Below are 115,343 nucleotides of genomic sequence, written 5' to 3'. Positions count from 1 at the left end.
CAGCGTTCTAGCAATGACGCTCATCTTTTCTAAATTAAGCGTAACTTCTACAGTTGGGTCTGCCACTATAGCTGATTGCAAAGCGCTAATACTGTCAGGGGACGCTGTTACACAGGGAACGCCCATCGCCACACAGTTCCCGAAAAAGATTTCGGCAAAGCTTTCTCCTACTAGAGCTTGAATTCCCCATCGAGCGATCGCCTGAGGCGCATGTTCTCTCGAAGAGCCGCAGCCGAAGTTACGGTTGACCACTAATATTTTTGCGTTCTGGTACTGCGGCTGGTTAAACGGATGATCTGCTAGCTGCTGACGATCGTCTGCAAAAACCTGATCGCCTAGTCCATCAAATGTGACCGCCCGCAAGAATCTAGCTGGAATAATCCGGTCGGTATCAATATCGTTGCCAACCAAAGGCAGAGCCTGGCCAATGATTGCTTTAACTTGGGAGGAACTACCCATAGATTTTCTTACTTGTGAGATGTCAGTCAGACCTATTTATTATCTATCAAATGCTAGCAACTACCTATGATCCTGCCGATAAACTACACAACAGCAGCGCTTCGGTCCACTCTACAACTGCGCCATAGGTATCACCGGTCTGTCCACCTAAACGCTTGTAAAAGTAGTGGCTAGTTAGTCCTGAAAGTATCAACCCGGCTACTGTCGTTTTGATCAGTAGTGGCATGGGTATCCATCCTGTTGACGATAGTCCCAAGCTTATTAAGACGATTAACAGCAGGTTGGGTAAGGTGGATCGCGAGGTGGGTAATGCACGCTTGTGAAAAGCACCCTTGCCTTCTTTTTTGAGGTAGGGATAAGTGGCGATCGCCCACTGTTGCGCCCAACGCCCCCAAACCGATACCGCAATTAATACGAAAGCTCGATGCTGAGTGATCGCAGATAGTGCCAGAACCTTGAGAAGAACGAGTGCGATCGCAGCCATTCCACCAAACGCTCCCATCCGACTATCCGACATGACTGCTAGACGCCGACTGGAATCGGGCACAGCCAAGCCGTCGGCGGTATCCATCACCCCGTCTAAATGTAGCCCGCCTGTTAAGGCGATGGCCAAAGCAATAACGAGTGCGCTAGAGACAGTGATCGGAAAGTGCAGGGTCGCTAATACCCAATCTATTACGGCCAGTAGTCCACCAACAACCACTCCTACCCAGGGCACCCACAAAGCAATCCACCGAAACTCTAGGGGCCAGCGCTGCGGAATCGGTAGACAGGTATAGAACATCAGCGCTGCATGCCAGCCTGACAGTAATTTACCTAGGCTGACGCACACGCGGCTCCAGTTTTGCTTAAGCTTCGCCAGTGATCGATAGCTCACTGACCCAAACCCGAGGGCAGATACCGCCTGGCGTAGTTTCCACTTTAGGTTCTATATGAGCAATGCTCTTTAGCACCTGACGAAAATCGCCGGCAACCGTCGCTGACTCAACGCTGATGCGCTTGCCGTCTTTGATTAGCCAGCCATCAAATGGCAGGGAAAAAGATCCTTGCAATGCATTGACACCTGCGTGCAGCGCCTGCAAATCATCAATCAAAACCACGCCATCTGCTTTATCAAGCTGATAGTTGTCGTCTGCAGTCTCGCCCGGCAGCACCTCTATATAATTCAGACCGATACTCACCTTTGCACCAATGCTGGCATGACCCGTTGGCTCTGCGTTCATTCGCTTGGCTGTGCCTGCACTGTGGATAAAGTTTTTAAGAATGCCTTTCTCAATTAGTGCTAAACGGCGGGTGGGTGTGCCTTCACCATCAAAGGTCTCAGCCGAGACGTTTTCTGGGTGTAGCTCGTCGTCATACACAGAAAGCAGTGGACTAGCTACCTGAGTACCAATCGAGTCGGCAGTAGACAGCGAGCGATTATCCAAAATGTTTTGAGCGTTGTACATATTGGAGAAAGCGCCCAGCAGGCTCAAGAAAGCCTCTGCCGAAAAAACAACTGGATACTTGCCAGAGGTTATTTTCTCGTAGTCTAGATGACTAATTGTTTTTTCAGACGCCTCTTCTACGCAGCTACTAACATCTAGCTGAGCAAGTCCATTCTTGACTCGCATTGCCCCTGCCGCACGAGGCTTACGACCTTCTTGTTCTGTTTTTCCATAGAGATAAACGGATGCATAAGTCCGCTCTTCGCTGCGCTGTGCTCCTTCACTGTTTAGATAGAACCGTTCGATCTCTCTTTGGGCGATGCCATTGTAGGGAACAGATGTAATGGCATCATGCGATTCCAAAACCCCTTTCTCTGCTTCTACTAGGGTATCGATCAACTCAGGCACAGGCGCTGGCGTGGACTTAGTAAAATCAACCTCGGCAGTTGGCTCTTTTGCTTGCGGGCTAAAATCAGGTGCATTTTCTTTGACGCCAAACGAACTAGCTTCGTAAGCAGTTTTAAGCGCCATCTCTAGACCCGTTTCGTCAACATCAGTCGTTGAAGTAACCCCGATCTGGTTGTCCTCATTCCAGACGCGAACGATCACGCTAGAGCGGTTGGATGCCTTAACCTGCTTAGGCTTGCCTTTATCTACTTGGACGCTAGTTTCGTCTACAGCAGAGCCGTAGATGTCGTACTTAGCAATACTGAGCTTTTGTGCGATCGCCTCAGCCTGCTGCGAAATTGTTTGAACCTTTGTCATCTCTATCGCCCACCCACTGTAATGTCATCCACTTTGATGTGAGGCTGCCCAACCGTTACATACACACTGCCGCTCACCGAGCCACAAAACCCTGGTGCCAAACTAATATCATTCGAGCACATCGAAATTTTGTTCATGATTCCAGTGGCTTCGCCAATTAGCGTTGCTCCCTTCAGAGGCTTTGTGATCTTGCCATTTTCAATCAAATAGGCTTCATCCACCGCAAAGTTGAACTGTCCGGTAGGGCCAACGCTACCGCCGCCCATCTTTTTGCAATAGATGCCTTTATCAACCGAGGCAAATAGCTCTTCCACGGTGTGCTTACCGGGTGCAATATACGTGTTCCGCATTCGAGAAGCCGCCGCGTGGGTATATCCTTGTCGCCTACCGCTACCCGTACGCGGATGCCCTGTACGCATCTCACCAGCTCTATCCGAAATAAAGTTTTTCAAAATGCCATTTTCGATCAGCAAAGTCCGCTGAACCGGCATACCTTCGTCGTCCATATCAATAGTGCCGAACGCTTCAGTCGAAAGACCTTCATCCCAAGCAGTTAGACTCTCATGCGCTACCTTCTGACCTTTTTTGTTCATAAAAGGGGTAGTCTCTTTCTCAATCTGAGTCGTTTCTAATAGATGGCCACAAGCTTCATGAAAAATGACACCCCCAAAATGATTGGCCATAATCACTGGATAGTTGCCCGACTCAACGTAGTCGGCGTAAAGCATGTTACTAGCGGCTTCGGCGACTTTCTCGGCAGTCTCGTTGTAGTCCCAAGCTGTAAGGAAACTCGGATCGCCCGTATTACCCAACCGCTCACCAATAGAAGAACGGTGCTCACCATCCGCGCAGAGTAGATTGAAGCCAACTGACTGGGTCAACCGCACATCGCGGGCAAAGGTGCCGTCACTGGAGGCCACCAAAACCTCTTGGCAATCACGGAAGTAAGCAGCACGCCGAGCCTGAACATGTTCAGCTTTCTCAGCTAGCGCAGCATTAGCTTCTAATAGCACTTCGCCCATTGTCTGCATGGAGGGGCAACTAGCGAGCCAGTTATCCTTCCCCCGGCCTAATCCATAATCACGCAGTGGTTCCAGATTTATCTCTGGAACGCTCGCCGCTGAATCAGGCATTTCTAGACCCATGATGGCGAGTCCTTTCTCCAAAGCCGCCTTCAAGCCTTCAAAAGAAAGATCGTTCGTACTGACATAACAGTCAGAGCTACCTTTGAACACACGAACACCTGCGCCAGAGACCAAGCTAGGTGAGATGCTGGTAATCGCATCGTCTTCAGCTAGGCAGCTAATGTAGTTCTTACGTTCCAAAAAGAATTCTACAAAGTCGGCTCCTACAGCACGACCTAAGCCTAACAAAGTCGATAGAGGAGCTTCCCAAGTCTTGTCGAATTTATCCGGGCTAGCGGTGTAGCTGAGCGAAAGAATCTGCTCTAAGCGCAGAGGCTGTTCAAAGATAGCGGCTGTCATCCCGTAGCAAGTCCTATTGATGTTGTTGCCTTTCAGTCTACCAAATCCAATAGAGGATAGGTGTCGCATCAAACCAATGGTTTCACCTACAGCATCGGAAGCTCTTGCTTTCTCACATCGAAGGCTGAACAATACCGAAACCCTCTAGCGCTTTTATTCATCTGAGTTGAAATCTCGCCAGAGTGGTATGGCTATTTAGCTGACCAAATTTTTAGACAGTATCGAAGGTGACAACAATATCGTCAAAATCAGCATCTCCTAGGCCAGGTAAATCTTCGAAGCCGAGCGCATTGTTGCCGATGTACTTTACGTGGTCAGCGCTTCCAGCATTCACTGATTCATAGGAGAAGTAGGTATTCGTTTCATCTCCATCATCAACACTAATGAACGTACCGTAGAAACCATCTAGGTTACTAACGGTAAAGACATCGGAGCCGCCATCGCTAGTACTAAGATTGGCACTAGGCACGGCGCGGTTAAGGGCTGCTTCAGCATAACCGGCATCCCCCACACTGAAGGTCTGGTTCCCGACTGTAATATCTCCGTTGAGACTATCTACTTGATAAAGCCCTACCGTACTATCAAATTGGGCTTCTCTATAGACTGTAAAGCGAATATCGGCACCTCCCGTTCCAGAGAAATCTAGCGATTCCCCATCACCCGATACATAGTCGACGGTGTCTTCTTCAACAGGTGACACTGACAGTACAGTACCGTCTCCAAAGTCTAGAGAAGCACCTGTATCTGTGGGTGTTGCGATCGCCCGACGAGCACTCCCATCCTCCACAATCTCAAACTCCAAGACATTACCCTCATCAAGGTCGTCCTTAGAGAGCGTGAAACGAGGCGAAAATCCACTAGGTTCTCCATTTTGAAGCAAGGAAAAGCTCCCAATTTGAGTGCGTGCCCCTCCGCTCACTTTGAAAACAGTAATCAGACCAGTTCGAGCAACGTTTATATCATCAAATCCAAACGTCACGGTGTTGTTGCCTAACTCTGTGAGCTCTAATGACTGACCACCTGATACGGCTGTGAAAGGACTTTCAGGAGTGCTGTCAGGGGGAGGCGTTACCGGTGGCGTTACCGGAGTGCCATCAGGGGGAGGTGTTACTGGAGGAGGCGTTACCGGTGGCATTACCGGAGTGCCATCAGGGGGAGGTGTTACTGGAGGAGGCGTTACCGGTGGCGTTACCGGAGTAATTTGTTCAGTGATAGTGATGACTTGGTTGACGCTGACGTTCTCTAATTGTTGAACAACACCGCTTGGCCAACGTACCTCTATCCGCTCTACCTGCTCGTTCTGCGCTAGTCCAAAGTGCAGCCGCTGAAAGTCTTGCGAATGCTTATGCACCCCGCCGTTCTGGTCGCGCCGCTGCGTCACTCCCCCCGCCGTTACATACACCTGCGCACCAATCCCATCCCGGTTTGTCCCGACCCGAACGTTCCCCTCACTATCGGTTAGACTCACTGCCCCAGCCAGGTCTATCTGTAGCCAGTTGTTCTCGTTCCCCCGGTTGCGGAACAGCTGCTGCGGTCCGCGAAGCGCTGTCTTTGCACCGTTAGTCACGAACAGGTCGATGAAGCCATCCCCGTCGTAGTCCGCTACCGTCGCGTTGTCACCGACTCCTGTCGTTGCCGATACCGCACCGCCCTGGTTGGCAACAGCAACAAACGTTCCATCCCCCTGATTGTCGAACAGGATGTTCGGTAGGTTGCTACCGTTCGCGCTTTCTCGTACTACATAGATGTCGACATCCATATCGTTGTCGAAGTCGGCCGCCACTACACCGCCAGCTTGACTCGTATCGACCACATCGATGCCGGCACTATCGCTAACGCCAACTAGACCACCGTCAGCGGTGTTGTAGAACAGTCGGTCTGCCTGCGCTCTCGCTAGGTAGGCATCTATCAACCCGTCGTTGTTGAAGTCGGCGAAGGCGAAATCCCTAGCACCTTTGAGCCGGTTCGAACCGCCGATAGTCTCATCGACGATGTTCGTGAACGGTGTCGTCGTGACATCGAACAGGTCCGCAATCGCACCCGGTAGCACTAGGTCGTAGAGGTCACTATCCGATAGGTAGCCCAAACCACCGAAGCGAACGGTCTTGTTGACCAGTTCGGTGGGCAGAACCGTATCGCCGACATCATCGAACCGGCCGGCTGCGTTCTGACGGAAGACGGTTGTGGGGTTGAGGCCATCGGCGCGCTGCGTAGAGCCATGGAACAGGTCGAGTCTGCCGTCGTTGTCGTAGTCCAGCCAGGCAGGCGTTTGCGCTTTGGCGCTGTCGTAGGCAATGCCTAGCGCCCGGGCCTGGTCTCGCAGTACGCCGTTGTTGTTGACGTACAAACGGTTGGGTTCACTTCTCGGCGGTAGGTTCTCTTCGCCTAGTACGCTAGTATTCCCTTCGCCGCCAACCAACTGCAGTAGGTCCTGGTCGCCGTCGTTGTCGAAGTCGGCCCAAGCAACGCCATGGAAGTCGCCCGCAATCTCGCTAGCGATAAAGACATCGGAAGTGCCGGCTTCGACCTGGTTAACGATGTCGGTGAAGGTGCCATCGCCGTTGTTGACGAACAGGTTGCGGCCACTACCGAAGTGGTTGTTCACCCATAGGTCAGGTCGGCCATCGCCGTTGAAGTCGCCCCATGCACCCGCGCCATAGCTACGGGCAGAGATGAAGTCCCCGGCTGTATCGGTCACATCTTCGAAGCTAATCTGACTCGTCTGGTTCTGCTCAACTTCGATAGTGCGTCTACCAGGCTCGTTACTTGCACTTTCCTCATCTGCACTTTCGCTACTGTTATCGCTTAGTACGATGGTGACCTGGTCTGCTTCTTGCTGCAGACTCTGCAACTGCTCCGCCGATAGGGCTTCCCCCTGAACTAGCGCAGAGAAGATTGCCCCTTCGTCCCCCTGACTATCGACGGTGCCGTTCAAAACCGTATCGATATGATGGCCTAGCTCTTCGGCGACAATAGCGCTCAGCCTAGCAATATCGTTCTGGTAGAGCTCGAACGCTTCGGCCGATAGATAGATGGTCCCTGTTTGTGCTGCGTAGGCGCCGTTCGCACTGCCGAGCTCTGTGGCGGAAAGGAACTCGATAGTGGGTAGTACCTCGAAGTCTCCCGCTTGCCATGCCGCTAGTAGAGTGGTTGCGGCTTCAGCGCTGAAGCTATCCCCGAAGGCGAGTCTCATGTTCTCTAGCGTCTCGGCTTCGCTATTGGCAAAACTAGTAAGCCGGGTCTGCAGTTCCTCGACGACTAGCGACAGCATTTGGGTGAGTGCTGCTTCGTTTGCTGGTGCCGTCTCAGCGGCGGGTGCGATCGCCTGACTGTCGGCGCCGAGCATCATCTCCAAAGCCGGCTGTAGTAGCTGAGCAGCCTCAGTTTGTAGGCTAGTTTGGGAGGGGTCTGCGCTAACAAGAGTTGAGTAGGCGTCGCAGTAATTGCACATATCTATGTCTGATCTAAAGGAACTAATAGCTAGCGGAGGGCTCAGCTAGCAGAGGGCTACAAGTTTGATCTGTTTGAGCGGAAATCGAAGATCTCGTCTTTGACTGCGAGAGGCGTTAGGGCTACCTATCTTTACTTGAACTATGACGTCTATGAATGTTCCATCGACGACAGCGGCAATAGGGTACTCATTGTGCCGATTGCTTATTGGGCCACTATGTCGAAGCAAACTATGTCGAAGCGATTATTGCTGAAGTAATTATCTACCCATAGGCCAGGTAGGCCACCATCGTTGAAAGTCACCTTAAGCACTAACGTTATAGCGGTGAGCAGAAATGAAGCTGCCTGCTATGCAGTGACGGTTTTTGAAGGTGCTTTTTGTTACAGGCATGCTACACACTCCAAAGTGATTGTCTGGGGTAGTTGAGCGTAGTGTTACAAAGAGTAAACATACTTTTTACGTCTGGCTAGTGTACGTATAGCCGAGCCCATCTGGTTGCATCTAGTCTTAAATGCTTTAGCCTTTGGCCGCTCTATAGGACTGTTCTAATACGAGTCAGCTCAAACCTGTTTAGTTAAGCTGTTTTGGTTGTTTAGCTCTAAGCAGAGAATCCATATAGAAGACATAGAACTTGTCTGACTTGAAGCTTATCTTGGATCTACCGATGCACCGAGTTCTCCGAATCTCCCTCGAATCACCTCGTCTGGTTGTATCAACCTACTGCCAAGCAAGTACGTCAGGGTAGTGGTTGTAACAATCTAAACAGAGTCTTTACTTAGAATGCTGATCAATCATACAAGAACTTCAATATTTTCCTGGATATTGTGTAGGCATTACCTAACAGGCGTTTTGGTGTTTACCTCAGGTGCCTTCCAACTCTCAAAGATATGATTTTGAGAGTTTTAGACAAGACTTTAACATGAGGTTTTTGTAATGCTGCTAACTGTTTTAGCGCTGTTGATCGGCTATTTGACCTTGAGTATTAGTACGGCCCTGCTCTATTCAACTTGGATGAGTATTGCTATTGTGAGCGGCGAAACTCAAGGAATCCCCGCTCAATCTATCGCGATCGCAGGAATTTGTGGATTGGGGTTTGCTACGCTTAGCGGCTATCTAGTTGGGCTAGTAGCGAGGCGAGCTCCAGTTGCTCACGCGGCAGTGTTTTCGCTGATGTTGATAGTTACTTGGGGATTATCAACTTTCCTAGCCGAGTCCAAAGAGCCTTTATTGATTTCTATCTTGAATATTGCGATCGCACTTGTAGGTGCAATGACAGGGGGTTGGATTCGATCCGCTCAAGTAAAAGTAGCGGCCAAAACAGCAGCAGACCCTCCTATTGAAATACCAAAATAGCCTACTGAAATAAGTTTCCAGTAGGCCACTATATGAGCTTAAACTGATTGACTCAGCTAAGTAGGAGTAAGCAATTTCGCCACGAGGTAATCATCATACAGACAGACACCAAGTCGCTCTACTACAGAGAAGGCGATGTTAGAGAAGGCGACGTCCTTCGTTCTTCGCTTGGAATGCTCATTACCTTTGATAGCGGTGCGACATCTGGCACATCCGGTAGCGTGCCGTGAATTTGGCTAGATACTTCTGTGGTTTTAAGACTGTAAGTTTGGATTGCAATCTTTGGATACAGACCAATTCCCACAATTGGTATTAGTAGGCTGATAGCCACAAACATCTCACGCGGCACAATCTCCCAAGATTTATCTATTGGCAGCTTCACTTCACTCGATTCGCCGTAGAAAACGCTACGCAGCATTGACAGTAAGTAAATAGGAGATAAAACAACCCCCACAGCCGCCAGCATGACAATTGCCGCCTTGAAAAATACGTTGTAAGCGTCGCTAGTTGCCATACCTAAAAACACAGTAATTTCAGCGATAAAGCCACTCATCCCAGGTAACGCTAACGATGCCATTGCTCCGGCTGTAAAGAGCGCAAAAGTAATCGGCATCGCTTTGGCCATTCCGCCCATTTTGTTCATAGAAAGCGTATGTGTGCGCTCATAGGCTACGCCTGATAAGAAGAACAGCACGGCAGCCACCAGACCGTGAGAGATCATCTGAAGCATGGCACCGCTCATTCCCAAAGAGTTAAAGGCCGCTAAACCCAGCAGCACAAATCCCATATGTGCCACCGAAGAATAGGCCATCCGCCGCTTTAGGTTGTCTTGAGCAAAGGCAGTCAAAGAGGCATAGACAATGTTGATAACGCCTAAGAACGCCAGCACGGGTGCAAAGTACAGATGTGCATCGGGTAGCATTTCGATGTTCATCCGAATCAGACCATAGCCTGCCATCTTTAATAAGACGCCCGCTAGGATCATCGAAATGGGAGCAGGTGCTTCGCTGTGGGCATCGGGTAGCCAAGTATGCAGCGGGAAGATCGGTAGTTTGGCGCCAAAAGCAACCAGCAGCCCCAAATAGCAAATCAGTTGAAACGGTAGTGGATAGTTCTTAGCAGCAAGCTCAGTTAGATCAAAGCTGAAGGTGCCACCAAAGAATGCCAAAGCTAGTGCGACGACTAAAATAAAGACAGAGCAAGTCGCTGTGTAGATAATGAATTTGGTAGCTGCGTATTGCCTGCGCTGTCCCCCCCAGATAGAGATTAGTAGGTACACAGGCACCAGCTCTAGCTCCCACATGATAAAAAATAGCATCATGTCCTGCGCCAGAAAGACACCCAATTGGGCGCTAAACATGAGCAGTATCATCGAGTAGTACAAACGGGGCTTGAGTTTGATATTCCACGATGCAATCACAGCTAGAGTGGTGACGAACCCGCTCAGTAGCACCAGTGGAAACGAAAGTCCATCAACGCCTAAAGACCAGCTCAACCCAAACTGAGTGATCCAAGGGTAGGTATCTACGAGCTGAAGACCAGATACACCCATTTCATACTGGGATGCAAATACATATAGAATCAAACCGAATTCGGCCAAGCTGGCTCCTAGGGCATACCATCGGATGGTCTCACCATTCTTATCCGGCAGCAGAGGAATCGGGGTAGCTGCCAGGAGAGGAAAGATAACTAGGAACGTCAGCCACGGAAACTGTTCACCGAGCATTAGAATTCACGCAATTTCGATAGCGACAAAGGCGCAATCATTCCGAAAAGAGCAGGGTCTAGAAAAAGTCCAGTGAGAAACTTGGCTTTTGGCCTAGGCAAAACTATCGGATGGGCAGTTTAGGAATAAGTACCTACTGAGTGCGCCCAAAGCTTAGTATACAAAACTTAATTAATCTTTGGTAAGAATCAAAACATAAAGATGCTTTTGTAATTCATATAAGCCAGTATCAATGGCACAACCCTATTCTGTGGCTTCCTCAAGTTAGGATTGTGTCTCGCAGCTTGGTTTAGTCATAGCGTTAGTTTTTGGGTGATACAGTTACTTTTCAGCCGATTCATTAAGTACGACTTCAAGATGCTGTTGCCGGGACCAGCTTTTTCTCTAGGAACTCGATAATTATTGCTGAAACATCGATTTCTGTAGCCTTCTCAATTCCTTCTAAGCCGGGTGAAGAGTTTACTTCCATCACAACAGGGCCATGGTTAGATCGAAGTAGATCTACGCCCGCTACTCTTAAGCCCATCGCCTTTGCTGCTCTCACCGCCGTACTTCTTTCTTCTGGTGTCAACTTTATTGTCTTGGCATTGCCGCCTCTGTGCAGATTGGATCGAAATTCGCCAGGAGCCCCCTGTCGTTTCATCGAAGCTACGACTTTGTTATTAACTACGAAGCAGCGAATGTCTGCACCTTTTGCTTCAGCAATAAACTCTTGAACAAGGATGTTGGCGTTCAAACCTCGAAACGCCTCTATTACTGAAGTCGCCGCCTGATAAGTTTCGGTCAAGACAACACCGATGCCCTGCGTACCTTCTAGTAATTTAATGACCAAAGGCGCACCCCCAACGATGCCGACAAGTCCTTCAATATCCTTGGTAGAGTGGGCAAACCCAGTGATCGGTAGACCAATGCCTTCTTTAGAAAGGATCTGTAGACAGTGCAGCTTGTCTCGGGCACGAAGAATGGCTTGTGAGGTGTTGGTCGTGAAAACTTCCATCATCTCAAACTGACGGACAACAGCAGTCCCATAGAAAGTATTAGATGCGCCAATGCGGGGAATAACAGCGTCAAATTCTGTTAGCTGCATGCCTTGGTAGAGCACCTGTGGATTATGAGCGGTGATGTTCATATAGCAGCGGAGATAGTCAATCACCTCTACAGTATGGCCCCGGGCTTCTCCGGCTTCTCTAAGGCGGCGAGTCGAATAAAGAGAAGAATCTCTTGATAGAATTGCGATTTTCATATTTGGGTTGCTTTTGGCCTTTCTGTCGGCCTTTAAAGGTTTGGGTACGAGCTTGGCTTTGAACGTAGGATCTACCGGAATCGACCAAAAACTTATGACGTAGGGCTTGTCTGCCCAGAAGCATACGAAAGCCCATTACATCGCGGTTGGTGAGTGTCAGCTCAATAGGCCATGACGCTTCGTTAAGGGTGACAGTGGTTTCAATTACAGGACGCGATTCGCTCTGTCCACCAGAGTTGCGAACGGGACGGACATCGAGTAGCTTTGCCTCTGCTGGAATGATTGTGTCCTTGTCTCGTTGGGAAGGATGGACGTTAAACCGGACGTAGTCGATGTTGTCCTTCTTGAAATATTCTATGTCGAAGGCGTGAAGAGCAGAGGAGCGTGCGCCGGTGTCAATTTTGACTTTGACACTAGTAATACCAAGCTCAGGTAGGGCCACTCGTTCTCGCCAGCCAACAATAGGTAGACTAATAGAAGTTAGATTTGTAGAAATTAGACTTGTAGAAGTTAAATTTGAGTTTTCTCGATCCATCATGATGGGCTAAACCATAATTAGGCTAATCCACGGTGGGTTGAGCGTGATAGGCATCGAAATAGGTTGTCTCGAAATCGGTCACCTTAGACGATGTAGGACGTTGCTAAATAGAGACGGTGTAGACAAGGCGCCTCTCCATTATTACCACCTTAGATGCCACTACTCTTGAAGCTGTCCAAGAAGATATAGTATTGATGTACTGCCTGGCTGTCTGCTATGAAGTCTAGAATTCCAGATCCGTCTCGCCGTAGGGGTGTTCAAATTGGACGTGATCGCCCTACCCTGCGCCCCAACCGTCGATCGCCTTTTGTTAGGGGAATTCAGCTACTAGCAATGGCCACTACGGGTGGTGCAATTATGCTCGCTAGCCTAGCAGGATTAGCCTTTCTGCGCTCGGGTAGTCGGTTTATAGAAGGTATCAACCTCGCCCTAACGCCCCAGCCGCCAGAACAGAGCGTAGATATTCGCACGGTGGTAGTCAAACAGGTACGTGAGGTCAGTGAGCTGACGACGGCTGTATTTACCATGGAAGCAGTCGTGCCAGCCCAAAGCAGCCGAAAGCTAGGCGAATTTACCATTGGTCAGACCAACCTGCTCTACGTAGCCCATGGCGAAGTAAGGGCAGGTGTAGATTTGGAAGAACTCACTACAGCAGATGTGATTTCATCTGAGGCGGGTCGAAGTATCAAGCTCGTGCTACCACCGCCTAGGATCTTGGGAACTGATATAGATGTCGATCGCTCTACTGTCTACGATTACAGCCGGGGGCTCTTCAGTCTAGGGCCTGATACTGCACCCGAACTACAGGAGCTAGCACAGCGAGAAGCTAAAGGAAAGATTGAAAAAGCAGCCTGCGAGCAGGATATTTTGGGTCAAGCCAATGATCGCGCCGAGTTAGTCGTCACACAGCTGCTGCAGAGCGCTGGATTTGAAGAAGTCATTGTTGAAACAGCGCCTGCAGCAAACACGGCTTGCGAGTCCTTCAGCTAGCATGGCTGCTAGCTAGGGTGTGGCTGACTTTACAAAGATCTCGACTTCACAACGCTATAGGCAGATGTGTTTTGACTATAAGCCATTTACATTCAAAGAAGTCTAATGGAAATTCCTGTCAAGATCCAACTCATGCTTATGCAAGCTGAGGATGTAAACCAGGTTCATGCGTTGTGATACAAACAGTTATAGAAGCATGGATAGAGTTTTAGAGAGCACCCTGGTCTTTAGCTGAGAGTTAGTCTTTAGCTGAGAGTTAGTCTTTACTAAGAATTGCCTAGAATGATTTGTCCAAAGTGTTAGGGATTGAATTCGATGTTAGAGCTGCACCAATTTGAAGCGTCCCACTATTGCGAAAAGATTCGGCTGGTCTTGGATTATAAGCAGTTGCCCTATAAGACGGTTGAAGTTACACCAGGGGTTGGCCAAATAGACCTCTACCGACTGTCAGGCCAGCGCCAGGTGCCAGTACTCAAAGACGGGGATGAGGTCGTGCCCGATTCGACTGCGATCGCCCGCTATCTAGACGAAAAGTACCCCGAGCGCCCGCTCATTCCAACTGATGCCAAGCAAAAGGGATTGTGCTTGATGATGGAGGCTTGGGCGGACGAATCGATTGGGCTAAACGCTCGTAAAGCGATGATCGGTGCATTCAATCAGCATCCGAACTTTCGAACCGCCCTGCTGCCAGTCTCTACACCAGAAGTCGTGAAGACAGTTGTGGGTTCATTTCCTAGCGATCTGCTTAGCCTAATTGGCGCGGGTGTAGGCTTAGGTGGAGAGGCTGTCAAATCGGCCACAGATATCCTAAGGCAAGACTTAGAGGCACTGTGTTTGCTTTTGAAAGATCAGCCTTATTTATGTGGAGAAATGCCTACGTTGGCAGATTTTGCAGTCGCTGGGCTGTCGATGTATCTGAAATTCCCGTCTACTCTATATGTAGATTTGCCCTCGGGTATTGCTGGTAAAGGTGTTCCAGGATTAGCTGATGCGCCTGAATACGCACCATTTTGGGCGTGGCGAGATCTTCTCTATTCAGATTTTCGCCAGCCTAGAAGTGGACCTACTGCGCCAGCTACCGGCAGTGGCCCAGTAGCCATTGGAATTGACTGATGGTTACACCTATTACCTCAATCAGCGCTCTTCTAGGTGAAGATCGCTGTATTCCTTGGGAGACAGTTGATCCCAGAAAGCAAGCTCAAATAATGAAGGCGATGGCAAAGCCACCTAATTGCCTTGCCTTGCCGCACACTACTCAAGAACTCGCTCAGGTAATGGCGCTAGCTACTGAGCAAAACTGGAGAGTTCTTCCTGTAGGACAAGCCAGCAAGCTAGGGTGGGGAGGCTTTGCAAAAGATATCGACATCGCCTTGAGCACAGTGCGGCTAAATCGGATTGTGGAGCATGCAGTAGGTGATTTCACAGTAACTGTGGAGGCTGGGCTGAAGCTGTCAGATTTATCGGAGGTGCTATCTAAGGAAGGGCAGTTCTTGGCAGTCGACCCAGCGTTCCTAGATCAAGCAACGATCGGTGGAATCGTTGCAACAGCAGATACAGGGTCTTTGCGTCAGCGCTACGGCGGTCTGCGAGATATGCTGATTGGTGTGCAGTTTGTTCGATACGATGGCAAGCTAGCGCATGCCGGAGGGCGCGTTGTGAAAAACGTAGCTGGCTATGACCTCATGAAGCTGATGACGGGTGGGTATGGCACATTAGGGATACTTAGTGAAATGACATTTCGACTGTATCCTGCGCAGCCAGTCTCCAAATCGCTAGTCTTGACTGGAACGGTAGACGCGATCGCCCAAGCTGCTGCTAAGGTAAGGCTATCGGGTCTAACGCCCGTGGCGTTTGATGTCACGCTAGAGGATTTATCTAATCTGGCAAGCCTAGGTTCAGAACGATCAGATCCAAACAGCGCAGTGGCCTTGGTTGTCAGATTTCAAGGGATTGCCGCAGGTGTCGAAGAGCAGAGCGAGCAGCTAGTAGAGATAGCCAATGAGCATCAGCTGACAACGAAGTATTTGAAACAGGCTGCAGATGCGCAGTATTGGCAGCGGGCGGCAACTTGGGTACGAGCGGATACCATACTTTGCAAGGTAGGTATGAAACCCAGTGCGATCGCTCCTCTAGTTGAAAAGCTCAGCGGCTATTCAAATGTACAGTCAAGACTACACGGCAGTAGTGGATTGGGCTGGATACAGTGGCAGGCGACGGCAGGCGACGGTAAAGAAAGGATTCGAGAGATTGAATGGGCGCGATCGCACTGTCAGAAAAACGGCGGCTTTCTAAGTCTGTTGCAAGCACCCGCTGCCTTGAAGCAATCAATCGATATCTGGGGCTACACTGGTAACGCCTTCCAGGTCATGGCCGATATCAAACAGAAATTTGATCCACAGCGCTTACTCAGCCCCGGTAGGTTTATCGGAGGGATTTAGTGCTTGAACCTTTAGTGCCTAAACTAGTGACCAAACCGCTTCACCATCCTTTGATAGTCTATCTTCTGATGTAGACTTTTAGAGATACAGATGCTGTAGATAAGTGTCTTTAGGCTCTATCCTCAGCGGTATCCTCTCTTCAAAACGGTAGTTGGGTTGTGAGATTTCCGCCCAGACCCTATAGGATCATACTGTCAACTAACCTATCAACTCACTAAAGATATCTTCAGGAGAGATTTTCCCATGACTATGACTTTGAGTGTCCCATCAATCAAGTGTGAGGGTTGCGGCGAGACAATCACAAAGGAGATTAAGACACACGATGCTGATGCTAAGGTCAGTGTAGACATCAAAAACAAGACCGTAGAAGTAGATTCTACGATGTCTGAGTCTTCTGTAAAGCAGGCGATCACCTCAGTTGGTCACGATGTGGCTTAGCAGCTACCAGACTCTATTTACAGAGTATTAGAGGTCGGGTCTACCCACAAACCCTGACGAGAGAGTTGATAGCCAGGAGCTAAATGCTGAAAATCTGCAATGGCCCCCAAAACAATTACTGTTCAATGTCCTCAGTGCCAACAGGTATATATTGACTGGTCTATTCCGGCTGTTGGTACTGTCATTACCTCTAGTCAACGCCCTACTACAGTGTGTTCCCGATGCGGAAATCGCTCGATCCTATCAGAATTGAGCGATCGCAACGGCATACTATCTAAACCTACAGAAGGCTAACGACTTGACTAGGAACATCACGACACTAGCTACTTCGCTTCGCCTGGAATTGGGGTCGCTCCGTTGCCAATTCCTCCATCTGGTTCAACCGGGATAGGGGCAGTTGGTGCATCCGAGCTAACGTCTTGCTCAGGATTAGGAGATATCGACGGTGAGTTGGCTGTAGAGGGGCTCTGCCCCGCGCTCATGAAAAACTGTGCTTCCTGGCGAAGTGATGCCGCAGAAGCAGTCTCTCCCTGCTGCTCTAGAAGATCAGCAGCCGTTTGATAGTCGTTAATCACCGCCTCAAGAATTGGTTGAGGCAGATCCGATGGGTTGGTGATTTCTACCTCAGAGGTAAGATAGGCCAAGTTAATGCGAGATTCGGCTCGGCCTAGGTAAGCGCCAGGGTCAGTATCATCTAATGTGATTGCAGCACTGTAGGCTTCGACTGCATCAGCGAAATCTTCAGAGACAGAGTAGTTGTAAGCGCGGCTAAAGACCTGCTCATATTCACTAGAGGGGCGAACCTCAATTTGATAGCTGCCTCCCAACCCAGAAAATGAGCTCGCTACGGCGCTATAGGTTCCTGTCTCACTCAGCTCAATCACAATCGTCGAATTCAGAGTTCCGCCATAGTCATCGTTAGACGTCAACACTTCGCCATTAGGGCCTTTTAGCATTAGCACGGGATCAAACTCCTCGCTCTGTAACTCGATTGTCATAACTTGACCGGCTTCACCCTCAAAGCTATAGGCATCTTCAACAGGCGCTAGCTTACCCTCTTGCTGTAGCAGCGCCTGGGCCCAAGCTGCTTGATGTACAACTCCGGCAATGCCAGTGAGTGTGATGGTAGCGACGAACCCTTGGGTAATTCTTCGGCCGGCTAAAGCAGATAATTTCTTTCTAATAAGTTTCATGGCGTTGGATTTCCTTATGGTGTCTTCCTTATGGTGTCTATTTATAAGCTCGATTATCAGCGGCATCACACTCGTGTACACGTCCGCATCCAACAAACCTAGATGAGCCTAATGAAGTTTGTTGATAAGGTATGGGACACTATGGTAGCTGTCTCGAGCCTAACAACTAAGCGCAGAACTTAAAGCTAATTATCCAGTTGCATACAAACGGTTTGTCTATAGGCAGCAGGAATAGTCTATAGCCAGCAGGAACATAAGCGTCATAAAGCAAGCATCATAAAGCAATAGAACATTCAGCATATGAAAGAAGCTTCTAATAAAGTCCCTGGAAGGAAGAAAGTCAGCTACTTGGTTGGAATAGCCAGCATAGTGAGTAGCATCTTTCAAGTGCAAGTAGCCCGGGCCAATTTGCTAGAAGTGCCGATCGTCGATATCGAAGTGCCAGAGGAGATCCTCCGTACGGAGATTATTGTAGAAGCTAGATCGCCAGTGACCGGCGAGCTTCTGACAGCGGCCGAATACACGCAGCTACAAGCTCGTTTGGACAGAGAAGGAAGACCGCCTCAGCTCAGCTCAGACATCCGCCAGCTTGTCTATCTTCTACGTCTAAGACGTCTTCTAAAACCTATTGTCCCTTTTATCAAAGAGCAGCAAACTACTCCTTCTACCACAAAGCGGCTGAACTACGAGCTGAACTACAAACAAAAGCCTTTGACTACAAGAGGTGTCAGAACTGAGTCTGGTAGTTAAGCAGCTCTTCTGTAGGCTCTCTGCATTGAGCTTATAACTAGCTGGTAAAGATCGTGCTAGCCAACCTCATCATTTTTTCGTCGAAGAATATTCGCTTAAACAACTAAGCTTTGTTAAGCTAACAGCTATATCAAACTACTCATAAATTTAACGTAAGTCAGGTCATCTATATGTCGTCAACGATTGCTCTAGAACAAATCGAGCGGGTTGTAAGAAATCAACACCACAACCCCTTCGAGGTACTAGGGCCCCACCTTATTAATCGCGACGGCAAGCAGGTTTGGGTGGTTCGTGCTTACTTACCTAATGCGGATATTGCCTGGGTTATACGCCCAGAGACCCGTAAAGAATACTTAATGACAAACGAGCAGCATTCTCATTTTTTTGAGGCTGTGATTGATGAAGCTATCGAAGATAGAAAAGGACTAGCAAACTACCAGATTCGCTATAAGAGCGGTGGGAGTGAGCATGTCTCCTACGATCCCTATGCTTTTAAGTCTCCCGTAATTACCGGGTTTGACGAGCATCTGTTTGCTGAGGGCAACCACCATCGGATCTATGAAAAGATGGGAGCCCACCCCATGGAACAAGGCGACATTGCTGGCGTGTATTTTGCGCTTTGGGCACCAAATGCTCGTAATGTCTCAGTAATTGGCGACTTTAATAACTGGGATGGCCGAAAGCATCAAATGCGTCGGGGTAGTAGCGGCATCTGGGATTTGTTTATACCTCAGCTAGAGGTCGGTGCTCGCTATAAATACGAAGTAAAGAACGGGGATGGTCATATTTACGAGAAATCCGATCCCTACGGTTTTCAAAGGGAAGTAAGGCCAGATACTGCCTCTATTGTTGCTGATTTAGATAAGTATGAGTGGACCGATCAAGAGTGGCTAGAATACCGCCGCCAGAGCGATCCAATGATACAGCCTATCTCTGTCTATGAGGTACATCTAGGCTCATGGATGCACGAGTCTTCAGCTAAGCCGGCTAAACAAGCTGATGGTACTGACGCTCCAGTGGTGACTGTTGCCGACCTTAAACCTGGTGCTCGCTTTCTGACCTACAGAGAACTCGCGGCAAAGCTGATACCTTACGTTAAGGAAATGGGATTTACCCATATTGAAGTTCTGCCAGTTGCCGAGCATCCGTTTGATGGTTCATGGGGTTATCAGGTTACAGGCTATTATGCACCGACTGCTCGCTATGGTAGTCCAGAAGACTTTATGTACTTCGTCGACCAGTGTCATTTGCATGGCATTGGTGTCATTGTCGACTGGGTGCCGGGCCACTTCCCTAAAGATGCACATGGCTTAGCATTCTTTGATGGGACGCATCTGTACGAACATGCTGATCCACGCAAAGGCGAGCACAAAGAGTGGGGCACCTTAGTCTTTAACTATGGACGTAATGAGGTCCGTAACTTTTTGATTGCCAATGTACTCTTTTGGTTTGATAAGTTTCACATCGATGGGATTCGTGTGGATGCGGTCGCATCAATGCTGTATTTGGATTACAACCGTAAGCCCGGTGAATGGGTCGCAAACGAGTATGGCGGCAGAGAGAATATTGAAGCAGCGGAATGCTTGAAGCAGGTAAATCACGTACTGTTCAGTCATTATCCAGGTGCACTTTCGATTGCAGAGGAATCGACCTCTTGGCCGATGGTTTCCTGGCCTACCTACGTAGGGGGGCTAGGATTTAATCTGAAATGGAACATGGGTTGGATGAATGACATGCTTGATTATTTCAGCATGGATCCTTGGTTTAGGCAGTTTCATCAGAACAACGTCACCTTCAGCATCTGGTACGCGTTTAGTGAGAACTTTATGTTGGCGCTTTCTCATGACGAGGTGGTACATGGTAAGAGCCATATGATTGGAAAGATGCCGGGTGATGACTGGCAGAAAATGGCGAACTTACGTGCGCTCTATACGTATATGTACGCTCACCCCGGTAAGAAAACACTCTTTATGGGTATGGAGTTTGGTCAGTGGAGTGAGTGGAATGTATGGGGCGATTTGGAGTGGCACTTACTACAGTTTGGACAGCACAAAAGCTTGAAGCACTGTGTAGAACGCCTAAACTCCCTCTATCGCCGTGAGCCAGCATTGCATACTCAAGACTTCTCTCAAGATGGCTTCCAGTGGGTGGACTGTAGCGACAATCGGCATAGCGTAGTTTCTTTCATTCGCTATGACAAAACAAGCGAAGAATTTATTTTGACAGTGTGTAATTTTACCCCGCAGCCGCATAGCCATTACCGGGTAGGCATTCCTAAGAAAGGGTATTATCGCGAAATTTTCAACAGTGATGCCAGAGAATTTGGTGGCGCTAATATTGGTAATCTAGGCGGAAAATGGTCTGACGACTGGGCTTTTCATGAGCGGTCCTATTCGCTAGATTTAACTTTGCCACCCTTAAGCGTAATCATGCTAAAGCTAGATGTACAAAAGACTGAGGCAGCCTTGAATCCTAACCGAGCTGACTAGTGTTTAGTAGACGGGCAGAGGCGATCACTAGGCAGGCTTGAGCAACCGACTACAAGAGAATGTTACCAAATCCGTCTTTAGGCATCATTTTTGCTATGAAAGAACGTTTCCTTTGATAGACGAAACAATGAAAGGAAAATGGTTGAATTGAATCCACAGACGTCATTAAACAGCACTGAAACAGTACATGAATCCTATTAGCATCGGTTTAACAGAAGAGCAAAGACAGGGAGTAGTAAGCCTACTAAACCAAGACCTTTCTGATTCTTATCTGCTTGTTATTAAGACGAAAAAGTACCACTGGGATGTTATTGGTCCTCAGTTTAGAACTTTGCACGAGCTGTGGGATCAGCACTATGAGTCTATTAGTATGAACATCGATGCGATCGCAGAGCGCATCAGAATGTTAGGCGGCTACCCTATTGGCACAGCAAAGGGCTTTGAAGAAAATGCCACTTTGAATGAACATCCTGGCGATCTACCTACGGCAGAGGAGATGGTCAAGCGTTTGGTCAGCGACCATGAACAAATTATTCGTAACCTACGCGACCATGTTGACCAGTGTGGCGACAAGTACCACGACGAAGGTACTGCTGATTTCTTAACTGGGTTGATGGAACAGCATGAGGAAATGGCCTGGATGCTACGCTCCTTTGTCGAAGGGACTACATTGACCCCTAGTGGTGAACGTGAGACGGACCTGAAAGTACCTGCGGCTGTATAGAAATTGTTGGTGCTCTAATTGGGGTCAGTCAAACTAAAATACTGGCGGAGTTTAATTTATTAGAGAATAGTGCATGGAGGATGTAGCGTAATATATCCTCCATGTCTTTTGAGGGCAAAATTAGGTACCTATAACGTCAGTTCGGGATAAGGAAAGCTTGAAGAAAGGAGGATAGGTAAGCTGAAGTTGTAAAACCCATCAGCCCTATCCTCCACTATGTTCAGCTTAGAAGAACTGTTCTGCCACGTCGATGACTTTTGCCAAGTGTTTGAACCCCTCTGGCAGCGTCAGCTGCTAAGCCACCATCTGAAGACGCGACAACGCGCTCGCTCACTGAGCTTGAGCGAAATCATGACGATACTCATCGGCTTTCACCAAAGCCACTACCGCACCTTCAAACACTACTACGTTCATCATGTATGCCAGTACTGGAAGCAAGCGTTTCCAACGCTAGTCAGCTATAACCGCTTTGTCGAATGGACGCCCTCTTGTTTGTTCCCGCTGTGCTGTTATCTAAAGCGCTGCTTCGGCCGTTGTACAGGCATTAGTTTTATCGATGCGACCAGTCTATCGGTCTGCCACAACCGTCGGATCTGGCAGCATAAGGTCTGCAAAGATACGGCGGCTAGGGGCAAAACCTCTGTCGGCTGGTTCTATGGCTTCAAACTACATCTGGTGGTGAACGAGTGCGGTGAACTGCTCAACCTCACCCTGACCCCGGGCAATACGGACGACCGTGAGCCCGCCTTTGACTTACTCACTGGACTATGGGGAAAAGTCTTCGCAGACAAAGGCTATGTATCGAAGCAGCTGGCTAAGCAACTACTCGAGGTGTTCAACATCGAGTTCTTTGCTAAGCCTCGGCGCAATATGAAGAACCAGCTAGTGCGGCTTACTGACAAGCTGCTCTCGCGCAAACGTTCCATCATCGAAACGATTATCGACCAACTGAAGAACATTTCGCAGATAGAGCATTCTCGTCACCGTAGTCCGGTCAACTGCTGGGTCAACATCCTCTGTGGACTGATTGCTTATTGCCACCAACCGAAGAAGCCTTCTCTCCATATGGAGTGGGAACTTCCCCCTGCTGCTTAAACCGAACTGACGTTACCTATAGGAGCAAAGGGAACAAAATTTCTCTCGACAACTATTCATACGAGTGAATAGGCTCTCACACACATACTAAATATGTCTGCAGATGGATCGTACTTGCAAGACATACTGGTAAAAGTCATCTAATAGACAGAGAATTAAGCAACTATCTGTCTGTAATACTTGGTTGATAAACTATAAGAGGATATTTTATGACTCTGTTACTAGAAACTGTAGTAGAAGAGGCGCCTTATGCATTCTCGCTGACCTCGGTTGGAATCATAGGCTTTATTGCAGCAGTAACCATAGGTTCAATTGCATGGTACAACTCTAAGCGTCCCGTGGGCTGGGAAGACAAAGAGAAACCAGATATCGTGCCTGATGTAAAAAAGTAGGCCACTAGATATTCTTTAATGTCATAGCTAGAGAGTTGGCGAATTACTCATAGCTGAAGAGACCATTAAAGTAAATACTATTATAGAAAAGAGTTGAAGTGACTAGATTATCTTCAGCTCTTTTGTGTTTTATTGGCTTATATTGATAATCTACCGAGGCTCTTGAACAGAACTGTAAAGCAAAAGGAAAGCGCATAAGTCGTTTTTCGCGTACCTTTCTACTTAGTTCAATCTTGGTGACAGCTGCGATAGAGAGTTCACATATGTGGTGACTAACTTAGTTGCTAAGTTAACTGATTTGGTAGTCGCAGCAGTATATACAACGAGGCTAATAATAGCATCAATCATACAAACAAAGACGGACATGGTAAATATCCACCATGTCCGTCAAAGCTGTATAAAAGGAAAGTTAGAGCTAAATTGCTGAGAATGCAACAACTTAATCTATAGCGTCCTTAATGTTGTCTTTGACGTTTTCTTTCGTCTTTGTTGCAGAAGCTTCTGCTTGCTTAGCTTTACCTTTTGCTTGAGCTTCAGAGTTGTCCGTTACATCTCCAGCTGCTTCTTGAGCCTTTCCTTCAATATCTTTAGCAGCTGCTTTTGCCTTATCTTCAATACTCATAATAAAGTATCTCCAGGTAACTTCACTTGTAGCCTTAATTGTAGGATATGTAACCTATTTAGGCCTCTATCTTTCGAATCTGTTCGGAGAGTCAGAAGACATACCTCTTGTGACGACTCGAGCAGCCTGACACCTTAAACGTGAGTATTTTTCCAGTGCAAGAGAGTGCAAGAGTTTGAAGTCAAATCTAGATTATGCACAGCTAGCAGTAGGTAACATGAGAGTAAAAGTGCTGCCTTGACCGACCTCGGATTCTAGTTTGAGAGTCCCTTTGTGCATTTCAGCAATGCGCTTAGATAGGTGGAGACCAAGTCCGCTACCTGATTTCATATGAGTTCCCTGATAAAACCACTCAAAAATTCTCTTCTGAGCTTCTTCTTCAATTCCAGGGCCGGTGTCCTTAATAGCAATTTCGACTGCCTCAGCCGACGGCACGTGTTCAGCCTTCGGATTGATAGAAAGCTGAACAGCTACGTACCCAGAGTCAGTAAACTTTATAGCGTTGCCCAATAGATTAGTCAGTAGCCGCCTAAGCTCGATGCGATCACCTTCAATCCAATAAGAGTCAGAGGCGCTTTCACCTTGGACTTCACCATCGACTGAAAGCGCCTTTATACTCAGATCAATACCCTTTTCGTCAGCAAGCGGTTTCAGCTCTTTTACCACCTCATTAACTAGGGTATAAGCTGAAAAAGCAGAACAAATCAGTTTTTTGTGACCAGCCTCGTGACGATAGACCTGAAGCAGTGTGTTAGTCATCTGCAACAGATTCTCGTTGTTAGTGATAATACTAGAAAGCGCTTCCTTAACCGAGTCGGGCGGAGTTCCAAACGCATCTTCCAAACAAAGGCTAAGCATTCTGTTGGCAGCTACCAGCGGCGTGCGTAGATCATGCGTAAGCCGGGCGACAAAATCATCTCTCTGGCGGATCATCTCGGACTGTTCGTCCAAAGAATGCTTCAAACGGATAAGCGATCGTACCCTAGCCATCAGCTCATCAATATCAAAGGGCTTACGGATAAAATCATCTGCCCCAGAGTCTAATCCTTCGGCCAGGCTAGAATGATCGTGCGCCGTCACTAGCAATATTGGAATGTATGGAAGTGATTTGTTTTCCCTAATTCGACGAGTGACCTCATAGCCATCTATACCTGGCATCATCACATCCAACAAAATTAGATCTGGTGGACTTGCTACGACCTTCTCAATCGCCGTTTTGCCATCTTCTACACAGGTAATGTCGTATTCATTTATATCAGCCAGAATAGATTCCAAGATAAATAGGTTATCTGGAACATCATCGACAGCTAGAATTCTTACCGGTTGAGATAACACAAACTTTAAAGGCTCAAATTATATTAAATAGCATGTCATAATCAGCACACTTTTATTTTTTCTTGATAAGATTCTATCGCCCTCTTGCTGCACCTGTAGTCTAACCAAAGGCGTAACCTACAGATAGCATTGTATGAATTCGTATTTACTACTATCTAAGTTCAGATTTCCTTCGCATTAACTTAGGAAGGTAAAGGCGTTTATCGATTATCAATTACTGTTTAAATAGCTTGATTAGCCTCTATCGGCTGAGCGTATTTAGCGCATTGGCAGAGGCTGTTTCGACGCAAACTTCGTGGGGAATTCTCACCCGAAAAGTAGAGCCCTTATCTACCTGGCTCTCTACTGTGATATCACCACACATCATCTTTACCAGTGAATAGGTGATGGCTAACCCTAGGCCTGTACCTGCGTGATGTCGATTTGTCCTCTGATCACTTTGATGAAACGCTTCAAATATATACGGTTGATCTACATCACTAATTCCACAACCAGTATCAGAAACTGAAAGCAAAATCTCTTCGCTTCCACCGTTCATACAGCTATGTTTTGTTGTCAAAGACTTGATCGATACGGTGATCGACCCATGTTGAGTGAACTTGATAGCATTGGAAAGTAGATTGATTAGGACTTGCCGTACACGAGTGGGATCGTTTGTGATAATTGGATCATTTAGAGTAATGTCTACTTTAAGATCAAGCTGTTTGGGCGTAATCAGCGATTGCAGCTCTTCCACGGTCTCTTCTACCAGTTTGACAAGGTCCATCTTGCATGGCTCAAGCTCAAGTCTACCTGCCTCTATTTTCGAGAGTTCTAAGATATCGCTAATTAGCTCTAGCAAATGCCGGCCGTTAGAAAGAACTCGGCCTAACATATCCCTTTGTGTTTCGTTTATATCTCCTTTTTTGCCGCCTAATAAGATCTGGGAAAAGCCAATAATGGCGTTAAGTGGTGTTCTAAGCTCATGTGACATTGTCGCTAGAAATTCAGACTTCAGACGAGAAACTTCCTGCAGCTGAAGATTCTGACGATAGATCTGCTGTTGCTTTCTTTCTAGCTCTCGGTTTATCCTCTCTAGCTGCCTATTTTTCTCTGATATCCGTTGGTTGGTTTGCTTAACAAGGATTTCAGCCTGATACATCCGTAAAGCACTGAGGACAATGCGAGTAAGCGTTTCCGGAGACAGTTTATTTTTAGGTAGATAGTCCGACGCACCTGCTTTCATCAGTTCTACCGCCGTCTGCTCGCTTCCTTGGCCTGTCAATACAACTAAAGGGGTATCAATTCCCTCTTGCCGGACCTTTCTAACAAAAGCGAGTCCATCTTGTCCAGGCAGATGATAGTCGACAAATATGCAATCATACCTGGAATCAAAGACTGTCTTAAGGGCCTCTTCCACATTGGTAGCCTCTTGAACAACCGTGTTTAAAGAAGTGCCTCTAAGCGATCTATGCAATGCCATCCGGTCGATCGCATCGTCATCTACGACCAGAATGCTTATAGGTTGGGTAGGGCTATCAGACATTGTTTAAGTTATATCTCCCACTCTATTGTTTCTATAATTTGACGTCATAGATTTAATAGAAAAAGTGATTGACGATATAGATCTAACGTAGCTTGGTATAATGCCCGACAGCTAGTGTCAATAGAGTGAAAAAGGTATTTCTCTGGAGTTCATTAACAGGCGATCACTAAATAGTCATAGTCGGTCTAAACAGCCAGCTGTTCAACTAAAAATTTGGATTGGGAGCACTAATCCTTGCGACATAGCGAAAGTAAGCAAGTCATCAGGACTTACTGTCTACTGGATACCTACTTGTCCCAAAGCACTTACAATAAATTCTGACTGGTCAAAACACATGTTAGGTCCGCACTAATCGATAGCTCAGTTTGATAGCTCAGTGTCTGAACAAATTAGGAAAAGAAGCTATTGCTACAAGAGTGCACCAGCTATACAAGGCCTACCACTATTCAAACAGACACTTGCCTAGTAGAAGATACCTTTAAAGGATGTTTGAAGGTTTATTCAAAACGTCTTAGACGAATTTCGCTTCTCTTCAACTATCTATCTAGGTCACTCATTAGGCTACTTAGCCTAACAGTTAGGGTATTTCGCAAAGCGCCCAGTAGCGATTGAGCGTAGTGATCAGCTCGAAGAAACTACCAAATGTAACAGGTTTTAGCAGATAGCCGGCAACGTTGAGATCGTAGGCTTCCATCCTATCTTTCTCCTGATTCGAGGTGGTCAAGACAATGACAGGAGTAGACCGTAGGCTAGGATCTTTCCGGATATTTTGTAGTAGCTCTAAGCCACTCATCTTCGGCATGTTGAGATCTAACAATACTAGGCGTCGAACATTTGGCATGCTGATTTCTCTATGCTCGCCCTTTAGGATAGCAAGCGCATCTACACCGTTGCTAGCAACGTACAGAGGATTTGCAATGTTTGCCTGTTTGAAAGACCGCTGGACGTTCATGACATCTACTCTATCGTCCTCCACGAGTAGAATGTTAGTAGTAGCCATCTCTGGCATCTTAGTCACCTAATGTTCCACACGTAGTATTTCATACAGAGCATGACGATTGTCCGTATCTGAGTATGGATGTTGTTATCTATCATAAGATAGATTCCCCTCTATCTCCCAAAGGCGTTCATGCTCCTAGAACAATCTATTGAATCCGCTTATGCATACCCGCGCCGGGCAAAGTGATCAACGTAGGGCTCTTTGGGCCACGTAAAGATGAACGTAGCACCCTTACCTTCATCTGAATTAATACGAATGCTTCCACCTTCAGCCTTTATGGTTTTTTCGACCAGAGAAAGGCCGATGCCAGTACTTTCTAAATCATCGCGCGATCGCAAGGTCTGAAAGATCGTAAATATCTTGTTATGGTAGGCCGCATCAATGCCCGGTCCGTCATCTGCAACTGAGAACTCATAGCAATCACCCTGATCAGCCACTGAAATCTTCACCCGGCCATCTTGCCTATCATGATGTTTAATCGCATTATTTATCAGGTTAGAAAATACCTGGAATAGTGGAACGCGCTTGGTTTTGAACACCGGCATTGGCGCTTCAACGTCAATGGAGAATTGCTTTGGCGGTGCAATGGAGTCAATCACTTCTGTTAGTAGTAAGGCAACATCAACGATCTCGCTGCTCTGATGGGATCGCCCAATCCGTGAATATTCGAGCAGACCATCAATAAATCCCTCCATCCGGAGCACTCGATTCTTTAAAAGATCGAACTGTTCTTTATTCTCTGCTGGCAACCGATCGCCTAAATCCTCCTCTATCCAGCCAGATAGATTTGCGATCGCCCGTAAGGGCGCTTTGAGATCATGAGAAGTAACGTAGGCAAACTGATCTAGCTCATTATTACGCTGCTCTAGCTGGGACATTGTGTTAGTCAATCTCATATTGACAGTCATCAAATTATTCTTTTGCTGTTTGAGCGCTGTAATTGCCTGCTTTCTTTGAGTGATATCTTGTATAGTCACAATGAGATAGCCTGCCCTTTGATCGGCGCTATCACCTATATTTTCTGTGTTATTGCTTACGTTTGAAGGGTAGAGGTTTGATGCCTGAACACTAGCCTGATGAGAAGCAGATACGGTTACACTGGCCCACAGCACATCACCGGTTCGAGTCAGATATCGCTTTTCGTAGCTAACTTGAGGTAGTTTCTGGCTGATTAGCCTTTCATAAGTCTTTTGACTAACCCCTAAATCTTCTGAATGAGTAATCGTTCTGTAGTTTTTGCCTAGCAGCTCAGATATCGAGTAGCCCAACATATCGCATAGCCGCTGGTTGACCTGTATCCATTCACCCTTTAAAGACACTCTGCCTATGCCTACAGCAGATTGATCAAACAGTATCCTAAGCTGAGCAGCTTGATCCATTCGAACGGCCTCAGCCTCTCTTCGCCCGGTTACATTATCAAAAGATACCCCCACACAATCTTGAGCCAACGGAAACGCTTTGACCGAAAAAATGCTGGGTTTTACCCGATCATCAGTGTAGGAAATGTCCCCTAAATCAACCATCATCTTGGTTCTAACAACCCCAGCATAGGTCGCTAGAATATCTGTATTTGCCAATCCTGGAAAAACATCTAGAATTCGCTGACCAATAATGTCATTGCCTTCCACAGGAATGCCCGTCAGTCGACTAGCGGCCGGGTTAGTTGCCACCAGTGTTAAGCTAGTTGGATCTTCAGCATCTATTAGCCGCCATATATAAAGACCTACCTGCATATTTTCGACGGCCTCAGCATAGAGTTCTGCAGTTGCTTGGGCTAATTCCGCTCTGGCATATCCTTCCCGTTCTATTTTCAGCAGTTCTAAATATTGCTTTTTGGAAGCCTCTAATTCCTGCGTACGACGAGCAACCCGCCCTTCTAGCTCCGCATTTAACTGTTGAACTTGCTTTTGAGCCAGTACCCGTTTGGTGATGTCACGAGCCACTACAATAATTTCGCTCACTGCTTTTGAAGGCGGTCGGTCAGATTGGTGATAGGCTGTCTGGTCGAACGCTGTTTGCTGATGCGTATCGATGGGTACTTCTAGCAGACTGCTAGGGATATTTTTCGTGATCCTATATTCGTCAAAGTCTTCAGTTATGTAGAGCTTCCTTTGGATAGCTTCCATCCATAGGTAGTGTCCTGTGCGATGCCGAGCCCTAAAAACGAGAGAGAATGTCTCAGGCTGCTGATCTATTCGACCGATAGTTTCTCTAACCTGAGCAACATCTTCTGGGTGAATGAAATCATAGCGATTTCTACCAATAAGCTCATTGGGATAGTAGCCCAGCACTTCATAGCAAGCAGGCGAGATATAGAGATAGTCACCCTCGATAGTTTGGCGAGAGATAATATCCGTGGCATGCTCAGCAAGCAGCTTATAGCGTGCCAAGTTGTCCATGCGATTGGTAACATCATGGCCAACGCAGTACATCACGTCATCAGCGATTGAAATAGTCCACTCTATCTGCCGCCATTTGCCATTTTGGCAAAGACAACGACTCGTAAAGCGGACGGTGGCTGCTCGCTTTTCCAATAGCTGGGTAATCTGAGCCTGGCTGTTGGTCTGGTCGAAGGGATGAATAAGGTCTAACAAAGGGCGATCGCGCATCTGATCGGGCCTATAGCCTAGAACTTGCTCGAAGGCGGCATTCACAGATTGAAAGCATCCCTCGAGACTGACAATGCCCATCAAGTCCGATGTCAGTTCAAAGAATTTTGCGAGTTCGACCATTGCCATACAGACCATCAACCCCCTAATGATATAACCGAATATCTCCAAAGGATTTTGAACGGTAATTGCCGATACCTAGATGGGTAACTAAATATATGAAGAACAAAGGTATTACTATGTCTTTAGATGCATCCAATCCCTAACGTAGGTGTTAGCGACTCCCTCTTGCGATAGATGGAGTCTTACGGGCTGATTGCGATGCTAGGACGATATTCATAATGACATCCTCATAAAAGCCGTGCTGACCGCCAGGAAAAATACGAACATATAAGTAAAATACGCGCGAGATTTGAAGGCAAGAAAGGATGATGATAGAAGAGATTAGCGTTGCACTAGTAGAAGACCACGATCTAACGCGAATGGGATTGAGGGCAGCTTTTCGTCAGGCAGGGCTACGGTTTTTAGGCGAAGCGGATAGTGGGAACAAAGGTCTAAGCTTGATCGCTGAGATGAGACCCGATGTTGCCGTTGTAGATGTTGGCTTACCTGATATTGATGGCATCGAGATGATTCAGCGCCTTAAGAAGGAAAATCCTGATGTCACTACGAAAATATTGATGCTAACAATGCACGATAGCGAAAAAGCTGTACTAGCTGCTTTCGCTGCCGGCGCCGACTCCTACTGTACTAAAGAAATTGACACTAGCGATCTGATCTCAGCAATCAAAGAGACACAAGCCGGTAACTCGTGGATCGATCCAACGATTGCGAGTTTAGTACTCTCTCAAGTCAAACCAGCTACAGCGGTGGGAGAAAGCTTCAATACTAAGACAGTAGAAATCCGCGCAGTCGATCCTGAATATGAACAGATTATCGAAGCTTATCCGCTGACTGAGCGCGAGTTGGAGATTCTAGAATGTATTGTCTCTGGCTGTAGTAACGCACAGATTGCTGAGAAGCTGTTTGTCACAGTAGGTACTGTTAAGACTCATGTTCGTAATATTCTCAACAAGTTAGGAGCAAGTGATCGCACTCAGGCTGCTGTTAGAGCGCTGCGTGCTGGGCTAATTAGCTGATAGTTCTAACAACCTAATTCTAATCACCCAATATGGTGTCGTGGTATTGAGTCTAGCTGCGATACCTCACGTAGGAGCTAAATCTGTGGGGATAGCTCTGTCTATAGACAGTAGGAAGATAGAAAATAGATGTGGTTAACTTACGCGAAACGGTAAACAGCTTCGCCTGCAGTAACTTATGAACCCTTCTATTCTTTGGTCTCTTCTAAAGCAAACGGTAGCAGAGTGGCAGCGCGATAAAGTCTCCAGACTAGCAGCAGCGCTAGCTTATTACACGACGTTTGCACTGGCACCAATTCTCATTATTGCCATTGCGATCGCCAGCTTTTTGTTTGAGCAAAGTGCGGTGCAAAGTCGCATTCTAGAACAGATACAGTCACTGCTAGGTGAGAATGCAGCTGGACTAATTGAAGAAATGTTGACTAGCCGCTCGACTAGCGATGGTGGCTTTTGGGCGACCATCATCAGTGTGGGACTACTAATACTTGGCGCGTCTGGTTTGTTTGTTCAGCTACAAGATGCGCTAAACACGGTGTGGAACGTCGTAGCTAGAAAGGATGAAGGGATCTGGGGATTGGTTCGCGATCGCTTACTCTCGTTCGGCATGGTTGTGGCAATTGGCTTCTTATTAATGGTTTCACTGATAGTCAGTGCAGGTCTATCTGCTGTAAGCGGTATGTTCGGCGAACTACTACCGGGCTGGGATTTGGCCTGGCAGATCCTAAATACTGCTTTCTCTTTCGGTGTAATCACACTGTTGTTTGCCATGGTCTACAAAGTGCTACCTGATGTCAGAATTGCTTGGAGTGATGTCTGGACAGGCGCAGCAATTACAGCGTTTCTCTTTACTATTGGCAAAGCGTTGATTGGTCTCTATATAGGCAATAGCAGTGTTGCTTCTGCTTATGGTGCGGCAGGTTCGTTCGTAGTATTGTTGCTCTGGATTTATTACTCATCGCAAATCTTGCTGTTTGGAGCTGAGTTTACTCAAGTCTATGCAAACCGATTCGGCTCTAATATCAGACCTGATAGTCATGCTAAATTTGCGCCTGACGCGACAGCAGAAGAGAAGGGAACCGCTACTGCCGACAAATCGAAGTTACCTCAGAGCAGATCAGAATATAGAGCACTAAGGCGTAGCGTAAAGACTAAACGTGGTGAAAAGTTCAGAGCTTGGAAGAACACAAGCACGAAGCAAAGTTAGGTAGAAACCTCTGGTTTTGATGTCTGTTCCTTCGATGTCTGTTAGAGATATGTTGTATTACTCGCTAGTGTCATTACTTTGCTAGTTTAGATTTAGCAATCGTCAATTAAGACTTTTGGAAACATCTATTGCTACAACTCATCTAACTAGAAATATCTGCCTTATTGATGAGCAAAGCATCGTTTGAGTGGCTCATATTCCCATATTCTATTTCTGTTTCTATACCTAAAGGGTGAACCAGATAGCTTCTATTCATCAACTTATTGTATTGCCTTACTTCTGATGAGAGAGGAAGAGTGTCTACAAAAAGGTGTTAATAGTCTAGATACTTAATTCTTACTGAGAAGCAGAGGAGAAATTATGAGCTTTAGCGGAAGCCTTTTGCTAGCTAAAGATATCTGGACAAGGGATATTTTTCATGTAGCCAATCTTTTAGCCCAAGCGCCTCCCGACACGGTAGCAGTGCCAGTACCCGTAGAGGTTCCCGCCGCACCTGCTGTAATTGCGGGTCCACAATTTTTCATTGCTCTGCTTTCTGGTGTAATTCTAGCTTTCGGCTTTCAGCTGTTGCTGACAAACCTCTCGATGGCCGCAGGCGTTTCTTACGTTGCCCATTCTAGCAACTCTTCTAGCGACTCTAGTGGTTCTAATAGCTCTAGCGGTGGTTCTGGCATCAAAAAGATCGGTATTGCCTTTGGTGCATGGACACTAATTACGGTCTGTATTGCTCTGTTTTTTGCTTGCTTGCTAGCAATCAGTCTGACGGCCTACGCCAATCCACTGTTGGGTGCGATTACAGGTTTGGTAATTTGGGCGACCTACTTTACGCTGCTGCTGTGGTTTAGCTCTACGGCTGTCGGTTCTCTAGTCGGCTCTATGGTCAAGTCTGCAACCAGCGGTTTTAGTACCATCATGGGGACTGCCACAGCGGCGCTTGGGGCAAAATCAGCCAGCAATCAGGTCGTGCAAACAGCTGAAGCAGCAGCGGAGGCAATTCGCCGTGAACTGGCAGCCGGGTTTGATATTTCGGGTATTCAAGATACGCTGCAGGACTATTTATCCACCTTAAAATCGGCTGATGTTGATGTTAATTCGATTGAACAGGAGTTTGAGCGGCTAGTTAAAGAAGCTGGGCTTTCTGAGGTTGATCGCGACGCTCTACCTACGGTGAATAAGAAGACGTTTGTCGATCTGCTAGAAGATCGCACCGACCTTTCAAGAGAGGAGGCTAGACGCACTGCTGATCGTCTTTATCGCATCTGGCAGAAAAATACCGGCAGCAGTGAAGGCTTAAACGATTTGATGCAAGTCGTGGCGACTGCTACAGGTGGACAGCTTGCTGCCAAAGGATTGAGCAAAGAACTCAGTTCGTTAGTAAGCAACTTGCGCGAGCAAAATAAGCAGATCAGTTCTGAAGGAAAAAGTAAAGCAGAAGAAAGCGATTCTTCTGGCAGTTCTTCTACGAATCAGGCAGTGTCTATGGGCATGAGCATGCTGACTAGTGCAATCCTTGGCAAGTCAGATCTTTCCGATATGGATGCTAGCAAGCTCATTAGTGAAGTTAAAGCAGCACGAGATAGAGTTTCTAGCGGTGGTAGCCTTTTGCCTGCACCTGCAAAAGAGGCTTTGCCTTTCTACGACACACTGGTTCAAGCAGACGTCGAGAACTATATTCAGCACGCGTATATCGGTGAGCTGAAGTCAGCTGAACTAGATGAAAATTTCCGTAATGTCATTTACGACCCCGAAGCCGATCCTGCTGAAGTCAGAAAGCAGCTGTCCAACTTTGGGCGCGATCTGTTTACCAAGTGCTTGCAAGAACGCGGTCTGCTGACTCAAGCAGAGATCAAAGATATTGCGACCCGCATGGAGATCATCCGTCAAGCGGTTATCAAAGAGATCATAGCTGCCGAGACCGCCGCTGCTGAAAGAAACGTCAAACAGTATATTGAGACTTTCTTTAAGTACACCCCAGCGGATGAACTGAACTCCGAGATGGGAGATGAGGCTTTTCGCTCTATCATTGAAAGCGAGAATCTAGATGCAGCGCATTTGCGTGAAACCCTCTCTCAATTTAACGCTGAGTATTTCCGTCAGTTCTTAGTCACTAGAGATGACGTGGCTGCCCACGAACTTTCCGAGCACTATGAACAGTTACTAGAAAAAGTGATTGCTGATGCGGAGAGCTTAGACAAAGCCGCTAAGGTTCGACTGCAGCAGCAACAGCAGTCTTTGGAAGACTACTTGCGCAATACTGGCAAAGAAGAGCTTGATCCAGACGGCATCAAACGGGATATTCAGACGTTGCTAAATGAACCCAATGAGGGTTTTCGCCGAGTCCGTGCTCGCATAGGTAGCATGGATAGAAGTACGTTAGCGGCTTTGCTCAAGCAGCGCCCTGAGTTCGCCGAAGACGAAGTTGACAATGTTCTTGATACAGTTGAAGCAGCTTGGCGCTCGGTTGTTGGCGCACCGCAGAAGACAACTGCTGGAACGCAAGCGAAGTACGATGAGGCAAATAGTGCAATTGAGGAGTACTTGCGCAGTACTGGTAAGCCAGAGTTAAGCCCAGATGGCATCAAGCGAGACTTAGAAAAGCTGATGAATCATCCTGAAGCGGGGGCACGGGCTATTCGCTATCGCCTATCTAAAATGGATAGAGATACGCTAGTCCAGCTGTTGAGCCAGCGAGGTGATATGGATGAGCAAGAGGTCAATCAAACTATTGACAGTTTGCTCGATACCATCCAAAGCATCGTCAAAATGCCTCGCAGACTTGCTCGTCGAGCACAAGGTGGCGCTAAATCTAAAGCGCTCTCCTTCCAAGGTGCATTAGAGGACTATTTGAGTAATACCAACAAAGATGAACTCCACCCTGAGGGCATCAAGCGTGACCTCAAGCTTTTGCTAAACGATCCTAAGTTAGGGGCTAGCAAGCTAGGCGATCGCATTGCCCAGATGGATGATTCGACAATGGTGGCACTACTTGCACAGCGCCCTGATATGACCCAGGAAGAGGCTGAAGCTGCCGTGGGTCGTATTGCCGAAGTTCGTCATCAGGTCAAAGGCCAAATTCGCAGCGTCCAAACCGCGATAGAGTCCACAATTGACAGCATCTTTGCTCGCATCCGCATGTTCCTAGACTCGCTCGATCGCCCTGAGCTAGACTACTACAGCATCAAGCGCGACGTGCAAACCATCATGGACGACCCGCAGTCTGGATTTTCTGTAGTGCGCGATCGCCTCTCTCAGTTTGATCGAAATACGCTTGTGGCTCTTGTCAGCGCTAATAACCGGGTCTCTAAGACGGACGCTAATCGTGTAATTGACCAAATCGAATCGGCCAGAGACAGCGTTCTAACAAAAGCTGAAAGGCTCGAACAGCAGTTTGAGAGTCGAATCAACAGCATCAAAGCGCAGACTCAACAGCAGATGGACGATACCAAAGCAGCGGCAGAAGCAGCGGCTTGGTGGCTGTTTGGTACAGCGTTACTATCGGCAATTGTAGCTGCTATCGGTGGGTTCATAGCGGTTGCATAGTCTGGCTAGCTAGTCATCTGCTAGCTCTTTAGGCTCTCTAATTTGACTAGCAGTAGGTCGCATAGCTACCGACTCAACTCAAATTTAGTCGTTCTAGCGTCCGTTTGCTGATGTCTTGGCTGCTCAGCAGACGGACGCTTTCTCTACACCAATCCTTTCCTAGCACCATGGACCCAAAGATAATTCTCTATATCACCTTCGGTCTTTCTCTTTTAGGGCTGACATGGCTACCTAGCTTGAAGGGCGCCCGTTTCATCAATGTGCCACTACTCTATTTTTTATTGGCAGCATTTTTGTTTAGCCAATTAGCAGATCTACCGCTAATTGATCCGCTTGGTAATAAAAATCATTCTGTTGTTACGGAATATATAACTGAGATAATTGTGATCATCTCCCTGGCAGGAGCAGGGCTAGCCATCGACCGAAAGTTTCGAATTTCTACCTGGCAGTCAGCGCTGCGGCTACTATGTATTTCGATGCCGATTTGCATAGCCGGTGCAGCTTTATTTGGCCATTGGATCTTTGGCCTGCCTTTAGCAGACGCTATTTTACTTGGAGCTTGTCTAGCACCGACTGACCCGGTCATGGCCCACAGTGTTCAGGTCGGTCCGCCTAATAAGGGCGGTGAAGACCCAGCTAGATTCAGTTTGACGGCAGAGGCTGGCCTAAATGACGGGCTAGCCTTTCCTTTTGTCTATTTGGCACTTGGCGCAGCAGAACACCAGGGAAAGCTCGGCAGCTGGCTATTGGGCTGGACGGCTTATGATTTTGCCTATCGGGTGGTGATGGGTGTGCTCGTAGGGATAGTTGTGGGATTAGTGCTAGCGCACTATGCCTTTCGAGTTTCGGATGAGACCGTTCGAGAAGAGACTAGGGAAGGGCTGTTTGTCGTCTCTGCGATTTTCCTATCGTATGGAATAGCCGAGGCGGCACATGGATACGGCTTTTTAGCTGTATTTGCAGCGGCGGTTGCCTGCCGCCAAAACGTGGAGAAGTTTCACGATTATCACTCGAAGCCATATCAGTTTGCGACTCAGCTAGAGCGGATCTTCGCAGGACTGTTGTTACTAGCTCTTGGTGGCTTTGCGGCCACAGCAGGGCTAGATCTGCTTACTTGGCAAAACTTTCTATTCGCAGGGTTGTTTATGTTAGTGCTTAGACCTCTATCGGGACAGCTCTCTTTATGGGGCCTACGATTATCTAGTCTAGAAAGGAATGCGATCGCCTTTTTGGGTATCAGAGGTTTTGGTTCTTTTTACTATCTAGCCTACGCGCAGAACAACGGTAGCTTTGAGAACGGTACGCTGCTGTGGAACATCGTGACGCTTACAGTTGTTTTATCTTTCATACTTCATGGGAATGGTGCGGCCATAGCGATGCGAGCGATCGATCAGCGAAGACACCCTAGGAAAAAGCCAAGCAATCTGGCAGGTAAGGATCTGGTAGGCAAAGAATAGAAAAGATGCAGGTGTTCTCTAAGATTTCACAGACCAGGCTATAGTTCATGACGGCTGCTCAACGAGCTTCAGATAAGCTTTCTCCAATTAACCTTTATCAAAATGCGGAAAAGTCTGCGAAGATTGCGGGCCTGCGCTACGTCAGCGATCAGCAGCCAGGTGTCCGCAGACAGCGCTGGGGTAGAGGATTCAGCTACATCGACGTCGATGGCACGCGCATTCAAGAACCCAAAAGGAGGACATATTTTAAGTTGTTAGCCATTCCTCCTAGCTGGAAGGACGTTTGGATCTGCTGTGATCAAAATGGCCATCTGCTTGTAACTGGTCGAGATTTGAAAGGACGCAAACAATATCGCTATCATCCTGAATGGACTGCTCTTAGAGAACAACTCAAGTTTGATCGTCTAATCCCTTTCACAGAGGCGCTACCTACGCTTAGAAAGACAGTTCAAGCCGAAATCGAAAGAGCAGCTAATATTATTCAGAATGCTAGACACAAATCTCGCACCGTAAAATCTACGCTTGATAGATCGACAGTTATTGCAGCTACTATACAGCTATTAGATCGCACGTTCATCCGCATCGGTAATACTCAATACGCTCAGGCCAATCAATCATACGGACTGACGACGCTAGAGAACAAACATGTTGATATCTCAAGCGCTGATATTGAACTACACTACGTTGGTAAAAGCGGAGTTTCAAGAGAAATTCATTTGCAGGATCCGACCCTAGCAAAGCTAGTAAAGCGCTGTGCAGAAATCCCTGGACAGACCTTGTTTCAATACTTTGACGAAGAGGGACAAAAACAGTCTGTAGATTCAGGGGATATCAATGAGTATCTACAAAACACGATGGATGGTCCTTTTAGTGCGAAAGACTTTAGAACATGGGGGGGAACTGTAGCAGCAGCAACATCGCTTCTAGAAAAAGAGAAAGCGAGAGAAGAGCTAGATGAAAACGAAGCAACCCAAACGACGCCAAGTCAAAAGATGTTAACTTCAGACATCGTCGATGCGGTCAAGGTCGCAGCAAGGCAGTTGGGTAATCGACCTGCCACCTGTCGTAAGTACTATATTCACCCAGCTGTCTTCAAAGCCTATGAAGCTGGAAGATTAGGTGAGGCAATCTCTAGTCACCCAATTAAAGAAGCGAACCTAGCTAACTTCCTAGATCTAGAGGAGCAAAACACCCTATCTGTCTTAAGGGCGAATCAACTATAGAAGAATCTATCTTTTGTCATGCTTAATTATGATTCTGACTGCAACTGTTGATGGATGAACGATCAGCTATGAAATTTTAGGATTAATGCTATAGATGCCTGCAACTTCAATGGGCGATTCATCTTAGTAGCTCAAGAACGCTTACTCGAAATTGTAGAAGCAGCTTGTCCAATAGATTATAGAGGATACATTCATGTCTACTTCAGATAAAGGTAAAGATCTCGACACTAGCGATAAGCAAACACCCTTAGAAGGTAAGACCCGTACCACAGGTCAAGGCTCCAATACAGAGACTCGCGATGGCGCAGAGCCAGAAGCTCCTGGTAATGACGGCACTGTTGCCGGTAGCCCTAATCAAGGGACTGAGGCTCGCTAAGAGTTTAGTGATTGCACCTATTTAACCTATTTAGTAGAACTAGGTAGAACTAGTTGGATAGCAAGTGGTTGGCATTTGCTATCCATCTTTGTCTCTTAGGCTATTGAATAGCGCTGATATTGAGCAAGATGCATAGATAAAGTGCGTAAACCAAAGTAAGAATAAATCCTCACTTAGAATGAGTTCGCACTTTGCTAGTCAGATTCGCTTGTGTCCATAGGAAAGCTGCACAGAGATCAATTGTCATGAATTGACATGACTGGCCTCACCAGAGGCAATAGGATTTACTATACCTCCCTTAAGCTCTTGACTGGTACGTTGTTTGGTTCGAGAGCAAAGTAGGTAACAGACTAGGGCATACTAAAAGGGAAGACTACGCTTTTCTGCGCTAGCTGGTAATTCTGGCTTGTTTGAGCGAGGAACTCGCTGTTTGAGAAGGGGTGAAGCAAACTCGTGATTGCTGTAGCTGCTCAGTGTAGTCCCTATCTTATATATCTACATTCTAACCATACAAATTTAGGTATTCACTGGTGAAATTCGGCAGTTTAGTTGGACTTGTCGCCCTGCTTCTGGGCCTTTATTTGCTATGGTCAATTCGCTTTGTTGTACTGTTAGCATTTACAGCTATTACGCTAGCAACGGTGCTCAATAGGGTTGTTAGATCGCTTGTTGGCAAGCGGCTGAAAAGAAACTTTGCAATCGTATTAACCCTAGTTGCTTTAGCTTTCGTTCTAACTGCTATTTTCGCCGTAGTCGCCCCTCCTTTTGTTGATCAAGTTAATCAATGGTTAGATCAAGCCCCTCTCGAAGTGGCTCAAGTAAGTCTCTGGATAAATAGAATTGACGATCGTATTCCGGTTGAACTCTCCGAACAACTTCAAAGGCTTGATACTTTTATTCAAGACATCCCTATGATTGCTAGAAGCGTTTTCAACAACGCTTTCCTTTTCTTTAGAGGGACATTAGCTATTCTGTTCAATGCATTGTTGGTATTAGTAATCACCATCATGTTACTGGTGAATCCAAAGGCTTACCGTAATGTATTTGTCTCAATATTTCCCCAATTCTATCGCTACAGAGTCATCGAGATACTAGACCATTGTGAGCGATCTCTGGTGGGGTGGGGAGCAGGCATACTGTTCAACATAGTGGTGATTACTGTTCTAAGCTTTTCTGGCTTGGCTATTCTCGGTGTACCCTTACCAATTGGCAATGCTTTTCTAGCGGGGTTGCTCACATTCATTCCCAACATAGGGCCGGTCCTTAGTGTAGTTCCACCCGCTGTGCTCGGTTTGCTAGAAGCGCCGTGGAAGGGAGCGGCTGTTGTAGGCCTTTACATACTGATTCAGCAGATTGAGAGTAACCTTTTAACCCCGATGGTGATGAAGCGTCAGGTTTCTTTGCTGCCTGCGATCGCCCTGACCTCCCAGCTAGTCTGCGGAGTTCTCTTTGGCTTTATAGGGTTATTCCTAGCCTTGCCTCTAACGGTCGTTGCCCAAGTATGGCTACAGGAGCTTGTAGTCAAAGATGTCATGAACAATTGGAAGCGAAAAATACCTGTTGGTAGGAGAATTACTACAACACAGAAGCCCTCAATTACCACTGATTAGACGCTAGCTTGCTTTCTTATCGCGCTTCAAATGCTCTAGGTAAAGAATGACTAGAAGCCATGTAGAATCTTTATTTGACGACCAATGATACGCATAGGGTTTCAGTACCTCCAGTGTTTTAATTCCTAAAGTCATTGTAAGGTGATACCAGTTATCAAAAACAAACTAGAACAGACACAAACAATAGCAACTGCAAACTAAATGGACAGTTTCGCACCGGTCAAATGACCATTAGCGCCAGCAGTCGAACTATAGGCATGGGTGTGGTCCACCTACGTTTAGTTAGAGACTCATAAACTCGATACGCGGGATCAGTGGATCGTTGACTACACCGACGCCCTTGTAGCTCCAGCGATCACATATAGATTTAATTTTGGTGCGATCACAGTACTCTACGGAAAATTGAGAGGCATATTCGCCAGCGTGGGCGTTTATGTAGCTGAGTGCATCGAAGTCGGCGATAAACATCAGCAAGAAGGGAGCAGCAGATTGCTCAGGATGAGTCCCTTCGGTTGGAGGTCGAGCTACAAGATACTGACCAGTAGATTTAGAGCGAAGTAGATAGTAAGGCGTATTGATCATCACAGACCATGTTGGCGGCGTAGCTGGTCGTATAACAATATTACTAGCTGCATTGGTTGAAATTGCGAGGCATTTATCTCTATATGTACTCTATGTAAAGGAAAGTCCCTATTTGGTATAGCCATGAACTATGTACCCAACTTTGATCAGGGATATCAATCTAGCTTTTGGGAAACGCTTCGAACGCCCCCGATTAATAACCTGACGACAGAGCGCCCACCGTCGAATGACAGTAGGCGCTTCATTAACTGTTAGTAGGCTATCAACTAGTCTACTAACCAGGAGCTATTGCAAAAGCAAAAGACATCACTAGTCAAGATCAGGCATTGATAGTACTGGCTCTGCCTCACGGTTCAAGCCACGCTCAAAGCCACCCTCGGCAGCTCTAGCACGACCTGCATGCCATAGGTGACCAACTAAGAAGAAGAAGGCCATCACAAAGTGGAAAGAAGCCAACCACTGACGGGGGTTCACAAAGTTAACAGAGTTAACCTCAGTGATAATACCGCCTACAGAGTTGATAGAAGCGTTGGGCGCGTGAGTCATGTACTCAGCCGCACGACGTACCTGCCATGGTTGAATATCGTTCTTGAGCTTGTCAAGATCAAGCCCATTAGTACCCCGCAAGGGAGCAAGCCAAGGACCGTCAAAGTCCCAGAAGCGCATGGTCTCACCACCAAAGATGATCTCTCCAGTTGGAGAGCGCATGAGGTACTTACCTAGACCAGTCGGGCCTTGAGCCGAACCGATGTTAGCACCTAGGCGCTGGTCACGAACCAAGAAGGTCATGGCCTGTGCTTGAGAAGCTTCAGCGTTAGTAGGTCCATAGAACTCACTGGGGTAAGCAGTGTTATTAAACCAAACGTAGCAGGAGCAGATGAAAGCCATCAAAGAGACCGCACCGATGGAGTAAGAGAGATATGCCTCACCATTCCAGATCAATGCGCGACGTGCCCAGCCAAAAGGCTTTGTCAGGATGTGAAATACGCCACCGAAGATGCAAATGAGGCCAATCCAAATGTGACCACCGATGATGTCTTCCATGTTGTTGACCCCAACAATCCAACCTTCGCCACCAAAAGGAGACGAGGCGAGATAGCCGAAGATAACTCCAGGATTGAGCGTCGGATTTGTGATCACCCGAACATCGCCGCCACCTGGTGCCCAAGTGTCATAAACACCGCCCAGAAAACAAGCTTTTATCACTAGAAGGAAGGCACCTAAACCAAGCAAAATAAGGTGATATCCAATGATATTAGTCATCTGGTTTTTGTCTTTCCAGTCCTGGCTAAAGAAGCTGGAATATTCTTCAAGCGTTTCAGGGCCGCGTAGAGCGTGATACACACCACCTAGACCGAGAACAGCAGAAGAGACCAAGTGAAGTACACCCACTACAAAATAGGGAAATAGGTTGATAACTTCACCACCAGGACCTACACCCCAGCCTAAAGTGGCGAGGTGAGGCAGGAGAATGCAGCCCTGCTCATACATGGGCTTTTCAGGGATATAGTGAGAGACTTCAAACAAAGTCATCGCACCTGTCCACAATACGATCAGACCGGCGTGGGCAACATGTGCACCCAAAAGTTTACCGGATAAATCAATTAGGCGGGCGTTACCAGACCACCAAGCATAGCCAGTGGAGGGCTGGTCGCGGCCACCGCCGACGAAGCTGTTATTAGAGAGCGTTACCACGGGGGAGTACCTCTTCAGGGAATACAAATTTCTCATGCGGCTGGTCCTGCGGACTCAACCACGCACGAATACCTTCATTCAACAGAATGTTCTTCGTATAGAACGTTTCAAACTCAGGGTCTTCGGCTGCCCGAATCTCCTGCGATACGAAGTCATACGCTCGCAAGTTCAAAGCTAATCCTACAATACCAATCGAACTCATCCATAGCCCCGTTACCGGAACAAACAACATGAAGAAGTGCAACCAGCGCTTGTTGCTAAACGCAATCCCGAAGATCTGCGACCAAAACCGGTTCGCAGTTACCATCGAATAGGTCTCTTCTGACTGAGTCGGCTCAAACGCTCTGAACGTGTTCGCGTTCTCATCGTCTTGGAACAACGTGTTCTCTACGGTCGCTCCGTGGATTGCACACAGTAGCGCACCACCTAGGATGCCGGCTACGCCCATCATATGGAACGGGTTCAGCGTCCAGTTGTGGAAGCCCTGCAAGAACAATAGGAAGCGGAAGATGGCCGCTACCCCGAAGCTCGGCGCAAAGAACCACGATGACTGTCCCAACGGGTACATCAAGAACACAGAGACGAACACCGCAATCGGTCCACTAAAGGCAATCGCGTTGTATGGCCGAATGCCGACTAGACGAGAAATCTCGAACTGGCGCAGCATGAAGCCAATCAAACCGAAGGCACCGTGTAGGGCAACGAACGCCCATAGGCCACCAATCTGGCACCAGCGAACGAAGTCTCCTTGGGCTTCGGGGCCCCACAGTAGCAAGAGCGAATGGCCCATACTATCAGCAGGGGTAGAGACTGCAACCGTTAGGAAGTTGCAGCCTTCTAGGTATGAACTAGCCAAGCCGTGGGTGTACCACGACGTGACGAAGGTAGTGCCGGTCATCCATCCACCGATAGCCAAAAAGGCGCAGGGGAACAGAAGCAAACCGGACCAGCCTACAAAAACGAATCGGTCGCGCTTTAGCCAGTCGTCGAGAACGTCGAACCGTCCTCGCGCGGCGGGCGCTTGGCCCATTGCTATGGTCATTTAATCAATCCTCTCAATATGGCCCTCAATATGGCATTAAGTCCTTTGTTCAATGGCTTTGAGGATAAACCTACATTAGCCAACCTCTAAGGCCAAGAACCTAGGACAATTGCACGCCGAATAGCGAGTCGCATACTCAGACATGTCAGATACCAATAGACTTAGCTAGCAGATGTCCATAAGATGGATTCTCCTAGTCAATCTATGTCTAGGTGGCTAGAGTTCACCACCACAAAGGATTTTGGCATGTACCTATCATAAGGACTGATCCAAATTTTTACAATCCGCAATGTTAGTTCTCAGTTTCATTTACACAATTTTTTAGACGGAAATAATAGGTGCTAGCAGGCTGATGTAGGTATGATCGCCGCCCTATATCAATTGTCATTTGATCTTAATTGATCCGTTCAAGCCTTCAAGAACAGCGGATTACATAATGGAAATCGGTTGTTCTTGAGGGCCTGACTAACAAAAAAGAATAAATTCTTAAATGTTTAATATTTTTTCCTTTCACCGTCATTTTAGAGACAGAGTCATCAGCATAGGCCCAATTAAACCGATAAAACCGATATCATTTAACAAGTCCGGCTTGTGGCTGTGTAATTACTCGTTCGATTGGCCCTTTGATTATGACTGTTTCCAAAAGCCCTACAGATTCTGCGAATTCTACTAAAGCCTCATCTAAAGATCGCTCGTCGGAAAAGACCATTTTGCGCAAGGAGATTCTAGGAGCGAGGCGGCCAAGTAACTACTTTTGGGCTGCTGTTACGGCTATTGGTGGCTGTGGCTTCTTTTTAGCAGGCCTCTCTAGCTATCTACACACTAATTTGCTGCCGTTCTCCGACTTACCCGCACAGCTAGTGTTCGTTCCCCAAGGAATTGCGATGGGGTTTTATGGCATAGCGGCACTATTGCTATGTACTTACCTATGTCTCATCCTGGTCTGGGATGTGGGAGGTGGCTATAACGAGTTTAATAGAGAGACGAGCAAGGCACAGATCTTTAGGCATGGCTTTCCAGGAAAGAACCGACGAATCGACTTGCACTATCCGCTGAAAGATATATTGGCTGTACGTGCGGATATTCAAGAGGGGTTGAGCCCTAAGCGAGCGCTTTACTTAAAGATTAAAGGGAAAGGGGATATTCCTATCACAAGAGTCGGTCAACCGATTGCACTTTCAGAGCTAGAAAACCAGGGAGCAGAACTGGCCCGCTTCTTGCAAGTGCCCCTAGAGGGTCTGTAGAGGGCCTAGTAGATATTCGATCTTCGGCTTTGCTAGTATGTTTCCATTACTTAGGCGCTACCCAAGATAGCTCTCTATGTTGCTCCTGGGCTCTGACTAATACGTCTTGTCAATACCAGTTAGCAGCATCTGAAGTTTAAGCGTTGTGGCGACTTGAATGTGGCGTCAGCTTGTGAAAGGATAGCTGGCGCCCTTCTATTCTAGTAGACAAACTTTGAAGGCAGACCTTTCGACGACTTGATAGATAAATTTCTATAAAATGGGCTGAACTGGAGAATAGCTGGCCTAGGTGATCAGCGCGAAGAGAACAGAAGTGGCTTTTTGGAAGCCTGTATGAGATGAAATTAAAATTTAGATTCACCGGCAAATGGTCTTTGCTAGTCGTGATCGCGCTATTGGTTATCAGTTGCACAACGCCAGCCACAGACTCCCCCGTTGCACAGGAGCCTTCTGCCCAAGAAGCGCCAGCTGTGTCAGCTGAGTCGACAGCGGCTGGACTGACAGCAGGGCTACCCGTGCTGAACGGAAAAGCAACGGCGGAAATTCAAGTCGATGGCCGAGCCATAACGGTAGAGCTAGATGGTGAGAAGGCTCCGGTCACGGCGGGTAATTTTGTTGATCTTGCTGAAAAGGGCATATACAACGGGACTGTGTTTCATCGGGTAGTACAATCGCCTCAGCCCTTCGTAGCACAAGGAGGGGATCCACAAAGCGTCGATCCTAATGTGCCGACTAGTCGACTAGGGACAGGTGGATATATTGATCCAGCCACAGGGCAGGAACGGACGATTCCGCTGGAAATCATGCCTGACGGTTCTGATGAGATTGTCTATGGCAAAACGTTTGATGAGGCTCAGATCCAGGTACCTCCTGAGCTAGACCATAAGCGAGGTGCGATCGCGATGGCTCGTTCGGGCGTAAACACAGCTTCGGCTCAGTTTTACATCACGCTAGCAGATGTTGCTTTTTTAGACGGTAGCTATGCTGTATTCGGCTATGTTACAGACGGTATGGATGTCGTAGATGATATTCAAGCTGGTGATGAGATCAGTTCTGTAAGAATTGTATCTGGAGCTGAGAACTTAGTATTGCCAGATGATGCAGCACCACAGTAGAGCGTATTAGGTAGAACGGATTAGATAGGATCAACTGCGAGTGGCTGATCAAGACGTCGTAGTGACTGGTGTCAGCTTGAATACGGCGCTAGGCAACTCGGTGTCGGAGAATTGGACAAGATTGATGGCTGGTGAGAGTGCGATCGCGCTCCGTCAACCTTTTATCGAGCTGACACCGGGCCCATTAGCAATGAGCGGCAAGTGGCCTATGTCTTTGATAGACATAGGCCAACGCCTGACCTATCAGGCTTGGTACGATGCTGGGCTAGTCAGAGATAGTGACCCACTACAGCCACTATCAGCAGCAGACTGTGGGGTAGTCGTCGGGTCTAGCCGGAGTTCTCTACAGGTATTGGAACAGATGGCTGCGCACCAGCGAGTTTTTCCAGGGCAGCTAGTAGGAGATTGGCTAGCGGCTTTAGCGCATAGTCCCGCTCTAAGCATTGCTAATATCATCGGTGCCACCGGTCCTCTCTTGTCACCAATGGCTGCCTGTGCAACGGGCACATGGGCGATCGCACAAGCAGCAGATCTTATTCGGAGTGGACAATGCCACCGGATGATCGCTGGGGCAATCGAAGCACCGATTACACCGCTAACGATAGCGGGCTTTCGGAAGATGGGAGCATTAGCACAAACAGGTTGCTATCCATTCGATGTGGAGCGCGAAGGATTCGTGCTAGGAGAAGGCGGAGCGTTGATGGTGTTGGAATCAGAGAACATAGCGGTAGCGCGAGGCGCGCGAATTTATGGAAAGGTATCAGGCATAGGGATTACCAATGACAGCCATCATGTCAGTTCGTTCGATCCGAGCTATGCAATGGGAAAGCTGGCGGTGCGTCGCTGCCTAGAGCGAAGCGGACTAAAGCCAGAAGCGATCGATGCCGTTCATGCACACGGAACAAGCACGATGCAAAATGACCAGATGGAGGCAGCGCTAATTGAAGATTTGATGGCGAAAAGGAACAATCGTCCTTTACCAGTAATGGCAAGCAAAGGCGCGATAGGACATACTCTCGGTGCGTCTGGAGCAGTAACTGCGGTGCTAGGACTCATTAGCTTATGGCGACAAGAAATACCCCCTTGTGTAGGACTTAGGCAAGCAGCATTCGATCTTGACTTTGTCTATAGCGGACGTCCAACAGCGCTCAGAAATCTATTGTGCTTCAGCTTTGGATTTGGGGGACAGAATGCGGTGCTAGCTCTCAAGTCATCGTCTCGTAAATAAAACTTGAATGAAACTCGTCGAGGCGTTGAGCGGGCGATTAACTGCTATATCCGAATGTTCGGTTCGGCCCTGGGAAAACAAAACAGGCTTCGCAGCTATCAATATGACACTGCCGTATGCTACGGCTCCTAGAAGGTGACGTGTGGAATGCAGATACGCCAGACAATGACACCTAGTCCGATAATAGAGCCAACGTAGGCAAGCGATCGCACTGGTCCAAATCCAGCAATATAGGCTATACCGTGCAAAACTCTAAAAGCGAGAACTGCAATCGCGGCATTCGCTGTCCATACATCCGTCTGCCCTACCACCTGCGCAATTAAGATCACGGTTGCAATCATCGCCAAATTGTCATGATGATTACGCTGAGCTCGGTCTGCTCTACCTACCCAAGGCGGACCTTCCACAGGCTTGTCTCGGTTGCCTGCGGCCCATTCGATGCCCGCTTCAGACACACGTGCCAATGCCGGGAGATGATTGAGCGGAATAGACCAAAGGGCTAGTAGAAGCAGACAGGTAAGTTCGGTGGTCATAGAAAAGGTCGATTGTTAAGACTATAAATTGTTAAGACTATAAATAGAGGTCAGCTTCGAGTCCACTCAGCTGCCTGGAAGGGAAAAAATCTAGAAGGGAAAGTTGTAACCAACGTAGCCATAGAGAGCATCCAAACCGGGATTGGAGTCGAAGAGGCTAGCATTGGAGATATGATACCAGCGCAGACCAGTCATAATACGCTGGGTGTCGTTGACCGCAAAGGTCGCACCACCGCCAATCTGAGGGGTGAAGTTGAAGCTAGAACCTGCGTCTGGGACATCGTTATTAGTAGTAAGAAGACCTGCACCGCCGTCGATGTAGATAGACCAGTTATCTCCACGTATCCAATGTGATCGCAGTAATAGCGCTAAGTTCAAACCGACTGCATTGTTGCCTTGCTGATCAACAGCTAGCCCATTGAGTTCGAGGTTAATGCTATGACCATTGTAGAAAAAGTGAGAGACGCCAGCACCGACTAATCCAAATAAGTCATCATCAAAATCAGCACCTAAGCCACCTTGTACATACCAGCGCTGTTTGCCAGCTTGAACAAACTTTGAAGGGGCTTCGTCTAATTGATTCTCCTGAGTCAGCAAGGCAGCACTCTCATAGTGCTTAGGGTAGTGCTCAGGAGAGTAGTGCTCAGGAGATTCGCTCTCTAGTTCCACTACTTCATAAACTTCCCTACTCCAGTTTTGTTGCTCGGAGGTTAGTTGGCTAGAGATTTGTTGGCTGAGAATTGGTTGCTGGGGATGTAAAAGATCAATACTGGGCTGACTAACGCCTTGCCAACTGATAGGTTGTTGCTCGGCAGCTTGTTCTATTTCGGGTATAGCAAAGTCGGAGAGTTCCGTAGGTGTTTCTTCTGCTAGGTCGGATAGTGCTAAATCAGATGGAACAATAGGCTGTGCGTCTGCTTCCACAATCGGTTCGTCCGCTGCCGCATTACCCCCACCAGCTAGGCAAGCGATGCCAACAAATAGGATTGTACTAAGCGTATAGCGTTGGCACTTTATAGAATCAAAAAACATATAAATGAGTCAAGCGAAGCATTTTACTTCAGAAGTCAGACGAATGATTGGTATTCTACCTGCTTAGGGCTCTCGAATATGCATCAGAAACAACTCGGTCAGTGCGGCAGTAGTCAGTACGTTTTCTGAAGCTGAAGCGGATGGTAAGGCGAGATCAAAGGTCCTATATCCCTGCCCAAAGATAATCTCTTGGATTTCAGTCAGTCTACTAGCAGCATTTTGCTCGCCCCACTGCTCTAGCATAAGAATAATTCCCGCAAGGGTCCCTAGCGGATTGGCAATGCCTTTACCCGCGATGCTTGGAGCAGTACCATGGACGGCTTCATACAGACCAAACCCATTCGCATTAAGACTAGCCGAACCCAGCAGACCAATTGAGCCGGTAATCGCACCGCCTAAATCACTCAAGATATCGCCAAACAGGTTTCCCGCTAGTACGACATCGAAGTCTTGTGGCCGGATGACTAGCTGCATGGCTAGGTTGTCGACTAGCATTGGCTCTACTTTAACAGTGGGAAAGGCGATCGCCTCTTCTGCTACTAGCTGTGACCAAGGTAGATGCGGTAGCGCATTTTCTTTATGGGCCACGACTAAGTGCGATCGCCGTCGCTGCGCATACCCTAAAGCTACCCTAGCCACTCGTCTAATTTCTTCGTCCGCATAGCGCATCGTATGAAATCCATACTGTCCGTTCTCATCTACCCCCCGACCCGATGGGCCAAAGTAAATGCCGCTAACTAGCTCGCGGACAAACAACAAATCTACCCCCGCTAGCCGCTCCGCTTTGATTGGCGAAGCCCGCACAAGGCTAGGCAATGAGCGAACTGGGCGCAGATTAGTAAAAAGATCAAAATGGCGTCGTAGTTCTAACAACCCACCTTTTGTCACTGAGCCAAACACAATACCGTCTGAAGCTTCACACAGCCGCAGCGTCTCGGTGGGTAATGGAGTGCCAAACTGTTCGCGAGCAGGTTCGCCGATCAGCGCTGGCTTAACGGTGAGTGTGAACCCCGTTTTAGAAGCGATCGCCTCTAAAATAGTCAAACTAGACTCAACCACTTCAGGGCCAATCCCCTCACCGGGAAGCGCAGCAATTCGATAGTGACGGGTCACGTTTGAGCCACCGTGTTTAATATCATTAGCTCATCTGCGATTATTCCTACAGTCTGCTGGATCTGCGCTTCTGTATGTGACGAACTTAGGAAAAACCTTAGCCGCGCCGCATCATAGGGCACAGATGGATAGACCATGGGCTGGACGTTGATGCCTTGTTGGAACAGAATATGGGAAAGCTGCACGGCTTTGTACGGCTCACCTACAATAATCGGGATGACTGGGGAATCATGACTATTACCCGTGTTCAGGCCTCTTTCTTTTGCCAAAGTCAAGAAGAGATGAGATCTTCGCTGTACCTTGGCGACTAGGGTAGGATCTTGTTCTATGATTTGTAGCGCTGCGAATGCGGCGGCAGCATTAGAAGGAGCCATGCCCACACTGAATACGAAACCAGGCGCCGTATATTTCAAGTACTCAACGAGTTCTGAGCACCCTGCAATATAGCCGCCGCAGCTTGCAAAAGATTTACTCAATGTACCCATCCATAGATCCACCACGCTTGGCTCAATGCCAAAGTGTTCACCGATACCTCGCCCGGTATTGCCTAAAACACCAATAGAATGCGCTTCGTCCACGAGTAAGAAGGTCTTGTGTTCTGCCTTTAAACGCACAAATTCAGGCAGCGGTGCCAGATCACCGTCGGTGCTATACACGCCTTCAATTGCGATTAGCACTTTCTCGTAATGACGGCGATGCTCTTTCAATAGCTGACTAAGCGCCTGCCAGTCGTTGTGAGGGAACTCCATCGCTGTTGCGCCGGAGAGGCGACAGCCTTCTCGAATGCTGTTGTGACTGAGCGCGTCGTATAGAATCAGATCTTTTTCTTGAAATAGATGACCAATAGTAGTGACGTTGGTAGCATGGCCGCCGATATAGACAATGCAGTCCTCTGTTCCAAGGAATTTTGCAAGTCCTTGTTCTAATTGCTGATGAATGGGGCGTTCGCCAGAGACAACCCGACTGGCTGAAACTGAAGTACCGTAGCGGGTAATCGCATCTTGGGCGGCCTGGTTCAATCTGGGATCACCAGAGAGTCCTAAATAGTTATAGCTAGCATAGTTAATCAGCGATCGCCCTTCAATTTGCGTTGTATCTGTTGCGGTACCTTCATGCACAGTGAAGAAGGGATTTCCCAAATCTTCAACCCGGTCTAGATCTTGACGAAGGCGGCGGTAGTCGGGAAGCTGAGAGAATTCATAGTGCTCTAGAGGTGGGGTATAAGGGGTATAGGGCACCTGCGAATCCGTTTGGGATGCTACCTGATCGCTAGCGGTATCAGAAGAGACTTCTTGAAAGGTAGGTAGATTATTGGTTCTATTTGCAGCGAGCCCACCGTTTTCAGCGCTTTTGCTTGGAGGTTTATCTAAAATAGAATCTCCTACTGACTCATCTTCTTGCTGTTCTGCTGGCAAAGCATCATCTACAACAATCTCGTGCGATAGATAGTTCGCTAGCGCGTCGATTGTAGGATAGTCGAAGGCTAATGTCTGAGGAATAGGATGGTTGAGATTTTTCTGTAAGCGGTTGCTAAACTCTACCGCCATCAAAGAATCCATCCCTAGATCGCCAAACTGCTGGTCAGGGGCGATCGCCTCGGCAGAACTAAAGCCCATCACCTTGGCTAACTGAGTACGAAGGTAGCCAGTGAGAATTTGAGCGCGTTGGCGTAGCCTCTCCTCGGGAGAATTGTCTTTCTCACACTTGGCTAGCTGACTGAGCACGCCGGATTGTATGCGCGGCTGCGGAGCTGTAACGGGCTTCACCGCAGAGAGTAAAGACGAATTTGAGCCACTCGCTTGTCCGCTAGCTGTTGCCATAAAGGTAGCCCAATCGATTGGAATAATGCCAATCTGGGCTTTGGGCTGTTGCATCAGCTGCGACATTAGATCCAAACCGACTTCTGGCAAAATCTGCGTTAGCCCTTGCTCTACCATACGTTTCTTGCTGCGCTCGTCTAGATTAGCAACCATGCCAGCCTCGGCCCAAGGGCCCCAGTTTAGGCTCAGCGCAGGCAGTCCTAGACTCTGACGATGGTGAGCAAGACTATCTAGAAAAGCGTTAGCCGCTGCATAGTTACTCTGTCCAAGTGAGCCCATCACAGAAACAATGGAAGAAAAACAAACAAAGTGATCAAGATCAATCGATTTGGTCAGCGTATGCAGGTTCCAAGCGCCCATTACCTTCGGCTTCATTACCTTGGCAAAGTTCTGCCAAGATTGGTTGATCAGTAGGCTATCTTCTAGGGTGCCCGCTAGATGAAAGATACCTTTTAGAGGACCTTTTAGAAGACTAGTGTTTGAGGTGAGATAGGGTGATAAAGCAGATTCGAGAGCAGATAGGTTGGAAACATCGGCCTGAATGGTTTCTACTGCTATTCCGGAGCGCTGAAGTTCATTGATTGCCTGTCGAGCGGACTCAGAGGGCGATCGCCTACCCATTAGCACCAAATGGCGCGCTCCTTGTTCGGCGAGCCACCGGGCTAGCTTTAGACCAAGTGCGCCCAATCCGCCTGTAATTAGATAAGTCGCCTGAGGGTTAATTAGCGGCTGGTGCGGCGCGATCGCACTAAAGGTCAGCACCACTTTCCCAATATGTCTGGCCTGAGCCATATATCGAAAGGCATCAGGCGCAAACTCGATTGGAAAAACAGTCTTGGGTAAAGGGCATAGATTTTTCGCCTTAAACTGCAACATCAAATCAGCTAGAAGCTGAGAAATGAGCTGTGGTTCCTCCGTAGAAACTTCCAACAAATCAAAAGGGAAATAGTCAACATCCGCTCGAATGCGGCTCATCTTTTCAGCATCCCAGATGCCTATTTTGCCAATTTCGACAAACCGACCCTGTGGCGCTAAAACCTCAAGACTTTTATCAATAAACTCTCCATTGAGACTGTTGAATACAACATCGACGCCGCGACCTTCGCTTGCACTCAAAATATCTTCGGCAAAATCAAGCGTGCGCGAGTCCATCACATGCTGAATGCCCAGTGATCGCAAGAAATCCCACTTCGGCGAACTAGCCGTTGCAAAGACTTCAGCACCTATATATTGGGCAATTTGGACCGCCGCTTGACCCACACCACCGGCAGCTGAATGAATGAGAACGCGATCGCCTTTTCTCAACCTGGCACAGTTCACCAAACCATAGTAAGCCGTCAAAAACGCTGTCGGCACCGTCGCTGCATCAGCAAAACTCATTGAAACAGGTTTAGTCACCACAAACTCTGCCGGAACGGTGACAAACTGTCGTAAGCTACCTACTGCCTGAGCTGCAATCACCTGATCGCCCACTTTCAAATGATCTACGCCTTCACCCACAGCGCTTACGACGCCAGCACACTCCCCCCCAAACGGAACCTCGCTCGGACTCGAAAATCCCATCTCTTCCAAAACAGACTGAAGCATTCCTAACGCATTCAAGACATCTCGGAAATTCAGGCCCGACGCCTTCACCTGAATCTCCACTTCTCCTGCATTTGGCGGCTGTCTTTCTACAGGCAACAAAGTGAGATCGTCTAAGACACCATAGCTAGAAAGGCCAAGCCGAAAGGCTGATTCTCTAGGCTCTGTTAGCGGTTGAATCGCTTTATTTTGAGGCAAGATCCTAGCGACAAAACGGTTGTCTTGACGGTAGGCAATCTGCTCTTCCGGGCCAGGCGCACAGAGATCTTGTACTAGTAGGTCTTGCGCTCTATCGGTGAATGGCTGCGGTAAGTCTATAGAAGTACATCCTAGCTCTGGCTGCTCTAGGCGTAGAGTGCGTGCTAGACCCGGCAATGGAGACTGTTGAAGATCAAGCGGACTGGGAGCCTCTATCGACTGCGCATTTTGAGTCAGTAGCCACAATCGCACTTTTAGAGCTGGAAATTTCGCTAGAGTCTGTACTAAATGAAGCAGACCACCACAGATTCTTTCTTGATCTAAAAGATCGCCAATGATTCGGTTTGCATCTAAAGCCCATAGATATACGATTTGGCAGGCTAGCACTCCCTGATTCTCAGCAATAAGCGTAGGAACAAGATCATCAAACAGCTGGCCAAAAGCGGCCGGATCTAGCGAGTTCAGCCTACAGGTGTCTGTATCTAGATCGAGCTGATAGGTATCCGCGAGCATAACCTCAATAACGCGATCGCTCTTATTCCGTAGCTCTTTTGCAACCTGTTTTCCCACTCCCTGACGGTCAGAAAACAGTAGCCAGAATTTAGCATTTTGATTTGATAGTGACTGAGGTTGGTCGTGAGTTTTTACCTGCCAAACTAGTTCATGCAACCAGCGATGCGGGGTAGTTTGAATAGTCTCTAAAGGCTGAATACGCGGCTGAGTTTCTGTTGTTTTGAAGAGCTGTTGCAAAGTAGCGCTTGTGACGTATTTAAGCGTCATTCCGCTCACCTGAGCAGCCAGCTTTCCTGCTTCATTCCAGATGAACAGATCGGCCTTGAGCGCTCTGGGGTTCGAGCCGTTTTGATGAAGTTGAGCGCGTTGTAGTCTAACCGCACACCAGCCAGAACGCTCTAAGGGACTATAAAACTGCAGTTGATCTAGACCGACAGGTAGGTAGGTACCTTGATTTGAGTCCGCTTGCACGGCAGCTCCAATAGTCTGAAAGCAACCATCTAGTAGAGCCGGATGAAGGGCGTAAGTCTTTTCACGGCGGTCCCCTGCACTATCTTTTAGGCTGTCTTCCGTCAGGCAAATCTGGCTGAGTGCTTGCCCTTCTATCTGCCAGAGCTGTTGGATGACTTGGAAGTTTGGGCCATAGTTTAAGCCCTGGTCGCTAAGAGTCTGGTAATAGGATGGGATTGCCACTGGGTGAGCCAATAGCGCTCCCTGAAAATCCGCTAGCTGAAAATCCACTAAGGGTTTCTCGGTAGCCTCTCTGTTAAAAATAACTGTCGCGGTAGCGTGCCTAATCACTTCTTCAACAGTTTCTCTATCAGCTCCGTTCGAAGAGTGCAGGCTAAAAACTTGAATAGTAGCTTGGTCTGTATGCTCTGGAATCAGCGAGATTTGTAGCGTACTTTCTTGATCTTTGCAGAAGGTAAGCGGCTTCTCAATGACGACTTGTTCTAGGGTCAGCTCAATAGAGCTTTTCCACTGCTGCGCGGCGGCGATCGCCATCTCTACATAGGCCGCTCCCGGCAAGACCACCTGTCCCAAAATGCGGTGATCGTTTAAGTACTTAGGTAACTGAGCACTCAGCTGAGCTTGGAAATGTTTTTCCTTAGAACCTGCCAAGGGTAGATAGTTACCAATCAGCGAGTGCCCCGTTTCGTTACCAAATGTCGTCTTCTGAGGGGGCTCCATACTTGGGATACTAGCCTCATCCCACCAGTAGCGCTGCCTTTGAAACGGATAGGTCGGCAGCGAAACCGACAGTCCTTTAATATCAATCTCTGGCTCTACCGCCTGCCAGTTGATTTCTCTACCTTGAACATACAGCGCAGCCAAACTGCTAAGAATAGAGACTTTATCTGATTGATTGGGACGTAGACTAGCTAGCCACTGCACATCTTCTACAGTAGGTAAGCAGCCTCGCCCCATGCCTAGCAAGATTGGCTTGGAACCAATTTCCAGAAAAGTTCTCTCGCCGTGCTGGTAAAGCGTCTCCATTGTGTCTAGAAAGCGGACAGGCGATCGCACATGGCGCACCCAATAGTCGGCCGTTGCAATCTCCGCAGTGGCCAGTTTTCCAGTCAACATAGAAATTATCGGCAGCGTCGGCTGGCGAAATACAACAGACTCTGCCACCACTCTAAAGTCCTCTAGCATTGGCTCCATCCGCGCTGAATGAAAAGCGTGAGAAACCGCTAATGGCTTTGCTCTAATCGACTGCTGTTCTAGTGTCTTGGCAATTTGGGCGATCGCCGCCGCGTCTCCTGACAGTACAGTGCTTTGTGGTCCATTAACCGCTGCAATCTCAACCTTCAACCCTATTCCCGACCGCTCACACACTTCCTTGCAGTGCGCTACATCTGCTATTACTGACAGCATTGCCCCGCCTGCCGGCAGCGCCTGCATCAGCCGACCTCTCGCCGCAATCAGCTTCAGGCCATCTTCAAGGCTAAACACACCCGCTACACAGGCCGCCACATATTCACCTAAACTATGGCCGAGCACAACCGTAGGCTGAACTCCCCATGACTGCCACAGCTTCGTTAGTGCATATTCAAAGGAGAACAGAACAGGCTGGGTAAACTGGGTTTGGTCGATTAGATCTTCTGACTCAAAAAGAATCCTTAATAAATCAACGTTTTGCGCTGCTAAAACCTCTGCACATTGGTCAAGACCCTCACGAAAAATAGACTGAGTGTCATACAGCTCACGGCCCATACCTACAAACTGCGATCCTTGGCCTGTGAATAGAAAAGCAATCCCTTCAGGCGAATCTTGACTAACTTTGTTAGAAACTACACCGGCAATCTCTTCTTCACCTGCTAGCCAGTCTTGCAGCTGTACCTTTAGCTGCGCAACAGATTTAGAAATAAAAGCTAGCCGATAAGAGAAGTGCGATCGCCTCGTATTCGCTGCCTTACACAAAACGCCTAGATCAATATCCTGCATTTCTACCAAATCTAGATAACCTTTCACCAACGAGTTCAAAGCCGCTTTGTTCTTTGCGGAGATGGCTAAAACTCTCTCGGAATCAGGAATTGAAACAGTCTTTTTACTGTCATTAAATGTTGCCAAAACAGTATGCGCGTTTGTACCTCCAAAGCCGAAGGAGTTAACGCCAATGTAAGACTCCGCGGGAAGAGGCGCGATCGCCGACTGCACCTTCAGTCTTAGCCCTGCAAAGTCGATCGCTGGATTTGGCTGCGAATAGTGCAAACTAGGTGGCATCTCCCTATGCTTCAGCATCAGCGCCGCTTTGATCACGCCAGCTACACCCGCCGCCGTCTCAGTATGACCAAAGTTAGTTTTCACCGATCCAATTGGACAGGCTTGCTCGGGCCTACGCCCCGCCGAAAGTACTGCTCCTAGCGCCTGCGCCTCAATCGGATCGCCCAGCTTTGTTCCTGTCCCATGCGCCTCTATATAATTGACCGCTGCTGGGTCAATCTGCGCTAGTCGATAAGCCGCTTGCAGTACTGCCGTCTGCGCTTGTGGATTTGGCGCTGCCATCCCCTGACTAAAGCCATCCTGATTTACCGCACTACCGCGAATCACTGCATAGATCGGATCGCCATCCGCTTGCGCCTTTGACAGCGGCTTTAGCACAACAATGCCCGCCCCTTCACTGCGAACATAGCCATCCGCACTCGCATCAAAACTTTTGCAGCGGCCTTCACCCGACATAAAGCCACCCTTCGAAAAGCCGGCAGTCACCGTCGGCAGCAGTAGTACATTCACACCGCCGGCGACTGCCATTTCAGACTCGCCCGTCCACAGACTTTGACAGGCCAAATGAATCGCCACCAAAGAAGAAGAGCAGGCCGTATCTACTGCCAGACTTGGCGCCTTAAAGTCAAATAAATACGAAATTCGATTGGCCGCAATACAGTTTCCTGTCCCCGTCGTTGCGTAGGGATCGTTCACTGGCTGCTGCCACAGCATAATCGAATAGTCGTGCGTGCCAATCCCAATAAACACGCCCGTTCTAGAACCTCGTAAAGCCTTCGGGATCTGACCTGCATCTTCTAGCGCTTCCCAAGTCACCTCTAGCAGCAGCCGCTGCTGTGGATCCATGGTGGCTACCTCACGAGGAGCCATACCAAAAAACTGCGGATCAAACTGATCTACCTGCTCTAGGAAACCACCCCAGCGAGTATTGGTTTTATTGGGTGTGTGCGGATCAGGATCGTATATAGACTCTACGTCCCAACGAGAGCGAGGCACCTCGGTAACACTGTCTACACCGCTGCGAATCATCTGCCAAAAGGCATCAGGTGTGTTTGCGCCTCCTGGGTAACGGCAGCCGATGCCGACAATTGCAACAGGCTCAGGTGAAACAGAACGAGAGGGGCTAAAAGCACTCATGCGGATGACACAAATCAAACTTCTCTATGTAGTAATGCTGAGAGATAGGGGATGTCAAGACGAGGAGTGTAGGGAAATCTGATTTTGCCAGGTGGATAGCAGGGTAGGCACCACGTTTTCCCAGTCATAACAGACAACATCTTGCTGGGCTTGCTGGCCTAACTGACACCGTAGATTTACGTCTGAAACTAGCTTTGTCAACGCTTGTCCAAAACTTTCGCTATTTTGTGGTTCAAACAAAAGGCTGTTTTTCCCATCGCGAATGTGAGTTTTCACGCCGCCTTTGGCAGGTGCAATTACAGGAATCCCTGCTGCAAACGCTTCTAGCACGGTTAGTCCGAGGGTTTCTTTTTCAGAGGTAGTGATATGTATATCGCTATTCGCCAGCAGAGAGGGCACGGCGTTTGGAGCTATTCGTCCTAGCAGATGAACGGAAAGCCCGGTTGAGTTCGCTAGCGGCTGCAGCTTCTCTAAAACTGTGGAACGCAGTTCTCCATCGCCGGCAATGATGATTGCAATTTGGCCTAGCAGGGGGGCGTTGTTCGGATCGCCTGCCCAAGCAGCCAGCGATCGCAAAGTAAATGCCCATCCCTTATCGGGCGTCAACCGTCCCAAGAATACAAGCTTCGTCTTGTCTTGCACTCCTTCAATTTTGTACGTCTTCGCAAAAAAATTGGGATCTGGGCGCTGCGTCTGAAACGCCTGAACGTCCACACCCAAAAAGCGATCGCACAGCACGTTCCTTACCTTCATGAGCGCCATTTTCTCAGCTGTCACCGGGCTAGAGACCAAAATAGCGTCATACGAGTGAAACACAGGCCGAATAAACAGCATCGAGAACCACTGAAGAAAAGCAATCAAGCCAGAGGGCAGCGGCCAAAAATCTTCAATATAGTCAATAAAATTCGTGTGATAAAAGCCCACACAAGGAATGTTGTGCACCTTAGCATAGGCCACTCCCGATGCCCTCAAAGTCCCTAGGAATATTCGATCCGGCTCATCTACGTGCACAATATCTGGATCAAACATGGCCAGCTCCTGATTCAATCGCCGATTTGCCCGTCTGCTAAAATTCCGCTCAAACTCCACCCCCATAAACGGCTCGCTCGGCAAATTCACCACCCGTACCCCGGGCAAAATTTCGCCATGATAGTCGCGCCAGCTGGGATATACCGAGGCTACCGGCTGGTAGTCTGGGCACAAAATCAAAACCTGATGACCCAGCTTACTGAGCACCCGCACCCGGTGAAATAAAGAGACAGTAACCCCATCGATAACCGGCAGAAAGCCAGAGCTAATTATGGCAATTTTCATAACAGCTTGACCTGCCATAGCGTCAAGGCAAACCCACCAGATATTAGCGGCGGCGGCTGGTAGAGCTTAGTCAGCTTTAGTCGTTGGCTGTCCTCAACTCTCTGCCTTACTTGGGTGGAAGGAGCGAGCAAAAAAGTCGCTTTACCTTCGCTTAGAATACCTGTCAGTAGGTCATTCGCGGAAGCCGTATCGCTAGGCAGAACGTAGAACACAATATCAGGATCTAGATCGTAGCTAAGGGAGATCAGATCTTGAATGGAGCTAGGCGTAGTCACTAAGTGGGGCGATCGCACAGTGTTTAAAAGCGCAGTCAGATCTGCGTTGCTCAGATTTCGGCTCTTGAGATAGGGCGAGGGCTGAGGAATTAGACAAGAAACCAAACTCACGGTGAGTAGTGAAGCTGCAATCAATCGCCATAGCTTAGTCGGTGAAGGAAATTTGAACAAGTGGTCACACAGCAAATAAGCGACGACTAGCAGCACGACCAGATGGGTTGGCATCAAGTAGCGAGGCGTTGCCGCTGCCTGCCCGCTACGTAGAAGATCGACTAGCAGCAACAGACTAGGCGTCGAAAGGGCCGTCGCCAAAACAAGTCCCCAAAGCTGAGGAGAGGTTCGCCGCACAAAAACATAGCTAGCGTAGCCAATTAAAGTAAGGGTCGCTGTTGCCACTACCACCTGTACACCGAAAACCAGTGGCCTTTCTGCTACGGGCACATCGAAAAATAGTACCGCTAGACTATAAAACCAGGTGCCTAGCGTTGCCCAGATTGGCGCATATTGCTGCATCCAGACCGTATTACTCTGCAGTTTTGGCCAGTGGGTAAGCACAACAATCACCCAGGGAGAAAGGGCAGATAAGGCGATCGCACTAGCCGTTAGATAGGCATAGAGTCGCCGCCGATACCACAGCAGCACTGCTAGACCCTGACCCAACACAACCAAGATCGTCAGCAAAGATGTGTACAACGACAGAATCAGACAGGTGCCATAGGCTATCCACCATCGCCAGCGACCTGTTTGTAGCGATCGCCATAGGCACTGAGTTGTTAGCAGTAGCAGCAAGATCCACAGACTATACGGACGCGCCTCCTGAGAATAAGCCACGAAAAAGGGAGAGATTGCCAGCAGCCCTGCCGCCGTTTTTGCCACAATCTGTGCCTGGGCGTCCTTCATCTGAGAAAAAAGTGATCGCCCCGTACCATACATTGCCGGAATTCCTAGCAGACCGAACAGGACCGGTAGGCTTCGCATCGCCACCACAGAATTGCCAAACAGCTCCGCCCAAAACCGAGCCAGGACAAAATACAAAGGCGCATGCTCTGGGCTTTGAACCAAAACCCCAATCAAACCTAGCAACGGATGTTCAGCAGAAGAGTCTTCAACTGGCCGAATCACTTGAAATCGCTGCAGGTCCGAGACACTCAGCGGCTGTTCAGTCGCCACTTGCTCGACTACTTCCGCCTGCGTGTAGCCAGAAACCCGCATCGAAGTGGCTACCTCATCTACCCAATACACCGGCCGATCGAGGTTAGTCACCCGAAATAGCACACCCAGCCCAATCAAAATGACGATGATCCCATTCCATAGCTGAGGCTGAGAAAGGCGAGCAACTCCAAGGCGATTTTTCATTAGGGTGTCTTGTCTGTAGAGGCTACATGCACTTTACAGAAGAAAGACTGCGTAGAATAGCTGCTTTCTATTCTGAGGTCTCTACGTAGCTGTTCGCTACGCGGCTATCTATGAGACGCCTTAGGAATGGGTAGCTTCGCTGGGCGTCTTGAAGGCAGCTTTGGACGTCTAATTTGATTGAAGCCCAATGAATGCTTGGATGCTTTTAGCATAAGCATCGCCCCCAGCAGTCGGTAAGCTGTTGTGGTCCCCGCCATCGATCAAGAACAATCTAGTCGCTGTATTTCCTCCTGAGATTGCTGCTTCGTGAAGCCGCTGACTCATACTCACTGGAACAATGTCGTCGTCGGTGCCATGAATCAGCAAAAGCGGAACCTGTAGCGATCGCATCTTTTGCACAGAATCAAACCGCTGGGTCAAGAGCCAATCTATTGGTATTACTTTGGGTAACAGCGGAAATCTGTAATCCACCATGTCCCGCATAGAAGTAAATGAACTTTCCATAATCAGTCCTGCTGCTTCTGGATGATCGACAGCAAGGTTTAGCGCGATCGCCCCCCCAATCGACTGGCCATAGGCCACAATTTTGCTAGCCTCAATCTGCCGCTGCATTGTTAGATACTGCCAGGCCGCTTCTATATCCTCATAGACTCGCTGCTCGTTAGGAAATGGGCCAGAGCTTTCTCCATAGCCCCGATAGTCAAACGCCATGACCGAACAGCCCCAGTCGTGAAACTGCTGAAATCTAAAAACCAGATCGCTAAGGTTACTGGCGTTGCCGTGGGCAAAAATGACCACTGGAGAATTGGCAACGGCTGTAGGCGCAGGGATCCACCAGCTATGGACCTCTCCGTTCTTGACGCTAAGCCTTAGATCTTCGTATGGCAGACCGACATCGCTGGGCGTACTCCCAACGGACTTGCGTGGCAAGAATATCAGCTTCGTTTGAAAGCGCCACAGCCCTAGATAGGCTAGTAGATAGGCGCATAGAATAGCCAGCAAAACTAGCACCGGACGCCTGCTAACCAACCGGAGGTACTCCATAGGAATTCTTATAAAACACAGCTACTACACAGCAAACATTACACGGCGAGCATCTAACCAAGTTCTGTCATTTTTTCCTGGTTTTCTACTGTGCCTCTGACAAAACTGGCGCATTTTTTCTACACAGTATGCTTGATATACTATGCTTTAGCGCAGCAAAAGCCTATACAGGTCGAATGTTTCAGCCTCTTCAGTTCATAGGAATCCTGCAAAAAAAAGCGCGTCCGCATTTTCAATCTCGCTTCGCATTTCGTCCTAGCGTGATCGCACTAAGTTTTCTCTTAGGTTCCCTCGCTAGCCTAATCGTCCCAACGACTGCCAAGGCCGCAGAGCGCATTCAATTGCAGTATGGACTAGCTGGCATTACCGTCACTCGCCAAGAGCTAGAGACGTTCGCCCAAACTGGAGAAGCATCGGGTGGACTAGAGACTATTCTGGCTCGGCTTGGTCCTGACATCCAAGAACAGCTACGCTCAGCGCTAAAGGCCACCTATAATCTAGATCCTGTCTTAGCTAATCGCTTTTCCTATACTCGTTCAGGCGAGCAACTGCTAAGCGAAGTAGGTGAGCTGATCAAAACTGAATCAGGATTGAATGGCTTCAAAGGATTGAGAGCTGCCTTGACCTTAGCAGCAGCCGATCCAGAAGGATTAACCCTTATCAAGTTTATAGAGAAATTTCCATCGGATATTCGGATCAATATTGCTCAGGCGCTGCGCTTCGGCGGTAGATTTCGCGCGTTGCTATCAGAGACCCAGCAGACGGTTTCACAGCTAACAGAAGACACCGAGGCGATCGCCCAAACCGAACCTCCTATTGACTTCAGCGCGCTACCAGATCCTCGGGCACTAGGTGAGCGTACAGTCTCTATAGAAGCACTGACACTGTATGACCAAGGACGCGATCGCACCATTCCTACCGATCTCTACCTACCCAATTTTCTAGCGACTGACAGTGATCGCTCTATTCCTGTTGTTGTTGTTTCTAATGGACTCGGCGCTAGGCGCGATCGATTTACAGAACTGGCCAATCATCTGGCATCACACGGATTTGCCGTAGCCTTGCTAGATCATCCAGGGAGCGATCGCGAACGGCTTAGCGATTTTTACAACGGTTTAGAAGCTGAAAATTTTGAACCGACTGAATATATTGACAGGCCGCTAGACGTCAGTTTTATCCTCGACGAACTTTCTCGCTTGAACCAAACGCAGTTCAGCAATCACCTAGACCCAGAGCGAGCAGGCGTCTTTGGTTATTCCTTTGGCGGTACAACAGCGCTTGCGCTTGCTGGGGCAGAAATCGATTTAGAGCACCTACAACATGCTTGCGAAACCCGCTCTAGCCTGTTCAATATCTCATTGCTGTATCAGTGCCGCGCCTTGGAACTGCCAGAAGGTGCGATCGCTAACGCTACTCTAAAAGACGATCGAATCAAAGCTATCTACACCTTCGTGCCCTTTAGCCGCAGTCTTTATGGACCAGACGGTATGGCCCAAGTTGACGGTCCAGTCCTGTGGGAAGCGACCGACAAAGACATCCTTACCCCTTTCGTCATCGAACAGCTTCCCGCCTTTAGCTGGCTTAGCGATGGCGATGCTAATCCTGCCGCCAAAGATCGCTATCTAGCTGTCACCACTGGCCTACCCCATGCTCGCATCACCCTAGAAGTCCTTGATCGTCTCACTGGGCAAGAAAACGACTGGGAAGGAATTCGTGCGATCGCTGAAAACTACCATCAGATGCTCAACACCGCCTTTTTCCAAGTCTATCTAGCAGGCAACGAAACCTACAGACCCTACCTTCAAGCACAAGGTGCTCGCTATCTATCCCAAGCGCCCTACGACCTCACTTGGAGGAATTCACTCGCTTCAGATACCCTCGAAGAGTAGGTGTACAAATGACTGCTAAGGCTACCTTTAAAGGTGATTAGTCTTCCTCAAGGGAAAGGCTGTATAGGGCGTTGTCCCACGCCACTAATTATCAGCTATCTAGATTGACCACACAGTTAGCATCCAACGCAATTAAACCCGCTTCGGTGTAGATAGAACAGACAGGTATCGTTTGGCTCAAAGCAGGCAAGCCGCCTTGAGAAAGGCTATCATTCGCTTCTATCACGCTTGCTCTCTCTGAGCTATTGAGCAACCAATCCTTCTGGGCTAAATAGCCATCATTCATAAAATCTTCCGATAGAATCCAGATATCAATACCGTAGAAGGCGATGAACGCTTGCACTTCTGATAGTGCTGGGCTGTACTGTGCGTTCATCAAATCTCGCATTCGCTGCCGCATCTCTCCATAGAAAATCACATGATAGGGTAGAGCGAACTCTCGGCCAACAAGGACAGAGCGCTGGGCAAATGCAGGAATATCATCGTTTACCTCTTGCACCAACGACGCCACCAGGGTGTCTTTAGGAGACTTTGCTAATAAGTCGTAGAGGCTCACAGGTGTTCCAACTTCCCAACTTTGTCCTTTTAGAAAGAGAACAGGAATAGAAGGAGCAACGATAACTGCGATCGCAAACCCGACACTCACCGCTACTCGCACTAGATCTAATCCACTCCACTGTCGCCAGCACCGTCCTTTACGGATCAGCCAGCCAACCCAGCACTGCATGACTAGCGTCAGCATCACACCAGAGGCGATCGCCAATACAAACCGAGTGCTGTAAAAGCTATACCGACTTGGCAGATACAGCGTCGGAAAAATAATATGGGAAAGGAAGAAGAATCCCATCGACGCAACAAATAACTCACCTAGCACTCTGACTTCAGCAGTAATTGCCTTTGAGAGTGGAAACGCTTTGTGAAAGAATTGGGGCACCTTCCACACTACCAGCGGCAGCATTGCCCCTAACCAGATAATCGGCGGATAGAGCGGAAACCGTAAGCCGCTAAGGCCGTCAAACCAAAACGACAGAAAAGGTAATCCAAAGTAAGCACCGCGTCCATTTGGCTGAAACTCCGGCCATACTTTCATCTGCGCCAATGAAGTCAGCGGCCCCGCCTGCTGAGCAACCTGGTGAGAGAATAGCAACAGGACTACGCCTGTCATCACTGCCGCAGTCAACCAAAAACCATAGTCTCGTGACTGCTTTGACAACCTTGGTGTCATCCTATCCCATTTAATTAGCCTGATAGTCAAAATGCCAACAGAGACCAGCGCCATCTGCGGATAAAACAGACTCAATAGCCCTAGCGAGACCAAAGCTAGAACCTTAGAATCTCGCAGTAGATAGTACAAAAAAGCTGCAAACAGCGGATATACGAATGCGCGAGGCGAAGCTGAGATCAAATCGTCTCTAATCCAGATATTCTGATTCAAGATAATAGTTGTCAACGCACCGCAGATAGGGACTGGCAGAATCAGCAGCGCCACCCAAAAAATATAAGCTGTGGTGATCAGTGCTAACAAAAGCGGCACAATCTTCGCAAAGGCAAGCGGTTCAATCCCTAGGGAAGCTGCCAAACTATAGAACGATCTAAACCCAATTCCCTGAATAGCACTGTAATACTCCGCCATAATATCGTTAGGGAATAAGTCGGGATCGACTAGGCGCTGTAGCCAAACGATGTGATAGCGAGCATCATCTTGAACAATGTACGCTGACGAAGTGGAATAGAAAAATGAAACTAAGCCGTAGTAAAGCGGCGTGATGAAGCTAACACCAAACCAAAAAGCCACCTGACGATGTTTTAGCGATAAAGACGCTAATTGAAATGTAGAGTTAATCACGCTAGCAGTAGGTAAGGTGAGTGATAATACACTACGCTTTCTAGTGCGCCTTACGATCTTTTAGGAGAGTTGTTCAACATGCTACGTGCGCAAGATGTCTGGTTTGACCATCTTCAGTCGGCGACTCGCTATAACCAGTGGATCTTCTCTCAGCTACAGCCGCATGTTAAGGGGCGCACGCTAGAAGTCGGCTGTGGATGTGGTAACTTTACGATGTTGATTGCCCAGCACTGTTCAGAACTACTGGCAATCGATTTGGATGAGGGCTATACGCGGCAAACGCGATCGCGCCTTCAAGCTCATCCCCACGTCCAAGTCGCCGCTGCTGATGTGACAGCGATGGCGCCTGATCAGTCGTTTGACACTATCATCATGCTAGATGTGCTAGAGCATATCAAGGACGACGTGGCTGTTTTGCGCAGACTCAGTCAAATGCTGGCGCCAGATGGAACTTTAATAGTAAAGGTGCCGGCGCTTGAATCGCTGTACAACTCACTAGACGAAGCAGTCGGGCACCATCGCCGCTATACGCCTGCGACTTTGCAAACAGCACTGACCAAAGCTGCCTATACGCAGACCACGCTGAACTATTTTAATTTGGCTGGGATTTTGGGATGGTGGCTCAATGGAGTAAGAGGTCTCGTAACGCCACCCGGTAACCAAGTGGGCTGGTTTGATCGCTGTGTACCGTTGTTTCAAACGGTAGAGAACCGATTGGGTTGTCCGGTGGGGCTCTCGCTATTGGCGGTAGCAGCTTGCGATCGTTGATTAAACTGATTAAATTTTATCTGACACCTTTGAATCAACCCTTTCAGCGGGCTATAATCCATCTGCCTTCTCAGTGCTTTCACGGAGCTTTCCACAGGGCTTTCGGGGAGCTTTCATGGGGCTTTTACAAGAAAAATTAGCTAGAGCCTCTATCACTGAGTCCTTGTGGCCTCTTCAGCGCTATTGTGGTTTCTTTAATTTGGCTTCTAATTCGGCTTCTATAATTTTGTCTCTATGGCTTTTCCTCTTTCTAGTCACCCAACTCAATTAGACCACTGCGCTTCTTTAGTTGAGATTCTGCGCTACAGAGCCGAGCAGCAGCCGAATCAAATTGCCTATATCGGTTTAGAAAATGGTGAGAGTGAGTATGGTCGCTTGACCTATTATCAGCTGGATATACAGGCAAGGGCGATTGCAGCTCATCTCCAATCCCTTGGTGCGTCTGGAGCTAGGGTGCTACTTACCTTCCCGCTTTCAGACGGACTGGCCTTTACGAGCGCCTTCTTTGGCTGTTTGTATGCTGGCGCAGTGGCGGTGACCGCTTGGCCGCCATTAAATGAATCTCTCCTTTTAGAACTTCAATACAAGGCTGTCGATGCCCAGATCCAGTTTGCGCTAACGACACAACCCTTGATGGAGCGCCTATCAGAGCCTTTTGTCGTGACGCCGCCGCTTGATCAAATTCATTGGATAGAGGTCGATCAGCTGGGGGGAAAGAACGCTAATAGTTGGCAGATGCCCAAGCTAGAAGATAAAACCTTGGCCTATTTGCAATATACCTCTGGGTCTACTGGCCTACCAAAAGGTGCGATGATCAGCCACGGCAATGTGTTGAACAACCTAGCGATGATTCAAGCAGCCTGTCAGTATACTGCAAGTGATATTGGAATTTGCTGGCTACCGCTTTATCATGATTTAGGATTGGTGTGCGCCGTCACCCAGCCAATCTACGTCGGGCGGCCAGTCGTGATGATGTCACCTGTAGACTTCATCTTGAAGCCTTTGCGCTGGTTGCAGGCGATTTCTCGCTATCGAGGCACAATCAGCGGCGGTCCGAACTTTGCCTTCGAGCTATGTCTGCGCAAAATTACACCCGAGCAAAGAAAAGGACTAGATTTGAGTAGCTGGGCGATCGCAGCTAATGGCGCAGAACCTGTTCTTCCTGACACGCTAGATCGGTTTGCTAGTGCATTCGCACCAGCAGGATTTCGCAAAGCCGCCTTTTGTCCGGCTTACGGTATGGCCGAAACCACTGTGATGATTACGACAACACCACGGAATTGTTCACCCGTTGTCAAATCTATTCAGCGGTCTGCTTTAGAGAAGAACAAAATAGTCGCTGCTCCTACAGAAAACATTTCAGAAAACGTCTCAGAAGCGAGGAAAGTAGTTAGTTGCGGCAAAACCGGTGAGAACCATCAGATCGCTATTGTTGATCCAGATACCTTGAAACAGTGCGCTGAAGATGAGGTGGGTGAAGTTTGGGTATCCGGGCCTAGTGTGGCCCAAGGATATTTCAATAGAGAAGAGCAGACTGAACAAACATTTCAAGCTCATACAGCAGCAGGAGAAGGTCCGTTTTTGCGGACGGGGGATATGGGATTTCTTCAGGGCGATGAGCTGTTTATCACTGGGCGGCTAAAAGATGTCATTATTCTGTGGGGTAATAATCATTATCCTCACTTTATTGAAACAACGGTAGAAAAAAGCCATCCCACTTTGCGTCCGGCTGGGGTAGCTGTTTTTGGCGTAGCAGTAGACGAAGAAGAGAGACTAGTCGTCGTCCAAGAGATTGAGTCTCGGTACTTACGGTCTCTAGACGTAGAGTCAGTGGTTGGTGCAATTCGGCAAAGCTTAGCAATGCATCACATGTTAGAAGCTCATGCGATCGCCCTTGTTCGTCCTGGCAGCACGCCGAAGACGCCTACTGGCAAAGTGCAGAGAACCACTTGCAAATCCAAGTATCTAACCGGTGAGCTAAATATCATCTATGAGTGGAAGAACGCTCGCTCTGCTGAAGGAATCTTGCTCGATCCTACTCTAATGTCTATAGAACTCTAATGCCTCAATACCTATAGAGATGTCACAAAGAAAGGCATCATCAAGGTGCATTCAGCAGACTGCTTTCGATTCTTCTATAGTAGAGTCATTCTCTCTTTTATTTGTTCTATTTGTTCATAGATAGCTATCAGCAGCTATTAGCCCTGTCATCCGAAGAAAACCGATGTTAGATTCCAGTATTACTAACTTTGTCGATTTACTGAAATTTAGGGCGATAGAATACTCCGATAGAACTGCTTATATCTTTCTAGAAAATGGTGAGCACGAAGCAGCTAGATTGACTTATGCGCAGCTAGACAAAAAAGCGACGGAGATTGCCGATTACTTACTAAACTCAGGGGCTAAGCAAGGCGATCGCGCCCTGTTGCTCTACCCCGCTGGCCTCGATTTTATCACTGGTTTCTTCGGCTGTCTCTATGCAGGTATTGTCGCTGTTCCCGCCTATCCTCCGCGTCATAACCAAAGTTTAGGAAGGTTACAGGCGATCGCTCAAGATTGTCAGCCGGCCCTAGCACTTACCACTCGAAAGGCCATTATCGATGCTCAGAAAAGTTGGGAGCAAGACCCCCTCTCTTCAGGTATGACCTGGCTAGCGACAGACGACCTGCCGGCGCTTTTATCTTGCGCCACAGCGCCGCTTAGTCCTTGGTATGCAGACCTATCAGAGACCGAAAAGAGTAGAAGCCTAGCTTTCTTGCAATATACTTCTGGATCAACTGGCGCGCCCAAAGGGGTGATGGTCTCTCATGAGAACATGCTGCACAACAGCAAAATGATTTACCGATGCTTTGAGAGCAGCCCCGAGCATATAGGCGCTTCTTGGCTGCCCTTTCACCACGATATGGGGCTTATCGGGGGACTGCTACAAACAGTTTATGGGGGCGGAACAGTGGTTCTAATGTCACCGGTCGCTTTCCTACAAAAGCCGATTCGATGGCTACAGGCCATCTCAGACTATAAAGTTGTGACCAGTGGCGGTCCGAACTTTGCCTACGAGCTGTGCGCTCAAACTGCTAGACCAGAACAGATTGCGGCGCTTGATCTGAGCCGTTGGAGCCTTGCCTTTACGGGGGCAGAGCCTGTTCGCCCCGAAACGCTAGAGAAATTCTCAAAGACATTTGCGCCCAGCAAATTCAAACGCAGTGCCTTTTATCCTTGCTATGGCATGGCTGAGACAACCCTGCTAGTTACAGGGGGTAGTCGGGCTGCAGAACCGGTGATCTACAATATCAACCCGAATGCGCTAGAGCGAAACCGGGCGATCGCCAGCGCTATACCAGGGGAAAGCAAGCCGGTTGTGGGCTGTGGTCATAGCTGGCTAGAGCAGCAAGTAAAGATTGTTGATCCCAAGACACTGACTGCTTGTGAGAGCGGCAAAGTAGGAGAGATTTGGGTGGCGGGTAAAAGTATTGCTCAGGGGTATTGGCAGCGGCCAGAGCAAACAGAAACAACGTTTCAAGCCAAGCTGACAGGCAGCGAAGCAAACTTTTTACGTACGGGCGATCTAGGGTTCTTGCACAATCAAGAACTCTTTGTTACCGGACGACTGAAAGACGTGGTGATCATCCGTGGACGTAATCACTATCCTCAAGATATTGAGCAGACGGTGGAAAACGCACACCAAGCAATTCAGATCAGCGGATGTGCTGCATTCTCAGTAGAACAGAATGCCGCTGAGCAGCTCGTGATAATCGCAGAGGTAACTCGCGCCTACTTACGCGACTTGAACGAAGATAGGCAAGTGAAAGATGAAATTATATTAGCAATTCGCCGAGCTGTTTCTGAAGTCCACGAACTGCAGCTGTATGCTGTACAGCTACTAAAACCAGGAAGCTTACCCAAAACCTCTAGTGGAAAAGTACAGCGTAAGCAGTGCCGGAGTCAGTTCCTAGACGCTAGCCTGACGGTGGTTGGAGAATGGGTAAGAGATCTTCAAGCCGTGGTTGCCCCCTCTGAAGAATTTTCTGTTGTACTAGCTGAACTGGCAACTGAGCAAGAGAAAATCCAGGCAGTCGAAACTTGGCTGACTAATCGAATTGCTCAAGCAGCCCAGATAGCGCCGACTGAGATCGATCGCCATGAGCCGCTTGCTAGCTATGGATTAGGCTCATTGCAGGTAGTTGAGATGTCGACTGAGCTAGAAGCCTGGCTAGGATATCCAGTGATGCCAACGATAGTTTACGACTTTCCTACGATCGCGACATTAGCCCGGCAGCTAGTGATTGGAGACTCACGGGCGACGCAGTCGGAGGCGTTAGCTCAGGTGCGAGTACGGCAAGGGGGGGTGGGAGAGGCGATCGCAGTGATTGGTATGGACTGTCGGTTTCCAGGGGCATCTAGCACTCAAAGCTTCTGGCAGCTCTTACACCATGGCCAGGACGCGATTACAGAAGTGCCCCTTTCGCGTTGGGATATAGATCAGCTCGAATCTGTTCTGCCGTCTCAGAACCTAGCGAGGTGGGGTGGCTTTTTGAAGCAAGTCGATCACTTTGATCCTAAGTTCTTTGGGATTTCTCCTAGAGAGGCCATCCATATGGATCCTCAACAGCGACTGCTATTGGAAGTCTGCTGGCAGACTCTAGAGAATGCAGGACTCTCAGCAGACGAACTAGCCGGCAGTCAGTCAGGCATTTTTTTAGGAATCAGTAACGGCGACTATTCGCGGGTACAAGGGACTCAACTGAATACAGATGTCTACTACGGCACAGGCAACGCTTTTAGTATTAGCGCTAATCGACTTTCTTATTTTCTCGATTGGCATGGACCGAGCTTCGCGATTGATACCGCTTGTTCTTCTTCCCTCGTAGCGCTACACCAGGCGTGTCAAAGTCTGCGAGCGGGTGAATGTGATTTGGCTTTAGCGGGCGGCGTGAATCTAATCCTAAATCCTCAGCTGACGGTCACGTTCTCTCAAGCACAGATGATGGCAGCAGATGGAAGATGCAAGACTTTTGATGCGAGTGCTGACGGCTATGTGCGCAGCGAGGGCTGTGGCGTTGTCGCACTCAAGCGGCTAGCGGATGCTCAACAGGATGGCGATACTATCCTAGGGATCGTTCGAGGATCGGCCGTCAATCAAGATGGCCGTAGTAACGGACTGACTGCGCCAAATAGCTTGGCACAGCAAAGTGTCATTAGACAAGCGCTGGCAAATGCTGGAATTAGCGCAGAGCAGGTTGACTATATTGAGGCTCACGGCACAGGAACGGCGCTAGGCGATCCAATCGAGGTCAACGCGTTAAAAGCGGTATTTGATCAGCCTGAAAAGAGCGGTGGAGAGATGCCACCAATGGAAGATTGGACTTGTCAGCTAGGTTCAGTGAAAACGAATATCGGTCATCTAGAAGCCGCTGCTGGCATGGCCGGATTAATCAAAGTGTTGCTTTGCTTGCAGCACGAAGAAATTCCCCGGCACCTGCATCTAGAAAAGCTTAATCCCTATATCCAGCTAGAAAATACGCCGTTGGAAATTCCAACAGAAAACAAAGTTTGGCCCTCAGGCGATAGACCACGAATTGCTGGAGTTAGCTCTTTCGGTTTTGGGGGAACAAACGCTCATGTCATCGTATCAGAAGCGCCTAGGCCGCAACCCTCTCGGTCTATTGAACCTAGTTGGGCAGTCCCAATCCATAACCTCAACAATCGCGAGTCGGAAAGCGATTCGCTACACATACTGACGATCTCAGCGAAGAGCGACGAAGCGCTAAACACATACGTACTTCAGTATCAAGATTGGCTACAGAGAAACGATCACCTATCAGTTGCGGATATCTGCTATACCGCAAACGTCGGACGATCGCACTTCTCTCATCGCTATGCTACCGTCACAGCCTCTACCCCTCAGCTACAGCAACAGCTTCAGACACTTGGATCTAAACCCAAAGCGATCATCCAAAAGCCCCCAAAGATCGCTTTTCTTTTTACAGGACAAGGCTCTCAATACGTAGACATGGGCCGGCAGCTCTACGAAACTCAGCCTATCTTTCGGCAGGCGATCGATCGATGTAAAAAGATTCTATCTAAACAAGGAATCTCCTTACTAGACAGTCTTTACCCCACCTCTTTATCTTTCCAACGCGCTAGCTCCCGTCTCGACGAAACTGCTCATACCCAACCCGCCCTCTTTGCCATCGAATACGCTTTAGCTCAGCTCTGGCAGTCCTGGGGAATCGAACCGGATCTGGTACTTGGCCATAGCGTAGGTGAATACGCTGCGGCTTGTATTGCAGGGGTCTTTAGCTTAGAAGAAGGTCTATCGCTAATTGCAGAACGAGGACGGCTGATGCAGGCGTTACCTGCGGGTGGCGAAATGCTCTCGATTCTAGCCACAGTAGAACAGGTAGAAGAATGGATTGCACCCTACCAGGCGACTTCTGCTCAGACCGCTGCTCAAGTCCATGCTCAAGTGAGTATTGCCACGATCAATGGACCCAATAGCGTAGTGGTTTCAGGGAAAGCGGAAGCGATAAGGGCGATCGCTCAGACCCTTAGCGAGAAAGACATTAAGCACAAAAAGCTGACCGTTTCCCACGCATTTCATTCTCCTTTTATGGCGCCGATGGTAGCGGAGTTTGCCACCGTCGCCAGAAAGATAGACTATTCGCGACCTCAAATTCCGTTTGTCTCTTGTTTAACTGAAGACGGAGGCGATAGAGCGATCGCCACTGCCGACTATTGGATCGAGCACATAGAGCAACCTGTCAAGTTCGCAAAAGGCATGCTCAACCTGCACGAAAAGCGCTGTGATGTTTATCTAGAGATAGGACCAAAACCGCTATTGCTAGGTATGGGCAAACAGTGTTTACCGGCTGATAACGCCAGCAGCTGGCTACCTAGCTTGCGCCCAGAGCAATCTGACTGGCAACAAATGATCAATAGCCTTTGTCAGCTCTACACTAGAGGCGCAAAGATAAACTGGAAAAACTTCTATCGCTTTAATTCGTATCAGAAAGTTCTGTTACCGACCTATCCATTTCAGAGACAGCGCTACTGGCTAGAACCGAGTCCTTCATCTTCTACAGTCAATCCGCTTGCTAGCCATTTAGCACCTAGCGATAGACATCCGCTAGTGGGTCAACGCGTCTACTCCCCGGTTGGGCCTGTTCAATTTCAAACGCAGCTCAGCCCACAACAGCCCGCCTATCTTACCCATCATCGCGTCTTTTCTCAGGCCATCTTGCCAGCCACAGCTTATCTCGAAATTGCCCTAGCCGCTGCTGCTAAAACAGCTGATACGTCTTTCGCCCAGTCGCTTACCCAAGTTGTGATTCAGCGAGGGCTCATTCTATCTGAAGCTCAGCCAACAACAGTTCAAACTGTTCTCACGCCGCAAGCAGACGGTACTCAACAGTTTGAGATCTTTAGTCTAGAGGAAACCGACTCTAACCCAGCCGAACCTCGCTGGGTGACTCATGCTAAGGGAATCATCCAGCCAGTCGGTAGTGCGCCTCCATCGCCTATTGACTTAGACGAGTGCCAAGCCAGCTTTCTACAGCAGATTCCAGTGGCTGAATACTACGAAAAGCTGCATGCCCGGGGGCTAGAATATGGTTCGGACTTTCAGGCTATTGAGCAGCTTTGGGCCGCGCCGAATCGAGCTTTAGGAAAGATTATCCTGACAGAATCATTAACGCGAAACGCAGATTTCTATCGGCTGCATCCGGTGCTATTAGATGCTAGTTTCCAGATTTTAGCTGCTGCTATTGGAGAAACTAACGCGCAACAGATTTACTTACCAGTGGGCGTCACAGAACTACAGGTTTACGGTCCGCTTGGCCATTCATTGTGGGCGATCGCCTCGATTGCGGATGATCAAGCAACTGATACCAAAGCCCAGCAACTTCTTGGGAATGTACAGCTAGTCACTCCATCTGGTGTAGTAGCTGCAGAAGTCAAAGGGTTAGCCCTTAAGCAGACAAACAGAGAGATCCTGATGCGCTATCTTCAGCCAGAGGTAGAGCCTGCTCTGTACGAATTAGCTTGGGAGGTAGCTCCCCTGGTGCCAGCTCCAGCACCTATTCTACCGACCGAAAAGCAGTGGTTGGTCATTGTTGATGACTTGGAAGCAAACGTTGGCAAGCAGGTCATAGAACAGATTGAAGCTAGGGGCGATCGCACTATCAAGGTCTCTTTCAATAACGCCTATCGGCAGCTAGATCCTCAACACTATCAGCTCAATCCCGTCAGCCTAGACGACTTCAATCAGCTCATCGCATCGATCGTAGAACAGCCCCTAGAAGGAATTATCTATCTATGCAATCCAGATACTCAACATCACGACTGCGAAAGCGTGCTTCACCTCGTGCAGTCATTGACTAAGGCGCGCATCTCGGTGCCGCTGTGGCTAGTTACTCAAGGCGTTCAGCCTATCACGCAGCTAGAGGAGACAGAACTTCACCTGCCGCGTATTCAGCAGGCTTCTCTATGGGGGTTAGGGCGAGTCATCGCGCTTGAGCATCCTGAGCTAAGCTGTCGTCGGATCGATTTAGCATCGGGTTCACGCTCAGACTCATTTGATATCGCCCAGCTTATAGATGAACTTTACGCTCCTACTATCGAAGACCAAATCGCCTATCGACAAGATAAACGCTACATTGCTCGTCTTTTGGAATATAAGGTAAAAACAGATCTGCTAGCTATCTCGGCTGGTCAGTCATTTCAACTTAAGCTGAAAGAATATGGGCTGATCAACAATCTTTCAATTTTGCCTATCCAGCGGCGATCGCCTGGTTCGCATGATGTCGAGATTCAAGTCGCCGCTGCTGGCTTGAACTTCCGCGATGTGCTCAACGTTTTAGGCCTGCTGAAAGAATACTATGCTGAGCAGCTAGGCATTACCCAGGCCAACCAGCTTACTTTTGGCTTTGAGTGCGCGGGCACAGTTGTAGCAAAAGGCGATCAGGTAGTTGATTTCGATATCGGTGATGAGGTCATGGCTACCATGCTTACCGATGGCGTGAGTCGGTTTGTGACTACCCGCTCAGAATTCGTGATTCCCAAACCCACTCAGATTACTTTTGCAGAGGCGGCAACGCTACCGCTTGCCTTCTTAACGGCCTACTACGGCTTACAGTCTCTAGCAAATTTGAAAGCAGGCGATTCCGTTCTCATCCATGCTGCTGCCGGAGGCGTTGGTCAAGCAGCTGTTCAAGTAGCCCAGCGTGCTGGCGCAGAAATCTTTGCAACGGCTAGCCCTAGCAAGTGGGATTTCCTAAAAGAACAGGGCATAGCGCATGTTATGAACTCTCGCAGTCTTGACTTTGCGGACGAGATTCTAGAGATCACTGCAGGTAAGGGCGTCGATGTCGTTCTCAACAGCCTAAACGGAGAGTTCATCGACAAAAGCTTTGAAGTGCTAGCGAAGAACGGTCGGTTTGTTGAGCTAGGTAAGATCGGCATATGGGATGAACAGCAGGTTCAGCAGACCTATCCTACCGCCCAGTATTTTCCGTTTGACTTAGGAGAAGTCACTCAGCAAACGCCTGAAATTATTCGCAACCTGTGGAAAGTACTAGGCGAACTATTTGAACAAGAACAGTTTCACCCTTTGCCAGTGAAGACTTTTCCGATTCAGGCAAGTCAGCAGGCGTTTCGACACATACAGCAGGCTAAGCATATTGGCAAAGTCGTGCTGACGTTGCCCGCGATCGCCCCCAAAGAGAATAAAGCTATTTTGATCGATAGCCATAGCTGCTATTTAATTACCGGTGGGCTAGGTGCCTTGGGGCTAAAGGTAGCCCAGTGGATAGCAGAACAAGGCGGTAAGCATCTAGCGCTGATAGCCAGAAAAGCCCCCTCCCCCGAAGCGCAGCAGGTGATTGAACAGCTAGAGGCGCTGGGGACTAGCGTTTCTGTTGTCTTAGGAGATGTGACGCGATCGCATGACGTTGAAAACATCATTAGCCAGCTAACCACAGAGCACTCACCTCCGCTAAAAGGAATTATTCACGCGGCTGGCATCCTAGAGGACGGCCTACTCTCTCAGCTATCATGGCAGCAATTTTCTAAGGTGATGGCACCCAAAATTAGAGGTGCCTGGAACTTACATCAGGCTTCGCAATCGCTATCACTAGATTTCTTCGTTTGTTTTTCTTCTGTTGCTTCTCTGCTCGGTTCTCCTGGACAAGGTAACTACGCTGCGGCTAATGCCTTCATGGATACTCTTATGCAACATCGCCGCAAGTTAGACCAGCCAGGATTAAGCGTGAACTGGGGCCCATGGGCAGAAGCCGGCATGGCTGCTCAGGTAGAGGCAGACGTGCAAAGTCGAATGAGCGCTAGGGGCATTACGCTACTCAATCCTGATAAGAGCCTGCAAACGTTAGGCAAGCTGATCGCTCAGTCAGTTCGTCAGGTTGGCGTATTATCTATAGATTGGGCCAAATTCTCTGCTCAATTACCGCCGGGCGTCTCTCTACCTGTACTAGAGCGCTTTAGATCTTCTGTTGATGGGAACCAAGGCGATCGCCTGCAGGGACTAGAGCAGCTAAAGCAAGTGTCTGCTACAGAACGCCGCCATCATCTAATGGCGCATATTCAGGCAGAGATTGCCGATGTGCTCGGCTATAGTTCACCCGAAGAGATCGCCCTAGATCAGCCGCTAGCAGATCTAGGTGTAGATTCTCTAATGGCAGTCGAGTTAGCCAATCAGCTAGAGTACAGTCTGGGACCAACTATTCCCGCTAGTTTCTTGTTTGAGCATCCAACTCTAGAAGGCTTAGTCGAGTACTTAATTGAACAAATGCCATCTGTTGAGTTTGCCGAATGAGCCGAGAGAACCTCTGCTTTCGTAGTGACTGCTTCTGTAGTTGCACCCTTGTGATTACTGTTCTCGTATAATGGCATCTGCTACTTGATCTAGCAATGTACTAATACGGTTGTGCTTTTTAATCAGCTTGTCGGTGTCGGGCTGCGACTCAGTGGCCAGCTTTGCCAGTTCTAGGCTCGCGCGAACCAGGCTAAACGTAGGACTATAGGTCATAGGTTGCCCGCCCCCACCTTTAAGTTTCTTAGCTTTGGTAGATAGTTCTTCTAGAAGTAGAGCCCAATCTTTATCCGTGTTAGTAGACTTCTTGCCAGTAGACTTTTTCTTCGCTTTTGGCTCAGTTGCTGATGAATCAAAGGTCTGAACAATAGCGTTATTATCTTTCGTAATCAAATAGACTTGCTTGAGACTGGAGCTAATGCCACGACCAAAAAGGACATTGTAAAAGCGAAGGAAGCCATCGTAGACAATCTTGTTTTGAAAGGGAAGCAGGATTGTCTGTACCCTGATGGGCAGATTGCTCTTATCGATAAAATCTGAGGGGCTATTCGTTAAGCCTAAAACCCCATACACGGTATCATCATCAGCAATAAAAATATTGTACTTCTTAAGGAAACGCTCTATATAAAAATCTCCAGAAACGTAGTTTTTCCAGCTCAAAATAGTCTCTAGGCCTTCTTTGTCTAGGCCTTCTAGATTGTCCTGTACGAAGCGATCAATTAGCTCAGTATGAGCAAAAAGATAATCTCGAACCTGTATTTTCTCTTCAGCCTCAGTCGCACAAAATGATTCAAAGTCTTTGATTTCTGGTAGAATTCTTGCTGTTTGATTGACATACCACTGAAGCGGCAGCATCAGACTCATAAATCGTTGAGCATCCGTAGGACTCAGTTTCATAGAAAGTCAGTACTCCTCGTCTTCGTCTAGCTCAGCAAGTTCATTACCTTGATCTATCCAGTACTGCCAGTCTTCGAAAGCTTGCATGCTTTCATCGTCGCCATCTATTATTTGAAGTTGACTTAAGGGAATAGCAATAACATCAGTTTGGCTGCCATCGTAGTATTCGATATCCACAAGTATATCGGTTTCAAACCCATCAGTCTCAGCCATGCCAACGATTGTTACAACCTCAGCTTTCGACAGCTTCTGGTTTGACGCTCTAGGTGAAGAACTAGCGATTGTTTGCTGAGCCCTAAGCGGGAAGTTCAGATGATCTAGAAGATAAGAATACCAGCCCATAGAGACTTCGTACTTATCATAACAATCTACGGTAATCTCGTAGGTGATGCGATGCTCACGCTCTTCGTCGATAGGAGGTCTTGCCATTTGAGATTGCGATTAGAAGAGGTTGCTAGATAGTAGATTGCTGGTCGTTACTTGCAGCGTTGGAAACACAATAGATCTAATGACCTCAGACTCATAGTAATAGTCTTCGTAAGCATCTTCTCTTAGTATGAACACAGCAACCTGTTGTCTATGACGGTCGATAATCCAATATTCAGGAATTTGCCATCATTCATATTGCTGACGCTGCCATTCGTAATCTTGCCGATAGTTTTCTGTTCTTTCGCTACCCGGACTGACTATTCGAGCGACAAATAAAAGGAGGGGATGCGCCAAACAGTAATGTTATAGGCCGACACCAGACTGATTTTTACTGAAGTAAAGCAGACCGTATCTTGCACCTTTTCAAGTTTCATGGTGGCTTCGGCTACTTAGCTCTGTACATTGCTAAAACATTGCTAACAAGTGAATTAGCTAAGTATCGCGGAAGGATTTTTGATCTATCTAATGGCAAACCAGATGATCAGCCACAGCGCTTTGATACCGTCTTTCCAGCTAATTTTCTTGCCCTCCTCGTAGGTGCGTCCGTAGTAAGCAATACCCACTTCGTACAGCCGCCAGCGTCTAGGCGATCGCGCCATCTTCACCGTAAATTCGACCTCAAAGCCAAAGCCATCACAGGTCAGTGTCATGTCTTTCCACACTTCTTTGCGAAACATTTTGTAGCAGACTTCTACATCAGAAAGGGTAGTATTACAAACAATATTCAACAAAGCCGAAATTGTTTTATTCCCTAACAGATGGTGAAAGTAAAGTACCCGATGTGGCTTGCCATAAAAGCGAGAACCGTACACCACATCCGCTCTGCCTTCATCGATCAATCGCCACATCTCTTGCCAATCTCGCGGGTCATACTCTAAATCTGCGTCTTGAATGACTATCACATCACCAGAAGACTGCCAAAAGCCCGCCCGCAAAGCCGCTCCTTTACCCTGGTTCTTAGCATTCAAAACTAAACGGACCGCTGTCAGCGCCGTCTCTTCAACCAAACCATACCAGTCTTTAGCCTGCTCAGCAGCTAACCATTCTCTCGTTCCATCTGTCGAGCCATCATCCACTACGACAATTTCTTTTTCAACATGTGGCAGTGCCTTACTAACAGATTGCAGTACAGCGCCTACTGTATGAATCTCGTTATAAACAGGAATGACGATGGAAAGCTTCATTAATTTGCCAATTGCAATCGGTAAAGACGTTCAGATAAAGACGTTCAGATAAAGACGTTCAGACGATTGATTATCATATGCCACACACCTGAAACGCAAAATGGCATACTAAAAACCGCTGCTCTCTTGGATTGCTAGGATTACTATCTATGCCGCTCAACCGTCGTCGATTTGTCTTTCTCAGCGGACTTGCCCTGAGCGGAGCCGCGGCTACAGCCAGCTCATGCAGTCCGTCAGACCAATCTGCTAGCGCATCTGATTCGAGCTTCACGACTTCCTCTACGCCCTATCCTAGAACGTCTTCTACAGCGTCTTACCTACATGCGCCTGCTCCGGCAGGACTCTACGCGCCTGAGCGAGGTGACATTCGCCTAGCTATTATCAGCGATCTCAACAGTGCCTACGGCTCTACCGACTACCGCCAAGAAGTCATAGATGGGGTGGCGATGCTGCCGGACTGGCAGCCAGACATGGTACTGTGCGCTGGCGATATGGTAGCGGGTCAAAGTATCAATCTTTCTGCGACAGAGATTGAAGCCATGTGGATGGCCTTTGACGAAAAGATCCTTTTTCCAATTCGTGCAGCTAGGCTACCTTTTGCGATGACAATAGGCAATCACGATGCATCTAGCTATAAAAGCGATGGTGAGTTTGTCTATGTCCTAGATCGCCAAGAGACACAAAAGTACTGGTCTGGGCATCAATTTGATACCGACCTTACCTTTGTCGAAGCAAGCGGCTTTCCGTTCTACTACAGCTTTAGACAGAACGATATCTTCTATCTCACTTGGGATGCGTCTTCGGCTAATATCCCACCTGAACAAGTCGCCTGGGCTGATCGCGCCCTGTCTAGCCCCGAAGCGCGAAGTGCTAGGCTGCGAATTGTAATGGGCCACTTACCTTTGTATGCGGTTTCGCAAAGACGCGATCGCCCTGGCGAATATTTGAACCAAGCTGACGAGCTACGACTGCTCCTAGAGCGTCACAGCGTACATACCTACATTACAGGGCATCACCACGCTTATTTTCCGGGTAAAGTCGGCCAGCTAAACATGCTTCATTGTGGAGCACTTGGCAGCGGACCGAGGTCTCTTTTGACGACTCCCACTGCCGCTTATCAGACGCTAACAATCATGGATATTTTCTTGGAAGCTACGAAGGTGGTGTACACCACCTACAACATGAATACTAAAGAAGTTGTTGATTTGGAGCAGCTTCCTCGTCAGATTGTCGGGCCCAATGGCCGCGAGCTACGGCAAGATATTCATATAGAAGAGCTTACGCCCGCTGAGTATTCTCAACCCTACGTTCCTAGCGAAGCTTAAGTGTGTCCACCTAACCCCCTATTCTATTAACGTAGAGACTACTAGGATATCTGCTATGAAAACTGCTGTGCTTGGCTTATGCGCTATTTTGACGCTTGCCGCCTCCCCAAAAGCGATCGCCGATGAAGTGTGGACAACAGAAGAATATGATGTGGTCTATCACGAGGACCGCAACAATACTGCTGTGTGGACCTATGGCGATGGCTTGGGCACTATCTTCATCGATGGGTTAGCAGGCGTCTACACCGATCGAGGTACCTACAGCGGCTATTGGGTTCAAGACTCTTCTTCTTTACGCTGCGATACGTTTCGAGAAGGCCCAGATGGTGAGCCTGCCTACCATTGGGGGAGTTTTGATATCACTTTTATTGACCCTGATTTCCCCTCTCGCTGGGAAGCTGAGTTTGGCTTGTGCGATCGCACTACGACGATTCAACTAACTGGTACGCCTGTCACACCCTAATGCATCGATCAGTGTATCCATAGCTTCTATAGAAAAATCCACTATCTTCGCCGTTAGCGGTTATAGTGTTCTCGAACAAATTCTATCTACTTAGTTTGATTTGAGGCGAAACCTATGAAGCAAGTCAATTTCGTAGTGATTTTCGTAATCTGCCTAGCACTGGTGCTCTTCGGCATTGAGAATACGACACCTTCAGTTATTCACATCGTCAAAGGGGTTGATCTTGAAGCACCTCTGTGTATCGAGTTGATTATTGCGGCAGGTATTGGCGCGACTTTGGCCTGGGTATTTAGCGTCTGGGTGCAGGTACAAAGCTATACCCAGACAAAGCCTGAAATCGAGCAGCGCGAACTTAGAATTCAACAGTTAGAAGAAGATGTGGAGCGCTACCGAGTTGAGCTAGAGCAGGCACCAATGCTACCTCAAGCCGACGCTTAAGATGCCTTCGTCTACTCATCAGTAAACTGTCTATTTCTGCTAAATTCACAGACTACAATCCTATATCTTTTATAGAATAGACGTACTAGAGTATGTTCGTACTTGCTTTGTCTATGCTTTGTCAACGACTAAGTCGGCTGCTTAAGCACTAAATAAACACTAACAATTGTTAAGCTCGCTTGTGCTCATTTGCATGTTCATATAGGCTCGGCTCATCACTACCACATCTCATTATTATCCGTCTTCTCACTACCGCATTTCACCACTGCATTTCTTAGTTTCTAGGTCTCTTTTTTGGAAATTACGGTTCGAGTAGGTGTATTTAGAGTGAGCTTTAAAGCGAAGGAAGTGAGCGTGAAGGAAGTAAGCGCGAAGTGATTCTATATTGTTTAACCTAGCGGACAGCATAGCTATTTATGTCTAGCTCTTTGGCTCAAAGTGCGATCGCGTTCCTCATAGACCTGGCTGAGAAGGGAGAAATCGATCCCTGGGACGTACAGGTGATAGAGGTGATTGATCGCTTTTTGAAGACGTTGAAAGAAAAGCCAGCCGCTGTCCAACCCACGGAGCAGGGTCGATCTTCTTACGAATCGAGCTTAAATGAATCTGGGCAAGCTTTCTTGTATGCTTCCATGCTGGTGTTGCTAAAAGCAGATACCTTGGTGCGTCATGAATTAGAACAAGCTGAAGAAGACTTTGAAGAAGACTATTTTGAGGATAGTGAGGAATATGACGATACCGAGCTACCGAAAAATCTAGAAAGACACATTCATCGTAGACCGGTTGCGCCGCCGCCGGCAAAGCGTCAGGTGACGCTAGCCGAGCTAATCGAACAATTAGAGTCGATTGCAGCAGCGATGAGTGAGCCTTTAAGAGCGCGATCGCATCGCCCCAAACCCCATTCCAAAAGAGAAGCCGTTCGTGCCATATCCGAGCTAGCTCACCAGGAAAATCTCAACGAAATCGCCGATGCGCTCAACGCCTTTCTCGAAAATCACTGGAGTGATGTATTTGAAGATGCGATCAATTGGATGGACTTTGAGCTATTACTCACGCAGTGGACTAGCTTTCGACCGGATATCCTAGGCGGACCCATCAAAGGCGAACTTACAGAAGCAGACTACAAGCATGAGAAAGTAGGTGTCTTCTGGGGGCTGTTGTTTCTGACCTCACAATCAAAAGTAGAGCTATTACAAGAAAACTTCTACCAGGATCTAAAGGTTCGCCAACTCAATGAGGTAACGCTTGCAGAAGCACCTGCCTATGTGCTGCCAGATTAGTGGGGGCAATAAGTTTAGGTATTAGTAGAACTATTAGTACTACGGCCTAGCACTTATATTGTTTTGAGGCCTTACCAGCCCTTCCCTGTGCCTCAAAGAAAACCCCTATGAACCAGAATCCCAAAAAGCAGCGAGTAGATAAGTGGACCAATAAGCCTGTGCCTCCAAGCATAGAAGAAGGCAAAGAAGAGGAGGAGCGCCGCCACTGGGACTATCACTACGATGAGATAGGAATGGCCCCAGGCACACTCGTCATTGATGAAGATGCTTCACCTACCGAGCTAATGTTAATTGACTACAGCGCTAAGGCCGCTACTCGCAGAAGGCTGCGATCGCCTGAAGAAGCGGCTATCCATCTAAATTCTGAGTCGGTCTCTTGGATAGATTTACAGGGCCTAGGCAACGCAGATGTCCTCAATCGCCTAGGCAAAGTTTTTCATCTACATCCGCTCGTCCTTGAAGACGTTGTCAACGTTCCTCAAAGACCCAAGATCGAGTACTACGGCGAGCAGCTACTGATTATCACTCGCATGGTGATGCTAAATCCAGACGCTGATAAAGGTGAGAATCGCTTTAATAGCGAGCAGCTTAGCTTTGTATTAGGTCAGAACTATCTGTTGACCGTGCAAGAAGAGCCAGATCAAGATTGCTTGAATGCGGTGCGTAATCGGATTCGGACTGGGCAGGGGTTTATTCGCGCTGAAGGCGTGGACTATCTAACCTACGCGTTACTCGATGCTGTGATCGATGCTTATTTTCCTGTGCTAGAAGACTATGGCGAATATATCGAATCGCTAGAAGACGAGGTGATTTTCAATCCGAGCGAACAGACAGTCCAAAAGATATACCAGGCTAGAAGAGAGCTGATGAGTCTACGTCGCTCGATATGGCCTCAGCGAAATGCGCTAAGCAGACTTGTGCGCGATAGCAGTACGCTGATTCGCCCTGAGGTGCGAGTCTATCTACAAGACTGCTACGACCATGTGGTGCAGGTCCTAGATATCGTAGAAACCTACCGGGAGCTAACCGCAAACCTGATGGATGTCTATCTATCCTCAGTTAGCAATCGCATGAATGAGGTCATGAAAACGCTAACAGTAATTTCGTCTATCTTTATTCCACTGACATTTATCGTTGGCGTCTATGGCATGAATTTCAATTCCGCCGCTTCCCCTTGGAATATGCCAGAGCTAGATCTGTATTGGGGCTACCCATTGTGTTGGGCAATGATGATTGCGATCGCGCTTGGCTTGTCTTACTACTTCTGGCGTAAGGGCTGGTTTAACAACACAACGGGTACCCACTTACCCAAAGGATGAAAACCATGCTAGCAAACGTGATACTTAACCTACTTTGCCGCTGCCTGCTAAGATGCCTGTGATTAATCGGCTTCAACCATGCCAACTAACTGCAACTATCCACAAAAGGGGTGCCCACGATGGATCTAAAGGCTCTGATTACAGACATTCCAGACTTTCCACAGCCAGGCATCATCTTTCGAGACATCACTACCCTGCTACAAGATCCAGCAGGGTTGGATCACGCAGTATCGGAGCTTTGTATCAAAGCAAATAGCGTCTCACCTGAGATCATTGCCGGAATCGAGTCACGGGGATTCATTTTTGGCATGCCGGTAGCTCGTCAGATGTCGCAGGGATTTGTGCCTATTCGCAAGGCTGGCAAATTGCCTAGAGAAGTTCACACGGTGGCTTACGCTCTAGAATACGGAGAAGATCAACTAGAGGTTCACCAGGATGCGTTTACACCTGGCACTAAGGTACTGATCGTCGATGATTTACTCGCGACAGGCGGAACAGCAGCCGCAGCCGCAGAACTGGTTGAAAAGGCAGGAGGCACCGTTGCTGGCTTTAGTTTTGTCATTGAGCTAGAAGGGTTGGCAGGGCGCGACAAACTGCCTGCTGACATACCCGTGATGAGTTTGCTCACGTATTGAAGCTTGCGTATTGAGACTCGCGTATTGAAACTTATGGATGAAGCATCACAGACTAAGCGCGGTGGCGCTGCAAATGCTTAGAACAAATGCCTAGAACAAATTTGCTCAAGGCGCTGTTTACAAAAGGCACTATTTACAAGACGCTATTTACCTAAAATGTAGCCTAGCTCAAAGCACTATCTGACCGGCCTGATATGACTCCCTCTTCTCAACAGCTTTCTGTCAACAACAATGCAGGCTCGCTGCTACGTGATTTTTTTCTCGGTGAAACGACTCGCTATGTTGTGAAACGGGTATTGCAGGGTCTTTTGACGCTGCTACTAGCTACAGCGTTTAGTTTCCTAGTCGTACAGCTAGCACCCGGCGACTTCTTAACGCCGTTTCGTCAAAATCCACAAATCTCCCCCGAAACGATTGCCGATCTAGAAACTCGTTTTGGTCTAGACCAGCCGGTCTGGAAGCAGTACTTTCTTTGGCTAAGACAAGTCGTCACCGAGTTTGACTTTGGCATTAGCTTTGCCTATCAAAGACCCGCTCTAGAGCTTTTGTGGGAGCGAGTCCCCAATACAATCCTCCTCTCTGCAGCGTCTATCTTTGTGACCTGGGCGATCGCGATTCCGCTAGGCATTATCAGCGCAGTCAACCAAAACAACCTCATAGATCGCACACTGCGAGTCCTCAGCTACATTGGTCAGGGCTTCCCAACAATTATCACAGGTCTGTTGCTACTCTTCTTCGCGCAGCTAACAACGCCGCTCTTTCCAGTTGGCGGGCGGACCAGTCTTTTCCACGAAGATCTCAATTGGATAGGAAAGCTGTTAGATATTGGTTGGCATCTGATTTTACCGACACTCGCACTTAGCATCACTAGTTTTGCCGGCCTACAAAGACTCATGCGCGGGCAGCTACTAGATGTCTTGCGTCAAGACTATATCCAGACGGCCAGGGCAAAAGGGCTCTCAGAAAGCAAAGTCATCTATGTGCATGCGCTACGAAATGCAATCAACCCTTTAATTACAATATTAGGCTTCGAATTTTCGAGTTTGCTGAGTGGTTCTTTTATTGTAGAAAATTATTTTAGCTGGCCAGGGCTAGGGCAGCTAACGCTAGCAGCGGTACAAACCCAGGATTTGTTCTTGATTATGGCGAGTTTAGTACTAGGCGCGGTAATGCTGATTTTGGGCAATTTGCTAGCAGATCTCGCGCTGTCTTTTGTCGATCCTCGAATTAAGCTATCACGATTAAATTAGACTTGGCTTTGCTTAGACTACGTTAATGGACGATTTCATATGAATCAAACGCGGTCTCTGGCGGGTTTATTGATTGGGTTTGTCGTCTTTGGAATCGTGCTTTGGATTGCGCGCACGGTTCATCAAGAGCTAAACGATACCGGCTTTGCCCAGACGGTTTTGATTGGAACCGCGGGCTGGGCAACAGGTTGGTTAGTAGGTTTCTTGATTGCCCCCACTACCAGTCAAGAGATTAGGAAATTCTCACAGGCGATGTCGACAATCTTAGCGTTCGCCTGTGGTTTTCTGTTGGCAAAGATGGAGCCTTCTCTAACGCCACTCTTTGAGGATGGCAGGTTGATCAATGAACCAATCTATGGGATTCGGCTGATGATCTTTATGATCTGTTTTGCGATCGCAGCTATCAATATGTACACCTACCGCGAAGGGCGACGATTCTAAGAAAGATGAAGGCTAACTTTCTAGTTTCTCCCCTAGAGGTCGATGACGAACCCGTCCTATGGGAAATGCTAATGCATGCGGCCCACGAGTCATCGGTGGAAGCGGTCAAAGCTAATCCTGATTTGGCCCAATACGTTTTAGAGTGGGGTAGAGCAGGTGATCTAGGCGTGATTGCTAAACAGGACAAAGCTGCGGTTGGCGCTGCTTGGGTTCGGCTATGGTCAGCGGAAAACCAAGGCTATGGGTATGTGTCCGACGATATTCCAGAATTGGCGATCGCGGTGGTACCCCGAATGCGCGGCCAAGGGATTGGGACGGTTTTGCTGTCAAAGATCTTGCAGCTAGCTCGGCCTCATTTTCCCGCAGTGTGCTTGAGTATTCGCCAGGATAATCCGGCGCTAAGGCTATATGAGCGGACTGGATTTGTAAAATTTGCTGGCTCTGAGGTGACAAATCGAGCCGGTGGCGTTTCTTTTACGATGCTGTACAGATTCTAAGAGGTAAGTTCCCATTGATCGTAATTGCCTGTTTGCTTGAGGTTGGCTGATGCCTATTAGAGACTTTGCTGACTTTATTCTAGGAAGTATTGCGGCGCTATTTCCCGTCATGGACCCGATTGGCAGCGTCCCTGTCTTTCTAGTATTGACCGCAGGGGTTCCACAATCGCTTCGACATAGCTATGCTCGGCGGATCGCGCTGAATGTGATCTTTTTGCTCATTAGTTTTTTGCTCGTCGGTGGTGGAATTCTTCGGTTCTTTGGCATCTCGCTAGAGGTGGTGCGGATTGCAGGGGGCATTGTCGTCTTCCATGCAGCTTGGAATACGATGAATGCCGAGTCGAAGATGAGCGAGCTAGAAAACCAAGACGCGGCTCAAAAAGCAGGCGAGCATAAAGATATCTCGTTCATGCCTATGACCATTCCTCTCCTGGCCGGACCGGGCTCCATCGCAGTAGTTCTGGGGCTAGCGGCTGAAGCGAGTCGAGGCGCAGGCACGGTTGAAACAGCCCAAAACTTGCTAGCAGTTGTCATTGCCATTGGTTTGATCGGTCTGATCATTTACGTTGCCCTACGCTCTTCTTCTCTGTTGCTCAAGTGGTTAGGTGCCGGAGGAATTCAGGCACTCAGTCGGCTACTGGGTCTGTTTGTGATGGCGATTGGCGTACAGCTAATTTTGAGCGGGCTAGGTGATTGGATTGAGTCTTTGAGCCTGTAAGGCGCGTTTACGAGGTGCCGTTCTATGTGACTTACCACCGTTGATGATGATCGCAGCCCGTAACTGAGCATGTGATTGATAGAATCAGTAACTCCATCTAGTTTGTAGCTCACTTAGTCTGTAGCTGCTTCGGGGATAGTCGGTACGGTCAGGATGCGTGATTCGATGCTTTCCCATACCTCGGAAGATACTCTGGTTGCCCCCTCTTTGCAGCGAATCATTAGCTCACAGATATAGAGATAATCAGCCAGGGCTTGAGATTCTTCTAGAGATAAAGAGGCTGTTTCGGGATCGATACCGAGTGCAAAGAACCAGAGTCCGTAGATAGATTCAATAAACTCTTTCTTTTCTTCACGGCTTGCTTTCTCGTTGGGTTTGCTGTTCTATTTTTCTTCGAGCGATCACACTAAGCCACTAAAATTTACGCTGTGAAATATCTTTGCTCGAGCCTCCGCGCGGTCGAGGGCGCGGTCGAGGGCGAGAAAAATAGCAACAGATCTTTTCGCCGCAGGCTTCAATTTTTCTTCGGATTGGTCGATGGCAGTTTCTGCCCAGTTTATTAGAGCCTTCAGTCGCGGGGTACTGATGTAGCTATCGGCCTGTACCTTCATCTCCAGCAGCAAACTATCTGCGCCTGAGCGACCTAGCATCAGTCCAGGCAATAGGAGAAAAATCTCGCGCCAGCGATTGTCGGTAATATGCTGTCGCACTAGCCCTTTCCACGCATGGTTATCGATTAGATACTGAGCAGCTAGATACTCTTGCAGCGTCAGATGAGAGAAAGAGTACTGATTCTCCATTCGCTCTACCAAGATGCCCTGCCGTACCTCTATCGCATTCAGCACCTTTTCACTATCCAATCCCTTCGGCGCATTCAGATTGCCAGCCAGGAAATTCCTAATTTGACTAGACAGCCACCGCTTATCAAAAAAGAGCTGGTCGCCCTCCATCCCGTCATAGGCAATCTCAGAAAGCAGAATCTCTTCTTGTTCTATACTCAGCCCTTCGTAGATCTCATCTCGCAAGATTCGCTTTTCTGCTGCCCACTCTTCTAGCAATATCCGCAGCGCCTTTTTGTACAGACTGCTGCGGTTGTTTGGAAAGCGCTGAGAAAGGTCATACACCAAACATAGATAGGTCAGCAGCAGCGGCGTATGCGCTAGCTCTTTTGAGGCTTTATTCTCCGACTTTTGCAACACTTCCCAGCACTTCTCAGCAGTTTCGCGTTCTCTATCCGACTCACTACTAAACCAGTTGTTGATGAACTGCTGAATCTGTTCATCATCAAAATCTGCCATCGTCACATTGCTGAATCGCACAAACGCACTACCGCGATATCCAACCGCCGCTACCCGGCAAGACGCGATAAAGCGATTCTTGTCATAGCGATCTACAAAGTCTCGAATCGTCTTTAGCACGTTGTCTAGATTGGCACTCGGCACTTCATCCAAGCCATCCAACATGACCAATAAATTCCCCTGCGTCAGTGCATTCTGCATAAACGCCTCTGCTTCTGGAAAGCCACAAGTCTCAAACTCAGCCGCGATGAACTTGGCAATATTCACATCACTTGCTTCAAACTGCTTCAGCTCCAGCAGTACCGGAATCACTCGCGGCTCATACGTTACACCCTCGTAGTAAAAAGTCCGCAGCGCCTCCAAACCCACCTTTCTCAAGAAAGTGCTCTTTCCCGCACCCGGCCCACCCAGCACCATTAGATACTGCTTTTGATTCGCAATAGCAACACCCGATTGTTTTCTGTCCTTGCGACCTCTACCACTGTATCCACGAAAGCGATTTTGCCGAAAATTCTCTTCTAAAGCGCTCGGGTCAAACTGCAAGATATCCTGGCTATCCAGCAGCTTCACCCCCGTGTAGATGGAAGAGAGGTTTACTGGCTCTCGCATTCCAAGAACCTTTAGCTGACAGTGCCGCTTTTGATACGTCTCTATATATCTTCGAGAAGCGTTAAAGATCGTCTGCTTGCTCTTGTCTCTGATGCCTTTGATCGTATTGGCGATAGCACTACTACTGCCCGCTTTCGTCGTATCAGTGATCAAAGCGGCAATGCCCTCTGCCGCAGCACCTATTAGGAGTTCAGAGCCAGTCATATTGCCATACTGTCAAAGCTTATAGTCGCAGCATACCGCAATGCCCTATTGCTAGCTACGAAGTTTGTTCTGCTTCCACAGTATCCAACCGAACATTCCGATACAGCTTCTCAATCGGCAGCTCAACGCCCATACTCGCAATCTCAACCGTCTCACCTTCTTTGTAGGCAAAATACAACCACATCCGCCCTTCCCCACGCCGAAAACACTCTACCTGCATCCGCTTGGTACTAACCAACACATACTCTTCAAGCGTCGGAATTTGAATGTATTCTTGAAACTTATCTCCTCGGTCTGTGTTTTCTGTGCTATCAGAGAGCACTTCTGCAATCAACTTTGGGAACTGATAGAACTCTACTTCGCTCTTATCGCGTTCATCACAGCTCACCACCAGATCGGGATAGCGATACGAAAGCCCTTCGTTTACCTTGACCTTGACATCAGAGATGTTGATTTCACACCCATCCGCATCTACTTGACTCACTAGCTCGCTATACAAGCTTAAAGCGGCTCTGTTGTGCCCTTTTGTTCCACCCGTCATAGCGAACACTTCGCCATCACAGTACTCATGGCGAATTTCTTGGCGCGATTCCCATACGAGGTATTCGTCAGCAGTCATACGGCGAGGCTGAGGGATGGCAATCATGGTGTCAAGTCCAAATACGACGTAGCTTCAGCACAAAATCGGGCAGAACATCTTCCCCAGAAAGCTCGCTCGGTGCTTCTAAAATTTCCATCGGTTGCCCGGTTCGATAGACTTCTACCTTTCTATTCTTTGGGTCAAGTAGCCAACCTAACCTAGCACCGTTGTCCATATACTCACGCATTTTATCCTGAAGAGGTTTTAGCGTGTCCGAGTCAGAACGCAGCTCTACTACAAAGTCAGGACAAATAGGTGCAAAGGTTTCTTGCTTTTGCTCAGCGCTCAAAGCATTCCATCTTGCTTGACTCACCCAGGACGCATCAGGAGATCGAGTAGCACCGTTCGATAACTTGAAGCCCGTTGAGGATTCAAAGCCTTTGCCCAACACATAATTATTCTCAACCCATGTGCCCAATTGAGCAACAATGCTAAGGTTGCGCTCTCCAGTCTCCCATCCGGTTGGTGGGTTCACTATCAGCTCTCCTTTGGCGGTTCTTTCTAGTTTCAGCTCACGGTTTGCGATCGCGAGCACTTCAAACTGCTCATCAGTCACCGTTAGCAATAGTTCTGTTGGCAGCTCAAGTGAGAGCGTATTGGGTCTTAGCGGCGTCTGTACCATAGCAGTTAGCCTTTTGGCGGCGGATGCTGGGCTAGCACTTTCTTTAGATACTTACCAGTATACGAACCTTCTGTGGCAGCGACGTCTTCTGGGGTGCCTTTTGGCAATGATTTGACCACCGCGATTGCCCACCTAGTCCATCAACCAAATGAACACCTACGGCTGTCAACAGACCAACGAAAGCGATAGGATTAGGAACATCGGACGCAGTCTTGAAGGAGGCGAAGTACAGTGCAAGCATCTGATCGTCAAATCGTCTCAGAGTTTCGCGATCGCCTGAAGAACATCGCATCAATATTAGACTTGCGAATATTTGGATCGCGAGCTGAGGGCAATGCTAGAGAAGAGTCAGATTTGGATGTATTCATCAAGCTATCGGATCTAGATCGTCCCCTCCGAGAAAAAATTCACGACTTAGCGTGGGAAGTGGGCTTTGAGTATGATCGCGTCATCTCTACATTCGTCGTCACGGAGGCACAACTACAAACAGAAGCAGTAGGCGCTAGTCCGCTACTGACTAAGGTCTTTGAAGAAGGCATTGTTGTGACATGAGCAACCAGCTGCATTTGTTGGTTAGATACCGTCTAGATGAAGCTCAAGAAACGCTGAGAGAGGCAGAGTTACTGCTAAGATCTACTGCCTTCAGAGGTAGCATTAATCGTTCTTACTATGCAATGTTCTACGCTCTTTTGGGCCTGTTGGCAACTCGCGGCTTGGGTACCTCTAAGCATAGCGGTGTTATGAGCTTATTTGATCGTGAATTTGTCAAGACGGGGATCTTTGCGAAGGAATTCTCTCGCAGTCTACATCGTGCTTTTGACGAACGGCAGGTTAATGATCATGGCGAAATGCTAAAGCCAGATCAGAAGCTAGCTTCTGCATTGTTAGAACAGGCGCGAGTATTCGTACATGAAGTCTCGGATTATCTGACGAGAACGGGATTTGATCTATGATCAATCTTCTTGCGGCGGATGCTGCCTGAGTACTTCCTTCAGATATTTGCCAGTATACGAACCTTCTGTGGCAGCGACGTCTTCTGGAGTGCCCTGAGCGATAATTTTGCCGCCGCGATCGCCCCCCTCTGGCCCTAGATCAATCACCCAATCACAGCAGCGAATCACATCTAGATTGTGCTCGATCATAATGACCGAATTACCCTTCTCTACCAAACGCTGCACCACATCCAACAGCTTGTGCACATCATAGAAAGATAATCCTGTAGTCGGCTCATCAATCAAATACAGCGTTTTCCCTGTCGATCTTCTAGCCAGCTCACTGGCCAGTTTCATCCGCTGCGCCTCACCGCCTGAGAGGGTCGGCGCTTTCTGGCCTAGCCGCACATAGCCAAGGCCCACATCCACCATCGTCTGCAATCGACTCGCTGCCTTCGGGATATTCTCAAAGAACTTTAAGCCTTCTTCTGCTGTGGTCTCCAACACATCAGAAATGTTCTTTCCCTTATATTTCACTTGCAAAGTCTCGCGATTGTAGCGCGCTCCTTTACATACATCGCACACCACATACACATCCGGCAGAAAGTTCATCTCAATTACGTTCACACCCTGGCCACCGCAGGCCTCACAGCGTCCCCCTTTTACATTGAAAGAGAACTGTCCGCGCTTGTATCCTCTTGCCTTTGCCTCAATGGTCTCCGTATACAAATCGCGAACAACATCAAAGATGCCAGTATATGTTGCAGGATTCGATCTGGGCGTTCGGCCAATAGGAGACTGATCAATCACAATTGCTTTGTCCAAAGCCTTTAATCCCTTGATCGGGTCCATCTCTGCTGGATGCGGAATCTTGCTGCCGAAGTAGTGGCGAATGGCTGGATGCAACAGTTCATTAATCAAAGTCGACTTTCCAGAACCACTGACGCCCGTAATGCAAACGAACTTACCCAGCGGAATATCGACGTCTATGTTGCAAAGATTGTTGAGGTGGGCATTACGAATTTGGATGCTGCGTCCGTTACCAGGTCTGCGTTTGACAGGCGTATCAATCTTTTGACGACCAGAGAGGTAGGCACCTGTCAGTGACGCTTTGCAGTTGAGGATATCTTCTAACTGGCCTTGAGCGACGATTTGCCCACCATGAATGCCAGCGCCAGGACCAATATCAACGATATAGTCGGCTGCTCGCATCGTGTCTTCGTCATGCTCCACTACAATCAGAGTATTACCCAATCCTTTGAGTCTTTGAAGCGTGTTCAACAATCTATCATTGTCTCTTTGATGTAGCCCAATACTCGGTTCGTCGAGCACATACAACACACCACTCAGTCCTGCGCCAATCTGGGTGGCGAGTCGAATTCTTTGTGCTTCTCCGCCCGAAAGGGTCCTGGCTGTTCTGTCTAAGGTTAGGTAGTCAAGACCGACATCTAATAAGAAAGTCAGACGGGCTTTTATCTCTTTGAGGACGAGATCGCCAATAGCCATCTGGCGAGCGGTGAGTTTTGGTGCTTTGCCATTTTCACCCACTAGTTCGTAGACTCTTTCACGACATTCTCGTACAGAAACGCTCGTAAAATCTTTAATCGTATATGGACCAATCCGCACCGCGATCGATTCAGGCTTTAGCCTCGTGCCATTGCAGACTTCACAAGGCTGATCGACAAGGTATTTCTCTAGTTTCTGCTTATATGTCTCAGAAGAGGCTTCTTGATATTGGCGCTGCAACATCGGCAGTACCCCTTCATATCGGCGATGATAGCCTTTGTTCCTACCATAGCGAGAGTCTGTTTCTATGTAGATCTTCTCTTTTGATCCATGCAAGATCACTTCTTTTTGAGATTCTTCTAGGCTAGCCCAAGTAGACTGTAGCTCGAAGCCAAAAGCTTGACCAACGCTGTAGAGCAGTGAGAAATAGTAAGTGTTGTCTTTTTCTGACCAGGGAGCGATCGCAGCATAAACCGGCACCTTTGGATCGGGCACCACTAGCTCCTCAGAAAACCGCTGCAAACTTCCTAGCCCATGGCAGTTTGGGCAAGCTCCATACGGCGAATTAAAAGAGAACAATCGAGGTGATAGCTCATCCATCACCGCGCCATGCTCTGGGCAGGCAAAATTCTCAGAAAAAACAATCTCTTCTGGCACTGCTGGCGCCGACTTTTCCGACTGTTCCGTCTGTCGAGCCGGTAAAACATCAATAATCGCAATCCCCTCAGAGCGCTTTAGCGCAGTCGCCAAAGAATCGACTAATCTCTCTTGAAGATCGTCCTTCTTCACTAAGCGATCAACAACCACTTCAATATCATGTTTCTTGTTTTTATCTAACTCAATATTGTCACCCAGTTCACGCGGTTCACCATTTATCCGAACCCGAACAAAACCCTCAGCCGCCAATGCAGACAATAGCTTTTGATGTGTCCCCTTTTTTCCCCGGACCACCGGCGCCAACAGTTGAAATCGCGTTCCATCTGGCAACTCCATCACCTGATCCACCATCTGATCGATACTTTGTGGAGAGATCGATCTATCGCAATGAGGACAATGAGGCTGCCCTGCGCGCCCATACAACAATCTTAGGTAATCGTAAATCTCCGTCACCGTCCCTACCGTAGAACGCGGGTTATGAGACGTAGACTTCTGGTCAATTGAAATAGCCGGACTTAGCCCCTCAATCGCATCCACATCTGGCTTGTCAACTTGACCCAAAAACTGACGAGCATAGGCACTCAGCGACTCCACATAGCGCCGCTGACCCTCCGCAAAGATCGTATCAAACGCCAAAGAAGACTTCCCAGAGCCCGAAACACCAGTGAACACAACCATCTTGTCTCTAGGCAAATCAAGATTTATATCCTTAAGGTTATGCTGCCTAGCCCCCCTAATTCGAATCAAATTCTTCGTATCCGATAAATTGACTGATAGATCAATTGGCCCATGCCCATTCGACGCTGGCGCAACCTTCCTAGCCTTCTTCGGCATCGACGCACTGACCTCCTGGCCCTCAGTTTTCTTTGCTGCCGTCTTCTTCTTAGTCTTCTCTACTTGGGCAGTACTTTTCGTAGCGGACTGATCCTGGTTTGATTTCTTTTTTGAAGGAGGCATTAGTAGGGTGCAATATGAGAGATTCAGACAAGGTTCAGTCTACGCAAAAACCCGCAAAAACATTGCTTCATGATAGACCACTAAGCCAAGCCAATGGTCCCTCCGCTCAGTACAAAATTGCTATGCCAGGCTTCGACTCCGCTCAGCCCTCGTTGCGAGCCCACCTCACCACCGGCGGCACCGTCTCCACCAAAACCCGCCCCTGCGAAATCACCGTCCTCACCGTCGCCCGATTCAAAAGCGCCTCATACGGACTTTCGGCATCCAACACCACCAAATTCGCAGGCCGTCCCACCGCAATCCCATACCCATCACCTAAATCCAGCGTCCGTGCCCCCCCAGCCGTTACCATCTCAAAACAAGCCTCAATCTCCGCCTGTCCCGTCATCTGGCACACATGCAACGCCATCTCCGCCACCGAGAGTAAATTCCCCGTCCCCAAGCTATACCAAGGATCTTGAATACAATCATGCCCTAAACTCACATTTAGCCCATTTTGCCAAAGCTCCTTCACTCGAGTCACCCCCCGCCGCTTCGGATAAGTATCCGTTCTCCCCTGCAAAGTGATATTGATCAGCGGATTTGCAATAAAATTCAGCCTAGCCCGCTTCAAAACGCCCATCAGCTTAAGCGCATAGGCATCATCATACGAACCAAACGCCGTCGTATGGCTCGCAGTTACCTCCGAACTCAGGCCACTGCGAATACACTCTCCTGCCATCACCTCCAAAAATCGCGACTGCGGATCGTCAATCTCATCACAATGAACATCAATCAACCGGCCATAACGCTGAGCCAACTCAAAGATCTTTTGAACAGAACGGACCCCGTCGTCCTTAGTCAGCTCATAATGTGGAATTCCTCCCACCACATCCGCCCCTAGTCGCAACGCCTCCTCCATTAGCGCTTCGTTTTTAGGGCTGCCGTACAGTCCATCTTGCGGAAACGCCACCACCTGCAAAGTCATCCAGTCCTTCACAGCCTCACGGACTTCCAACAGTCCCTTCAACGCAATCAAATTTGGTTCACTCACATCCGCATGACTACGCACAAACAAAACCCCGTAGCTAGCCTGCTGCTTCAAAGCGCTAATTGCCCGCTGCTTAACATCTTCTACTGTCAAGCTAGCTTTTCTCTCTCGCCAGATATCAATCCCTTCAAACAGCGTTCCGCTTTTATTCCATCTAGGTTCTCCAGCTGTTAGTGCCGAATCTAGATGAATATGCGACTCTACAAACGGCGAGCTTACTAGTCGTCCTTCCATCTTCAGCTCAGTCGCTGCCGTGATTGGCAAGTCAGCATCAATCGCGACAATCCGATCATGGGCGATCGCAATATCTACTACCGAGCCATCGATCAGCCGCCCTTGCCGCAACACCAAAGTCGCATCCACAGCGCTCAAGCCTCCTATTCACCTTATCTATCAAGCTCTATTTATACCAACCGTCCACTAGAATCCGAGACTTTGCTTAGTCCCGATAGAATCTTTGCTCAGTTTGCGCTATATAAAGCAAATCAAACCTGGGTCTGTCAAAAGTATAAAATCTTTGAATAGGGATGCACCCAGCTAGCGGCCTCCCATTGACGCTTATTTACTTTAGGTGTTTCTACACCACGACCTGGCCTTACCATGAAACCACAGCAGGAACTACAGCAGGAACCACAGCAAAACCTTCAGCAGCGTATCGGCCAACAGCGTGTGCAGCATATCGTTGACAGCTACCTTCTTGCAGGGAACGAGCCTGCAGCCTTCGATGCCTATCTTCACACCCTGCTTAGTCAACATCCTGATGGGCTAGTCGAACTTGCGCTAGTAGAGACTCTAGTTAGAAACTGGCTCACTATCCCCATGCAGAAAGGAGTCCCCTTTCTCACTACAGCCCAAGACCAGATCGAACAGTGGCTTCAAGGTCTAGAGCATGTCAGCTTAACGCAAAGTCAGTTTCATCACATTACCGGACTTGATCCTAAAACTGCTTTTGACTGTCTAGAACAGCTACAGCATCAGCCCGCACCAGCCCCCACAGAAATGACTTAGCTCACCGCTAGTTATTGCGCTGGTGCTGCTGACGCTGGTGCTAATCACCAACGGCCCTAGCCACAGCGATCATACCGACAACAGGAACATGCGATCGCCTCAGACTGTCTGCTGCGCTCTTTGCTGTGGTTCCAGTCGTATAGATATCATCTACGAGTAAAATGTTGGGCATAGCTCCAAGCCGCTGACCAAGTCGACGTAGCGGCTGACCGACTTGGAAGGCGTCCTTCAGATTTGCCTGTCGTGCTTTTAGCCCTAGCTGATATTGAGGCAGCGTATTCTCAACGCGGACTAACCCGCCCGCCAATAGTGGCACCCCGCTCGCCTGAGAGAAACTTTGACCAATGACTTTGGCCTGGTTGTAGCCTCTTTGAATCTGCCGATGACGATGCAGCGGGATCGGCAGCACATACAGCGTAGTGGATAGCTTCATAAGCGGCCTGTGCTTTTTCCACTGCTTAGCCAACGCTACTCCTAATACTCGGCCAACATCCGGTCGATAGTCATACTTCAAAGTTCGTAGCGCCTGCTTGAGCGGACCGCTGTAAGGTGCTAGCGCACCGATTAAAAGGGGGTGCTGTTCGCTCGGTGTCCACCCCTTAAAGTCCCTGACCAGATCTTGCAGTTGCCCCTGGCAGTCTGGGCAAAAAGTTTGGTGCTGTAGGCGATCGCACACTGCACATCCCTGACCCAAAAGAAAGCTAAGTCCTGTCCTCACTGCAGAGCGACCCAGCAGACGAGCACTGCTTAGCCTATCCATAGATAATCGCCCAATAGAGTATGACGTTCAAGGCACATCGTTATCAGCACGCGTACTCGCTAATCATCAGTAGACTGCGGCTGAATAGTCTTGGTTGTCCCATCTATAAAAACGAGGTACATCAAATCGAGTTCAGGCGGTTCAGGTTCAGCTGTCACCTTGAATAATTGGTCGGCATCGCTCTGGTTAACGACACCCACGGACTTAGGCTGCTTCAACAAATACATAGGGACGAGTTAGTTAAATAACGAATTGCGAAGATTCTCTTTCATTCTTCCGGATTTAACTGAAATCCAGTGAATCCGAATAGGGTAAGGAACTTTCTCCGAAGGGTTTTCGCCTAAGGGATATTTATTCCAAAAAGGCATCTAGTCTAAAGGGGCATCCTAGTCTTTATTGTCCAAAGAAGCCGACATACTTCACCTTCGAAGCGTTTTTAGATGCGCTCGATGTGGGAGGCATCTCACGGCAGTAGATAGCATTAAGCCAATTAAGCACTTCTCATATAAAGAATTGACAGTGTCTAAAGACGTAGTTTCCTTAAACACTTTCACCTGAAACGAGCGGTTTGAAATGAACTGATTAAAATGCGTTGTTCGCTTCATCATTCCTGTTCCAAGGAACTGTTGAGTAGCTAGTGAATCTTCAGACCGGGGGGCTCATCAGCTATTCGCAGCTGCATAAAAAATGTAGAACTTGGACTGTAAGAGCCTATGATTAGGGCATGCTGGCGTAAAAATGCGTCAATTGGCTGAAAAGACCTCAGCATAATGACTTAACTATTTCGGCACGGGCCTTGGGTGTAGAACTTCGTAGCTACGTATATTTAGACAATCTTCAGCCTCAACACGCCGCCTACATTGGCACTGTTTCCATCGGTTTTCTACCTCTACCCGGAGATGCTTCGCTCTGGATCGAGGTATCGCCAGGCATTGAGATCAACCGAATTACTGATGTCGCCTTGAAATCCGCTGTCGTGCGCCCAGGTGTGCAGGTGGTGGAAAGGCTGTATGGGGTCTTAGAGATTCATGGCAGTCAAGGCGAAGTCAAAGCTGCCGGCAGAGCCATCTTAGGCTACTTAGGACTTCAGCGTAACGATGCACTCAAACCAGAGCTGCTGTCAAATCAGGTGATCCGCAATCTCGATCCTCACCATGTGCAGCTCATTAATCGCACTCGCCGAGGCAATATGATCCTAGCGGGCGAAACCCTATACGTGATGGAATGCCAGCCAGCTGCCTATGCCTCGCTCGCTGCCAACGAGGCCGAAAAAGCCGCTTTTATTAATGTTTTGCAAATCTCCTCTATTGGTAGCTTTGGCAGATTATATTTAGGCGGTGCTGAGCAAGATATTTTAGCAGCGGCCCGGGCCGTACAAACGTCAATGCAGGCGGTACCCGGACGGCTCGATGATGATGATGATTTAGATGAGTAATCGCTAATGGGCACTCCCCACATTCATCCAGACACCATTGATGAGGTTCGTCAGCGCGCCGACATCGTCGATATTGTCTCTGAGCAGGTCGTGCTCAAAAAACAGGGCAAGGATTTTGTTGGGCTGTGCCCGTTTCACGATGACAAGTCACCTAGCTTCAGCGTGAGTCCGTCGAAGCAGTTTTACTACTGCTTTAGCTGCGGGGCGGGGGGAAATGCGTTTAAGTTTTTGATGGAGCTAGGTCAGCGCTCATTTGCGGATGTCGTACTGGATTTGGCGCGGCGCTATCAGGTGCCAGTCAAGACCACAGAACCAGCTCAGCAGCAGGAGCTACAGAGAAAGCTAACGCTTAGAGAACAGCTCTATGAGATTGTGGCGATCGCCGCTAAGTTTTATGAGCATGCCTTATTTCAGCCAGATGGAAAACAGGCACTCGCCTACTTACGAGATGAAAGGCTGCTGAGCGATGAGACGATTAGCCACTTTCAGATAGGCTACGCGCCTGAGGGATGGCAGACGCTGTATGGCTATTTAGTCGATCAAAAGCGCTATCCGGTAGGGCTAGTTGAGCAGGCTGGGCTGATTGTACCGAGAAAGGAAGGAACAGGCTATTACGATCGGTTTCGCGATCGCATTATGGTCCCTATCCACGACGCCCAAAATCGTCTGATCGGATTTGGCGGTCGAGGGCTAACAGCAGAGGCTAAGCCCAAATACTTGAACTCACCCGAGACAGAGCTGTTTGACAAAGGGAAGACACTCTACGGACTAGATAAAGCAAAAGCGGCGATCGCCAAGCAAGATCGCGCGATTGTCGTCGAAGGCTACTTTGACGTGATTGCTCTGCACGCGGCAGGCATCACCAATGCAGTGGCCTCGTTAGGAACGGCCCTAAATGCTGCACAGGTCAAACTGCTGCTGCGCTATACCGAATCAAAGCAAATCATCTTTAACTTTGACGCGGATGCGGCAGGAATAAAAGCCGCTGAAAGGGCCATTGGCGAAGTCGCAGAGATGGCCTACCGAGGCGATGTACAGCTCCGTGTGCTCAATATTCCAGACGGCAAAGATCCCGACGACTACCTGCGACTGCATACAGCTGAAGCGTACATTGCCTTAACCAACTCCGCTCCGCTTTGGCTCGATTGGCAAATCGACAAAATTGTCAGCGACGCAGACCTGAAGCAAGCCGATCAGTTTCAGCAGTGTTCACAGTCAATCGTTTCGCTACTCAGCAATATTGCCAACGCTGATACCCGAACGCACTATATTCGCTACTGCGCTGAGATCTTCAGTCAGGGGGACGGTCGAATTGTACCGTTGCTAGCCGAAAATCTGCTAGCTCAGGTTCGGCGTAAACGTCGCAATCCCGGAAATAAACAGAGTACTAAAGGCGACAAAAGAGATACCAAGATTCTCAACCGCAGCTTTTTAGAAGAGGCTGAAGCGGCACTACTACGGATTTATATTCACTGCCCCGAGCATCGCCAGACGATTATCGATGGCCTAGACGCTCGCGATCTGGGGTTTAGCTTTTCTCACCACCGGGCGCTATGGCGTATGGTAACTGAGCTAACCGAGATTGAGAAGCGAGAAGCATCCGCTTCAACTATGCTGCAAACGCTTCGTAATTGTTCAGCGGAGTCAACCGGCCCTCTCTCTCAGGTTCACCATCTGCTGTATCTAGATGAAAAGACACGCTTGGATACGGTACGCGAGCCTTTGGTAATTCGCGCGGCGATCGCCTGCCTGGAGCGAAACATGTGCGAAAAGCGATATCGGCGGCTACTCGAACTTTGGCAGGCCGGAGACTTCTCCAAAACACCCGAAACTCATACAGAGTATCAGAAGCAAATTGTCGCAGAGAAAAGCCGGATTAATGAGCTAGATAGAGAAGAACGCAGCGTCGACTTTGTCGATCTTGCCAGCGTCCCCTGGGTTGGGCAGTGATACTAGAAGCCAGCAGAAAAGCTCACTTAGACCAGCTCACTTAGACTAGAGCAGACCCACTCGGTTGGAGTGGGTCTGCTTAGCTACGGCAGTATCTATGACGACCAGGAGATTACGGCTAACTATCGATTGAGCCGACTATCAACTGACCATATCTGAGTATCAACTGACTATAAAGAAGCCACAATACTACTCGCCATTAGCGGCTCTGTCGTCAAGATACCTTCTGTCTGCGCCATGTAGAGCATTAGGTCCATCACTCGATTAGAGTAGCCCCACTCATTGTCATACCAAGAAAGCACCTTAAAGAACCGATCGTTAAGTTCCATGCCTGCTTTGGCATCGAAAATACTAGAACGAGGGTCGCCTGTAAAGTCAGATGAAACTAAAGGCTCTTCGGTATAGCCTAAAATACCGCGCAGCTCATTTTGAGCGGCTGCCTTCATGCGTTCACAGATTTCAGTGTAGCTAGTGGCCTGCTCAGTGCGAAAAGTCAGATCGACAACTGAGACATCTGGTGTAGGAACTCGAACGGCCATGCCAGTCAGTTTGCCAGTGAGTTCGGGCAGCACCAAAGTCACCGCTTTGGCTGCACCTGTAGAAGCCGGGATCAGGTTCTGACCTGCACCCCGACCACTACGCAAGTCTTTGCTAGAAGGACTATCCACGGTGTACTGCGTCGCAGTAGAGGCATGAATAGTGGTCATCAGACCCTCTACTAGGCCAAAGTTATCGTTGATGACTTTGGCAATCGGCGCTAGGCAGTTGGTGGTACAGCTAGCGTTGGAGACAATGCAATCGCTCGCAGGATTGAATGTCTCATGGTTCACACCGACTAGAAAAGTCTGCACTTCACCAGGACTCTTGGTAGGTGCTGAGATCACAACCCGCTTGGCACCCGCAGTTAGATGAGCATTCGCAGTATCGTGAGTCGTAAATCGGCCGGTGGCTTCAACAACATAGTCAGCGCCAAGGTCAGCCCATGGCAATTCTGCTGGGTTGCGAATGGAGGTGCAAGGAATGTAGTGGCTGTTGACGATGATGCCGCCGTCGCGAGCTTCGACTTCGCCAGGAAACGTACCGTGCGTAGAATCGTACTTAAGCAAATAAGCTAACGTTTCGGGAGCAACTAAATCGTTGATCCCAACAAACTCAATGTTGCTGTTGTTTACCGCTGCTCGAAAGACTAATCGGCCAATGCGGCCAAATCCGTTGATGCCAACTTTTAATACAGCCATAGGAGAATTGATAGTGTGGGTCGTCTATGAATATGAGGCGAATATTCGTGTGCTAGACAGCCGAGCCATTCGGGTAGACCCAGCGATCAGTGCCTTCATGACTTACATTTCACTAGAAAAAATCTCAAAACCTCGATATCCACACTTTTCCTTCAGAGTTGAGCGGTATATGCATCCGTGATGTAACCGAACGTAGCGGAATATGCAGATTTGGCAACAATTGAGGCTTTCAGCACAGCTCACTGGTTATGCTACCGCTGGTAACCGTGAGTATCTATATCACTTAGCGACAGCATAGGCGCGCTTGAATCAGAACTAGCGTACGATTCCAGGTGACAGTTTGATTTTTCAACTGCCGAGAGAAGTGCTTTTGAAGACGCCTAATATCCTGAGGAGAAAAATCGTGGGCACTCAGGCGATCGCAATACTTACTTCCCTTGCCTAGCCACCGCGCTAGTAATTCTGTTGTAATCGTGAGCGGTGTCTGCAAAGTCATCAGTGTTGTCTCGCAGTCAAACCCCGCCGTTTCAAAATCGCGTTGAAGATCGGCAACATCCCAGTTCACCATGGCATCGGTAGGGTTGTTGTATAGATCGGCTTCCGCCGCACATAGCTGCTCATATAGATCTGTCTCTATCTTTTGAGCATCTAATAGCCTTGATAAACGCTGTCCTCTTCGCGGTACAGATTCAGCCAAAACAACCGATCCTTCTACCGCTATTATCTGGCTGATTTGTTCAATGGCGCTCAGTTTATCAGATAGCCCCATCAGTGCATTTCGCCCAATCACACCATCGAATTTAGGGGATGGCTTTTGCGTAGTTTGGTCTAAAGCCTCTAGCCAGTTAGACTCATTGACGGCCACGATCATGGGTCTAGCCAATTCGCTAAGCATCTCTGAGCGTTCAGTTAATGCCTTGTACTCTTTCTGAGACCAGACGTAGCTATAGACACCGCCTTCTGGCACTTGGCGAACGGCTTCCCAGGTGAGTAATCCAGTACCGGCATTCAGGTCTAAAAGAACATGATGGCGTTGGGGATTGAGTAGGGCGAAGAGGCGATCGCGTACCTCCCCAAGCTGACTGCCCAAAGCGCCTGTTGCCCTTTGCAGCCATCTATCCTGCTGCTGATCTAGCGGTCCATAGGTCAGCGCTTCTGGCATCGAACGCTCATTATTTTGCTCTACCAGCGCTGCTAGCTGAGCTTCTCTTCGCCTAGCCACTTGCGTCTGAATCTTCCCCTCATATCCCTGGTTTGAAGGCTGATAAAATACCTGCCCCTGCAAACTGCCTGGCAAGTACTGCTGCGCTACCCAATGATCGCGGTATGCATGCGGATACAGGTATCCTGCGCCATGACCGAATCCCTTTTTATCTCTAGTCGCGTCGCGCATCGCGTTCGGCACATCACCTTCTCGCTCATCTTTCACCGCCGCTAGCGCGTCAAAAAACGCCATTACGCTATTGCTTTTCGGAGCCGTCGCTAGATACAGCGTTGCCTGAGCCAAAGGATAGCGACCTTCTGGCATTCCTACCCGGTCAAACGCCGCTGCGCAGCCTGTCACGACCACAACGGCATTTGGATCGGCCATGCCCACATCTTCTCCGGCTAAAATCACCAGCCGCCGAAAGATATAGCGCGGATCTTCTCCGGCATACACCATTCTCGCTAGCCAATACAGCGCCGCATCTGGGTCAGAGCCTCGCACGCTTTTGATAAAGGCGCTAATCGTATCAAAGTGAGCATCGCCTTCTTTGTCGTAGAGCACTGCTCGCTGCTGAACCGAATCTTCTGCCACAGCTAGCGTAATTCGCAGCTTTCCATCACGGTCAGAAGAGGTTGTTTCTACCGCTAATTCCAACGCATTCAATACGGTTCTAGCATCACCGTTTGCCACATTCACTAGATGATTTAGCGCGTCGGTATCAATCAGAATATCTTGCTTGCCATACCCTCTTTCAGAATCACTCAGGGCCTGTTGAACAATCGCTTCAAGGTCATCTGCGTTTAAAGGTTTGAGCTGAAATACGCGAGAACGGCTAACCAGCGCTTTGTTTACTTCAAAAAATGGATTTTCAGTCGTTGCGCCAATGAGAATGACCGTGCCGTTTTCTACCCAAGGCAGCAGTGCGTCCTGCTGCGCTTTGTTAAACCGGTGCACCTCATCGACAAACAGAATTGTCCGCCGTCCGAACTGACCGCGATGGGTTTGCGCCTGTTCAATGGCAAATCTAATGTCTTTGACGCCGCCGAGTACCGCATTGATCGCAACAAACTGCGCCATTGTCGTATTGGCAATGACTTTGGCTAATGTTGTTTTACCCGTACCGGGCGGACCGTAAAAGATTAGAGAAGAGAGCTGATCGGCTTCAATCGCCCGGCGCAGCAGACGACCAGGGCCGACGATGGCATCTTGGCCAATGAATTCAATGAGCGATCGCGGTCTCATCCGAGCTGCCAAAGGCGCTTCAGAAACAATCAATTCCTGCCGCCTTTGCTCAAATAAATCCATTGCTGGTCAGTAGATCGATCAGTGTCTCACCACTCTACCTAATACCGGCCAATAGCGACCAATAGCGGTAAAGCTAGCTGTGGTCAAATCTGCTGTATCCAAGGCTGTACCAAGGCAAATACCAAGAACTGCGTGAATTGAGTCTCGCTAAAGCTGTTGCTCACGATAATCAGCAACTGACGACCATCGGCTAGAAGCTTTAATCACAAATTTAGGCATATGAGCGTAAACAGACTCATGGCTATCGAGCGATCGCCGTTGGATTCTACCAACCGGCATTGAGTTCAAGAAACCGACTCGAATCTAAAGAATAGTCGACTATCTAAAACGCCCTCGGTGGCGACGACACGGTAGCAGGCAACCTCGGTGACGATGTTATCCTCGGTGGCGACGGCAACGATATTTTGCGTGGCGACCTCAACAGCCGCTTTACCCAAGACAACATCATGGACGGCGACGACATTATCTTTGGAGGGGAAGGGAGCGATCGCATCGGCGGCAAATCTGGCAACGACATCCTCAGCGGTGACGCTGGCAATGACTTCATCTGGGGTGACGATGGCAACGACACCATCATGGGCGGCGCCGGCAACGACACCCTTGTGGGCGACAACTTCTCCAGCGGCAGCGGCAGCGATCTGTTTGTCTTTGGCAGCGGCGACGGCACAGATACCCTTCTTGACTTTGAGGTCGGCACTGACCGGATTGGTCTTGTCGAAGGTGAATTGTTGTTTACTGACTTAACGCTGACGCAAGACGGAGAAAATACCCTACTAGGTACAACAAGTAGTGACGAAACGCTGGCAATTCTTAACGGAATACAAGCATCGGCACTGACGGAAAGTAGCTTTGTGATAGTTGCCGATTTCTCCAACCTAGAAGAGGCAATGGCTTTAATCTAAACTCTGGTTTAAACGCTAGAGCTTAGCCGCCGTACAGGAACCATACGGCGGCTAAGGGGTTTTCTCTATTCCTTTTGCTCTACTAGCGCTATTTACGTATTACCGCTTAGCTAGCTTTTTCTTACCAACCTTTCGCAATCGAATAGACTCAGGCGTCACTTCTACCATCTCATCGGGGCCAATGTACTCTAGCGCTCGCTCTAGACCCATCTCCATCGGTGACTGCAATTGAACAAGTTCATCGCCTGAGGCGGCCCGGTGGTTGGTTAGCTGCTTAGCTTTACAGATATTCAGCTCTAGGTCTTGAGGGCGATTGTTTTCTCCCACGACCATGCCCTTATATACCTTTGTACCCGGCTCAATAAAGAACGTGCCTCTATCTTCCGCATTCTTCAGCGCGTAGAAAGTAGCCACGCCTTCTTCAAATGAAATCAACACGCCATTGCGACGAGTCTCAATCTCACCTGACATCGGACGATACTCCAGAAAGCTGTGGTTCATGATGCCAGCACCCCGAGTCACGCGCATAAATTCACCTCGAAAGCCAATTAGTCCCCGAGCGGGTACGACAAACTCTAGCTGAGCACGGCCATCACCTGAGACCATCATGTCTTGTAGCTCGGCTTTACGCTGACCCAAACGCTCCATACAGCCGCCAACAGCCTCTTCGGGTACGTCTAGCACCAGCTGCTCAAACGGCTCACAGGGCTTGCTGTTGACTTCGCGGTAGATTACCTGCGGCTGAGAGACCTGAAACTCGTACCCTTCACGGCGCATGGTCTCAATTAGGATGCCAAGGTGCAGTTCGCCTCGACCAGAGACAGCGAATCTGTCAGGTGAATCAGTAGGTTCTACACGCAGGGCAACGTTGGTTTCTAGCTCGCGGAAGAGGCGATCGCGCAACTGACGAGACGTGACAAAATCTCCCTCTTGCCCAGCAAACGGCGAATCATTCACAGCAAAGGTCATTTGCAAGGTAGGTTCGTCTACCTTAATCAGCGGCAGCGCCTGCGGATCGGCAGCGCAGGTGATGGTTTCACCGATATTGGCATCCGCAAAACCCGCAACTGCAACCAAGTTACCGGCAGTGGCTTCTGGAATCTCTACCCGTGACAAACCCTGAAAGCCCATCAGCTTCGAGATTTTACTCTTTACGATCTTGCCGTCTTCTTTCACCAGCGCGCACTGCTCACCCTGACGAATGGTGCCGTTGTGAACTTTACCAATCACAATTCGGCCCAAGTAATCTGAATAGTCGAGCGTGGTCACCTGAAGCTGCAGTGGCTTTTCAGGATCGCCTACTGGCGGAGAGACATGGTGAATAATCGACTCAAACAAAGGCTTCATATCCTTGTCTTCGTCTTCCATCTCATCTTTGGCAAAGCCAGCGAGCCCAGAAGCAAAAAGATAAGGAAAGTCGCACTGGTCGTCATCCGCACCCAGCTCAATGAAAAGATCGAGAACTTTATCGACAGCAGTGTGGGGGTCTGCCCTGGGTCGATCAATCTTATTGACCACAACGATTGGACGCAACCCTTTCTCTAGTGCCTTTTTCAGCACAAAGCGGGTTTGAGGCATGGGGCCTTCGTTTGCATCGACAATTAACAAGCAGCCATCAACCATCCCCAATACGCGCTCGACTTCTCCACCAAAGTCTGCGTGACCAGGAGTATCAACAATATTAATAAGCGTTTCGCCGTAGTATACCGCCGTATTTTTCGACAGAATCGTGATCCCTCGTTCCCGTTCCAAATCGTTTGAATCAAGGACACAAGTAGGGACTGCTTCGTTGTCGCGAAAGATGCCAGACTGCTCTAGCAAAGAGTCGACAAGGGTAGTTTTGCCGTGATCTACGTGGGCGATGATGGCAACGTTACGAATGGGAAGGCTCATAGGGAGTCTCAAAGGTTGGCTGAATAAGTAAGCTAAGTAAAGCTCAGGAGGTTAAAGGCTCAGTAGTAGAAGAGCGACTGTCTGAAATTTACATCTTCTGCAATAAAGGTTTACCAATTGTAACTTACGCAATAGCGACCCAGCACAGACAGGGTGGCTAATTTGGCTAGGCTACAGAATAAACGGTGCGCTGTTGCCTTTAAAAACCAGTCAAAGCCCTACACCTTCGGCAAAGTAACAATCGAATTAAGCTTGAAGAGATAAAAAGCCAGAAAAAAATAATGGCCTGATCCGCTTCGACTAGATCAGGCCATCGGATGGAGATACCTCAGGAATTTAGCCGAGAAGAAGTATCTAAACAGTAACGAATGTAGCTGCGGTTAGCCCCGTAGTATCCACTCCCGTCAAGATAGCGAGTGTTTGCCCCTCAAACGAGATAGTTTCACCCTCAAATGAGAGGGAACCCAGCGTCAGCCCCTCTGCCAGGCCGATGAAGTCGCGATCGCGCTCAAAGTCCACGATGGTATCGGTACCTTCTCCTGCGGCTAGCACAAAGGTATCGGCCCCTTGTCCGCCTGAAGAGTCGTCGCCTATGAGGATATCGTTGCCGAAGCCGCCACGCAGAATGTCATCACCGTCATCGCCCCAGATCTGATCATCGTCATCGCCGCCAAAGAGGGTATCGTTGCCACCCTTACCGCCAATGCGATCGCGCCCTGCCCCACCAAAGATCACATCGTCATTACCAATGCCTACTTGAGACTTGCGTGAGTTCAAATCCCCACGCAGCACATCATTACCGCCACCCCCAAAGATAGTGTCTTCGCCTAAGCCACCAGCAATTAGGCTATTCGCATCGACTAACACTACCGCTGTACCAGACGCTGTTGCCGTTAGGGTGCTATCAGCTGTTCCAGAAACACTCACTTCATTCGTGACTGGAAACTGCTCAGCAGTCAGTGTATCTGCTCCAGAAGTGCCTAGCACAATAGCCTCTTCTCTAGACAACGTTGCCTGGTAAGTAGCTACCGTAGATTCGCCTGCCGCCAGCGTTTGACCAACAAGCTGATCAAGCGGAACGGCATCATTAAACGCGCTATCTACAACTTCACTAATTGCGATCGCCACTTCACCTGTATTGACAACTTCCACCTGAAAAGTGACTTGCCCATCATTCGCCTCAACTTCCTCTGCGCTAAAGGTGCCATCTCCATCGGCGTCCACTAACTTCGAGACACGAAGTGTTGGCTCAATAGGTGGCTCTGGCTCGACAGGCGGTTCAACGGGTGGCTCGACGGGCGGTTCCACAGGTGGCTCGACAGGTGGCTCGACAGGTGGCTCGACGGGTGGTTCGATGGGCGGCTCACCTTGACCAAAGACCACATAGGCTAAGCCTGCTGTTTTATCATCTGGGTCGGCGGTGATGAAATCATCGATACCGTCATCGTTGAAGTCACCAATGCCGCTAACCTGTTTGCCAGCGTTGATGAACTGCTCGAAGAAACGAAAACCGTTATCGCCATCTAGATCGGAGACGTTCAAAACGCCGCCCTGTCCGATATCATCATCGCCAAATATTGCGTAGCCATAAGGAGAAAAGATAGTACCGACTAGCAGATCGTCAATGCCATCGTTGTTGAGATCGCCCGCGTCACTAACCGAGTTCCCGAACTGGCTAAAATCGCTGTCGCCGTTGATTACAAAGCCGTCGCTGCCATCCAGCTCAGTCACATCCAACAGCCCTGTGCGGCCAAGATTTCGGCGTCCGAAAACAACAAAACTACGGCCTGGAGCGTTAGCGCCGCCGTTTGGCCGAGGTGCGCCAACAATAAAGTCATCAATACCATCATCGTTGATATCGCCTGCGCCGCTGACAGAACGGCCTAAGTCGCTACCGCCTAACGCGTTGCCTACATCGCCTCTCAGCACAAACCCCTCATTCCCATCCAAACCAGCTAAAGCGATCGCGCCATCGTTACCAACATCGCTGCCGCCAAATATCACATAGCTCTCCCCATCTCCGCTTGTTCCATCGGCCCCGATGATAAAGTCATTAGCGCCATCGCCATTAACGTCACCGATGCCGCTAACTGCCCTACCGGAAGCACCTAAGAGCTGGTTGACTCCTTCCACAACAAATCCATTTGAGCCGTCAAGATCGAGCGTGCTAAGGCGACCATCCTCAGCAATATCAGCGCCGCCGAAAACCACATAGCTGCGACCATCAAATCCACGTCCGCCCGTCGCAAACGCCCTAGGCGCACCCACAACAAAGTCAGCGATGCCATCGTCATTGATATCGCCTACACTGCTGACCGCCGAACCCAAAGACTCTGCGAACCTGCCATCACTCGCAAACGTGAACCCGTTGCTACCATCAATTTGATCTGCAACGAGTTCGCCATCAAAAAAGTTTGAGCGATCGCCGCCAAACAGAATCTGCGCTTCCCCTTTATCAGCGCCAGGCGTACCTATCAGCAGATCATCGAACCCGTCATCGTTCACATCGCCCACGCCGCTAACAGAAGCGCCCAAAGAGTCCAGAGCCGCTGCGCCATAGAGCGTAAATCCATTGCGACCGTCTAGCGCAGATACGTCAAACTCACCGCTACTGCCGACTTCACTGCCGCCGAAGATAACGTAGCTTTCACCTGCCGAGAAAAATAAGGCATCGTTTAGACCATTGCCCCCTGGGTTGCCGATGATCAAATCCTCGATGCCATCGCCATTAAAGTCACCAGCGCTGCTAAGCGATCTGCCTAAGTCGTCGCCGATACTTAGGCCTGGAATCTTGAAGCCATTCGTACCATCTAGCGTGCCAAGATCGAAAGTAGAACTAAAGCTCATAGTGTTCAAAAGAAATAGAGTGGAAAAAGTAGCCGAAGCTACTCATCAATTTTTCTCACCGGTTTTGAGCTATTCAGTCTTTCATACTGAGGCGACTTGTCTGCATTGCTAACGACAAAATGAAGTTAATAGGAGGGTATAAGTCAAAAGCCTATGAAGTATTTTTCTACATTGATAGGCTAAGCAACGTTGCCTGCTAGGTTATTGAAGAACTAGAAATCAAGGCGTTTCAGTGACTGCTCTATCTTTCTCAAACAGTTAATGCTTAAACAACAGGCGCATATCATTGAAAGAACGTTAGATAGATATAAAGCTGGTAGAGCCTTGTTTAGAGCGCTTTGTGTTGTCGCTTCTATCTTTCCGCTAAAGAAAACCTTACGTCTGTGGCTACTACGGCGATCGCTTCAGTCCGCGCATGGTCCCGCGCGTATCGCTGCGGACTCATCTAAAGCTGTTGTCCTCTGCGTTGTCAAGGATGGAGAGAGTCTTATTCAAGCTTTTATCGAACACTATCTTAACCTTGGATTTAGCCATATATTTTTCTTAGATAATGGATCGACAGACAGAACGGCTGAAATTATCAGGGCAAATCAGCAAACTACGTTATTTTCTTCTCATAAGCCCTTTAGAAGATACTTTGACGTTTTCAAGAACTTTTTGATTCTGACCTGCGGACGGGGTCACTGGTGCGTAGTGGCCGATATCGACGAGTTTCTTCATTTTCCGCTAGATAGAGAGCTGAAAGACATCACAGCCTATTTGAACCAACATGAATACGATGCCGTCTGCATACAAATGCTAGACATGTTTTCAAAAGAAGGGATACAGCTCTCAAATCAGGTAAGAGCCTGGACGCTATCGGAGCTAGAATCTGTCTTTCGCTACTACGATATTGAACATATAAAGCAAAGAAACTACGTACGCCGTTTTCAGCCGAATATTTATCCAGACCTGAAGTTCTTCCACGGTGGGATCCGCAAGACAGTTTTCGACCGCAATTGTTTCCTGACCAAAGAAACAATGTTCTTTGCCCGTCGTGGCACGCGGCTCAAGTCTTCTCACCTATTGAACTACGCGAGGCTAGCAGATTTTTCTGTTGTCTACTTACACTACAAGTTTGTAGAAGACTTTTACACAAAGACAATAGAAGCGGTAAAAACTAAAAGCCACTGGCACGATAGTGCAGAATACAAAGGGTATCTTGCTGTCTTGGAAAAGGCAATAATAGAACAGAAGACTGTGTTTTCACTATTACAGCCCCACTCCCATGAACTAAACGCGATAGATGACCTCATTGAGACCAACTTTCTATTTGTTTCTGAGCAGTTTCGCACCTCCTCCAAGCAGCCGGACGCTCATTCACTACCAAGTTTGGCGCTAGAGGTGTAGCAGGAGTATGAGACTCTTCTACTATCAGGCTCATTCATCTGTAAAGAATTTCGGAGACGAACTAAACCCTTGGTTGTGGTCACGTCTGCTACCTGCACTCAACGGATCTGATAAGACCCTATTGATCGGCATCGGCACGCTTTTAAACGAGAAGACAGCTGCTCTAGTCAGTAGCGCAGAAGATGTCGTTTGCTTTAGCACAGGTGCGGGGTACGGGAGAAGCTTTCACTTTCGTCCGCCGTCAAATTGGAAGATTTACTGCGTTAGAGGTCCGCTCTCAGCTAAACGGCTGAACCTACCAATGTCATTAGCAGTTACAGACGGAGCAGCTTTACTTAAGCGGTACTTTAAACCGCTTGAAGAAGCCGAACGTCGCTACGAGTTCTCTTATATGCCGCATTTTCGTCATCGTCTCTCTCCTCTGTTTGAGAAAGTTTGCCAAAGAGCCGGCATTCACTATATCGATCCGACTGGCGAAATCGAAACAACGATCTCTGAGATCTTACAGACTAAGGTGCTAATTAGCGAGGCGATGCACGGTGCGGTTGTTGCTGACACGCTAAGAGTGCCGTGGATACCAGTACGGACCAGCCCCAAAATACTACTGTTCAAGTGGCAAGACTGGTGCGCGTCTGTGCAGATCCCCTATCGCTATCACGCGATTCGCGGGGCAAGGCCATTTTCTCTCATGGATTTTAAGTACCCAATTCGACCTTATTTGCAAAGACAGTCTTCAATAGAGGCGTTACTCGATGGATTTAGAATGAGCGATTTTTCTAGTGCGTTTGGCAAAAGTCCGACAGAAATAACTGAAAGAAAGTTAGATAGCTTGAGTACACAGCTGGTATCGATCACTCGAAAGACGCCGTTTTTGAGCTGTGATCGCCATCTAGAAACGCTGGTGGTCAGGCTAGAAGAACGACTAGAGGAACTGGAAAAAGATATGGCTAACTACGCATAGCTAATTGCAGGCTGCACCTTCAAGCGATGGCGTGAAGATGCAGCCATATATCTAGATTTGTGCAGTCAAGTTCATACAGCTAGATCTACACCGAGACAAACGAATCTGCTGTTAGCGTAGTGGTATCTACGCCTGTCAACACAGCTAGCGTTTGCTCGTTTAGCGAGATAGTTTCACCTTCAAAAGAGAGCGAGCCTAGCGACAGGCCATCTGCCAAGCCAATGCGATCACGGTCAACCTCAAAGTCCGTGATGGTGTCGGTGCCTTCTCCACTGGCTAGCACAAAGGTATCAGCCCCTTGTCCGCCAGAGAAGTCATCGCCTGTGAGCGTGTCGTTGCCTGCGCCGCCTCGGATGATGTCGTCGCCATCGTCTCCCCAGATCCGGTCATCGTCGTCGCCACCAAAGAGGGTGTCATTACCGCCTTTTCCACCAATGCGATCGCGCCCAGCACCGCCACGAATGATATCGTCATCACCAATACCAACCTGAGAGTTTCTACTATTCAAATCCCCTCTGAGAATGTCGTCCCCAGGGCCACCCAATATTGTGTCTTTTCCAAGGTCACCTGCAGCGATATCGTTACCGCCTAGTGCCTCGATCACGTCGTCAATGCTGCTACCAATAAGAATATCGTCCAAATCTGTGCCAAGAATTTTATCTGGATCTATTGGATCTATTGGATCTATCGACAGAGCAATCTCAACCTCGGGATCTGTATCGCTACCTTCTAAGAAGCCTTCATCGCCTGTAACAGCAAAGTCGAAGGCGGCTGATTCAAATTCAAAGGTGCCGGGGGTATAGCCTGCGGCTAGAGCAGCGGCATCACCTCTGGCTTTTGAGACAGGATCTAAATCGGCGTAGGTGAATTTGATCGGTGGAAAGTCAGGATTATAGAAGGTATCTGGACCTTGGCCTTCTTCGTAATCGAAGAGGGATTCTGAAACGTCTTTCACGCGCCATCCTTCTCTGTAGTCTCCGTAGAGGTCTTCGAAGGGCAGAGGGCGAGCTAAAACTGTTCCATCGGGAAGGCTGACATCGTCATCCGCGTTGTCGTTGAGGTTACCGAGTAATCCTACGATTTGTTCTTTCTTTTCATCGCCGAGGGCGACATCTACAATGTTAATGGTGCCAGGTCTAAGGTAATTAACGATTAGCTGGTCATCGCCATCAGTGACAGTACCGTCTTCTCCGGCGTAAACAATAGTGTATTCTTCTCCTCTACTTCTGAAGATTTTGCTGTTGCCAACGTCGATGCTTCCGCCGCTGGGAATTTCTACAACTTCACCATCTACTGTGACTTTAGCAACGCCAGAGCCGCTGCTTCGACTTACCACAGGACGACCGTCGATGAATTCGATGCCTTCAGAGTCGATAACGACTCGCTTGCCATCTAATATTGTTGCAACGGCGCTCGCTACAGTTACTCTAGGATCGATTTCTACATAGCGAACTTGAATGTTGAGGTCACCTTCAAGAGATTTAACTAGGGTAAATTCTCCGGCTCCTTGGAAGTCGTAGCCGACACCATCGAACGTTGTTAAATGAGGTTCGCCCTTTGAGCGAGCTTGGTTATTAGGCGGATTAGGAGTCGGATTCGACTGATTAATATCTGTTGAGCTATCAGCTACTTCTTTCTCATA

General features: G+C 48.5%; 83 protein-coding genes (2 of these 83 running past the window's edge). 42 read left to right on the top strand and 41 right to left on the bottom strand.

Translation table 11 applies throughout. The features are described 5' to 3' along the window. From leuD to S7335_RS10150, 5 genes are all read right to left on the bottom strand, one after another. On the bottom strand, nucleotides 1-459 hold the 5' portion of the coding sequence (leuD, locus tag S7335_RS10170) for a 3-isopropylmalate dehydratase small subunit (RefSeq protein ID WP_006454451.1). Its footprint begins 144 nt before the window's first position; 459 of the gene's 603 nt are visible here — the first part of the coding sequence; it begins with the start codon at nucleotides 457-459; its stop codon lies beyond the left edge, outside the window. Nucleotides 460-523: 64 nt separating this feature from the next. After that, on the bottom strand, nucleotides 524-1,243 hold the full coding sequence (cobS, locus tag S7335_RS10165; RefSeq protein WP_157620452.1) for an adenosylcobinamide-GDP ribazoletransferase: 720 nt from the start codon (nucleotides 1,241-1,243) through the stop codon (nucleotides 524-526). Nucleotides 1,244-1,307: 64 nt separating this feature from the next. After that, a complete protein-coding gene (locus S7335_RS10160; protein ID WP_006455321.1) occupies nucleotides 1,308-2,651 on the bottom strand; it encodes a TldD/PmbA family protein in 1,344 nt (447 codons plus the stop codon). Between the two features lie 2 nt (nucleotides 2,652-2,653). Continuing rightward, nucleotides 2,654-4,135, bottom strand: a complete 1,482-nt coding sequence (locus S7335_RS10155; RefSeq protein WP_050765976.1) for a TldD/PmbA family protein — start codon at nucleotides 4,133-4,135, stop codon at nucleotides 2,654-2,656. Nucleotides 4,136-4,346: 211 nt separating this feature from the next. Continuing rightward, nucleotides 4,347-7,586, bottom strand: coding sequence for an FG-GAP-like repeat-containing protein (locus S7335_RS10150; RefSeq protein ID WP_006454603.1), 3,240 nt, complete (start codon nucleotides 7,584-7,586; stop codon nucleotides 4,347-4,349). 933 nt (nucleotides 7,587-8,519) lie between these two features. Here S7335_RS10150 and S7335_RS10145 point away from each other — a divergent pair. Continuing rightward, the gene (locus S7335_RS10145; protein ID WP_006454007.1) at nucleotides 8,520-8,939 is read left to right on the top strand and encodes a hypothetical protein; all 420 of its coding nucleotides are present in this window, start codon (nucleotides 8,520-8,522) and stop codon (nucleotides 8,937-8,939) included. Nucleotides 8,940-9,060: 121 nt separating this feature from the next. On the opposite strand, the gene S7335_RS10140 is transcribed toward S7335_RS10145, so the two are convergent. The 3 genes from S7335_RS10140 to S7335_RS10130 form a co-directional block, all read right to left on the bottom strand. After that, complete coding sequence (locus tag S7335_RS10140; RefSeq protein ID WP_006456644.1) at nucleotides 9,061-10,665, bottom strand: NAD(P)H-quinone oxidoreductase subunit 4; 1,605 nt, start codon at nucleotides 10,663-10,665, stop codon at nucleotides 9,061-9,063. Nucleotides 10,666-11,017: 352 nt separating this feature from the next. After that, complete coding sequence (rimK, locus tag S7335_RS10135; protein WP_038016041.1) at nucleotides 11,018-11,908, bottom strand: 30S ribosomal protein S6--L-glutamate ligase; 891 nt, start codon at nucleotides 11,906-11,908, stop codon at nucleotides 11,018-11,020. After that, a complete protein-coding gene (locus tag S7335_RS10130; protein WP_227499978.1) occupies nucleotides 11,853-12,446 on the bottom strand; it encodes an ATP-dependent zinc protease in 594 nt (197 codons plus the stop codon). Before S7335_RS10130 ends, rimK begins: the two co-directional genes overlap by 56 nt. 216 nt (nucleotides 12,447-12,662) lie before the next feature. Here S7335_RS10130 and S7335_RS10125 point away from each other — a divergent pair, with 216 nt between their 5' ends. The 4 genes from S7335_RS10125 to S7335_RS10110 all read left to right on the top strand — a co-directional run bounded on the left by S7335_RS10125 (nucleotide 12,663) and on the right by S7335_RS10110 (nucleotide 16,312). Then, nucleotides 12,663-13,436: a DUF4230 domain-containing protein gene (locus S7335_RS10125; protein ID WP_006453667.1), complete on the top strand. Its 774-nt coding sequence runs from the start codon at nucleotides 12,663-12,665 to the stop codon at nucleotides 13,434-13,436. A 315-nt stretch (nucleotides 13,437-13,751) separates the two neighbouring features. Then, the gene (locus tag S7335_RS10120; protein WP_006455918.1) at nucleotides 13,752-14,549 is read left to right on the top strand and encodes a glutathione S-transferase family protein; all 798 of its coding nucleotides are present in this window, start codon (nucleotides 13,752-13,754) and stop codon (nucleotides 14,547-14,549) included. Then, on the top strand, nucleotides 14,549-15,874 hold the full coding sequence (locus S7335_RS10115) for an FAD-binding oxidoreductase (RefSeq protein ID WP_006455923.1): 1,326 nt from the start codon (nucleotides 14,549-14,551) through the stop codon (nucleotides 15,872-15,874). Before S7335_RS10120 ends, S7335_RS10115 begins: the two co-directional genes overlap by 1 nt. A gap of 243 nt (nucleotides 15,875-16,117) precedes the next feature. Further along, a complete protein-coding gene (locus S7335_RS10110; protein WP_006457529.1) occupies nucleotides 16,118-16,312 on the top strand; it encodes a heavy-metal-associated domain-containing protein in 195 nt (64 codons plus the stop codon). Nucleotides 16,313-16,635: 323 nt separating this feature from the next. Here S7335_RS10110 and S7335_RS10105 read toward each other — a convergent pair whose 3' ends face one another. After that, on the bottom strand, nucleotides 16,636-17,505 hold the full coding sequence (locus tag S7335_RS10105; protein WP_006454540.1) for a pre-peptidase C-terminal domain-containing protein: 870 nt from the start codon (nucleotides 17,503-17,505) through the stop codon (nucleotides 16,636-16,638). 300 nt (nucleotides 17,506-17,805) lie between these two features. Here S7335_RS10105 and S7335_RS10100 point away from each other — a divergent pair, with 300 nt between their 5' ends. The 5 genes from S7335_RS10100 (at nucleotide 17,806) to psb35 (ending at nucleotide 22,955) form a co-directional block, all read left to right on the top strand. Then, the gene (locus tag S7335_RS10100; RefSeq protein ID WP_006456181.1) at nucleotides 17,806-18,255 is read left to right on the top strand and encodes a hypothetical protein; all 450 of its coding nucleotides are present in this window, start codon (nucleotides 17,806-17,808) and stop codon (nucleotides 18,253-18,255) included. A 170-nt stretch (nucleotides 18,256-18,425) separates the two neighbouring features. Then, nucleotides 18,426-20,744 (top strand): 1,4-alpha-glucan branching protein GlgB, encoded by a 2,319-nt coding sequence (glgB, locus tag S7335_RS10095; RefSeq protein WP_006456184.1) that lies wholly within the window; start codon nucleotides 18,426-18,428, stop codon nucleotides 20,742-20,744. Between the two features lie 187 nt (nucleotides 20,745-20,931). Next, on the top strand, nucleotides 20,932-21,468 hold the full coding sequence (locus S7335_RS10090) for a Dps family protein (protein ID WP_006456362.1): 537 nt from the start codon (nucleotides 20,932-20,934) through the stop codon (nucleotides 21,466-21,468). A 216-nt stretch (nucleotides 21,469-21,684) separates the two neighbouring features. Further along, on the top strand, nucleotides 21,685-22,563 hold the full coding sequence (locus S7335_RS10085) for an IS982 family transposase (protein ID WP_006454164.1): 879 nt from the start codon (nucleotides 21,685-21,687) through the stop codon (nucleotides 22,561-22,563). A 209-nt stretch (nucleotides 22,564-22,772) separates the two neighbouring features. Next, a complete protein-coding gene (gene psb35 / locus S7335_RS10080; protein WP_006456722.1) occupies nucleotides 22,773-22,955 on the top strand; it encodes a photosystem II assembly protein Psb35 in 183 nt (60 codons plus the stop codon). Between the two features lie 439 nt (nucleotides 22,956-23,394). Here psb35 and S7335_RS10075 read toward each other — a convergent pair whose 3' ends face one another. The 5 genes from S7335_RS10075 to S7335_RS27275 all read right to left on the bottom strand — a co-directional run bounded on the left by S7335_RS10075 (nucleotide 23,395) and on the right by S7335_RS27275 (nucleotide 30,175). Then, nucleotides 23,395-23,577, bottom strand: coding sequence for a CsbD family protein (locus S7335_RS10075; protein WP_006456752.1), 183 nt, complete (start codon nucleotides 23,575-23,577; stop codon nucleotides 23,395-23,397). Between the two features lie 192 nt (nucleotides 23,578-23,769). Beyond that, complete coding sequence (locus tag S7335_RS10070) at nucleotides 23,770-24,912, bottom strand: hybrid sensor histidine kinase/response regulator (protein WP_006457432.1); 1,143 nt, start codon at nucleotides 24,910-24,912, stop codon at nucleotides 23,770-23,772. A 241-nt stretch (nucleotides 24,913-25,153) separates the two neighbouring features. Continuing rightward, a complete protein-coding gene (locus S7335_RS10065; protein ID WP_006456017.1) occupies nucleotides 25,154-26,437 on the bottom strand; it encodes a hybrid sensor histidine kinase/response regulator in 1,284 nt (427 codons plus the stop codon). Between the two features lie 577 nt (nucleotides 26,438-27,014). Next, a complete protein-coding gene (locus tag S7335_RS10060; protein ID WP_369791680.1) occupies nucleotides 27,015-27,437 on the bottom strand; it encodes a response regulator in 423 nt (140 codons plus the stop codon). Between the two features lie 158 nt (nucleotides 27,438-27,595). Next, nucleotides 27,596-30,175 (bottom strand): PAS domain S-box protein, encoded by a 2,580-nt coding sequence (locus S7335_RS27275; RefSeq protein WP_006456204.1) that lies wholly within the window; start codon nucleotides 30,173-30,175, stop codon nucleotides 27,596-27,598. 302 nt (nucleotides 30,176-30,477) lie between these two features. Here S7335_RS27275 and S7335_RS10050 point away from each other — a divergent pair, with 302 nt between their 5' ends. The 7 genes from S7335_RS10050 (at nucleotide 30,478) to S7335_RS10020 (ending at nucleotide 40,595) form a co-directional block, all read left to right on the top strand. Beyond that, on the top strand, nucleotides 30,478-31,185 hold the full coding sequence (locus S7335_RS10050; RefSeq protein ID WP_006454915.1) for a response regulator transcription factor: 708 nt from the start codon (nucleotides 30,478-30,480) through the stop codon (nucleotides 31,183-31,185). Nucleotides 31,186-31,363: 178 nt separating this feature from the next. Next, on the top strand, nucleotides 31,364-32,389 hold the full coding sequence (locus tag S7335_RS10045; RefSeq protein WP_006454661.1) for a YihY/virulence factor BrkB family protein: 1,026 nt from the start codon (nucleotides 31,364-31,366) through the stop codon (nucleotides 32,387-32,389). Nucleotides 32,390-32,749: 360 nt separating this feature from the next. After that, a complete protein-coding gene (locus S7335_RS10040; RefSeq protein ID WP_006455830.1) occupies nucleotides 32,750-35,929 on the top strand; it encodes a hypothetical protein in 3,180 nt (1,059 codons plus the stop codon). Nucleotides 35,930-36,096: 167 nt separating this feature from the next. After that, a complete protein-coding gene (locus tag S7335_RS10035) occupies nucleotides 36,097-37,386 on the top strand; it encodes a cation:proton antiporter (RefSeq protein WP_038016036.1) in 1,290 nt (429 codons plus the stop codon). A gap of 47 nt (nucleotides 37,387-37,433) precedes the next feature. Then, nucleotides 37,434-38,609 (top strand): DNA topoisomerase IB, encoded by a 1,176-nt coding sequence (locus S7335_RS10030; protein ID WP_006454279.1) that lies wholly within the window; start codon nucleotides 37,434-37,436, stop codon nucleotides 38,607-38,609. A gap of 193 nt (nucleotides 38,610-38,802) precedes the next feature. Beyond that, the gene (locus S7335_RS10025; protein WP_006454857.1) at nucleotides 38,803-38,985 is read left to right on the top strand and encodes a hypothetical protein; all 183 of its coding nucleotides are present in this window, start codon (nucleotides 38,803-38,805) and stop codon (nucleotides 38,983-38,985) included. Nucleotides 38,986-39,515: 530 nt separating this feature from the next. Next, nucleotides 39,516-40,595, top strand: coding sequence for an AI-2E family transporter (locus S7335_RS10020; RefSeq protein WP_006454352.1), 1,080 nt, complete (start codon nucleotides 39,516-39,518; stop codon nucleotides 40,593-40,595). Between the two features lie 282 nt (nucleotides 40,596-40,877). Here the strand turns inward: S7335_RS10020 and S7335_RS10015 are convergent, their stop codons facing one another. The 3 genes from S7335_RS10015 to psbD all read right to left on the bottom strand — a co-directional run bounded on the left by S7335_RS10015 (nucleotide 40,878) and on the right by psbD (nucleotide 43,914). Next, nucleotides 40,878-41,177, bottom strand: coding sequence for a hypothetical protein (locus S7335_RS10015; protein WP_006456246.1), 300 nt, complete (start codon nucleotides 41,175-41,177; stop codon nucleotides 40,878-40,880). A 309-nt stretch (nucleotides 41,178-41,486) separates the two neighbouring features. Then, nucleotides 41,487-42,872 carry a photosystem II reaction center protein CP43 gene (gene psbC, locus S7335_RS10010; RefSeq protein WP_006456494.1) on the bottom strand — a complete coding sequence of 462 codons (1,386 nt, stop codon included), beginning with the start codon at nucleotides 42,870-42,872 and terminating at the stop codon, nucleotides 41,487-41,489. Continuing rightward, complete coding sequence (psbD, locus tag S7335_RS10005) at nucleotides 42,856-43,914, bottom strand: photosystem II D2 protein (photosystem q(a) protein) (protein WP_006453491.1); 1,059 nt, start codon at nucleotides 43,912-43,914, stop codon at nucleotides 42,856-42,858. Before psbD ends, psbC begins: the two co-directional genes overlap by 17 nt. A 629-nt stretch (nucleotides 43,915-44,543) precedes the next feature. On the opposite strand from psbD, the gene S7335_RS10000 reads away from it, so the two are divergent. From S7335_RS10000 to S7335_RS09990, 3 genes are all read left to right on the top strand, one after another. Next, entirely contained in the window at nucleotides 44,544-45,158 is a 615-nt protein-coding gene (locus S7335_RS10000; protein ID WP_071776925.1) for a photosystem I assembly protein Ycf4, read from the top strand. Nucleotides 45,159-45,496: 338 nt separating this feature from the next. Next, nucleotides 45,497-46,273 (top strand): peptidylprolyl isomerase, encoded by a 777-nt coding sequence (locus S7335_RS09995; protein WP_006456878.1) that lies wholly within the window; start codon nucleotides 45,497-45,499, stop codon nucleotides 46,271-46,273. Nucleotides 46,274-46,313: 40 nt separating this feature from the next. After that, a complete protein-coding gene (locus S7335_RS09990) occupies nucleotides 46,314-47,501 on the top strand; it encodes a beta-ketoacyl-ACP synthase (protein ID WP_006453917.1) in 1,188 nt (395 codons plus the stop codon). A gap of 128 nt (nucleotides 47,502-47,629) precedes the next feature. Here S7335_RS09990 and S7335_RS09985 read toward each other — a convergent pair whose 3' ends face one another. The 7 genes from S7335_RS09985 to S7335_RS09955 form a co-directional block, all read right to left on the bottom strand. Beyond that, nucleotides 47,630-48,034, bottom strand: coding sequence for an MAPEG family protein (locus S7335_RS09985; protein WP_006456978.1), 405 nt, complete (start codon nucleotides 48,032-48,034; stop codon nucleotides 47,630-47,632). A gap of 90 nt (nucleotides 48,035-48,124) precedes the next feature. Further along, nucleotides 48,125-49,066, bottom strand: a complete 942-nt coding sequence (locus S7335_RS27270; RefSeq protein WP_006456210.1) for an acyloxyacyl hydrolase — start codon at nucleotides 49,064-49,066, stop codon at nucleotides 48,125-48,127. Nucleotides 49,067-49,129: 63 nt separating this feature from the next. After that, nucleotides 49,130-50,179 carry an isocitrate/isopropylmalate dehydrogenase family protein gene (locus tag S7335_RS09975; protein WP_006456525.1) on the bottom strand — a complete coding sequence of 350 codons (1,050 nt, stop codon included), beginning with the start codon at nucleotides 50,177-50,179 and terminating at the stop codon, nucleotides 49,130-49,132. Continuing rightward, a complete protein-coding gene (locus S7335_RS09970; RefSeq protein WP_038016031.1) occupies nucleotides 50,176-58,158 on the bottom strand; it encodes a type I polyketide synthase in 7,983 nt (2,660 codons plus the stop codon). Before S7335_RS09970 ends, S7335_RS09975 begins: the two co-directional genes overlap by 4 nt. A 54-nt stretch (nucleotides 58,159-58,212) precedes the next feature. Then, nucleotides 58,213-59,472 carry a glycosyltransferase gene (locus tag S7335_RS09965; protein WP_006457383.1) on the bottom strand — a complete coding sequence of 420 codons (1,260 nt, stop codon included), beginning with the start codon at nucleotides 59,470-59,472 and terminating at the stop codon, nucleotides 58,213-58,215. Beyond that, nucleotides 59,469-61,103 carry a glycosyltransferase family 39 protein gene (locus S7335_RS09960; protein ID WP_006455643.1) on the bottom strand — a complete coding sequence of 545 codons (1,635 nt, stop codon included), beginning with the start codon at nucleotides 61,101-61,103 and terminating at the stop codon, nucleotides 59,469-59,471. Before S7335_RS09960 ends, S7335_RS09965 begins: the two co-directional genes overlap by 4 nt. Nucleotides 61,104-61,271: 168 nt before the next feature. Next, nucleotides 61,272-62,147, bottom strand: a complete 876-nt coding sequence (locus tag S7335_RS09955; RefSeq protein WP_038016027.1) for an alpha/beta hydrolase — start codon at nucleotides 62,145-62,147, stop codon at nucleotides 61,272-61,274. A 176-nt stretch (nucleotides 62,148-62,323) separates the two neighbouring features. Here S7335_RS09955 and S7335_RS09950 point away from each other — a divergent pair, with 176 nt between their 5' ends. After that, nucleotides 62,324-64,036, top strand: coding sequence for an alpha/beta hydrolase (locus tag S7335_RS09950; protein WP_050765826.1), 1,713 nt, complete (start codon nucleotides 62,324-62,326; stop codon nucleotides 64,034-64,036). A gap of 91 nt (nucleotides 64,037-64,127) precedes the next feature. Here S7335_RS09950 and S7335_RS09945 read toward each other — a convergent pair whose 3' ends face one another. After that, entirely contained in the window at nucleotides 64,128-65,882 is a 1,755-nt protein-coding gene (locus tag S7335_RS09945) for a hypothetical protein (RefSeq protein ID WP_006457697.1), read from the bottom strand. Between the two features lie 78 nt (nucleotides 65,883-65,960). On the opposite strand from S7335_RS09945, the gene S7335_RS09940 reads away from it, so the two are divergent. The 3 genes from S7335_RS09940 (at nucleotide 65,961) to S7335_RS09930 (ending at nucleotide 77,478) form a co-directional block, all read left to right on the top strand. After that, nucleotides 65,961-66,650, top strand: coding sequence for a bifunctional 2-polyprenyl-6-hydroxyphenol methylase/3-demethylubiquinol 3-O-methyltransferase UbiG (locus S7335_RS09940; RefSeq protein ID WP_006455285.1), 690 nt, complete (start codon nucleotides 65,961-65,963; stop codon nucleotides 66,648-66,650). 234 nt (nucleotides 66,651-66,884) lie between these two features. Next, nucleotides 66,885-68,711 carry a fatty acyl-AMP ligase gene (locus S7335_RS09935; RefSeq protein ID WP_006457315.1) on the top strand — a complete coding sequence of 609 codons (1,827 nt, stop codon included), beginning with the start codon at nucleotides 66,885-66,887 and terminating at the stop codon, nucleotides 68,709-68,711. 163 nt (nucleotides 68,712-68,874) lie between these two features. Then, complete coding sequence (locus S7335_RS09930; protein WP_006456094.1) at nucleotides 68,875-77,478, top strand: type I polyketide synthase; 8,604 nt, start codon at nucleotides 68,875-68,877, stop codon at nucleotides 77,476-77,478. 54 nt (nucleotides 77,479-77,532) lie between these two features. Here the strand turns inward: S7335_RS09930 and S7335_RS09925 are convergent, their stop codons facing one another. The 3 genes from S7335_RS09925 to S7335_RS09915 all read right to left on the bottom strand — a co-directional run bounded on the left by S7335_RS09925 (nucleotide 77,533) and on the right by S7335_RS09915 (nucleotide 79,985). Continuing rightward, the gene (locus S7335_RS09925; protein ID WP_006455559.1) at nucleotides 77,533-78,372 is read right to left on the bottom strand and encodes a hypothetical protein; all 840 of its coding nucleotides are present in this window, start codon (nucleotides 78,370-78,372) and stop codon (nucleotides 77,533-77,535) included. Between the two features lie 6 nt (nucleotides 78,373-78,378). Continuing rightward, nucleotides 78,379-78,801 (bottom strand): calcium-binding protein, encoded by a 423-nt coding sequence (locus S7335_RS09920; protein WP_006456508.1) that lies wholly within the window; start codon nucleotides 78,799-78,801, stop codon nucleotides 78,379-78,381. A gap of 458 nt (nucleotides 78,802-79,259) precedes the next feature. Beyond that, nucleotides 79,260-79,985 carry a glycosyltransferase family 2 protein gene (locus S7335_RS09915; protein ID WP_006456708.1) on the bottom strand — a complete coding sequence of 242 codons (726 nt, stop codon included), beginning with the start codon at nucleotides 79,983-79,985 and terminating at the stop codon, nucleotides 79,260-79,262. Between the two features lie 149 nt (nucleotides 79,986-80,134). Between S7335_RS09915 and S7335_RS09910 the strand changes: the two genes are divergently transcribed. From S7335_RS09910 to S7335_RS09865, 10 genes are all read left to right on the top strand, one after another. Then, complete coding sequence (locus S7335_RS09910; protein ID WP_006455323.1) at nucleotides 80,135-81,310, top strand: metallophosphoesterase; 1,176 nt, start codon at nucleotides 80,135-80,137, stop codon at nucleotides 81,308-81,310. Nucleotides 81,311-81,365: 55 nt separating this feature from the next. After that, nucleotides 81,366-81,773 carry a hypothetical protein gene (locus S7335_RS09905; protein ID WP_006456718.1) on the top strand — a complete coding sequence of 136 codons (408 nt, stop codon included), beginning with the start codon at nucleotides 81,366-81,368 and terminating at the stop codon, nucleotides 81,771-81,773. Between the two features lie 114 nt (nucleotides 81,774-81,887). Beyond that, a complete protein-coding gene (locus S7335_RS09900; RefSeq protein WP_006457249.1) occupies nucleotides 81,888-82,211 on the top strand; it encodes a LapA family protein in 324 nt (107 codons plus the stop codon). A 416-nt stretch (nucleotides 82,212-82,627) separates the two neighbouring features. Continuing rightward, nucleotides 82,628-83,491 (top strand): segregation/condensation protein A, encoded by an 864-nt coding sequence (locus S7335_RS09895; protein WP_006453849.1) that lies wholly within the window; start codon nucleotides 82,628-82,630, stop codon nucleotides 83,489-83,491. 107 nt (nucleotides 83,492-83,598) lie between these two features. Further along, nucleotides 83,599-84,810: a magnesium/cobalt transporter CorA gene (corA, locus tag S7335_RS09890; protein ID WP_006454367.1), complete on the top strand. Its 1,212-nt coding sequence runs from the start codon at nucleotides 83,599-83,601 to the stop codon at nucleotides 84,808-84,810. 119 nt (nucleotides 84,811-84,929) lie between these two features. After that, the gene (locus S7335_RS09885) at nucleotides 84,930-85,445 is read left to right on the top strand and encodes an adenine phosphoribosyltransferase (RefSeq protein WP_006455233.1); all 516 of its coding nucleotides are present in this window, start codon (nucleotides 84,930-84,932) and stop codon (nucleotides 85,443-85,445) included. Between the two features lie 194 nt (nucleotides 85,446-85,639). Next, the gene (locus S7335_RS09880) at nucleotides 85,640-86,695 is read left to right on the top strand and encodes an ABC transporter permease (RefSeq protein ID WP_006454373.1); all 1,056 of its coding nucleotides are present in this window, start codon (nucleotides 85,640-85,642) and stop codon (nucleotides 86,693-86,695) included. Nucleotides 86,696-86,734: 39 nt separating this feature from the next. After that, nucleotides 86,735-87,136, top strand: coding sequence for a hypothetical protein (locus tag S7335_RS09875; RefSeq protein ID WP_038016023.1), 402 nt, complete (start codon nucleotides 86,735-86,737; stop codon nucleotides 87,134-87,136). 5 nt (nucleotides 87,137-87,141) lie between these two features. Then, a complete protein-coding gene (locus tag S7335_RS09870; RefSeq protein WP_006454748.1) occupies nucleotides 87,142-87,633 on the top strand; it encodes a GNAT family N-acetyltransferase in 492 nt (163 codons plus the stop codon). A 49-nt stretch (nucleotides 87,634-87,682) separates the two neighbouring features. Continuing rightward, complete coding sequence (locus S7335_RS09865; RefSeq protein ID WP_006456346.1) at nucleotides 87,683-88,351, top strand: MarC family protein; 669 nt, start codon at nucleotides 87,683-87,685, stop codon at nucleotides 88,349-88,351. 401 nt (nucleotides 88,352-88,752) lie between these two features. Here S7335_RS09865 and S7335_RS09860 read toward each other — a convergent pair whose 3' ends face one another. From S7335_RS09860 to S7335_RS09850, 3 genes are read right to left on the bottom strand one after another with little or no spacing between them, the layout of a single operon-like run. Continuing rightward, nucleotides 88,753-90,462: an NACHT domain-containing NTPase gene (locus tag S7335_RS09860; protein ID WP_006454798.1), complete on the bottom strand. Its 1,710-nt coding sequence runs from the start codon at nucleotides 90,460-90,462 to the stop codon at nucleotides 88,753-88,755. Nucleotides 90,463-90,517: 55 nt separating this feature from the next. Then, nucleotides 90,518-91,108, bottom strand: coding sequence for a Uma2 family endonuclease (locus S7335_RS09855; RefSeq protein ID WP_006454347.1), 591 nt, complete (start codon nucleotides 91,106-91,108; stop codon nucleotides 90,518-90,520). A 4-nt stretch (nucleotides 91,109-91,112) separates the two neighbouring features. Continuing rightward, complete coding sequence (locus S7335_RS09850; protein ID WP_006456445.1) at nucleotides 91,113-91,724, bottom strand: Uma2 family endonuclease; 612 nt, start codon at nucleotides 91,722-91,724, stop codon at nucleotides 91,113-91,115. Nucleotides 91,725-91,955: 231 nt separating this feature from the next. Here S7335_RS09850 and S7335_RS09845 point away from each other — a divergent pair, with 231 nt between their 5' ends. Further along, the gene (locus S7335_RS09845; protein ID WP_006455041.1) at nucleotides 91,956-92,276 is read left to right on the top strand and encodes a nucleotidyltransferase domain-containing protein; all 321 of its coding nucleotides are present in this window, start codon (nucleotides 91,956-91,958) and stop codon (nucleotides 92,274-92,276) included. Then, on the top strand, nucleotides 92,273-92,677 hold the full coding sequence (locus S7335_RS09840) for a HEPN domain-containing protein (RefSeq protein WP_038016019.1): 405 nt from the start codon (nucleotides 92,273-92,275) through the stop codon (nucleotides 92,675-92,677). The genes S7335_RS09845 and S7335_RS09840 overlap by 4 nt, the downstream gene beginning before the upstream one ends. Here S7335_RS09840 and uvrA read toward each other — a convergent pair whose 3' ends face one another. Together uvrA and codA are read right to left on the bottom strand one after the other, a co-directional pair. After that, nucleotides 92,678-95,653 (bottom strand): excinuclease ABC subunit UvrA, encoded by a 2,976-nt coding sequence (gene uvrA / locus S7335_RS09835; RefSeq protein WP_038017826.1) that lies wholly within the window; start codon nucleotides 95,651-95,653, stop codon nucleotides 92,678-92,680. Between the two features lie 265 nt (nucleotides 95,654-95,918). Continuing rightward, nucleotides 95,919-97,169 (bottom strand): cytosine deaminase, encoded by a 1,251-nt coding sequence (gene codA, locus S7335_RS09830; protein WP_006453779.1) that lies wholly within the window; start codon nucleotides 97,167-97,169, stop codon nucleotides 95,919-95,921. Between the two features lie 237 nt (nucleotides 97,170-97,406). Between codA and S7335_RS09825 the strand changes: the two genes are divergently transcribed. Next, nucleotides 97,407-97,814, top strand: coding sequence for a hypothetical protein (locus tag S7335_RS09825; protein WP_006453919.1), 408 nt, complete (start codon nucleotides 97,407-97,409; stop codon nucleotides 97,812-97,814). 40 nt (nucleotides 97,815-97,854) lie between these two features. Here the strand turns inward: S7335_RS09825 and S7335_RS09820 are convergent, their stop codons facing one another. Continuing rightward, nucleotides 97,855-98,574 (bottom strand): ComF family protein, encoded by a 720-nt coding sequence (locus tag S7335_RS09820; RefSeq protein ID WP_006454325.1) that lies wholly within the window; start codon nucleotides 98,572-98,574, stop codon nucleotides 97,855-97,857. 59 nt (nucleotides 98,575-98,633) lie between these two features. Continuing rightward, nucleotides 98,634-98,801, bottom strand: coding sequence for a hypothetical protein (locus S7335_RS27755; RefSeq protein WP_157620162.1), 168 nt, complete (start codon nucleotides 98,799-98,801; stop codon nucleotides 98,634-98,636). A gap of 569 nt (nucleotides 98,802-99,370) precedes the next feature. Here S7335_RS27755 and S7335_RS09815 point away from each other — a divergent pair. Then, nucleotides 99,371-100,009, top strand: a complete 639-nt coding sequence (locus S7335_RS09815) for a hypothetical protein (RefSeq protein WP_006454716.1) — start codon at nucleotides 99,371-99,373, stop codon at nucleotides 100,007-100,009. Nucleotides 100,010-100,015: 6 nt separating this feature from the next. After that, the gene (gene dnaG, locus S7335_RS09810) at nucleotides 100,016-101,959 is read left to right on the top strand and encodes a DNA primase (protein WP_006456832.1); all 1,944 of its coding nucleotides are present in this window, start codon (nucleotides 100,016-100,018) and stop codon (nucleotides 101,957-101,959) included. 170 nt (nucleotides 101,960-102,129) lie between these two features. Here dnaG and gap read toward each other — a convergent pair whose 3' ends face one another. The 3 genes from gap to S7335_RS29190 all read right to left on the bottom strand — a co-directional run bounded on the left by gap (nucleotide 102,130) and on the right by S7335_RS29190 (nucleotide 105,988). Then, entirely contained in the window at nucleotides 102,130-103,197 is a 1,068-nt protein-coding gene (gene gap, locus S7335_RS09805; protein ID WP_006457426.1) for a type I glyceraldehyde-3-phosphate dehydrogenase, read from the bottom strand. Nucleotides 103,198-103,480: 283 nt separating this feature from the next. Further along, on the bottom strand, nucleotides 103,481-105,709 hold the full coding sequence (locus S7335_RS09800) for an AAA family ATPase (RefSeq protein WP_006456154.1): 2,229 nt from the start codon (nucleotides 105,707-105,709) through the stop codon (nucleotides 103,481-103,483). Nucleotides 105,710-105,856: 147 nt separating this feature from the next. Further along, nucleotides 105,857-105,988, bottom strand: coding sequence for a hypothetical protein (locus S7335_RS29190; protein WP_006453781.1), 132 nt, complete (start codon nucleotides 105,986-105,988; stop codon nucleotides 105,857-105,859). A gap of 167 nt (nucleotides 105,989-106,155) precedes the next feature. Between S7335_RS29190 and S7335_RS09795 the strand changes: the two genes are divergently transcribed. Then, a complete protein-coding gene (locus S7335_RS09795; RefSeq protein WP_006456862.1) occupies nucleotides 106,156-106,611 on the top strand; it encodes a type I secretion target GGXGXDXXX repeat protein in 456 nt (151 codons plus the stop codon). A 99-nt stretch (nucleotides 106,612-106,710) separates the two neighbouring features. Here S7335_RS09795 and typA read toward each other — a convergent pair whose 3' ends face one another. Together typA and S7335_RS25870 are read right to left on the bottom strand one after the other, a co-directional pair. Next, nucleotides 106,711-108,504 carry a translational GTPase TypA gene (gene typA, locus S7335_RS09790; RefSeq protein WP_006455971.1) on the bottom strand — a complete coding sequence of 598 codons (1,794 nt, stop codon included), beginning with the start codon at nucleotides 108,502-108,504 and terminating at the stop codon, nucleotides 106,711-106,713. Nucleotides 108,505-108,858: 354 nt separating this feature from the next. Further along, on the bottom strand, nucleotides 108,859-111,351 hold the full coding sequence (locus S7335_RS25870) for an integrin alpha (protein WP_006456886.1): 2,493 nt from the start codon (nucleotides 111,349-111,351) through the stop codon (nucleotides 108,859-108,861). A 261-nt stretch (nucleotides 111,352-111,612) separates the two neighbouring features. Here S7335_RS25870 and S7335_RS09780 point away from each other — a divergent pair, with 261 nt between their 5' ends. After that, nucleotides 111,613-112,740, top strand: a complete 1,128-nt coding sequence (locus tag S7335_RS09780) for a glycosyltransferase family 2 protein (RefSeq protein ID WP_006456228.1) — start codon at nucleotides 111,613-111,615, stop codon at nucleotides 112,738-112,740. Nucleotides 112,741-112,747: 7 nt separating this feature from the next. Then, the gene (locus tag S7335_RS09775) at nucleotides 112,748-113,701 is read left to right on the top strand and encodes a polysaccharide pyruvyl transferase family protein (protein WP_006455249.1); all 954 of its coding nucleotides are present in this window, start codon (nucleotides 112,748-112,750) and stop codon (nucleotides 113,699-113,701) included. 85 nt (nucleotides 113,702-113,786) lie between these two features. Here S7335_RS09775 and S7335_RS09770 read toward each other — a convergent pair whose 3' ends face one another. Continuing rightward, nucleotides 113,787-115,343 carry the end of an Ig-like domain-containing protein gene (locus tag S7335_RS09770; protein WP_006454775.1) on the bottom strand. 5,727 nt of this gene lie beyond the right edge of the window, so 1,557 of the gene's 7,284 nt are visible here — the last part of the coding sequence; its start codon lies off the right edge, out of view; it ends in the stop codon at nucleotides 113,787-113,789.

This window comes from Synechococcus sp. PCC 7335, from assembly GCF_000155595.1.
In the GTDB taxonomy this organism is placed as follows: domain Bacteria; phylum Cyanobacteriota; class Cyanobacteriia; order Phormidesmidales; family Phormidesmidaceae; genus Phormidesmis.
Note: the sequence above shows the minus strand (reverse complement) of the source record. Positions and strands in the feature narration are given on the sequence as shown.

Excerpts from the sequence above, each read along its gene's own strand:
- cobS (WP_157620452.1), bottom strand. The coding sequence starts at position 1,243 with ATGTTCTATACCTGTCTACCGATTCCGCAGCGCTGGCCCCTAGAGTTT.
- S7335_RS10160 (WP_006455321.1), bottom strand. The coding sequence starts at position 2,651 with ATGACAAAGGTTCAAACAATTTCGCAGCAGGCTGAGGCGATCGCACAA.
- S7335_RS10155 (WP_050765976.1), bottom strand. The coding sequence starts at position 4,135 with ATGACAGCCGCTATCTTTGAACAGCCTCTGCGCTTAGAGCAGATTCTT.
- S7335_RS10150 (WP_006454603.1), bottom strand. The coding sequence starts at position 7,586 with ATGTGCAATTACTGCGACGCCTACTCAACTCTTGTTAGCGCAGACCCC.
- S7335_RS10145 (WP_006454007.1), top strand. The coding sequence starts at position 8,520 with ATGCTGCTAACTGTTTTAGCGCTGTTGATCGGCTATTTGACCTTGAGT.
- S7335_RS10140 (WP_006456644.1), bottom strand. The coding sequence starts at position 10,665 with ATGCTCGGTGAACAGTTTCCGTGGCTGACGTTCCTAGTTATCTTTCCT.
- rimK (WP_038016041.1), bottom strand. The coding sequence starts at position 11,908 with ATGAAAATCGCAATTCTATCAAGAGATTCTTCTCTTTATTCGACTCGC.
- S7335_RS10130 (WP_227499978.1), bottom strand. The coding sequence starts at position 12,446 with ATGATGGATCGAGAAAACTCAAATTTAACTTCTACAAGTCTAATTTCT.
- S7335_RS10125 (WP_006453667.1), top strand. The coding sequence starts at position 12,663 with ATGAAGTCTAGAATTCCAGATCCGTCTCGCCGTAGGGGTGTTCAAATT.
- S7335_RS10120 (WP_006455918.1), top strand. The coding sequence starts at position 13,752 with ATGTTAGAGCTGCACCAATTTGAAGCGTCCCACTATTGCGAAAAGATT.
- S7335_RS10115 (WP_006455923.1), top strand. The coding sequence starts at position 14,549 with ATGGTTACACCTATTACCTCAATCAGCGCTCTTCTAGGTGAAGATCGC.
- S7335_RS10110 (WP_006457529.1), top strand. The coding sequence starts at position 16,118 with ATGACTATGACTTTGAGTGTCCCATCAATCAAGTGTGAGGGTTGCGGC.
- S7335_RS10105 (WP_006454540.1), bottom strand. The coding sequence starts at position 17,505 with ATGAAACTTATTAGAAAGAAATTATCTGCTTTAGCCGGCCGAAGAATT.
- S7335_RS10100 (WP_006456181.1), top strand. The coding sequence starts at position 17,806 with ATGAAAGAAGCTTCTAATAAAGTCCCTGGAAGGAAGAAAGTCAGCTAC.
- glgB (WP_006456184.1), top strand. The coding sequence starts at position 18,426 with ATGTCGTCAACGATTGCTCTAGAACAAATCGAGCGGGTTGTAAGAAAT.
- S7335_RS10090 (WP_006456362.1), top strand. The coding sequence starts at position 20,932 with ATGAATCCTATTAGCATCGGTTTAACAGAAGAGCAAAGACAGGGAGTA.
- S7335_RS10085 (WP_006454164.1), top strand. The coding sequence starts at position 21,685 with ATGTTCAGCTTAGAAGAACTGTTCTGCCACGTCGATGACTTTTGCCAA.
- psb35 (WP_006456722.1), top strand. The coding sequence starts at position 22,773 with ATGACTCTGTTACTAGAAACTGTAGTAGAAGAGGCGCCTTATGCATTC.
- S7335_RS10075 (WP_006456752.1), bottom strand. The coding sequence starts at position 23,577 with ATGAGTATTGAAGATAAGGCAAAAGCAGCTGCTAAAGATATTGAAGGA.
- S7335_RS10065 (WP_006456017.1), bottom strand. The coding sequence starts at position 26,437 with ATGTCTGATAGCCCTACCCAACCTATAAGCATTCTGGTCGTAGATGAC.
- S7335_RS10060 (WP_369791680.1), bottom strand. The coding sequence starts at position 27,437 with ATGGCTACTACTAACATTCTACTCGTGGAGGACGATAGAGTAGATGTC.
- S7335_RS27275 (WP_006456204.1), bottom strand. The coding sequence starts at position 30,175 with ATGGCAATGGTCGAACTCGCAAAATTCTTTGAACTGACATCGGACTTG.
- S7335_RS10050 (WP_006454915.1), top strand. The coding sequence starts at position 30,478 with ATGATAGAAGAGATTAGCGTTGCACTAGTAGAAGACCACGATCTAACG.
- S7335_RS10045 (WP_006454661.1), top strand. The coding sequence starts at position 31,364 with ATGAACCCTTCTATTCTTTGGTCTCTTCTAAAGCAAACGGTAGCAGAG.
- S7335_RS10040 (WP_006455830.1), top strand. The coding sequence starts at position 32,750 with ATGAGCTTTAGCGGAAGCCTTTTGCTAGCTAAAGATATCTGGACAAGG.
- S7335_RS10035 (WP_038016036.1), top strand. The coding sequence starts at position 36,097 with ATGGACCCAAAGATAATTCTCTATATCACCTTCGGTCTTTCTCTTTTA.
- S7335_RS10030 (WP_006454279.1), top strand. The coding sequence starts at position 37,434 with ATGACGGCTGCTCAACGAGCTTCAGATAAGCTTTCTCCAATTAACCTT.
- S7335_RS10025 (WP_006454857.1), top strand. The coding sequence starts at position 38,803 with ATGTCTACTTCAGATAAAGGTAAAGATCTCGACACTAGCGATAAGCAA.
- S7335_RS10015 (WP_006456246.1), bottom strand. The coding sequence starts at position 41,177 with ATGATCAATACGCCTTACTATCTACTTCGCTCTAAATCTACTGGTCAG.
- psbD (WP_006453491.1), bottom strand. The coding sequence starts at position 43,914 with ATGACCATAGCAATGGGCCAAGCGCCCGCCGCGCGAGGACGGTTCGAC.
- S7335_RS10000 (WP_071776925.1), top strand. The coding sequence starts at position 44,544 with ATGACTGTTTCCAAAAGCCCTACAGATTCTGCGAATTCTACTAAAGCC.
- S7335_RS09995 (WP_006456878.1), top strand. The coding sequence starts at position 45,497 with ATGAAATTAAAATTTAGATTCACCGGCAAATGGTCTTTGCTAGTCGTG.
- S7335_RS09985 (WP_006456978.1), bottom strand. The coding sequence starts at position 48,034 with ATGACCACCGAACTTACCTGTCTGCTTCTACTAGCCCTTTGGTCTATT.
- S7335_RS27270 (WP_006456210.1), bottom strand. The coding sequence starts at position 49,066 with ATGTTTTTTGATTCTATAAAGTGCCAACGCTATACGCTTAGTACAATC.
- S7335_RS09970 (WP_038016031.1), bottom strand. The coding sequence starts at position 58,158 with ATGAGTGCTTTTAGCCCCTCTCGTTCTGTTTCACCTGAGCCTGTTGCA.
- S7335_RS09965 (WP_006457383.1), bottom strand. The coding sequence starts at position 59,472 with ATGAAAATTGCCATAATTAGCTCTGGCTTTCTGCCGGTTATCGATGGG.
- S7335_RS09960 (WP_006455643.1), bottom strand. The coding sequence starts at position 61,103 with ATGAAAAATCGCCTTGGAGTTGCTCGCCTTTCTCAGCCTCAGCTATGG.
- S7335_RS09955 (WP_038016027.1), bottom strand. The coding sequence starts at position 62,147 with ATGGAGTACCTCCGGTTGGTTAGCAGGCGTCCGGTGCTAGTTTTGCTG.
- S7335_RS09950 (WP_050765826.1), top strand. The coding sequence starts at position 62,324 with ATGTTTCAGCCTCTTCAGTTCATAGGAATCCTGCAAAAAAAAGCGCGT.
- S7335_RS09940 (WP_006455285.1), top strand. The coding sequence starts at position 65,961 with ATGCTACGTGCGCAAGATGTCTGGTTTGACCATCTTCAGTCGGCGACT.
- S7335_RS09935 (WP_006457315.1), top strand. The coding sequence starts at position 66,885 with ATGGCTTTTCCTCTTTCTAGTCACCCAACTCAATTAGACCACTGCGCT.
- S7335_RS09930 (WP_006456094.1), top strand. The coding sequence starts at position 68,875 with ATGTTAGATTCCAGTATTACTAACTTTGTCGATTTACTGAAATTTAGG.
- S7335_RS09925 (WP_006455559.1), bottom strand. The coding sequence starts at position 78,372 with ATGAAACTGAGTCCTACGGATGCTCAACGATTTATGAGTCTGATGCTG.
- S7335_RS09920 (WP_006456508.1), bottom strand. The coding sequence starts at position 78,801 with ATGGCAAGACCTCCTATCGACGAAGAGCGTGAGCATCGCATCACCTAC.
- S7335_RS09915 (WP_006456708.1), bottom strand. The coding sequence starts at position 79,985 with ATGAAGCTTTCCATCGTCATTCCTGTTTATAACGAGATTCATACAGTA.
- S7335_RS09910 (WP_006455323.1), top strand. The coding sequence starts at position 80,135 with ATGCCGCTCAACCGTCGTCGATTTGTCTTTCTCAGCGGACTTGCCCTG.
- S7335_RS09905 (WP_006456718.1), top strand. The coding sequence starts at position 81,366 with ATGAAAACTGCTGTGCTTGGCTTATGCGCTATTTTGACGCTTGCCGCC.
- S7335_RS09900 (WP_006457249.1), top strand. The coding sequence starts at position 81,888 with ATGAAGCAAGTCAATTTCGTAGTGATTTTCGTAATCTGCCTAGCACTG.
- S7335_RS09895 (WP_006453849.1), top strand. The coding sequence starts at position 82,628 with ATGTCTAGCTCTTTGGCTCAAAGTGCGATCGCGTTCCTCATAGACCTG.
- corA (WP_006454367.1), top strand. The coding sequence starts at position 83,599 with ATGAACCAGAATCCCAAAAAGCAGCGAGTAGATAAGTGGACCAATAAG.
- S7335_RS09885 (WP_006455233.1), top strand. The coding sequence starts at position 84,930 with ATGGATCTAAAGGCTCTGATTACAGACATTCCAGACTTTCCACAGCCA.
- S7335_RS09880 (WP_006454373.1), top strand. The coding sequence starts at position 85,640 with ATGACTCCCTCTTCTCAACAGCTTTCTGTCAACAACAATGCAGGCTCG.
- S7335_RS09875 (WP_038016023.1), top strand. The coding sequence starts at position 86,735 with ATGAATCAAACGCGGTCTCTGGCGGGTTTATTGATTGGGTTTGTCGTC.
- S7335_RS09870 (WP_006454748.1), top strand. The coding sequence starts at position 87,142 with ATGAAGGCTAACTTTCTAGTTTCTCCCCTAGAGGTCGATGACGAACCC.
- S7335_RS09865 (WP_006456346.1), top strand. The coding sequence starts at position 87,683 with ATGCCTATTAGAGACTTTGCTGACTTTATTCTAGGAAGTATTGCGGCG.
- S7335_RS09860 (WP_006454798.1), bottom strand. The coding sequence starts at position 90,462 with ATGACTGGCTCTGAACTCCTAATAGGTGCTGCGGCAGAGGGCATTGCC.
- S7335_RS09855 (WP_006454347.1), bottom strand. The coding sequence starts at position 91,108 with ATGATTGCCATCCCTCAGCCTCGCCGTATGACTGCTGACGAATACCTC.
- S7335_RS09850 (WP_006456445.1), bottom strand. The coding sequence starts at position 91,724 with ATGGTACAGACGCCGCTAAGACCCAATACGCTCTCACTTGAGCTGCCA.
- S7335_RS09840 (WP_038016019.1), top strand. The coding sequence starts at position 92,273 with ATGAGCAACCAGCTGCATTTGTTGGTTAGATACCGTCTAGATGAAGCT.
- uvrA (WP_038017826.1), bottom strand. The coding sequence starts at position 95,653 with ATGCCGAAGAAGGCTAGGAAGGTTGCGCCAGCGTCGAATGGGCATGGG.
- S7335_RS09825 (WP_006453919.1), top strand. The coding sequence starts at position 97,407 with ATGAAACCACAGCAGGAACTACAGCAGGAACCACAGCAAAACCTTCAG.
- S7335_RS09820 (WP_006454325.1), bottom strand. The coding sequence starts at position 98,574 with ATGGATAGGCTAAGCAGTGCTCGTCTGCTGGGTCGCTCTGCAGTGAGG.
- S7335_RS27755 (WP_157620162.1), bottom strand. The coding sequence starts at position 98,801 with ATGTATTTGTTGAAGCAGCCTAAGTCCGTGGGTGTCGTTAACCAGAGC.
- dnaG (WP_006456832.1), top strand. The coding sequence starts at position 100,016 with ATGGGCACTCCCCACATTCATCCAGACACCATTGATGAGGTTCGTCAG.
- gap (WP_006457426.1), bottom strand. The coding sequence starts at position 103,197 with ATGGCTGTATTAAAAGTTGGCATCAACGGATTTGGCCGCATTGGCCGA.
- S7335_RS09800 (WP_006456154.1), bottom strand. The coding sequence starts at position 105,709 with ATGGATTTATTTGAGCAAAGGCGGCAGGAATTGATTGTTTCTGAAGCG.
- S7335_RS29190 (WP_006453781.1), bottom strand. The coding sequence starts at position 105,988 with ATGCCGGTTGGTAGAATCCAACGGCGATCGCTCGATAGCCATGAGTCT.
- S7335_RS09795 (WP_006456862.1), top strand. The coding sequence starts at position 106,156 with ATGGACGGCGACGACATTATCTTTGGAGGGGAAGGGAGCGATCGCATC.
- typA (WP_006455971.1), bottom strand. The coding sequence starts at position 108,504 with ATGAGCCTTCCCATTCGTAACGTTGCCATCATCGCCCACGTAGATCAC.
- S7335_RS25870 (WP_006456886.1), bottom strand. The coding sequence starts at position 111,351 with ATGAGCTTTAGTTCTACTTTCGATCTTGGCACGCTAGATGGTACGAAT.
- S7335_RS09780 (WP_006456228.1), top strand. The coding sequence starts at position 111,613 with ATGCTTAAACAACAGGCGCATATCATTGAAAGAACGTTAGATAGATAT.
- S7335_RS09775 (WP_006455249.1), top strand. The coding sequence starts at position 112,748 with ATGAGACTCTTCTACTATCAGGCTCATTCATCTGTAAAGAATTTCGGA.